Origin of the sequence: Mesorhizobium sp. WSM3859 (genome assembly GCF_002295065.1) — a bacterium.
Lineage (GTDB): Bacteria > Pseudomonadota > Alphaproteobacteria > Rhizobiales > Rhizobiaceae > Mesorhizobium.
In genome coordinates this window covers 1-115,343 of the sequence record NZ_NSGG01000005.1, presented here as the reverse complement: position 1 = coordinate 115,343, position 115,343 = coordinate 1, and the positions used below count along the sequence as shown (strand labels likewise).

At 64.5% G+C, this 115,343-nt stretch carries 98 protein-coding genes and 1 riboswitch; of the genes, 57 read left to right on the top strand and 41 right to left on the bottom strand.

The features are described 5' to 3' along the window. Nucleotides 1-29: 29 nt before the first annotated feature. Nucleotides 30-1,139: a TRAP transporter substrate-binding protein gene (locus tag CK230_RS13120; protein WP_095817864.1), complete on the bottom strand. Its 1,110-nt coding sequence runs from the start codon at nt 1,137-1,139 to the stop codon at nt 30-32. A 263-nt stretch (nt 1,140-1,402) separates the two neighbouring features. Between CK230_RS13120 and CK230_RS13115 the strand changes: the two genes are divergently transcribed. Beyond that, entirely contained in the window at nt 1,403-2,176 is a 774-nt protein-coding gene (locus CK230_RS13115) for a gamma-glutamyl-gamma-aminobutyrate hydrolase family protein (RefSeq protein WP_095817863.1), read from the top strand. Nucleotides 2,177-2,191: 15 nt separating this feature from the next. Here CK230_RS13115 and CK230_RS13110 read toward each other — a convergent pair whose 3' ends face one another. The 5 genes from CK230_RS13110 to CK230_RS13090 form a co-directional block, all read right to left on the bottom strand. Continuing rightward, a complete protein-coding gene (locus tag CK230_RS13110) occupies nt 2,192-2,575 on the bottom strand; it encodes a hypothetical protein (protein ID WP_095817594.1) in 384 nt (127 codons plus the stop codon). 158 nt (nt 2,576-2,733) lie between these two features. Then, complete coding sequence (locus tag CK230_RS13105; RefSeq protein WP_095817593.1) at nt 2,734-3,717, bottom strand: 2-hydroxyacid dehydrogenase; 984 nt, start codon at nt 3,715-3,717, stop codon at nt 2,734-2,736. Next, nucleotides 3,714-4,736, bottom strand: a complete 1,023-nt coding sequence (locus CK230_RS13100; protein WP_095817592.1) for a LacI family DNA-binding transcriptional regulator — start codon at nt 4,734-4,736, stop codon at nt 3,714-3,716. The genes CK230_RS13105 and CK230_RS13100 overlap by 4 nt, the downstream gene beginning before the upstream one ends. A gap of 65 nt (nt 4,737-4,801) precedes the next feature. After that, nucleotides 4,802-5,686 (bottom strand): DMT family transporter, encoded by an 885-nt coding sequence (locus CK230_RS13095; RefSeq protein ID WP_176480096.1) that lies wholly within the window; start codon nt 5,684-5,686, stop codon nt 4,802-4,804. A 192-nt stretch (nt 5,687-5,878) separates the two neighbouring features. After that, nucleotides 5,879-6,286 carry a DUF2000 family protein gene (locus CK230_RS13090; RefSeq protein WP_095817860.1) on the bottom strand — a complete coding sequence of 136 codons (408 nt, stop codon included), beginning with the start codon at nt 6,284-6,286 and terminating at the stop codon, nt 5,879-5,881. A gap of 45 nt (nt 6,287-6,331) precedes the next feature. On the opposite strand from CK230_RS13090, the gene CK230_RS13085 reads away from it, so the two are divergent. Continuing rightward, on the top strand, nt 6,332-7,192 hold the full coding sequence (locus tag CK230_RS13085; RefSeq protein WP_095817861.1) for an AraC family transcriptional regulator: 861 nt from the start codon (nt 6,332-6,334) through the stop codon (nt 7,190-7,192). Between the two features lie 70 nt (nt 7,193-7,262). On the opposite strand, the gene CK230_RS13080 is transcribed toward CK230_RS13085, so the two are convergent. Beyond that, the gene (locus CK230_RS13080; protein ID WP_040988911.1) at nt 7,263-7,736 is read right to left on the bottom strand and encodes a MarR family transcriptional regulator; all 474 of its coding nucleotides are present in this window, start codon (nt 7,734-7,736) and stop codon (nt 7,263-7,265) included. 385 nt (nt 7,737-8,121) lie between these two features. On the opposite strand from CK230_RS13080, the gene CK230_RS13075 reads away from it, so the two are divergent. Beyond that, nucleotides 8,122-9,165, top strand: coding sequence for a GTP-binding protein (locus CK230_RS13075; protein WP_095817591.1), 1,044 nt, complete (start codon nt 8,122-8,124; stop codon nt 9,163-9,165). A 240-nt stretch (nt 9,166-9,405) separates the two neighbouring features. Continuing rightward, nucleotides 9,406-10,380 (top strand): WD40 repeat domain-containing protein, encoded by a 975-nt coding sequence (locus CK230_RS13065; protein ID WP_095817590.1) that lies wholly within the window; start codon nt 9,406-9,408, stop codon nt 10,378-10,380. Between the two features lies 1 nt (nt 10,381). Here the strand turns inward: CK230_RS13065 and CK230_RS13060 are convergent, their stop codons facing one another. Next, on the bottom strand, nt 10,382-10,828 hold the full coding sequence (locus CK230_RS13060; RefSeq protein ID WP_095817589.1) for a hypothetical protein: 447 nt from the start codon (nt 10,826-10,828) through the stop codon (nt 10,382-10,384). Between the two features lie 143 nt (nt 10,829-10,971). Here CK230_RS13060 and CK230_RS13055 point away from each other — a divergent pair, with 143 nt between their 5' ends. The 4 genes from CK230_RS13055 to CK230_RS13040 all read left to right on the top strand — a co-directional run bounded on the left by CK230_RS13055 (nt 10,972) and on the right by CK230_RS13040 (nt 16,566). Beyond that, a complete protein-coding gene (locus CK230_RS13055) occupies nt 10,972-12,354 on the top strand; it encodes an aspartate aminotransferase family protein (protein WP_095817588.1) in 1,383 nt (460 codons plus the stop codon). A gap of 11 nt (nt 12,355-12,365) precedes the next feature. Further along, nucleotides 12,366-13,772, top strand: a complete 1,407-nt coding sequence (locus CK230_RS13050) for a glutamine synthetase family protein (protein WP_095817859.1) — start codon at nt 12,366-12,368, stop codon at nt 13,770-13,772. Between the two features lie 89 nt (nt 13,773-13,861). Next, nucleotides 13,862-15,097, top strand: a complete 1,236-nt coding sequence (locus CK230_RS13045) for a putative DNA modification/repair radical SAM protein (protein WP_095817587.1) — start codon at nt 13,862-13,864, stop codon at nt 15,095-15,097. A gap of 2 nt (nt 15,098-15,099) precedes the next feature. Next, nucleotides 15,100-16,566, top strand: a complete 1,467-nt coding sequence (locus tag CK230_RS13040) for a UdgX family uracil-DNA binding protein (protein WP_095817586.1) — start codon at nt 15,100-15,102, stop codon at nt 16,564-16,566. Nucleotides 16,567-16,721: 155 nt separating this feature from the next. Here CK230_RS13040 and CK230_RS13035 read toward each other — a convergent pair whose 3' ends face one another. From CK230_RS13035 to CK230_RS13020, 4 genes are all read right to left on the bottom strand, one after another. Further along, nucleotides 16,722-17,987: a glycerate kinase gene (locus CK230_RS13035; RefSeq protein WP_095817585.1), complete on the bottom strand. Its 1,266-nt coding sequence runs from the start codon at nt 17,985-17,987 to the stop codon at nt 16,722-16,724. Between the two features lie 175 nt (nt 17,988-18,162). Continuing rightward, on the bottom strand, nt 18,163-18,669 hold the full coding sequence (locus tag CK230_RS13030) for a heme-degrading domain-containing protein (protein WP_095817584.1): 507 nt from the start codon (nt 18,667-18,669) through the stop codon (nt 18,163-18,165). 217 nt (nt 18,670-18,886) lie between these two features. Further along, nucleotides 18,887-20,200 carry a guanine deaminase gene (gene guaD / locus CK230_RS13025; protein WP_095817583.1) on the bottom strand — a complete coding sequence of 438 codons (1,314 nt, stop codon included), beginning with the start codon at nt 20,198-20,200 and terminating at the stop codon, nt 18,887-18,889. Nucleotides 20,201-20,202: 2 nt separating this feature from the next. After that, entirely contained in the window at nt 20,203-21,429 is a 1,227-nt protein-coding gene (locus CK230_RS13020) for a urate hydroxylase PuuD (protein WP_095817582.1), read from the bottom strand. A gap of 130 nt (nt 21,430-21,559) precedes the next feature. Here CK230_RS13020 and CK230_RS13015 point away from each other — a divergent pair, with 130 nt between their 5' ends. The 3 genes from CK230_RS13015 to CK230_RS13005 all read left to right on the top strand — a co-directional run bounded on the left by CK230_RS13015 (nt 21,560) and on the right by CK230_RS13005 (nt 25,302). Next, nucleotides 21,560-22,480: a LysR family transcriptional regulator gene (locus CK230_RS13015; RefSeq protein ID WP_095817581.1), complete on the top strand. Its 921-nt coding sequence runs from the start codon at nt 21,560-21,562 to the stop codon at nt 22,478-22,480. A 609-nt stretch (nt 22,481-23,089) separates the two neighbouring features. Next, on the top strand, nt 23,090-24,055 hold the full coding sequence (locus tag CK230_RS13010; protein ID WP_095817580.1) for an LLM class flavin-dependent oxidoreductase: 966 nt from the start codon (nt 23,090-23,092) through the stop codon (nt 24,053-24,055). Continuing rightward, nucleotides 24,052-25,302: an LLM class flavin-dependent oxidoreductase gene (locus tag CK230_RS13005; RefSeq protein WP_095817579.1), complete on the top strand. Its 1,251-nt coding sequence runs from the start codon at nt 24,052-24,054 to the stop codon at nt 25,300-25,302. The genes CK230_RS13010 and CK230_RS13005 overlap by 4 nt, the downstream gene beginning before the upstream one ends. On the opposite strand, the gene CK230_RS13000 is transcribed toward CK230_RS13005, so the two are convergent. The 5 genes from CK230_RS13000 to uraH all read right to left on the bottom strand — a co-directional run bounded on the left by CK230_RS13000 (nt 25,299) and on the right by uraH (nt 31,546). Beyond that, entirely contained in the window at nt 25,299-26,147 is an 849-nt protein-coding gene (locus CK230_RS13000) for a PhzF family phenazine biosynthesis protein (protein WP_095817858.1), read from the bottom strand. The two genes, CK230_RS13005 and CK230_RS13000, sit on opposite strands and share 4 nt — an antisense overlap. Before the next feature lie 127 nt (nt 26,148-26,274). Next, nucleotides 26,275-27,267: a xanthine dehydrogenase accessory protein XdhC gene (gene xdhC, locus CK230_RS12995; RefSeq protein WP_095817857.1), complete on the bottom strand. Its 993-nt coding sequence runs from the start codon at nt 27,265-27,267 to the stop codon at nt 26,275-26,277. A gap of 62 nt (nt 27,268-27,329) precedes the next feature. After that, nucleotides 27,330-29,693, bottom strand: coding sequence for a xanthine dehydrogenase molybdopterin binding subunit (gene xdhB, locus CK230_RS12990; RefSeq protein WP_095817578.1), 2,364 nt, complete (start codon nt 29,691-29,693; stop codon nt 27,330-27,332). Beyond that, nucleotides 29,693-31,168, bottom strand: coding sequence for a xanthine dehydrogenase small subunit (gene xdhA / locus CK230_RS12985; RefSeq protein ID WP_095817577.1), 1,476 nt, complete (start codon nt 31,166-31,168; stop codon nt 29,693-29,695). The genes xdhB and xdhA overlap by 1 nt, the downstream gene beginning before the upstream one ends. Nucleotides 31,169-31,171: 3 nt before the next feature. Beyond that, complete coding sequence (uraH, locus tag CK230_RS12980) at nt 31,172-31,546, bottom strand: hydroxyisourate hydrolase (protein WP_095817576.1); 375 nt, start codon at nt 31,544-31,546, stop codon at nt 31,172-31,174. Between the two features lie 187 nt (nt 31,547-31,733). Between uraH and puuE the strand changes: the two genes are divergently transcribed. The 4 genes from puuE to CK230_RS12960 are packed head-to-tail and all read left to right on the top strand — an operon-like array spanning nt 31,734 to nt 35,141. Next, a complete protein-coding gene (puuE, locus tag CK230_RS12975) occupies nt 31,734-33,158 on the top strand; it encodes an allantoinase PuuE (protein WP_095817575.1) in 1,425 nt (474 codons plus the stop codon). Nucleotides 33,159-33,172: 14 nt separating this feature from the next. Further along, nucleotides 33,173-34,048 carry a bifunctional allantoicase/(S)-ureidoglycine aminohydrolase gene (locus tag CK230_RS12970; RefSeq protein WP_095817574.1) on the top strand — a complete coding sequence of 292 codons (876 nt, stop codon included), beginning with the start codon at nt 33,173-33,175 and terminating at the stop codon, nt 34,046-34,048. Further along, nucleotides 34,045-34,536 carry an ureidoglycolate lyase gene (locus CK230_RS12965; protein WP_095817573.1) on the top strand — a complete coding sequence of 164 codons (492 nt, stop codon included), beginning with the start codon at nt 34,045-34,047 and terminating at the stop codon, nt 34,534-34,536. Before CK230_RS12970 ends, CK230_RS12965 begins: the two co-directional genes overlap by 4 nt. Before the next feature lie 11 nt (nt 34,537-34,547). Further along, entirely contained in the window at nt 34,548-35,141 is a 594-nt protein-coding gene (locus CK230_RS12960; RefSeq protein WP_095817572.1) for a nucleoside deaminase, read from the top strand. 10 nt (nt 35,142-35,151) lie between these two features. Here CK230_RS12960 and CK230_RS12955 read toward each other — a convergent pair whose 3' ends face one another. Further along, complete coding sequence (locus tag CK230_RS12955; protein WP_095817571.1) at nt 35,152-35,463, bottom strand: BrnA antitoxin family protein; 312 nt, start codon at nt 35,461-35,463, stop codon at nt 35,152-35,154. Beyond that, nucleotides 35,450-35,704 carry a BrnT family toxin gene (locus tag CK230_RS12950; protein WP_095817570.1) on the bottom strand — a complete coding sequence of 85 codons (255 nt, stop codon included), beginning with the start codon at nt 35,702-35,704 and terminating at the stop codon, nt 35,450-35,452. The genes CK230_RS12955 and CK230_RS12950 overlap by 14 nt, the downstream gene beginning before the upstream one ends. A 186-nt stretch (nt 35,705-35,890) precedes the next feature. Between CK230_RS12950 and CK230_RS12945 the strand changes: the two genes are divergently transcribed. From CK230_RS12945 to CK230_RS12905, 9 genes are all read left to right on the top strand, one after another. Beyond that, nucleotides 35,891-37,876 (top strand): CocE/NonD family hydrolase, encoded by a 1,986-nt coding sequence (locus CK230_RS12945; RefSeq protein ID WP_095817569.1) that lies wholly within the window; start codon nt 35,891-35,893, stop codon nt 37,874-37,876. 150 nt (nt 37,877-38,026) lie between these two features. Next, on the top strand, nt 38,027-39,613 hold the full coding sequence (locus CK230_RS12940; RefSeq protein WP_095817568.1) for an ABC transporter substrate-binding protein: 1,587 nt from the start codon (nt 38,027-38,029) through the stop codon (nt 39,611-39,613). Nucleotides 39,614-39,629: 16 nt separating this feature from the next. Continuing rightward, nucleotides 39,630-40,589, top strand: coding sequence for an ABC transporter permease (locus tag CK230_RS12935; protein ID WP_095817567.1), 960 nt, complete (start codon nt 39,630-39,632; stop codon nt 40,587-40,589). Nucleotides 40,590-40,601: 12 nt separating this feature from the next. Continuing rightward, nucleotides 40,602-41,426: an ABC transporter permease gene (locus CK230_RS12930; RefSeq protein ID WP_095817566.1), complete on the top strand. Its 825-nt coding sequence runs from the start codon at nt 40,602-40,604 to the stop codon at nt 41,424-41,426. Next, nucleotides 41,426-43,081 (top strand): ABC transporter ATP-binding protein, encoded by a 1,656-nt coding sequence (locus tag CK230_RS12925; protein ID WP_095817565.1) that lies wholly within the window; start codon nt 41,426-41,428, stop codon nt 43,079-43,081. The genes CK230_RS12930 and CK230_RS12925 overlap by 1 nt, the downstream gene beginning before the upstream one ends. Before the next feature lie 123 nt (nt 43,082-43,204). Then, nucleotides 43,205-44,044, top strand: coding sequence for an alkaline phosphatase family protein (locus CK230_RS12920; RefSeq protein WP_095817564.1), 840 nt, complete (start codon nt 43,205-43,207; stop codon nt 44,042-44,044). Between the two features lie 281 nt (nt 44,045-44,325). Next, nucleotides 44,326-44,892, top strand: coding sequence for a sigma-70 family RNA polymerase sigma factor (locus CK230_RS12915; protein ID WP_095817563.1), 567 nt, complete (start codon nt 44,326-44,328; stop codon nt 44,890-44,892). Beyond that, on the top strand, nt 44,889-45,557 hold the full coding sequence (locus CK230_RS12910) for an anti-sigma factor (RefSeq protein ID WP_095817856.1): 669 nt from the start codon (nt 44,889-44,891) through the stop codon (nt 45,555-45,557). The genes CK230_RS12915 and CK230_RS12910 overlap by 4 nt, the downstream gene beginning before the upstream one ends. Next, nucleotides 45,547-46,998 carry a S8 family serine peptidase gene (locus CK230_RS12905; RefSeq protein WP_095817562.1) on the top strand — a complete coding sequence of 484 codons (1,452 nt, stop codon included), beginning with the start codon at nt 45,547-45,549 and terminating at the stop codon, nt 46,996-46,998. Before CK230_RS12910 ends, CK230_RS12905 begins: the two co-directional genes overlap by 11 nt. 320 nt (nt 46,999-47,318) lie before the next feature. On the opposite strand, the gene CK230_RS12895 is transcribed toward CK230_RS12905, so the two are convergent. From CK230_RS12895 to CK230_RS12885, 3 genes are all read right to left on the bottom strand, one after another. Next, nucleotides 47,319-48,665 carry an FAD-dependent oxidoreductase gene (locus tag CK230_RS12895; RefSeq protein WP_095817855.1) on the bottom strand — a complete coding sequence of 449 codons (1,347 nt, stop codon included), beginning with the start codon at nt 48,663-48,665 and terminating at the stop codon, nt 47,319-47,321. 206 nt (nt 48,666-48,871) lie between these two features. Next, entirely contained in the window at nt 48,872-49,159 is a 288-nt protein-coding gene (locus CK230_RS12890) for a hypothetical protein (RefSeq protein ID WP_095817561.1), read from the bottom strand. A gap of 242 nt (nt 49,160-49,401) precedes the next feature. Then, on the bottom strand, nt 49,402-50,424 hold the full coding sequence (locus tag CK230_RS12885; protein ID WP_095817560.1) for a substrate-binding domain-containing protein: 1,023 nt from the start codon (nt 50,422-50,424) through the stop codon (nt 49,402-49,404). A gap of 359 nt (nt 50,425-50,783) precedes the next feature. Between CK230_RS12885 and CK230_RS12880 the strand changes: the two genes are divergently transcribed. The 5 genes from CK230_RS12880 to ugpC all read left to right on the top strand — a co-directional run bounded on the left by CK230_RS12880 (nt 50,784) and on the right by ugpC (nt 57,329). Continuing rightward, on the top strand, nt 50,784-52,139 hold the full coding sequence (locus CK230_RS12880; RefSeq protein ID WP_095817559.1) for an ABC transporter substrate-binding protein: 1,356 nt from the start codon (nt 50,784-50,786) through the stop codon (nt 52,137-52,139). Nucleotides 52,140-52,330: 191 nt separating this feature from the next. Further along, a complete protein-coding gene (locus CK230_RS12875; protein WP_095817558.1) occupies nt 52,331-53,344 on the top strand; it encodes a sugar ABC transporter permease in 1,014 nt (337 codons plus the stop codon). A 1-nt stretch (nt 53,345) separates the two neighbouring features. Continuing rightward, nucleotides 53,346-54,500, top strand: a complete 1,155-nt coding sequence (locus tag CK230_RS12870; RefSeq protein ID WP_095817557.1) for a carbohydrate ABC transporter permease — start codon at nt 53,346-53,348, stop codon at nt 54,498-54,500. Between the two features lie 4 nt (nt 54,501-54,504). After that, the gene (locus CK230_RS12865; RefSeq protein WP_095817556.1) at nt 54,505-56,181 is read left to right on the top strand and encodes an alpha-glucosidase; all 1,677 of its coding nucleotides are present in this window, start codon (nt 54,505-54,507) and stop codon (nt 56,179-56,181) included. A gap of 35 nt (nt 56,182-56,216) precedes the next feature. Then, nucleotides 56,217-57,329 carry a sn-glycerol-3-phosphate ABC transporter ATP-binding protein UgpC gene (gene ugpC, locus CK230_RS12860; protein ID WP_095817555.1) on the top strand — a complete coding sequence of 371 codons (1,113 nt, stop codon included), beginning with the start codon at nt 56,217-56,219 and terminating at the stop codon, nt 57,327-57,329. 74 nt (nt 57,330-57,403) lie between these two features. Here ugpC and CK230_RS12855 read toward each other — a convergent pair whose 3' ends face one another. Beyond that, nucleotides 57,404-57,634 (bottom strand): DUF680 domain-containing protein, encoded by a 231-nt coding sequence (locus tag CK230_RS12855; RefSeq protein ID WP_095817554.1) that lies wholly within the window; start codon nt 57,632-57,634, stop codon nt 57,404-57,406. 71 nt (nt 57,635-57,705) lie between these two features. After that, nucleotides 57,706-57,912: a DUF680 domain-containing protein gene (locus tag CK230_RS12850; protein ID WP_095817553.1), complete on the bottom strand. Its 207-nt coding sequence runs from the start codon at nt 57,910-57,912 to the stop codon at nt 57,706-57,708. 483 nt (nt 57,913-58,395) lie between these two features. Beyond that, nucleotides 58,396-58,598, top strand: a riboswitch (cobalamin riboswitch). A 108-nt stretch (nt 58,599-58,706) separates the two neighbouring features. Between CK230_RS12850 and CK230_RS12845 the strand changes: the two genes are divergently transcribed. Both CK230_RS12845 and CK230_RS12840 read left to right on the top strand, forming a co-directional pair. Further along, nucleotides 58,707-59,954 (top strand): aromatic ring-hydroxylating dioxygenase subunit alpha, encoded by a 1,248-nt coding sequence (locus CK230_RS12845; protein WP_095817552.1) that lies wholly within the window; start codon nt 58,707-58,709, stop codon nt 59,952-59,954. A 20-nt stretch (nt 59,955-59,974) separates the two neighbouring features. Next, on the top strand, nt 59,975-61,075 hold the full coding sequence (locus tag CK230_RS12840; RefSeq protein ID WP_095817854.1) for a hybrid-cluster NAD(P)-dependent oxidoreductase: 1,101 nt from the start codon (nt 59,975-59,977) through the stop codon (nt 61,073-61,075). A 57-nt stretch (nt 61,076-61,132) separates the two neighbouring features. On the opposite strand, the gene CK230_RS12835 is transcribed toward CK230_RS12840, so the two are convergent. The 6 genes from CK230_RS12835 to CK230_RS12810 form a co-directional block, all read right to left on the bottom strand. After that, complete coding sequence (locus CK230_RS12835) at nt 61,133-61,879, bottom strand: ferredoxin reductase (RefSeq protein ID WP_095817551.1); 747 nt, start codon at nt 61,877-61,879, stop codon at nt 61,133-61,135. Between the two features lie 25 nt (nt 61,880-61,904). Then, on the bottom strand, nt 61,905-62,516 hold the full coding sequence (locus CK230_RS12830) for a sulfite oxidase-like oxidoreductase (RefSeq protein WP_095817550.1): 612 nt from the start codon (nt 62,514-62,516) through the stop codon (nt 61,905-61,907). A 113-nt stretch (nt 62,517-62,629) separates the two neighbouring features. Beyond that, a complete protein-coding gene (locus tag CK230_RS12825) occupies nt 62,630-64,177 on the bottom strand; it encodes a DegQ family serine endoprotease (protein WP_095817549.1) in 1,548 nt (515 codons plus the stop codon). A gap of 187 nt (nt 64,178-64,364) precedes the next feature. After that, nucleotides 64,365-65,111 (bottom strand): MBL fold metallo-hydrolase, encoded by a 747-nt coding sequence (locus tag CK230_RS12820; RefSeq protein WP_095817853.1) that lies wholly within the window; start codon nt 65,109-65,111, stop codon nt 64,365-64,367. Nucleotides 65,112-65,122: 11 nt separating this feature from the next. Then, a complete protein-coding gene (locus CK230_RS12815; protein ID WP_095817548.1) occupies nt 65,123-66,289 on the bottom strand; it encodes a diphosphate--fructose-6-phosphate 1-phosphotransferase in 1,167 nt (388 codons plus the stop codon). 114 nt (nt 66,290-66,403) lie between these two features. Continuing rightward, nucleotides 66,404-67,072: a L,D-transpeptidase gene (locus CK230_RS12810; RefSeq protein ID WP_245429915.1), complete on the bottom strand. Its 669-nt coding sequence runs from the start codon at nt 67,070-67,072 to the stop codon at nt 66,404-66,406. A gap of 329 nt (nt 67,073-67,401) precedes the next feature. On the opposite strand from CK230_RS12810, the gene CK230_RS12805 reads away from it, so the two are divergent. The 3 genes from CK230_RS12805 (at nt 67,402) to xylB (ending at nt 70,997) form a co-directional block, all read left to right on the top strand. Further along, nucleotides 67,402-68,025 carry a LysE family translocator gene (locus CK230_RS12805; RefSeq protein ID WP_095817546.1) on the top strand — a complete coding sequence of 208 codons (624 nt, stop codon included), beginning with the start codon at nt 67,402-67,404 and terminating at the stop codon, nt 68,023-68,025. Nucleotides 68,026-68,137: 112 nt separating this feature from the next. Next, complete coding sequence (locus CK230_RS12800; protein WP_095817545.1) at nt 68,138-69,460, top strand: tetratricopeptide repeat protein; 1,323 nt, start codon at nt 68,138-68,140, stop codon at nt 69,458-69,460. An 82-nt stretch (nt 69,461-69,542) separates the two neighbouring features. Then, complete coding sequence (xylB, locus tag CK230_RS12795) at nt 69,543-70,997, top strand: xylulokinase (protein ID WP_095817544.1); 1,455 nt, start codon at nt 69,543-69,545, stop codon at nt 70,995-70,997. Between the two features lie 278 nt (nt 70,998-71,275). On the opposite strand, the gene CK230_RS12790 is transcribed toward xylB, so the two are convergent. Next, entirely contained in the window at nt 71,276-71,638 is a 363-nt protein-coding gene (locus CK230_RS12790) for a nuclear transport factor 2 family protein (protein WP_095817852.1), read from the bottom strand. Between the two features lie 112 nt (nt 71,639-71,750). On the opposite strand from CK230_RS12790, the gene xylA reads away from it, so the two are divergent. The 3 genes from xylA (at nt 71,751) to CK230_RS12775 (ending at nt 74,332) form a co-directional block, all read left to right on the top strand. Next, complete coding sequence (xylA, locus tag CK230_RS12785; protein WP_095817543.1) at nt 71,751-73,076, top strand: xylose isomerase; 1,326 nt, start codon at nt 71,751-71,753, stop codon at nt 73,074-73,076. 199 nt (nt 73,077-73,275) lie between these two features. Further along, complete coding sequence (locus CK230_RS12780; protein ID WP_095817542.1) at nt 73,276-73,479, top strand: hypothetical protein; 204 nt, start codon at nt 73,276-73,278, stop codon at nt 73,477-73,479. A 91-nt stretch (nt 73,480-73,570) separates the two neighbouring features. Beyond that, nucleotides 73,571-74,332 carry a TIGR01458 family HAD-type hydrolase gene (locus CK230_RS12775; RefSeq protein WP_348629154.1) on the top strand — a complete coding sequence of 254 codons (762 nt, stop codon included), beginning with the start codon at nt 73,571-73,573 and terminating at the stop codon, nt 74,330-74,332. Here CK230_RS12775 and CK230_RS12770 read toward each other — a convergent pair. Beyond that, the gene (locus CK230_RS12770) at nt 74,313-75,293 is read right to left on the bottom strand and encodes a GlxA family transcriptional regulator (RefSeq protein WP_095817540.1); all 981 of its coding nucleotides are present in this window, start codon (nt 75,291-75,293) and stop codon (nt 74,313-74,315) included. The genes CK230_RS12775 and CK230_RS12770 overlap by 20 nt on opposite strands. Nucleotides 75,294-75,418: 125 nt before the next feature. Here CK230_RS12770 and CK230_RS12765 point away from each other — a divergent pair, with 125 nt between their 5' ends. The 12 genes from CK230_RS12765 (at nt 75,419) to CK230_RS12710 (ending at nt 92,907) form a co-directional block, all read left to right on the top strand. After that, entirely contained in the window at nt 75,419-76,342 is a 924-nt protein-coding gene (locus CK230_RS12765; protein ID WP_095817539.1) for a 3-keto-5-aminohexanoate cleavage protein, read from the top strand. Nucleotides 76,343-76,413: 71 nt separating this feature from the next. After that, complete coding sequence (locus CK230_RS12760) at nt 76,414-77,040, top strand: HD domain-containing protein (RefSeq protein WP_095817851.1); 627 nt, start codon at nt 76,414-76,416, stop codon at nt 77,038-77,040. A 2-nt stretch (nt 77,041-77,042) separates the two neighbouring features. Next, nucleotides 77,043-78,185 (top strand): carnitine 3-dehydrogenase, encoded by a 1,143-nt coding sequence (locus tag CK230_RS12755; RefSeq protein WP_095817538.1) that lies wholly within the window; start codon nt 77,043-77,045, stop codon nt 78,183-78,185. 4 nt (nt 78,186-78,189) lie between these two features. After that, complete coding sequence (locus CK230_RS12750; protein WP_095817537.1) at nt 78,190-79,353, top strand: acyl-CoA dehydrogenase family protein; 1,164 nt, start codon at nt 78,190-78,192, stop codon at nt 79,351-79,353. 64 nt (nt 79,354-79,417) lie between these two features. Then, on the top strand, nt 79,418-81,496 hold the full coding sequence (locus CK230_RS12745; RefSeq protein WP_095817850.1) for an acetate--CoA ligase family protein: 2,079 nt from the start codon (nt 79,418-79,420) through the stop codon (nt 81,494-81,496). Then, nucleotides 81,489-82,271, top strand: a complete 783-nt coding sequence (locus tag CK230_RS12740) for a carnitinyl-CoA dehydratase (protein WP_095817536.1) — start codon at nt 81,489-81,491, stop codon at nt 82,269-82,271. Before CK230_RS12745 ends, CK230_RS12740 begins: the two co-directional genes overlap by 8 nt. 28 nt (nt 82,272-82,299) lie before the next feature. After that, complete coding sequence (locus CK230_RS12735; RefSeq protein WP_095817849.1) at nt 82,300-83,241, top strand: alpha/beta hydrolase; 942 nt, start codon at nt 82,300-82,302, stop codon at nt 83,239-83,241. 455 nt (nt 83,242-83,696) lie between these two features. Continuing rightward, entirely contained in the window at nt 83,697-85,670 is a 1,974-nt protein-coding gene (locus tag CK230_RS12730; RefSeq protein ID WP_095817535.1) for a hypothetical protein, read from the top strand. Continuing rightward, nucleotides 85,667-89,419, top strand: a complete 3,753-nt coding sequence (locus CK230_RS12725; protein ID WP_095817534.1) for a DUF11 domain-containing protein — start codon at nt 85,667-85,669, stop codon at nt 89,417-89,419. The genes CK230_RS12730 and CK230_RS12725 overlap by 4 nt, the downstream gene beginning before the upstream one ends. Nucleotides 89,420-89,598: 179 nt before the next feature. Continuing rightward, nucleotides 89,599-90,276: a ribulose-phosphate 3-epimerase gene (gene rpe, locus CK230_RS12720; protein ID WP_095817533.1), complete on the top strand. Its 678-nt coding sequence runs from the start codon at nt 89,599-89,601 to the stop codon at nt 90,274-90,276. A gap of 263 nt (nt 90,277-90,539) precedes the next feature. Further along, nucleotides 90,540-91,277, top strand: a complete 738-nt coding sequence (locus CK230_RS12715) for a GntR family transcriptional regulator (protein ID WP_095817532.1) — start codon at nt 90,540-90,542, stop codon at nt 91,275-91,277. Nucleotides 91,278-91,386: 109 nt separating this feature from the next. After that, the gene (locus CK230_RS12710) at nt 91,387-92,907 is read left to right on the top strand and encodes a malonyl-CoA synthase (RefSeq protein ID WP_095817531.1); all 1,521 of its coding nucleotides are present in this window, start codon (nt 91,387-91,389) and stop codon (nt 92,905-92,907) included. Between the two features lie 283 nt (nt 92,908-93,190). Here the strand turns inward: CK230_RS12710 and nagA are convergent, their stop codons facing one another. From nagA to CK230_RS12690, 4 genes are read right to left on the bottom strand one after another with little or no spacing between them, the layout of a single operon-like run. Further along, complete coding sequence (gene nagA, locus CK230_RS12705) at nt 93,191-94,351, bottom strand: N-acetylglucosamine-6-phosphate deacetylase (protein WP_095817530.1); 1,161 nt, start codon at nt 94,349-94,351, stop codon at nt 93,191-93,193. Beyond that, nucleotides 94,348-95,379 (bottom strand): SIS domain-containing protein, encoded by a 1,032-nt coding sequence (locus tag CK230_RS12700; protein WP_095817529.1) that lies wholly within the window; start codon nt 95,377-95,379, stop codon nt 94,348-94,350. Before CK230_RS12700 ends, nagA begins: the two co-directional genes overlap by 4 nt. After that, on the bottom strand, nt 95,376-96,155 hold the full coding sequence (locus tag CK230_RS12695; RefSeq protein ID WP_095817528.1) for a GntR family transcriptional regulator: 780 nt from the start codon (nt 96,153-96,155) through the stop codon (nt 95,376-95,378). Before CK230_RS12695 ends, CK230_RS12700 begins: the two co-directional genes overlap by 4 nt. After that, nucleotides 96,152-97,033 (bottom strand): N-acetylglucosamine kinase, encoded by an 882-nt coding sequence (locus tag CK230_RS12690; protein WP_095817527.1) that lies wholly within the window; start codon nt 97,031-97,033, stop codon nt 96,152-96,154. Before CK230_RS12690 ends, CK230_RS12695 begins: the two co-directional genes overlap by 4 nt. A gap of 201 nt (nt 97,034-97,234) precedes the next feature. Between CK230_RS12690 and CK230_RS12685 the strand changes: the two genes are divergently transcribed. The 6 genes from CK230_RS12685 to CK230_RS12660 all read left to right on the top strand — a co-directional run bounded on the left by CK230_RS12685 (nt 97,235) and on the right by CK230_RS12660 (nt 103,815). Beyond that, on the top strand, nt 97,235-98,143 hold the full coding sequence (locus CK230_RS12685) for an N-acetylmuramic acid 6-phosphate etherase (RefSeq protein ID WP_095817526.1): 909 nt from the start codon (nt 97,235-97,237) through the stop codon (nt 98,141-98,143). A gap of 53 nt (nt 98,144-98,196) precedes the next feature. Then, nucleotides 98,197-99,471: an ABC transporter substrate-binding protein gene (locus tag CK230_RS12680; protein ID WP_095817525.1), complete on the top strand. Its 1,275-nt coding sequence runs from the start codon at nt 98,197-98,199 to the stop codon at nt 99,469-99,471. A gap of 240 nt (nt 99,472-99,711) precedes the next feature. Then, a complete protein-coding gene (locus tag CK230_RS12675; RefSeq protein ID WP_095817848.1) occupies nt 99,712-100,641 on the top strand; it encodes a sugar ABC transporter permease in 930 nt (309 codons plus the stop codon). Nucleotides 100,642-100,649: 8 nt separating this feature from the next. Then, entirely contained in the window at nt 100,650-101,489 is an 840-nt protein-coding gene (locus tag CK230_RS12670) for a carbohydrate ABC transporter permease (RefSeq protein WP_095817524.1), read from the top strand. 250 nt (nt 101,490-101,739) lie between these two features. After that, complete coding sequence (locus CK230_RS12665; RefSeq protein WP_095817523.1) at nt 101,740-102,801, top strand: Gfo/Idh/MocA family oxidoreductase; 1,062 nt, start codon at nt 101,740-101,742, stop codon at nt 102,799-102,801. A gap of 15 nt (nt 102,802-102,816) precedes the next feature. Then, on the top strand, nt 102,817-103,815 hold the full coding sequence (locus CK230_RS12660) for an ABC transporter ATP-binding protein (protein ID WP_095817522.1): 999 nt from the start codon (nt 102,817-102,819) through the stop codon (nt 103,813-103,815). A gap of 206 nt (nt 103,816-104,021) precedes the next feature. Here CK230_RS12660 and CK230_RS12655 read toward each other — a convergent pair whose 3' ends face one another. From CK230_RS12655 to CK230_RS12630, 5 genes are all read right to left on the bottom strand, one after another. Beyond that, entirely contained in the window at nt 104,022-104,867 is an 846-nt protein-coding gene (locus tag CK230_RS12655; RefSeq protein WP_095817847.1) for a fumarylacetoacetate hydrolase family protein, read from the bottom strand. Between the two features lie 171 nt (nt 104,868-105,038). After that, complete coding sequence (locus CK230_RS12650) at nt 105,039-105,770, bottom strand: SDR family oxidoreductase (RefSeq protein WP_095817521.1); 732 nt, start codon at nt 105,768-105,770, stop codon at nt 105,039-105,041. A 486-nt stretch (nt 105,771-106,256) separates the two neighbouring features. Further along, nucleotides 106,257-108,632 carry an aldehyde dehydrogenase family protein gene (locus CK230_RS12640; protein ID WP_095817520.1) on the bottom strand — a complete coding sequence of 792 codons (2,376 nt, stop codon included), beginning with the start codon at nt 108,630-108,632 and terminating at the stop codon, nt 106,257-106,259. A gap of 166 nt (nt 108,633-108,798) precedes the next feature. Then, complete coding sequence (gene deoC, locus CK230_RS12635) at nt 108,799-109,848, bottom strand: deoxyribose-phosphate aldolase (protein WP_095817846.1); 1,050 nt, start codon at nt 109,846-109,848, stop codon at nt 108,799-108,801. Between the two features lie 434 nt (nt 109,849-110,282). Further along, nucleotides 110,283-111,110: a ferredoxin--NADP reductase gene (locus tag CK230_RS12630; protein WP_095817519.1), complete on the bottom strand. Its 828-nt coding sequence runs from the start codon at nt 111,108-111,110 to the stop codon at nt 110,283-110,285. 220 nt (nt 111,111-111,330) lie between these two features. Between CK230_RS12630 and CK230_RS12625 the strand changes: the two genes are divergently transcribed. Together CK230_RS12625 and CK230_RS12620 are read left to right on the top strand one after the other, a co-directional pair. Next, on the top strand, nt 111,331-113,403 hold the full coding sequence (locus tag CK230_RS12625) for a hydantoinase/oxoprolinase family protein (RefSeq protein ID WP_095817518.1): 2,073 nt from the start codon (nt 111,331-111,333) through the stop codon (nt 113,401-113,403). A 1-nt stretch (nt 113,404) separates the two neighbouring features. Next, entirely contained in the window at nt 113,405-115,093 is a 1,689-nt protein-coding gene (locus tag CK230_RS12620) for a hydantoinase B/oxoprolinase family protein (protein WP_095817517.1), read from the top strand. Nucleotides 115,094-115,343: the final 250 nt, after the last annotated feature.

Sequence of the window (115,343 nt, the reverse complement as noted above, 5' to 3'; positions counted from 1 at the left end):
TCCCACAAGGGGAGAAGGTAAGGCCAGGCCTACAACTTGCCGTTGCGCTGCTGCACCATCATGAAGGTGTCGTAGTTGTATTCGGCGACCTGGGCCCAGAGATAGTGCTCCTTGCGGAAGGCCTTGATCGATTCCCAGATCTTCTTGAACGGCGCGTTGTTGGCCTCCATGTCGGCGTAGACTTCGTTGGCCTTGTCGAAGCAGGCGGCCATGATCTCCTGGCTGAAAGGCGCCAGCTTGGCGCCGCCGGCCACCAGCCGCTTCACCGCGGCGGGATTGAGGAAGTCGTATTTCTGCAGCATGTTGGCGTCCGCCGCCTGGGCGGCAGTGTGCACCAGCGACTTGTAGGCCGGCGACAGCTCTTCGTACTTGGCCTTGTTGAAGAGCAGGTGCACGGTCGGGCCGCCTTCCCACCAGCCGGGATAGTAGTAATAGGGCGCGACCTTGTAGAAGCCGAGCTTTTCGTCGTCATAGGGGCCGACCCATTCGGCGGCGTCGATCGTGCCCTTTTCCAGCGCCGGGTAGATGTCGCCGCCGGCGATCTGCTGCGGCACGACGCCGAGCTTCTGCACCACCTTGCCGGCAAAACCGCCGATGCGCATCTTGAGGCCCGATAGGTCTGCGACCGTGTTGATCGGCTTGCGGAACCAGCCGCCCATCTGCACGCCGGTGTTGCCGCCCGGCAGCCCGAACAGCCCTTGCGTGGCCAGGAACTCGTTGAACAAGTCGATGCCGCCGCCGTGATAGTGCCAGGCATTGATGCCGCGCGCATTGAGCGAGAACGGCACCGCGGCGCCCAGCGCCCAGGTCGGGTCCTTGCCCCAATAGTAGTATGCCACCGTATGGCAGGCCTCGACGGTGCCGGCCGCGGTGGCGTCCGCCGCCTGCAGACCTGGCACCAGTTCTCCGGAGGCGAAAACCTGGACCTGGAAATTGCCGTCGGTCGCTTCCGACAGCATTTTGGAGAAGACTTCCGCGCCGCCGTAGATCGTGTCGAGCGACTTGGGGAAGGACGACGCCAGCCGCCAGGTCACTTTCGGGTTGGACTGGGCGATGGCCGGCGCGGCGAGCGTCGCGGCCGCTGCCGCGGCGCCGACGCCGGACGCACCGGCCTTGCGGATGAATGAACGACGATCCATGCAGTTTCCTCCCTTGCGGATCAGCTGACCCATGCCAGGACATTCTCAGTACCGGCTCGGTTGTGGAGAACCATACACGGGCAAGAAGTCGAGTCCAGCGCTGCGGCCCAGCTTGACGCCATTCAGCCGCCATCTGCAACTATAGTCTAACGCTCTCTTTCCTGGCCCATGCGAGGCGGCCAAACTTGCCATGGAAAAGCCGCGACGGATCGCTTATTTTATAGGCAGAACAATTCCTTGGCCTGATGGAAACCAAACCCAAAATGCAGCAGCCGCTCGTCGCCGTCTCAACCGACGTCCGCCAGTTCGACAACTACACCTGGCACGCCGCGCCCCAGCAATATCTGGAAGCGGCGGTGGCCGGCGCCGGCGTGTTCCCGCTGCTGGTGCCGTCCTTCGGCGACCGGCTCGACCTCGAGGAATTGCTGTCGTCGGTCGACGGCGTCATGCTGACGGGTTCGAAATCGAACGTGCATCCCTCGCTTTATGACGGCGACCCGAGCGAGGCCAACGGTCCCTACGACCCGGCTCGCGATTCCACCGCGCTGCCGCTGATCCGCAAGGCGCTCGAGCGCGGCGTGCCGCTGCTTGCCATCTGCCGCGGCATCCAGGAGCTGAACGTGGCGCTGGGCGGCACGCTCGGCACCGAGATCCAGGAGCGCGAAGGCTCGCTCGACCACCGCGCGCCGGTGAGCGACAATCAGGACGAGCGCTTTGCCATCCACCAGACGATCTCGATCAAGCCGGGCAGCTGCCTTGCAGGCGTGTTCGGCGCCGGCGACATCAAGGTCAACTCCCTGCATCGGCAGGGGATCGACCGGCTCGGCTCGAAACTGCAAATCGAGGCTTTGGCCACCGACGGCACGATCGAAGCGGTTTCCGTCAAGGACGCCCGCGCCTTCGCGGTCGGCGTGCAGTGGCATCCGGAATATTGGGTGAAATCGGATAGCAACTCGGCGAAGATCTTCCGCGCCTTCGGCGATGCCGTGCGCCTGCACGCGGCTGCAAAGGTGGGCGCGCGCGCTGCGGCGGAATAGGCCCGCCGGCGATCGTTATTTGTTGTTCAAAGCCAGCAACGGCGCGACCGGCTCGTAGGATTCGTAGCCGTCGCCGTCGGCAACGCTGAAGGTGACGATCGGATCGATGCCGTTCTCGCTGAAGGCTACCGAGCCGTCCGCCTGCTCGCGCCAGAATTTTGCCCGCTCAATGCCGGGCATCAGCTTGCGACAATCCGGGGCGATCTTGAGCCGCGACAGGCCGTCCGAGACGGCGGCGCCCCGCTGCACGGCGCAAGCAGCTTCGTCGCCATTGGCCGTCAATCGATAGGTGCTGGAGGAGACCCTCTCGACAGCCGTGCTCGGACCCTGGCCGCCATGCAGGACATGCGCGCCCCCGAACAACGCAACCGACACAACCAACCCGGCAACCAGCTTCACGCCGCTTCTCCACACTCGATCAAGTATGGAAAATGATTTCAAAGCGTTAAGCGGGAGTTAATGGAGCTGCTAAAGCATTAACAGATGTGGCGAAGCGCCCGGAACGGTTGAACGCCCCATGGGGTTAGAAGCCCTTTCAGACCTTCCCTGGAATTGCTCTAGCCGCGCGCCTTGACGTTGATGGTCTCCGGCACGGGCGTCAGCGGCCGGCGCTCGGTGAACCAGGCAACGAGATTTTCGACGCAGAGATCGGCCATGGCGCGGCGGGTGTGCTCCGACGCCGAGCCGACATGCGGCAGAAGCGAGGCATTGGCAGCGTCAAGCAGGGCCGGCGGCACGTTCGGTTCGTCGGCAAAGACGTCGAGCCCGGCAGCGGCAATAGTGCCGCTCTCGACGGCGGCGACCAGTGCTGTCTCGTCCACCACCGAGCCGCGGCCGATGTTGACGAAGACGCCGTTCGAACCCAGCGCCGACAAGATTTCGGCGTTGATCGCTTTCTTCGTGGCGGCGCCGCCCGGGGCAATGCAGATCAGCGTGTCGACGGCCTCGGCAAGGCCTTTCAAAGTGGTATGATATTGGTAGGGCAGGCCTTCGACCTTGCGGCGATTGTGGTAACCGATCGGCAGGCCGAAGGCTTCAAGGCGGCGGGCGACGGCCCGGCCGATGCGGCCCATGCCGAAAATGCCGACGCTGCGGCCGCGCAAGGTAAGCCGGCTCAGGGGATAATTGCCCTTCTTCACCCAGTCGCCGTCGCGCAGCCATTTCTCGGCGGCGTAGAGCTCGCGCACGGTGTTGATCAAAAGGCCGATGGCGGTGTCGGCGACCTCCTCGGTCAGGACGTCGGGCGTGTTGGTGACCATGATGCCGCGCTTCGCCGCGTGATTGGCATCGACCGAATCGTAGCCGACGCCGAAGCTGGCGATGATCTCAAGGTTGGGCAGCGCGTCGATCATCGCTGCGTTGATGCCCGCGTAGGAGGCGATGCCGCGCACAGCGGCGCGTATCTCTTCCGTAACCAGCCCAGGGTCCGCGCGTTCGATGCGCACAAGCTTGAACGCCTTGTCGATGCGGCTGACGGCATGGTCGTTGAAATCGCCCGGCACCAGGATGGCGACCGGCAATTTTGCTTCTGCACTGGTCATGCACGCTCCACCGGCTTGCCGGTCGACTGCCGCACATGCAGTTCCGGCTTGATCAGCTCTTGCGAGGGCCGCACCGCCTGCCCGTTCAGCTTGTCGAGCAAGGCGCTTGCGGCGCGGCGGCCGACCTCGCGCTGGCCATTCCAGACCGTGGTCAGCGCCGGCGTCGCGATCGCCGCCTCCTCGAGATCGTCATAGCCGGTGACCGAGATATCGACGCCCGGCACGAGGCCGGCGCGCGCGATGCCGTTCATCAGCCCGATCGCGACCAAATCGTTCCAGCAGCAGGCCGCGGTCGGCTTGTCTTTCAGCGCCAGGAACTGCCCCGCGGCCTCGAAGCCGGCCTGCTTGGTGCGTGGGCCAGGAATGCGCCAGGACGGCCTGACTTCCAGCCCGGCCGCTTCCATGGCGTTGACATAGCCCTGGTAACGGTCGCGACCGGTCGAGGTTTGGTCGGTGCCGCCGACCATGGCGATGCGCTTGTGGCCGAGCGAGATCAAATGATTGGTGGCAAGTGCTGTGCCATAGGCATCGTCGCCGCGGAACACCGGCACGTCGGCGCCGGCGACGGTGCGCGCGATCAGCACCGCCGGCAGGCCGTTTTCCTCGGCCATGATGATGTCCTCGGCCGGCGTGCCGATCGCCGGCGACATGATGACGCCGTCGGCGCCGAGCTGCAGCAGCGTGTCGATGAAGGTGCGCTGCTTCTCCAACTGGTCATAGTGGTTGGACAGGATGAAGGTCTGTCGGCTGCGGTCGAGCTCGCTTTCGATCGAGCGCAGTATCTCGGCGAAGAACGGGTTCATGATGTCGTGCACGACGACGCCGACGATGCCGGAGCGCGAGGTGCGCAGCGAGGCGGCGCGGCGGTTGTAGATATAGCCGATGGCGCGCGCGTGCTCCTTGATGCGCTCGCGCGTGGCGCCGGCCACCAGCGGGCTGTCGCGCAGCGCCAGCGATACCGTTGCCGTGGACACGCCGAGCGCATCCGCGATTGTTGAAAGCTTGATCTTCTGTGCCAGGCCCTTCGCTCCCCAGGGTCTTTAAACTGTTTAAAACCGGCCTTATGCCATCGATCGGGGGCAAATCAAAGTTTTTTCGCCAGCGCCTCTGCCTCGGTGTCGAGCGAGGCGGAGTTGCGCACGCGAAGCCTGTGCTCGCGGTGGATGATGTAGAGCCCGCTGGCAACGATGATGGCGGCGCCCAGCAACGTCCATCGGTCCGGGAACTGGTGGAAGATCAGCCAGCCGGAAATGATCATCCACACCATCTGCGAATAAGGGAAAGGCGCCAGCTGCGTCGTGGTCGCCAGCCGATAGGCCTTGACCAGCAGATAGTGGCCGCCGGCGCCGAAGACGCCCAGCATCAGGACGACGAACCATTGAAAGCCGCCGTGGGGCAGCGCCGGCGCGAAGGCAAGCATCGGTGCCAGCAGCAACGACGGCGCCAGCGCCGAGAACAATATCAGGCTCTCCGATGTTTCGGTCGAGGACATGCGCCGCGTCATGATGACGTAGAAACTGTTCGACAGCATTGAGCCCAGCGCGAAGAGATGACCGATGCCGAACACGCCGACCCCCGGCCGGGTGATGATCAGGACGCCGACGAAGCCGGTGAGGATCGCGAGCCAGCGCCGCCAACCGGCCCATTCGCCGAGCAGCGGGCCGGCAAGGGCGGTTATGACCATCGGGCCGAAGAAATAGATCGATGTGGTTTCGGCCAGCTGCAGCGTCTTCAGCGCCAGGATGTTGAACATGGTCGAGCCGAACAGCAAGCAGCCGCGCAAGATATGCGCCGGCAGGTTGTTGGCGCGGAAGCGTGCCGGCTCGCGCCAGCCGCGCAGGAAAAGCCCGACCAGCAGGACATGCACGGTGAAACGAGCCCAGGCGACGATCAGCGCCGAGACGCCGGCCAGCACCAGATATTTGCTCGAAGTGTCGAGAAAGGTGAAGCAGACATAGACGCAAAGCATCAGAAGCATCGCCGCGGGCGGCGTTGCGCTGTCGTCGTTGTTTTTGGGAATATTCAAGGTCGGGCCGAAGGGAGGATAGACGTCCCCTTCTGCGGCAATCGCCGTTGGCCGGCAAGCCAAAAGCGACTGGCCCAACAAGCGTCCGGTGCAGGCTTAGTCCGGTGCCGCCGGGAGCCGAGAGGCTCGACCAGTTCAGTCATGCATGCGGGCGCCCTTGGTGATCTTGTCCACCAGCTTCTTTTCGGCGCGCAGGGCGATGCCGACGATCTTGGCGTCGTCCGGAGCGAATTCTGCGAAGACGGTGCGGTTGGCGACGTCGTGGCCGGTCGAGAACATCTCCTCGACATAGGCGGATGTCGTTACCCCGCGCTCCAATGACCGGCGATGGATCGTGCTGAGTGTTGCCGCGTCGGCCGACAGGACGATGACCGGCTGGATCGACATCGGGTTGTAGAGGTTGCCGGCGCGGTCGCGATAGGGCTCGCCGATGATTTCGGGGAACTGCGCGACGATGCCGCTGGTGACGAAGGCGGTGACGTTGAGCTTCTGCCAAACAGGCAGAGCGTCCCTCAGGACAATTGCAATTTTCGTATCGAACACCAAGATTGAGACTCCGGGATGGCCCGTGACGGGCGGAACAGGGCGATGGCGCAGGCTCTAGGCGCAGAAGCGAAGCAAGGTCTTGAACGTTCGTGCGCGGACGGGGCCAATGGCGATCGCATCGTTTCGGCGCCCGGCGGGCTGGGCCTCGAACGCATCGAGGCGCGTTTCCATGGCAACGCCTTCGAGCTTCACCGGCACGACACCTATGCCATCGGCGTAACGTTGCAGGGCGTGCAACGCTTTCATTATCGCGGCGCGCTGCAACACAGCCTGCCCGGCCAGGCGATCGTGCTGCATCCGGACGAATTGCATGACGGCGGTGCCGGCACGGAAGACGGACTGCGCTACCGGATCCTCTACCTGGAGCCGTCCCTGCTGCTCGACTGCCTCGATGGCGAAGCGCTGCCTTTCGTACCTGACGCGGTGGTCGACGATCCGGCACTGCGGGATACGCTGCTGTCGGCGCTGGCGCCGCTGGACGAGGAGCTCGGCGACCTTTTCGTGGCGGATTTCGTCGCGCAGCTGGCGCAACAGCTGAGACGTCACGCCGGACAGCCGGCGAAGTCAACGGGCAGGACCGCATGGCGCGCCGCCACGCTTGCCCGCGACTATCTGGAGGAAAATGCAGAGCGGCCGGTGCGCTCCGATGAGTTGGAAGCCGTTACCGGCCTCGATCGCTACGCGCTGTCGCGCCATTTTCGCGCGACCTATTCGACCAGCCCGCACCGCTTCCTGTTGATGCGCCGGCTGCAAAGGGCGCGGCGCATGATCGCCGAGGGCGAGCCGCTGGCGGAGATCGCCGCCGGCGCCGGCTTCAGCGATCAGAGCCATTTCAACCGGCATTTCAAGAAGGCGTTCGGCTTGACGCCGGGACGTTGGGCGGTGCTGGTGCGCGGCGCGTAAGCGCGATGCGGAGCGTCGTCGCTCAAGGGCGAGGCGTCCGGTGATGGCGTTCAGGCGCGTCGCGCTTTCGTCACGCTTCGTCCAATTCCGCGTCGTCGTCCATCAGGACCAGGTCTTCGTTCGACAGGTTCGCCTCGATACGGGCGAGCAGTTTGAACAGCGCCTTCTGGTCCTTCTTGTCGAGGCCCTTCAGCGCCTGCTTCTCGGTCTTCTTGACCGACTTCTCGATGGCGCGGATGGTTTCGCGGCCGGACTCGGTGAGGAAGATATGGGCCTGGCGGGCATCGGCGTTGGAGGCGCGCTTTTCCAGGAAACCCTGGGCCTGCAGCCGGTTGATGGTCTTGGTGATGGTCGGCGGACGCACACCGAGCCGGCCGGCGAGATTGCCGGGGGTCTGGCCGTCCTCGCGATCTAACGCCAGCATGATCTGGTCCTGGCCGGCATAAAAGCCGTGCGCCAGAAGCCGCGCGGCGAGCGCCGTGCGCGCCAGCCTCGCCGCAGAATGCAGCCGGCTCATTGTCGCTGTCTTGTCCGCCTTGGCCATGGCCATTCCCTCTTCGGCCGAACCGGCGCGGCCAGCATAGAGGCTGCCCGACGGTTGGCAAATGACGATCTCTAAGAAACCGGCTTGCGGAACGCTTTGCCGGCAAGGATTGCGGTGCCCGCGCAGGTGATGCCAGATGTTTATTTCAGTTAGATGACAAACGATTTTTGATCAGTCAGGATTCATAGCGGAAGCGGGTCAGGGCCATTTGGCACTGCCGTGACTCCCTCGTTTGGCCGGCCTCGACAGCCGCCAATCCCTCCTCGCCGCCATCCCGGTCAGAGGGTCCGCCTGGCCCATCGGTTTGGCGCGTGCAAAAGCGCGACACCCATCCTATATGAGGCCGACAATCCAGATTTTCTAGCCAAGATTTTCGAGGCAACCCATGAGCGATGCACAGACGCAAATCCCCGTAACCGTTCTCACCGGCTATCTCGGCGCGGGCAAGACGACGCTGCTCAACCGCATCCTGTCGGAGAACCACGGCAAGCGCTACGCCGTCATCGTCAACGAGTTCGGCGAGATCGGCATCGACAACGACCTGATCGTGGAATCCGACGAGGAAATCTACGAGATGAACAATGGCTGCGTGTGCTGCACGGTGCGCGGCGACCTTATCCGCGTCGTCGAGGGCCTGATGAAACGGCCCGGCCGTTTCGACGCCATCGTCGTCGAGACCACCGGCCTCGCCGACCCGGTGCCGGTGGCGCAGACCTTCTTCATGGACGACGACGTGCGCACCAAGACCAAGCTCGACGCGGTGGTAGCGCTGGTCGACGCCAAGCACCTGCCGCTGCGCCTCAAGGATTCCAAGGAAGCCGAGGACCAGATCGCCTTCGCCGACGTGGTGGTGCTGAACAAGACCGATCTCGTCACGCCGGAAGAGCTGGAAAAAGTCGAGGCGACGATCCGCGCCATCAACCCGGCGGCAAAGATCCATCGCACGCAGCGGTCCGGCGTGGCGCTCGACGAAGTGCTCGACCGCGGCGCCTTCGATCTGTCGCGCGCGTTGGAAAGCGATCCACATTTCCTCGACGCGCACGATCACGACCATGACCATGATCACGACCACCATCATCATGACCATGACGGGCATGATCATCATCACCACCATGCTTCCGACATCCATGACGTAACCGTGAAGTCGGTATCGCTGCGCGGCGGCGAAATGGACCCGAAGAAGTTCTTCCCCTGGATCGAGAAAGTGACCCAGATGGAAGGGCCGAACATCCTGCGGCTGAAAGGCATCATCGCGCTCAAGGGCGACGAGGACCGCTACGTGCTGCAGGGCGTGCACATGATCCTCGAGGGCGATCATCAGCGCGCCTGGAAGGACGGCGAGAAGCACGAGAGCCGGCTGGTCTTCATCGGCCGCGATCTCGACGCCGAGCGGTTGCGCAAGAGTTTTGAGGCCTGCCAGGCGGCTTGATTTCCTGACTTTCAGGCGCTAGCGCTGCCCGTTCTCCCCTTCTCCCCTTGTGGGAGAAGGTGGCCTCGCGAAGCGAGGTCGGATGAGGGGTGCTCGAGCTTGGTGATGACGGCGATCCGTCCAACACCCCTCATCCGTCTTGGCGCTGCGCGCCAATCCACCTTCTCCCACAAGGGGAGAAGGCAAGGTCGCACCTAGTCGCACCGGCTTCGTGCACAGAAGCCCGAATGGACCGCCCCTATGCCCACAGTCGCCCCGCTCGATCTCGAAGGCCATTGCGTCGCCGCCGTCTTCCTCAACGACGTGCCGCATTTCGCTTTGGCCGACGGCGTGATCCACCGCCTGGAAAATGGGCAGAAGACGGTGCAGGCCAATGACGGCCTGCTTGCCGCCTTTCATGACGCGGCCAACGACCGGCTGATCACCGGCGGCGAGGATGGCAAGGTGTTTGCCGTGAAGGCCGGCGGCGAGGTGAGCGAACTCGCCAGCGCAGGGAGGAAATGGGTGACCAGCGTCACCGCCGGACCGCAGGGCGCCATCGCCCACGCCTCCGGCAAGACCGCCTTCGTGCGTTTCGCCGACGGCAAGATCAAGGAATTCGCTCATCCGCGCTCGGTGGAGGGGCTTGCCTTCTCGCCCAAGGGCATGCGTTTCGGCGTCGCCCGCTACAATGGCGCGACGCTGCATTTTCCGGCGGCCGAAGGCAAGCCGGTGGAACTCGAATGGGCCGGCGCCCATACCGGCATCACCTTTTCACCGGACGGCGCTTTCCTCGTCACCACCATGCAGGAGAACGCGCTGCATGGCTGGAAGCTTGCCGACGGCAAGCACATGCGCATGAGCGGCTATCCCGGCAAGGTGAAGAGCCTGTCCTGGAGCGTCAAGGGCAAATGGCTGGCGAGCTCAGGCGCGCCGGCGGCGATCGTCTGGCCGTTCCAAGCCAAGGATGGGCCGATGGGCAAGGCGCCGCTGGAGCTCGGCACGCGCGGCACCACGATGGTGACATGCGTTGCCTGCCATCCGAGCCAGGACGTGGTGGCGATCGGCTATGAGGACGGCATGGTGATCGCGGCACGCTTTGCCGATGCCAAGGAAGTGCTGCTGCGCCGCCCCGGCAAGGGCGCCATCACTTCGATGATGTGGGACAAGGAAGAGCGCCGCATCGTCTTCGGAAGTGCTGCCGGCGACTGCGGCGTGATTGACATCACCGCCTGACCTATTCCGCGCCGCAGGACACATCACCCTTGAACTCGACGGGATCGCTGCTCACGCCGGCCGTGCCGTCATAGACCGCGAGCGTGTAGCGCCCGTCATAAGTGCCTTCGTCCTTGGCCTTGGTCAGGATCGTCAGTTCCACCGAGCGGTAGGTGTCGTTGGCTTCGTGCTCGCGATAAACGAGCAGCCGCAACTCCTCGCCGTCGAGCCAGTATTGCGTAAGGTTCTGATCCTCGAACACTGTTTTGCGCAGGCTGTCGGCGGCGGGACGGTCCTTGATTTCCAAGTCGCCGCGGAAATTGAAGGTCGGCCCACCCAGGCCCCGCGTCACGCCGGCGTCGAGCTGGAAAGCTACCTTGGGGTCATCGACCGAGCACCAGAGCGCGCCGGAGGCGAAACCGCCATTCACTGACGCAAGAAGCACTGCCCCGCAAAGAACTGTCCGCATTTCCCCCTCCTCCATGCCTGCCCGCAATGAGGCCCCGACAGCCGAGCCGGGTCAAGAGCGCTGAGCCAACGCCCGCCCCGGCGCGGCCAATTGCAGTTTTGCCAAGCCATGGGCAGAGTGCCGCGCGAAACACAGGGGTTTTCATGCAGGCATCGGACAGTTCCAGGAATTCCATCGGCGGCATCGCCATCGCCCGCATCACCGAATTGCGCGAAGCGGAAGCGGCCGCCTTTCGCAAGGCGCGACCGAACTCCGAGGCGAAGCTCGGCAACGGCATTGCCGGTTTCCTCGGCGGCGTGCCGATGCATTGGATGACCGACTGGCCGACACCTTTCCCGATCCTGGTCGACGGCGCGAAGGGCGCCACCATCACCGATATCGACGGCCACAGGCTCGACGATTTCTGCCTCGGCGACACCGGCTCGATGCTCGGCCATTCGCCGCCGGCGGTTGCGCGCGCGATCCGCCGGCAGGCAGCGCGCGGCCTGACCTACATGCTGCCCAGCGAGGATGCGCTGGTGATCGGCACGCTCCTGCAACAGCGCTTCGGCCTCCCCTACTGGCAGATCGCCACCACCGCCACCGACGCCAACCGCTTCGCGCTGCGCGTCGCCCGCGCTGTGACGGGGCGCGAGAAGATCCTGGTCTTCAACGGTTGCTATCACGGCTCGGTCGACGAGACGATGGTGCGGCTGATCGACGGCAAGCCGGTGAACCGTCCCGGATTGGCCGGCGAATTCCGCGACCTGACGCGCGCAACGAAGATCGTCGAGTTCAACGATGTCGCTGCCTTGGAAGCAGCGCTTGCGGATCGTGACGTCGCTTGCGTCATCACCGAGCCGGTGCTGACCAATTCCTGCATGGTGCTGCCGGATCCAGGCTTCCACGACGCGCTGCGGCGGCTGACCCGGGCGGCCGGCACACTGCTTTTGATCGACGAGACCCACACCATTTCGACGGGGCCGGGGGGCTACACGCGTAAACACGGGCTGGAGCCGGACCTGTTCGTGCTCGGCAAACCGGTGGCAGGCGGCGTGCCGGCGAGCATCTGGGGGATGAGCGAGGAGGTCGCCACACGCTACGCCGCCTACAACCGGACCAAGGAGCCCGGCTATTCCGGCATGGGCACGACACTGTCGGCCAACCCGCTGCAATTCGCGGCGATGCGCGCGACGCTGGAAGAGGTCATGACGGAGGAGGCTTACGCGCATATGGACCGGCTGGCACGCCGGCTCGATGCGGGGCTCTCCGCCGTCATCCAGCGAAACAAGCTGCCTTGGCATGTCGCGCGGGTCGGCGCGCGCGTCGAGTTCATCTGCGCGCCTGGGCCGCTGCACAATGGCGGCGAGGCCGAGAAGGCGCATGCGCCGGAGCTCGAAGCCGCCATCCATGTCGCGCTGGTCAATCGCGGCGTGCTGATCGCGCCGTTCCACAACATGATGCTGATCTCCCCAGTGACAACTTCCGCGCAGGTGAGCCGGCTGATCGCCGCCTTCGCCGCGGTTGCGGCCAGGCTTACGGCATGAGAAAAGCGGCCATGGACAATCCGAACGCCGTAACAAGATCGCCTTCCGGCTCGACGCCCGCCGAGGCGAAAGCCTTTCTCGACGCGCATCCCGAGATCGAAGCGTTCGACATCGTGCTCACCGACGCCAACGGCATCGGACGCGGCAAGATCGTGCGCCGGCATGAGCTGATGGGCATTTTCGAGAACGGAAGGCATTTGCCGATCTCGATCCTCGGCCTCGATATCACCGGCGAGGACGTCCACGAAACCGGGCTGGTGTGGGACACCGGCGACGGCGACCTCAGGGCATGGCCGATCCCGGGTACGCTGGTGCCCCTCTACGGCACCAGCCCGGCGCGTGGCCAGGTGCTGATGTCCATGCATCATCTCGACGGCCAGCCGATGACGTCCGATCCGCGGCTGGTGCTGGCAAGGCAGGTGGAATTGCTGGCGGCGCGCGGCCTGCATCCGGCCGGCGCCTTCGAGCTGGAATTCTTTCTCCTTGCCAATGAACGCGACGCGGACGGCAAGGTGCAGCCTGCCCGCGCAGTGCTCGACGGGCGGCGCTCGGCCAAGACGGAAGTCTATTCGGTCGATCACCTGCATGGCATGGAGCCGCTGTTTTCCGACATCTACGCCGCGGCCAAGGCGCAAAATATCCCGGCCGAAACGATCATTTCCGAATATGCGCCCGGCCAGTACGAGTTGACGCTGAACTACCGCAAGGACGTGATGCGAGCGGCCGACGACCTCGTCATGCTGAAGCGGCTGGTGAGGGCGCAGGCGCGCCGGCACGGCGTCACCGCCTGCTTCATGGCGAAACCCATCGAGGCCTATGCGGGTTCGGGCATGCATTTCCACGTCTCGCTGCAGGATGATGCCGGCCGCAACGTCTTCACCGAGACGACCGGCGAGAAATGGTCGCCGAAGCTGCTCAATGCGCTTGGCGGGTTGATCCACACCATGGCGGAATCGATGCTGGTGTTTGCGCCGCACGCCAATTCCTGGCGCCGCTTCGTCTCACAATCCTACGCACCCGTGGCCCCGACATGGGGCGTCAACAACCGCTCGGTGGCGCTGCGCGTGCCGGCGGGCGACGCCAGGAACCGCCGCATCGAGCACAGGCCGTCGGGCGTCGACGCCAACCCCTATCTGGTGGCGGCGACGGTGCTGGCCGGCGTCGTCAAAGGGCTCGACGAAGGGCTGAATCCGGGGCCAGAGACCACCGGGAACGGTTACGAGCAGCCGAGCGAAAGGTCGGCCATGCCGGCCGACTGGCGCGCCGCGATCGAAGCGGCCAGGGGATCCGATTTCCTGAAAGCGGCGCTCGGCCCAGACCTGCACCGCACCTTCGTGGCGATCAAGCAGGCCGAATATCTGCGCGTCGCGCGCACGGTCAGCGAGCTGGACTATCACCTCTATCTGCACGAGGTGTGAGGCGGACCGGCACGCGCGCGGCGATCACGTTTTGCCGACGGCAATCAAAAGTTATAGCCAATTGGATTTCTGGAACATATCATGAACAAATGGCTGTGCTTTCCGTCCGCGAGAAACTGGCGATCCTGTCCGATGCCGCCAAATACGACGCTTCCTGCGCATCGTCCGGATCGACAAAACGCGACTCGCTGAGATCGGGCGGCATCGGCTCGACCGAAGGTTCCGGCATTTGCCATTCCTACGCGCCGGACGGGCGCTGTATCTCGCTCCTGAAGATCCTGCTGACCAATTTCTGCATCTACGACTGCAGCTATTGCATCAACCGCTCGTCCTCGAATGTGCGGCGCGCCCGCTTCAGCGTCGAGGAGGTGGTGAAGCTCACCATGGATTTCTATCGTCGCAACTATATCGAGGGGCTGTTCCTGTCGTCAGGCGTCATCCGCTCGCCCGACGAGACGATGGGCGAGATGGTCGAGGTGGCGCGCAGGCTTAGAATCGAGGAAAGGTTCGGCGGCTACATACACCTCAAGACCATCCCCGAAGCGTCTGCCGAACTGATCGAGAAGGCCGGCCTCTATGCCGATCGGCTGTCGATCAATGTCGAATTGCCGACCGACGAGGGCGTGAAGAAACTGGCGCCGGAAAAAAGACCGGAAACGATTCGGCTTTCGATGGCCAAGCTGCGCCGCAAGATCGAGGAGAAGGCCGAGCCGACAATGCAGAGCCGCAGGCGCGAGCGTTTCGCGCCGGGCGGCCAGTCGACGCAGATGATCGTCGGCGCCGACAAGACGTCCGATGACGGCATTTTGCGCGCCAGCGCCCGGCTTTATGGCAGCTATCACCTCAGACGCGTCTACTACTCGGCCTTCAGCCCGATCCCGGATTCCTCGTCATCGCTGCCGCTGCAGAGGCCGCCGCTGATGCGTGAGCACCGGCTTTACCAGGCGGACTGGCTGATGCGTTTCTACGGTTTCTCGCAGCCGGAGATCCTGGACGGCAGCAATGACGGGATGCTGGATTTGGCCATCGACCCCAAGCTAGCCTGGGCGCTGCGCAACCGCGGCCGGTTCCCGGTCGACGTCAACCGCGCCGAGCGCGAAGCGCTGCTGCGCGTTCCCGGTCTCGGCACCAGGGTCATCGACAAGATCATCGAGACACGCCGCCACCGCCGGCTGCGGCTCGAGGATGTCGGCCGACTCTGCCATTCGGTCGCAAAGGTGCGGCCCTTCATCGTCGCGGAAGGCTGGTCGCCGGGCGCGCTGACCGACAAGGCCGGTTTGCGCCAGGAGATCACCCGCTCCTGCGAGCAGCTTTCATTGTTCTGACCATGGCAAGAACCCAGCTCAACCTCGCCGCCCATCTCGTCCGGCTCGAAAGCCAGACCGATTTTGCCGGCTGGCGCGTTGCCGCGCGCCGGCTGGCGACGAATGATATTCCGCCGGGAGATGTCGCGTGGCAGGTCGAGCCGGATCGCGAAGATGGCGCGAGCGATTTGCCGGCTGCGCAAGCCGATGCGCGGCTGGTGGTGCCGCGCGACTTCATCGAGCGGGCCGAGACGGTCATCTGCCATTGTGATCCCGACCGCTTCGGCTTTCTTTACCGGCTGCTTTGGCGGTTGCGTTCGGAGCCGAAGCTGCTTTCGATCGCGACCGATCCCGATATCCGGCGGCTGGAGGCGATGGAGAAGGCGGTGCACCGCGACATCCACAAGATGCGCGCCTTCGTGCGCTTCCGAAAAATCCGCGAAGGCGCGGACGAGCGCTATGTCGCGTGGTTCGAGCCCGACCATTTCATCGTCGAGCGCAATGCCGATTTCTTCGTGCGCCGATTCACCGGCATGCGCTGGACGATCCTGACCCCGCATGCCTCGGCCGACTGGGACGGCGAGCGGCTGGCGATCGGCCCAGGTGCGGCCAAGCGCGACGCGCCGGCGGAAGACGATGCCGAGGCGCTGTGGCGGACCTATTTCGAAAACATCTTCAACCCGGCCCGCCTCAAGGTGAAGGCGATGCAGAAGGAGATGCCGAAGAAATATTGGCGGAACCTTCCCGAGGCCTCGCTCATTCCAGATTTGATAGCAGGAGCGGACAGAGCCGCGTCAGATATGATCGACCGGATGCCAACCAGCCCAGCACCGCACCATGCCAAGGTGAAGGCCAAGCACTGGCCTACGCCCGAGCCGTCCGATGTTGTGGCGCCTGAGGCCGACGACATTCCGGAGTTGCGCGAGGAGGCCAAAGGCTGCCGCCGCTGCCCGCTCTGGCGCGATGCGACGCAGACCGTCTTCGGCGAGGGACCGGAGAACGCCGACGTGATCTTCGTCGGCGAGCAGCCCGGCGACCAGGAGGATCTGGCCGGCAAGCCGTTCGTAGGCCCGGCGGGTAAGGTGTTCGACAGCATACTGGACGACGCCGAAATCGACCGCCGCAAGGTCTATGTGACCAATGCGGTGAAACACTTTAAATTCGAGCCGCGCGGCAAAAGGCGTATCCACTCGAAGCCCAGTGCCGGCGAGATCCAGGCCTGCCGCTGGTGGCTGGACAAGGAGCTCGACCTGATCAAGCCGAACCTCGTGGTGGCGCTGGGCGCGACGGCCGCGCAGTCGCTGCTCGGCAAGGCGGTGCCGATCACCAAGATGCGCGGCGACGTGGTCCAGCGCGAGGATGGGTTGCGCGTGTTCCTCACCATCCACCCGTCCTTTATCCTGCGCATCCGTGAGCCGGAGGACAAGGAGGCCGAGCGGGAGCGGTTTTTAAAGGACATGCGGAAGGTCAAGCAGTTGATGGCTGCTTAGGCAGTATTGATCTTCAGGTGAGGCCGGCCTGCAAAGGGCGGCTTCCTGCGCTTCCGGTGCTCACGTACGAAAAGTACGCTCCGCTCCGGTTCTCGGAACCCACCATTTTCGACTCGGCCTAACCTGAATCTCAACACTGCCCGGCCGAGCCAAGCCTACCTAACCAGGATCGCCCTCAGATCATTCACATTCGTGCCGGTCGGCCCCGGCACGAAAAGGTCGTCGACTGCATTGAAGGCCGTCCAGGCGTTGTTGCCGGCGAGCATTGCCTTGGCGTCGACGCCTGCCGCGCGCATGCGCGCCACGGTCGAGCCATCGGCAAAGGCGCCGGCGTTGTTTTCCGAACCGTCGATGCCGTCGGTATCGGCTGCTAGGGCGTGGACCCCGTTTACGCCATCGATGCCGATGGCGAAGGCGAGCAGGAATTCGGAATTGCGGCCGCCCTTGCCCTTGGCCCGCAGCGTAACCGTGGTCTCGCCGCCCGACAGGATCAGCACGGGCTTCTTGAAGGGGCGGTTGCGCGTCGTCACTTCGCGCGCGATCGCGGCGTGGACGCCGCCGACCTCGCGGGCCTCGCCCTCGATCGCGTCCGACAGGATGACCGCCTCGATGCCTTGCCGCTTTGCTTCGGCGGCCGCAGCCTCCAGCGACACACCGGCCGAGGCGGTCAGCTGAACCTCATTGCCATCAAAGCGCGGATCGTCGGGACGCGGCGCGTCTGCGGCCGGCGACTGGATATACGCCATGACCGAGGCCGGCAGTTTCATGCCATAGGCGGCGATCGAGGCCAGCGCGTCCGCGCGGCTGCCGGTGTCGGGAACGGTCGGCCCCGAGGCAACCAGCGCCGGATTGTCGCCCGGGATATCGGAAACGACCAGCGACACCACGCGCGCCGGGTGCGCCGCGGCAGCCAGGCGTCCGCCCTTGATGGTCGAGACATGCTTGCGGATGGTGTTCATCGCCGCGATCGGCGCGCCGGAGGCAAGCAGCGCCTCGTTGACGGCGATCTCGTCGGCCAAGGTAAGGCTCGGAGCGGGGGACGGCAGCAGGGCCGAGCCGCCGCCGGAAATCAGCGCGACCACCAGATCGTCCGCAGTCAGGCCGCGCACCTTCTCGAGCAGCCGGCGCGAGGCTTCGAGGCCGGCGGCATCCGGCACCGGGTGCGCCGCCTCGATGATCTCGATGCGCTCGCATCTGGCGCCATAGCCGTAGCGCGTGACGACAAGGCCATCGACGGGACCATCCCAGACCTTCTCGAAGGCGGCGGCCATCTGGGCCGAGCCCTTGCCGGCGCCGATGACGATGGTGTGGCCCTTGGGCTTCGCCGGCAAATGATTGCGGATCGTCTTTTCCGGATCGGCGGCGGCGACGGCGGCGTTGAAGATCGAGGTGAGGAAGGACTTGGGGTCGAGCACGTTCATCCTTGACCGCCATCGGCGGTTTTTGAACTGAGCGGACGTCGGCGCTGCCCCTCACCCTTACCCTCTCCCCGTATAGAGACGGGGAGAGGGGGTCGCCGGCGTCGGCGCGCTTCCCTTCTCCCCGTCTCTATGCGGGGAGAAGGTGCCGGCAGGCGGATGAGGGGCAGCGCCGGCATCACGATTTGTCTTCCAGCGGCAGCGCCAACTGTTTTCGATTAGCGCCGAGATGGGCGCACAGCGCATCGACGACTACGCCATGATCCTGGCGCTCCGGCAGGCCCGACACGGCGATGACCCCGATGACGCCGGCGCCCTTCACAGTGACCGGGAAGCCGCCCCCGGCCAGCACATAATCGGCAATATCCAGCGCTTCGCCGACCTTGAAGGTGCGGTCGGGCCGCTGCTGCTCCAGCACAAGGCGATAGGTGCTTCCGAGATACCGCCTCACGACATTGATCTTGCGCCGCGCCCAATCGGGATTGGAGGCGTTGGAACCCGGCATGGCAGCATAGAAGAGCGGCCGGTCGAAGGTCCTGATGTCGACGATGATCGGCAGGTCTTCCTTCAGCGCCCGATCCCGGATGGCGGAACCGATCTTGAAGGCGACGGCCTCATCGAAGGCCGGGAAGACCAGCGTGGCTTCCTGTTTCTTGATCAGAGCGATGTCGTCGGCGGTGGCCATGTCTCTTTCTCCGAAATCCCACCGTCGTTTGTACGACAAGCCCTGTCTGGTCAAGCATCCGTCGCGGACGCCCCCTCATCCGGCCGTTTCGCGGCCACCTTCTCCCCGGTGGGGAGAAGAGGCCGACGTCGGCGCCAGCCATCTCCTCTCTTCTCGGGGAGAGGTCGGATTGCCCCGAATTGCCCTTCGCAATTCGGTTGGCGATCCGGGTGAGGGGTCACCCCACGATCGCGCTCTTCGCCGGCCGGCCCGCCACATAGACCTCGCGCACGGCGCGGTCGTCGCCGAGCGTCTGCAGCAGGAAAAGTTCCTCGGCCAACGTTTCCACCGTCTCCATCCTGAGCCGCATTCCGGGCGTGGTGTGGGCGTCGAGCACGACGATGTCGGCATCGGTGCCTTCCTCCAGCGTGCCGACCTTGTCGGCCACCGACAGCGCCTCGGCATTGCCGCGCGTCAGCTGCCAGAAGGACTGGAACGGGTTGAGCTTCTCGCCGTTCAGCGCGATCACCTTGTAGCCCTCGTCCATGGTGCGCAGCATGGAATAATTGGTGCCGCCGCCGACATCGGTGGCGGCCGCGATCCGGAGCGGATTCTCGCGCCGGCGATAGCGCTGGTAGTCGAACAAGCCGGATCCGAGGAAAAGATTGGAGGTCGGGCAGAACACCGCGACCGAGCCCGACTGCGACAGCGCATCCGCCTCGCGTTCCGACAGATGGATGCAGTGGCCGAACAGGCTCTTTCTGCCAAGCAAGCCGTAATGCTCATAGACGTCGGTGTAGTCGCGCGACCAGGGGTAAAGCTCCTGGGTGAAGGCGATCTCGGCGTGGTTTTCCGACAGATGCGTTTGCATGTGGAGATCGGGATATTCGCGGCACAGCGCGCCGGCCATCTCCATCTGCTCGGGCGTCGAGGTGATGGCGAAGCGCGGCGTGATGGCATAGAGCTGGCGGCCCTTGCCGTGCCATTCGGCGATCAGCGCCTTGCTATCGTCATAGCCGGTCTGGGGCGTGTCGAGCACGCCGTCCGGCGCGTTGCGGTCCATCATCACCTTGCCGGCGATGTTGAGCATGTTGCGCTCATGCGACTCGACGAAGAAGGCTTCGGCGGACGATTTGTGCACCGAGCAATAGGCGGCGACCGTGGTCGTGCCGTGCCGCAGCATCTCGTCGAGGAACAACCGCGCGATGCGGCGGCCATGCTGCGCGTTCTGGAATTTCGACTCTTCGGGAAAGGTGTATTTGTTCAGCCAGTCGAGCAATTCGGCGCCATAGGAGGCGATGATCTGCATCTGCGGCACATGCACATGCGCATCGAGGAAACCCGGCAGGATCAGATGCGGACGATGGTCGATCGTCTCGACGCCGGCGCCCGCCTTCTTCGCGACCTCGGCATAGGAGCCGGCGGCAACGATCCTGCCGCTGTCGATCAGCAGGGCGCCATCCTCCTCGTAGCGCCAGGCGGAATGGTCGTCGATCGTTTCGGGCCAGCGCAGGAAAGAGAGCGTGCGGCCGCGCAAAATTTTCGAGGTCATGCTCACTTTCCGGCGCCTTCGAACCAGGCGACCAGAAGGGCCCTTTCCTGGTCGGTGATCTGGGTGACGTTGGCGGGCGGCATGGCATGCGCCCGGCCGGCCTGGATATAGATCTCGCGGGCGTGCTCGGCGATGCGCTCGTCGGTGTCGAGCAGCACGCCCTTCGGCGCATGGTAGATGCCTTCATAGACAGGCTCTTCCGTGTGGCACATGGAGCAGCGGCCGAGCACAGTGTCGCGCACGGCCGGGAAATGCGCCGAAGCGATATAGACCTGGGCGGCGGCGGAGGCGGCCGAGGTCTTCGGCTCGCCGGTCAGCACTTTCGGCACGGTCGACAGCCAGATGATGATCATGAACAGCACGGCGGCGCCCAGCCAGGTCCAGGTCGGGTTGCCTTTGCGCGCGTGCACCGTGTTGAAATAGTGCCGGATCAGCACGCCGATGATGAAGACCAGCGAGGCGATGACCCAGTTGAACTCGGTCCCAAAGGCCAGCGGGTAGTGGTTCGACAGCATCAGGAACAGGACCGGCAAGGTCAGGTAGTTGTTGTGCAGCGAGCGCTGCTTGGCGATCTTACCGTATTTCGGATCCGGTTTGCGGCCGGCGATCAGGTCGGCGACGACGATCTTCTGGTTGGGGATTATGACCATGAAGACATTGGCCGACATGATCGTGGCGGTGATGGCGCCGAGATGCAGGAAGGCGGCGCGGCCGGTGAAGAGATGGGTGAGCCCCCAGGCGATGAACACCAGCACGCAGTAAAGCACCAGCATCAGCCCGGTGTCGCTTTTGCCGAGCGGCGAGCGGCAGAGCAGGTCGTAGACGATCCAGCCGACGCCGATGGTGGCCATCGACAAGAGGATGCCGACCGGCGCCGAGATGTTGAGCACGTTGGGATCGATCAGGAACAGATCGGCGCCGGCATAATAGACCACGCAGAGCATGGCGAAGCCCGACAGCCAGGTGGCGTAGGATTCCCATTTGAACCAGGTGAGGTGTTCCGGCATCTCGGCCGGGGCCACCAGATATTTCTGGATGTGGTAGAAGCCGCCGCCATGCACCTGCCACTCTTCGCCAAAGGCGCCGGCGGGCAGGCCCGGACGCTGCCGCAGGCCAAGATCAAGCGCGACGAAATAGAAGGACGAGCCGATCCAGGCGATGCCGGTGATGACATGCAGCCAGCGGACGGCAAAACTCAGCCAGTCCCAGAAAATCGCGAAATCCATCATTGATGATCGTCCCTGCCGATGAAGCGACTTTACGGTGTGGCGCGCAAACGAAAAGAGGCGAGGTGCGCGATGACTTTCAAAAAAAAATAAAAAATACTAGGGTGCCCACACAGCCGCATGAGAGCCACGCATGGCCTATCTCGACAACATCGCCGTCTTCGTCCGTGTCGTCGAGCTCGGCAATCTGTCGGCGGCGGGGCGCGACATGCGCATTTCGCCTGCGGTTGCGTCCAACCGTATCAAGGAACTGGAGAAGCACCTCGGCGTCAGGCTGTTCAATCGCACGACAAGGCAGTTGATGCCTACCGAGCACGGCACTGTGTTCTACACCGGCGCCAAGCAGGTGCTGGACGCCATCACCGAGGCGGAAGCGGCGGTCGCCGCACTTTCCGGCCAGCCGCGCGGGACCATCAGGGTTACGGCGCCGCTCGGCCTCGGACGGCGGCTGATTGCCTCAGGCATCCCGGATTTCCACGACAAATATCCAGATATCGAGGTGCGGCTCAGGCTCTCCGACCACAATGTCGATATCATGAAGGAAGGCATCGACGTCGCCTTCCGGCTCGGCATCATCGAGGATTCGAGCCTCAGGATGCGCGGCATCATGGAATGCGAGCGCGTGCTGGTGGCGGCGCCGAAATATCTGGAAGCGCGCGGCGAACCGGCCGAGCCGCAGGAGTTGATCGGCAGGAAGCACGACTGCCTGATGCTGCGCTATGCCGGCGCGCGCGAATATGTCTGGACGCTGCAGACGCCGAACGGCCAGCAGAAGTTCGAGGTGCACGGCCCTTACGACACCGATGATGGCGACGTGCTGACCGGCTGGGCGCTTTCGGGGCGCGGCATCATCAACAAGCCGCGCTTCGAGGTGGAACCCTTCATCCGCGACCGCCGGCTGAAGGTGATCCTGCCCCAGACGCCGCCGACACCGGTGCAGTTCGCCGCCGTCTATCCGCACAAGAAGCTGCAGGACCCGAAAGTGCGGCTGCTGCTCGACTTCATGGCCGAGCGCTGCCAGCGGCTGATCAAGGATATTCTGGCGGGGAAGTAGCGGTGGCTTTGCCTCGGGATTGGCCGAAGCCTCCGTGACGTCGTCATCCACGGGCGAAGCGACGCGAAGCGGCGCGCAGACCCGAGGATCCATTCCGTGACCTTGATCGTGTGGTGCAGCGGAGCAGAATTCTGCATCGTTGGGCGGCGCTTCGAAGTCACGGAATGGATTATATGGTCTGCGCCGCGTCGCTTCGCTCCTTGCTCCGCCATAGAATGACTACGTGAGGGGCGTTCAGGCTAATCGCCGAGGGATTGGCGAAGCCTCCGTGACGCCGTCATTCACGGGCGGAGCGGGAGCGAAGCGGACGCGCAGACCCGAGGATCCATTCCGCGACCTTAATCGTATGGCGCAGCGGCGCAGAATTCTGCATCGTTGGGCGGCGCTTCGACGTCACGGAATGGATTCTATGGTCTGCGCCGCGTCACTTCGCTCCTTGCTCCGCTATAGAATGACGACCGCGAGGAGCGTTCGCGGCTAGTCGCCGAAGCATGTGGCCGGCAAGTGACTGGCCGGTGGCCTACTCGATCCCGTTGCCTTGCTCGAAGGCGAGCCTAGGTTGCTAGCCAAAGCGGCCGCATATTTTCAAGGCGACCGAAGGACCGCACAATGCATCTCGCCATTTCGCTAAACATCGCCGCGACCGACGAACAGGCCGTCCTGGACTTCGGCCAAATCAGTGCGTTCGTCCGCGAGGCGGAGGCGGCCGGTGTGGATATGGTCATCATTTCCGACGTCGCGGATGGACCATCGACCAGCCCGTTCGAAGCGACGACGCTGCTGGCCGCGCTGGCGACCGTGACGGAGAAGATCGGCCTCGTGGCCGGCGCCTCGACGCTCGCGCACCAGCCCTACAATCTGGCGCGCCGTTTTGCTTCGCTGGATATCATCAGCCACGGCCGCATCGGCTGGAATGCGACGCTGCGGCAGGATCCGCGTGAGGCGGCGAATTTCAGCCGCCCGGAAGGCTTTGCCGACGAGGATTCTGGACGTCGAGCAGCGGAATATATCGGCATCGTGCGCGGTTTGTGGCGTGGCTGGGACGCGGACGCCTTGCTTTTCGACAAGGCGGGCGGGCGGTTCCACGATCCCGACAGGATGCATTTCCTCGACCATAAGGGCGAGTTCTTCGCGGTGCGCGGGCCGCTCAATGTCGCGCGCTCGCCGCAGGACGCGCCTGTGCTGCTCATGTCCGGCCTAAGCAAGACCGACCGCGACTTCGCGAGCCGCGTCGCCGACGTCATCCTGATCGAGGAACAATCGGGCGAGGCCGCCAATGCTGCGACCGCCGATTTGAGACGCCGGGCGCTTGCCGCCGGCCGCAAATCGGAAGCCCTGAAGGTGCTGCCTACGGTCGCCATTAAATCCGAGCCGCTCATCGACAGGCTTCGAGCCTTGTTGGGCTCCAGCGGCTGTGACGGCTTCAATTTTGTTTTGCCGGCTGACGTCGCGGCGCTTGAGAGCTTTACCGACCGGGTGTTGCCGGAGCTCCAGCGCCACGGCCTCGCCGGCCGCGGCCAGCAGGGCGCGACGTTGCGCGCACATCTTGGCCTCGGTGCAGGAGGCGCAAAATGAGCGCGCGCCAGATGAAGCTCGGCCTGTTCCTGTGGGCGACCGGACACCACATCGCCGCCTGGCGCCATTCGGATGCGCATGTCACGGCCGGCATCGACATCGATCATTACATCGCGCTCGCCCGCACGGCGGAAGCGGCGAAGTTCGACATGGTGTTCTGTGAGGATGCCGCCGGCCTGCGCGAGGCCAATGTCCAGATCGCCAGCCAGACCTCGCGCTCGATCGGCTTCGAGCCTATCAGCCTGCTGTCGGCGCTGGCCGCGCAGGCCGAGCGCATCGGCTTGGTTTCCACTGCGTCCACCAGCTACAACGAACCTTACGGCCTGGCGCGGACTTTCGCTTCGCTCGACAATCTGAGCGGCGGGCGGGCCGGCTGGAACCTGGTGACCTCGGCGAGCCCGATCGAAGCAGCGAATTTCGGAGCAGCGGGCTTGAGACCGCATGCCGACCGCTATGCGCGGGCGCGCGAGTTCGCCGCCGTGGTCTCCGGGCTGTGGAACCGACGCGCCGCCGAGCATAACGGAGAGAGCTTCTCGGTGCGCGATCCGCTCGACATCCCGCCCTCGCCGCAGGGCGCGCCGGTAATGGTGCAGGCGGGCGCCTCCGACGACGGCAAGGATCTGGCCGCGCGCACCGCCGACGTCGTGTTCTCGGCCGCGCAGACTTTCGAGGAGGCCAAGGCTTTCTACGATGATCTGAAAAGCCGCTTGGCCGCCTACGGACGCCAGCCGGACGACGTGAAGATCATGCCTGGCGTGGCGCCGATCGTGGCGGCGACGAAAGCCGAGGCGCAGGCCAAATATGATGCGCTGCAGGAATTGATCCCCGACGATGTCGGCGTGGCGCTGCTTTCCAGCTATCTCAGCATCTCCGATCTCGGGCGCTACCCGATCGACGGGCCGCTGCCCGAACTGCCAGAGAGCGAAGGCATGAAAACCCGGCAGGCGCTGGTCATCGAGCAGGCGCGCCGCGACGGGCTCTCGATTCGCGAGCTGGCGCGATACTTTGCTGGCGCGCGTGGCCATTGGCGGATCGTCGGCACGGCAGGAGAGATCGCCGACGAATTGCAGGCGCGCTTCGAAGGCGGCGCGGCGGACGGATTCAACGTGATGCCCTCCTGGTTCCCGGGCGAGCTCGACGCTTTCGCGACGCTGGTGGTGCCGGAATTGCAGCGGCGCGGCCTGTTCCGCAAGGACTATGAAGGCCGCACGCTGCGCGACCATCTCGGCCTGAAGCGGCCGGTTTAAGCCGCCGCAGCCCGCGCATCCATCAGGCGGGCTGTTCCAGATACCCTGATCGAGCTGCCCGGCGCCGGCGGAATGTCTGCATGGAGCCGCGAGCGCATGCCCATGTCCTCGCCCTGAACGACGTCGATGGCGCCGCCATGCGGCCAGCCGAGATCGCGCAGATAGCCGGCAAAGGCCGCGGTCGCGGCGCCCGTCGCCGGGTCTTCATAGACCCCGCCGGAGGCGAATGGATTGCGCGTGTGGAAGAGGCGCGGCGTCTCGGCATAAGCGAGCAGGATTGTGATCAGGCCTTCGCGCCGCATGAATGACTGGCCTTGCTTCAAGTCATAGGCCATCGCAGCCAGCGCCTTGCGGGACTTCAGCGCCAGCACGAGATGATCGGCGCCGCCATGAATCAGCGCCGGTGGAATGGCCGGATCGAGATCGCCCGGCTGGTAGCCGAACAGCGCCAATGCCTCGCCGGCCAGTTCCGACGAAGCCGGCCGGCTGCGCGTCGGCGGCGACTGCAGCGCGGCAGCGACGTTGGCGCCGTCGCAAAAACCTTCGACGGTGATATTCGCCTGGTTGAGGGTCAGCGCGAAGGCCCCGTTGCCGAGCCTTCTGACCAGCGCCGCGCCGAGCGCGATAGTGGCGTGGCCGCAGAACGGCACTTCCGATTCCGGTGAAAAGTAGCGGACGCGCCAGCCATCGCCGGTGGGCGCCGCGAAGGCGGTTTCCGAAAAGCCGACCTCGGCCGCGATGCGCTGCATGTCAGCCGCATCCGGGAAGGTCTCGCCGATCACCACGCCGGCGGGATTTCCGCCGGTGTTGCCGTCCGAAAATGCCGCTATGTGCAAAACGTCCAGGTCTCTCGCCTCGTATTGGTCAGGCGCGAAGAAAACACGGTTCAACTCGGTTTGGGAAACGAAGAAAGCGACGAGCAGCTGTGAGCGACAGTCATAGCTGTCGCCTTGGCTCTACGCGGTCGGAACGTCAGCCGGCCATCGCCTTTTCGAAGGCATTTGCGGCGGACGCATGCGACGCCAACGCCGTCATGATCTCGGCGGCGGCAAGCGCGGCGATCACCGGAGGGCGCTTGTCCTTCACGGCGCTGCCGCCGATTGGCGAGATAAGGCGGTTGAACTCGGCTTCGCTGCCCTCGGCCGACTTCAGGAACCAGCTCCGGAAAGTTGCTTTCTTGGTCCTGGAGCCGATCATGCCGACATAGGCGGTGTCGTCGCGCTTCAGCGCCTCGGCGACGATCAGGAAATCCAAAGCATGATCGTGGGTCAGGATGGCGAAGGCAGACCCCGCCGGCGCCTCGCGCACCACGGCTTCGGGCATCGGCGTCAGCCGAGTCTCCACCGTTTCGGGCATGTCTTGCAACGCCTCAGATCGGGTCTCGACGACGACGACGTGGATGGGTAGCAGCGCCAGCGACGCGGCCAGCGCCTGGCCGACATGGCCGCCGCCGAAGAGATAGACGTGAGGAAGATGCGCTTCCTCGGCTTCGGCCTTGGCGATCAGCCTTTCTTCGATTGTCCTATCGACCAACCTGATCAGCACCTCGACCCGGCCGCCGCAGCATTGGCCGATCTCCGGCCCGAGCGGAACGTCGAGCGTGGCGCAAACTTCATCGACCTCGATGCGGGTTTCCCTCCCCCTCGAGGGGAGGGTGGCGGCGAAGCCGCCGGGTGGGGTCACCCGCGCCGCGCTCGGTACCTTTGCGGTGCCTTCTGAGGCGACCCCCTCTGGCCGCTTCGCGGCCATCTCCCCCTCACGGGGGGAGAGCATCTGCCGCGCCTTGTCGATCGCCATATATTCGAGCTGTCCGCCGCCGATGGTGCCGAAAATGGCCGATGCCGAGACAAGCATGAAGGCGCCGGCGTCGCGCGGCGTCGAGCCCTTCGTGGCCGCGACCTCGACGAGTGCTACCCGGTCGGCTCGACCGAGGAACGCCTTCAGGCTTTGCACGTTCGGGTTCATCGTCTGCATTTCCATCCCGGAAATATAGCGTTTTGCGCCTCGATTTGCACGTTTAGGCGGATTCAAGCCGGCTTCGCGGCTTCCCGCTTCAGCCTCTCGATCGCCATCAAGACACGCTCCGGTGTCGCCGGCGCATCGAGGCGTGGGCAGATTCCGTGATCCGCGACGCTGGCGACCGCGTCCGACAAGGCATGCAGAACCGACATGCCGAGCGGGAAAGGCGGCTCGCCGACGGCCTTGGAGCGATGCACGGTCGGCTCGTAGGCTTCGGACCAGTCGGCCAGCGTGACGTTGAAGATTTTCGGCCGGTCGGAGGCGAGCGGAATCTTGTAGGTCGACGGCGCATGGGTGCGCAGCCGGCCCTTGTCGTCCCACCACAATTCCTCGGTGGTCAGCCAGCCCATGCCTTGGATAAAGCCACCCTCGACCTGGCCGAGGTCGATGGCGCGGTTCAGCGAGCGGCCGATCTCATGCAGGATATCGGTGCGCTCGACGACATATTCGCCGGTCAGCGTGTCGACCGAAACCTCCGAGCAGGAAGCCCCGTAGGCGAAGTAGTAGAAGGGGCGGCCCTCGCCCTTGTCGCGGTTCCAGTGGATCTTCGGCGTCTTGTAGAAGCCCGCCGCTGAAAGCTGGATGCGGGCCATATAGGCCTGCCTGACCAGATCGCCGAACGGTATCTCCTGGTTGCCGATGCGGACGCGGTTGGGCAGGAACAGCACCTGATCGCGCGGCACCTGGTATTTTTCCGAGGCGAAATTGGTCAGCCGGTCCTTGATCTGCCGAGCGGCGTTCTGCGCCGCCATGCCGTTGAGGTCGGAACCCGAGGATGCCGCGGTGGCCGAGGTGTTCGGCACCTTGCCGGTGGTGGTCGCGGTGATCTTGACCTGGTCGAGATCGATCTGGAACTCTTCCGCCACCACCTGCGCCACCTTGAGATAGAGGCCCTGCCCCATCTCGGTGCCGCCATGGTTCAGATGAACCGAACCGTCGGTGTAGACATGCACCAGCGCGCCGGCCTGGTTGTAGTGCGTGGCGGTGAAGGAGATGCCGAATTTGACCGGGGTTAGAGCCAGCCCGCGCTTGATGAAGCGGCTGTTGTTGTTGAAGGCGCTGATCTCGCGCCGGCGCCGCGCGTAGTTCGAGCTTGCCTCCAGCTCGGCGATGATGCGCTGGATGACATTGTCCTCGACCGTCTGGTGATAAGGCGTGACGTTGCGGTCGCCCTCCTTGTCACCACTTGCGCCATAGAAATTCTTCTTGCGGATCTCGAGCGGGTCCTTGCCGAGGGCAAAGGCCACCTCATCGATGACGCGCTCGGCGCCGACCATGCCTTGCGGGCCGCCGAAGCCACGGAAGGCGGTATTGGAGACCGTGTTGGTATAAAGCGGCGCCGACTGGGCGTGCACCGCCGGCCAGAAATAGGTGTTGTCGCAGTGGAACAGCGCGCGGTCGGTCACCGGGCCGGAGAGGTCCGACGAAAAGCCGCAGCGCGCGGCGAACATGAAGTCGACGCCGAGGATGTTGCCGTCGTCGTCGAAGCCGACCTCGTAGTCGATCAGGAAATCGTGGCGCTTGCCGGTGGCGGTCATGTCATCGTCGCGGTCGGGCCGGATCTTGACCGCGCGATGATGGCGCTTGGCGGCGATGGCGGCGAGCGCCGCGAACTGGTTGCCCTGCGTTTCCTTGCCACCGAAGCCGCCGCCCATGCGGCGGATTTCCACCGTGACGGCATTGCTCGGGATGCCCAGCGCATGGCTCACCATATGCTGGACTTCGCTCGGATGCTGGGTCGAGGAATAGATGGTGACGTCCTGGTCCTCGCCGGGGACGGCCATGGCGATATGGCCTTCGAGATAGAAGTGTTCCTGGCCGCCGAGGCGCATCTTGCCCCTGAGCCTGCGGGGCGCCGCCTTGATCGCCGCCGCAGCGTCGCCGCGCCTCAATGTGAGCGGCGGCGTGACCAGCTTGTCCTTACGCGGGTCGAGCGCGCCGATGTCGGTGACGAAGGGCAGCTGCTCGTATTCGATTTTGGCCAGCCTGGTGGCGCGGCGAGCCTGCTCGCGCGTTTCGGCGATGACGCAGAGGATCGGCTGGCCGTAGAATTCGACCTTGCCGTCGGCGAGCACCGGCTCGTCATGGCGGCCGGTAGGCGAAATATCGTTCTCGCCCGGCACGTCCTTTGCCGTCAGCACATCGACGACGCCAGGAGCGGCGCGCACCGCCGCGAGATCCATGTTCGTGATCGTCGCATGCGTCGCGGTCGACAGGCCAAGGCAGCCATGCAGCGTGCCGGCCGGCTCCGGCATGTCGTCGATATAGACCGCCGTGCCGCTGACATGCTTGTGCGCTGAATCATGGCGCTGGTCGCTGGCGACACCGCCCGAAATCTTCTGGGCCTTGAGGTTGGGGACGTGCTTGGTCATCAGGCAGCCTCGTTGCGTGAGACCTGGAGCGGCGCCTTGGTTCCGGTCGTCTCGACATAAAAGCGCAGCAGGAGGTTCTTCGCCGCCAACGCCCGATATTCGGCGCTTGCCCGCATGTCAGTGATCGGCGTGAACTCACTGGCGTATTCGGCCATCGCCGCCTCCACCGTCGCTTCGTTCCAGGGCTTTCCGATCACCGCCTTCTCAACCGCCGTGGCGCGCTTCGGCGTCGCCGCCATGCCGCCATAGGCGATGCGGATGTCGGCCACCGTGCCGTCTTTTGCCAAGGTCAGGTAGAAAGCCCCAAGCGTCGCGGTAATGTCCTCGTCGCGGCGTTTGGTGACCTTGTAGACGGCAAATTTTTCGCCCTGCGCCGGCACCGGAACATGCACCGCTTCGACGAATTCGCCGGGTTGCCGATCCTGCTTGCCATAGGCGATGAAGAAGGTTTCGACCGGGATCGTGCGGCGCTGCTTGCCCTTGCGCAGGGTGAGCCGCGCGCCCAGCGCGATCAGCGGCGGCGGCGTGTCGCCGATCGGCGAGCCGTTGGCGATGTTTCCGCCGATCGTTCCCATGTTGCGCACCTGCTCACCGCCGATGCGGTCGACCAGCGGCCCCAGGGCGGGGATGTGTTTCGACAGCGTCTCGAAAGCCTCGGTATAGGTGACACCGGCGCCGATGGTGATCACTCCATCCTTCTCCGACATCGTGCGCAGACCCTCGAGACCGCCGATGAAGATCGCCGGCGAGATGTCGCGCATGTGCTTGGTGACCCAAAGGCCGACATCAGTCGAGCCGGCAACGATGGTGGCGCCCGGCTCCTTTTCGAGCACGGCGGCGAAGTCCTCGACGCCGGCCGGCACGATCAGCCGCGCCTTGCCCGACCCGATCTCGACTCTGGCGCCATCGCGCAATGCCTTCAGCCGCGCGGTGATGTCCTTGCGCTCCACCGCCAGCGGGTCCTTAGCCGCCTTGCCGTAGCTCGAAATGGCATGCGCGGCGCGCATGATCGCCTCATAGCCGGTGCAGCGGCAGAGATTACCCTGCAGCGCCTTTTCGATCGCGGCGTTGGACGGATCAGGCGTCTTCATCCAGAGCCCGTAGAGCGACATGACGAAGCCCGGCGTGCAGAAGCCGCATTGCGAGCCGTGGAAATCGACCATGGCCTGCTGCACGGGGTGTAACCTACCGGACTCGCCGCGCAAATGCTCCACGGTGACGACATGGGTGCCGTCGAGCGAGCCCATGAAACGGATGCAGGCATTAACGCTTTCGTAGACGAGACCTTCAGAGGAAAGCTTGCCGACCAGCACCGTGCAGGCGCCGCAATCGCCCTCGGCGCAGCCTTCCTTGGTGCCGCGCAGCGAACGGTTGAGCCGCAGCCAGTCGAGCAGGGTCGCATCGGGCGCGACGTCGTTCAGGGCCACGTCGGCGCCGTTCAGGATGAAGCGTATCTCGTTACGGGTCCCTGCCATGTCTCAGCTCCCCCGATAGGTCGAGTAGCCATAGGGCGAAATCAAAAGCGGCACATGGTAATGCCGCTGTTCCGCCATGCCGAAGCGGATCGGCACGATGTCGAGGAAAGCGGGCTCGGGCAAGCTGATGCCCTGGCCGCGCAGATAGTCGCCCGCGGCGAAAACCAGCTCATATTCGCCGGTGCGGAACTCGGTGCCGGCCAGCAGTGGCGCGTCGCAGCGGCCGTCATCATTGGTGGCGACGGTCTTGAGATGCGTGCGGCTCTGTCCCTCGATGCGGAAAAGCTCGATCGTCAGGCCCTTCGCCGGCCGGCCGGTCGCGGTGTCCAGCACATGGGTGGTCAGGCGCCCGCCATCGGCTTTCGACGTTTCTGCCACTGGCGGTCTCCCATTTCCAGCACGACCGATTGGCCGGTACAGTTTCAGATCAATTGTGCGCCAATTAAAGGCGATGCATAAGCCCCGGTCGAGCGGAGCGCGGCAAAAAGCACTTTCAAAAATTTTCGGGGGAATGCATGCGCACTCCTTTCGATATCTTCATCTCAACAATCGGGCAGGAGCGACAATGCGTTACGATAGGGACATGCGCGGTTACGGGGCCAATCCGCCGGACCCGAAATGGCCCGGCGGGGCACATGTCGCGGTGCAGTTCGTCGTCAACTATGAGGAAGGCGGCGAGAACTGCGTGCTGCATGGCGACAAGGCGTCCGAAGCCTTCCTGTCCGAAATCGTCGGCGCGGCGCCCTGGGTCGGTCAGCGCCACTGGAATATGGAGTCGATCTATGAATACGGCGCCCGCGCCGGCTTCTGGCGGCTCTACCGGCTGTTCACCGAAGCGCAAGTGCCGGTGACCTGCTACGGCGTCGCCACCGCGCTCGCACGCTCGCCCGATCAGGTCACGGCGATGCAGGAAGCCGGCTGGGAGATCGCCTCGCACGGCCTGAAATGGATCGATTACCGCGACCATGCGGCCGAGGATGAGAAGCGCGACCTCGATGAGGCCATCCGTTTGCACTACGAAGTGACCGGCGCGCGGCCGACGGGCTGGTACACCGGCCGCACCTCGGTCAACACGGTGCGGCTCGTCGCCGAGGAAGGCGGCTTCGACTATGTCTCCGACACCTATGACGACGAGTTGCCCTACTGGTTCGACCGCGACGGGCTGGAGACGCCGCAGCTCATCATCCCCTACACGCTCGACGCCAACGACATGCGTTTCGCGACGCCGCAAGGCTTTAACTCCGGCGACCAGTTCTTCGCCTATCTGAAGGACAGTTTCGACACGCTCTATGCCGAGGGCAAAGCGGGCCGGCCGCGCATGATGAATATCGGCCTGCATTGCCGCCTGGTCGGCCGTCCGGGCCGTGTGGCGGCGCTGAAGCGCTTCGTCGATTATGTGAAGTCGCACGACAAGGTGTGGCTGACAAGGCGCATCGACATCGCAAAACACTGGCGCGAGACGCATCCCTACGAGGCGCCGGCGCTGCGTCCGTCGCGGATGGAATTCGAGGAATTCGTGCACGCTTTCGGCGGGGTGTTCGAGCATTCGCCCTGGATCGCCGAACGCGCCTACGAGCTGGAGCTCGGACCGGCGCATGACAGCGCGGGCGGCCTGCACAACGCGCTCTGCCGCGTCTTCCGTGCGGCGACGGAGGCCGAGCGGCTTTCCGTGCTCAACGCGCATCCGGACCTTGCCGGCAAGCTGGCAGCGGCCAAGCGGCTGACGCCGGAGTCGGCCAAGGAGCAGGCCTCCGCCGGGCTCGATGCGCTGACCGACAAGGAGCGCGAGCTGTTCTCGAAACTCAACGCCGCCTATGTCACCACCTTCGGCTTCCCCTTCATCATCGCGGTCAAGGGCAAGACCAAGGACCAGATCCTGGCGGAGTTCGAAGCGCGCATCGGCAACAGTCGCGGCACCGAGTTCGAGACTGCATGCTGTCAGGTCGAACGCATCGCATTGCTTCGGCTGAGAGACCTGCTCCCGCAGTAACGCCAGGGATCCCCATGGATATGATCAAGACGTCCGAGCAAACCTATTACGCGCCGCAGGGCGGCCATCCCGGCCAGAACGAGCTTTTGACCGGCCGCGCCGTCTTCACCGAGGCCTATGCCGTCATCCCCAAGGGCGTGATGCAGGACATCGTCACCAGCACGCTGCCGTTCTGGGACAAGACCAGGGCCTGGATCATCGCAAGGCCGCTTTCGGGCTTCGCCGAGACTTTTTCGCAGTACATCGTCGAGATCCTGCCGGGCGGCGGCAGCGACCGACCGGAACTCGACGCCGGCGCCGAGGGCGTGCTGTTCGTCGTCGAGGGCGAGCTCACCGTTTCGCTTGCCGGCAAAAAGCATGTGCTTGCCCCCGGCGGCTTTGCCTTCCTGCCGCCTTCCAGCGGCTGGAAGGTGCGCAACGAGAGCGGCGCCGCTGCCCGCTTTCACTGGATCCGCAAGGCCTATGAGGCGGTCGACGGCCTCGACGTGCCGGAAGCTTTCTTCTCGAGCGACCAGGACGTTGCGCCGAGCCCGATGCCGGGCACGGAAGGGCGCTGGGCAACGACCCGCTTCGTCGACCCCGCCGACATGCGCCATGACATGCATGTCACCATCGTCACGCTGAAGCCCGGCGCGGTCATCCCCTTTGCCGAGACCCATGTCATGGAGCACGGGCTCTATGTGCTGGAAGGCAAGGCAGTCTACCGCCTCAACCAGGACTGGGTCGAGGTCGAGGCCGGCGACTTCATGTGGCTGCGCGCCTTCTGCCCGCAGGCCTGCTATGCGGGCGGGCCCGGCAATTTCCGCTATTTGCTCTACAAGGACGTCAACCGGCACGCCAGGCTTGGTGGCTATCTTGGGGGCGGCTATCTTGGAGGCAAGGCGCGGTGAGCCGCATCGTCGCCCAACCGCTGACCCGCGAGAACTTCGCGCCGTTCGGCGACGTCATCGACATGGGCGGCGACAACCGCTACCCGATCAATGGCGGCAAGGCGATGCGCTATCACGACCTCGCCACCGCCGAGGCGGCCGGCCCGAATGCGCGGGTGCTGATCTCGATGGTGCGCGGCACGCCTTACGAAATGCCGCTGAAGCTCACCATGGTCGAGCGCCATCCGCTCGGCAGCCAAGCCTTTATCCCGCTATCGCCGCGACCCTTTCTGGTGGTCGTCTGCCATGATGCGAAGGACGGGCCGGGCGAGCCGCACGCCTTCATTGCCGCGCCCGGACAAGGCATCAACTACCGCCGCAACCTGTGGCACGGCGTGCTGACGCCGATCGGCGAGGAACAGGATTTCGTCATCGTCGACCGCGGCGGCGACGGCTCCAATCTCGAAGAATTCTATTTCTCGCATCCTTACGAGATCCACCTTCCCTGAAAGCCTTTCCCATGACCGACGTTTCGCTGATCGACCGCCTGCTCGACGTCATCGAGCACGACATCGTGCCGAAGACCGCCGAAGGCGTCGCCCACGGCAACAAGCTGTTCGGCGCCGCCATCCTGCGGAAAGACGACCGCTCGCTGGTGCTGGCCGAAACCAACAACGAGATGGAAAATCCGCTCTGGCATGGCGAGGTGCATTGCCTGAAGCGCTTCTACGAGATGCCGAAGGCCGAGCGCGTCGACACCAAGGATGCGCTGTTCGTCGCCACGCACGAGCCCTGCTCGCTCTGCCTGTCGGCAATCACCTGGACCGGCTTCGACAATTTCTACTATCTCTTCAGCCACGAGGATTCGCGTGACAGCTTTGCCATACCGCACGACCTGAAAATCCTGAAAGAGGTCTTCACCCTCGACCCCGGCGGCTACAACGCCGAAAACGCCTATTGGAAAAGCTTTTCCATCCGCAGGCTGGTGCGGGCGTTGCCGGAGGCCGAGCGCAAGCGGCTGGAAGAGCGTATCGGCAGGATTTCGACGCGTTATGACGAGCTTTCCGGGGCTTACCAGGAAGGCAAGGGCGACAACGATATTCCGTTGAATTGACGCGGATTGACTACCTTACCTTCGCGTTTTTCAGCACTTCATTTATCCTTGCCTGCCAGCCTTTGCCGGTCGCCTTGAATTTTCGGACGACATCCTGGTCCAGGCGGATCGATACGACTTGCTTTGGGTTCTCTAGGGCCGGCCGGCCGCGGGAACGCCTTATACTCTCGAAAAGCTCCGGGAGCGCTTCCGCGAAAGGCTTGGCTTGTGCCAGCTGTTCGTCGGTCGCCTCCCCATCCTCGGGATCAGCAGCAATCTGTCTTTGAATTTCGGCTTCCTCGGCGTCGGTAAGCCTCCGAATGTGTGATTTAGTGTTGCTCATACACGGACCTTTCCTTTCGGCTGGCATGACGCATCGAGATCACCGAGATCGCTTCGGAACCAAGCGGCTTGAAGATCATGGCGAGAACGATCTCTCTAAATTCTCCAATCGCCTTGAGCCGACCGGCCTTGGCCGGGATAACGATTGAAGTGGCAAAAAACTCGACATCGAGATCGGCGAAGTCGAGACCCCGGCTTGCTAGGTTCGTCACCCGTTTTGGCTCATCCCAAACGATTTTCAGGCAAGATCATCCAATGTGTCTGCGTCGGGCAACGTGAATAAACGTAATACACAAATTAATCGAGAGATACAAGAAGAACCCGGATCTCCGAGGATGTGCTCGCTAACGACCCAGGTCGCATTTTTTGATGCTCCAGTCGCGAATGGCGATTGAAAGTCGCCTCGCCGCGTAGCGTTATGCCCTGCCATGAAAACCGTCACCGAATTCCCCCGAAAAGTCATCGAAATTCCCGATATGGGCATCGTCATGCCGGATGGCTGCCGGCTGTCGGCGCGCATCTGGATGCCGGAGGACGCAGCCGACAATCCGGTGCCGGCGATTCTAGAGCATTTGCCCTACCGCAAGCGTGACGGCACCATTTTTCGCGATCAGCTGACCCATCCCTATTTCGCCGGGCACGGCTACGCCTCGATCCGCGTCGACATGCGCGGCAATGGCGATTCCGAAGGGCTGATGGACGATGAATATTCAGAGCAGGAGTTGCAGGACGCTTGCGACGTCATTGCCTGGGCGGCCGCGCAGCCCTGGTGCAACGGCAATGCCGGCATGATGGGTATTTCCTGGGGTGGCTTCAACTGCCTGCAGGTGGCGGCCAAACAGCCGCCGGCGCTGAAGGCGGTGATCAGCCTGTGCTCGACCGTCGACCGCTATGCCGACGACATCCACTACAAGGGCGGCTGCCTGCTGCTCGAAAATTTCGGCTGGGCCTCGACGATGCTCTCCTACTCGTCGCGGCCGCCGGACCCGCTGATTGCCGGCGGCAACCGCTGGCGCGACCTGTGGCTGAGCCGGCTGGAGAACCAGCCCTTCCTGTTGCCGCTATGGCTCAACCACCAGCATCGCGACGCCTATTGGAAGCGCGGCTCGATCTGCGAGGATTTTTCCGCGGTGAAAGCGGCGGTGCTGTCGATCGGTGGCTGGCATGACGGCTACCGCAACACGATCTCCAATCTCGTCACCAACATCCAGTCGCCGGTCAAAGGCATCGTCGGCCCCTGGATCCACAAATACCCGCACTATGCCGGGCCAAAACCCGCCATCGGCTTCCTGCAGGAGGCGCTGCGCTGGTGGGACCGCTGGCTGAAGGGCATTGAGACCGGCGTCGAGGCCGATCCGGACTACCGCGCCTATGTCATGGACAGCGTGCGGCCGGCCCGCTGGCATCCCGAGCGGCCGGGCCGCTGGGTCGCGGAACAGGAATGGCCGTCCTCGAACATCAAGGTCGAGGCGATCGAGCTTATTTCCGCCGGCGCAAGGCCTTCGATCGTGGCTTCGCCGCAGACCTGCGGACTTGCCGGCGGCGAGTATTTTCCCTTCACCTTCGGGCCGGAACTGCCGGGCGACCAGCGCCCCGACGACGCGCTGTCGGCGTGCTTCGACCAGCCCGAGCTCGGCGAGGCGATCGACATTGTCGGGGCACCGGAGCTGATGGTCCAGGTTGCCTCCGACCGACCCCAGGCCAACATTGCCGTGCGTCTCTGTGACGTGCATCCCGACGGCGCCTCGGAGCTGATCTCCTATGGTGTCCTCAATCTGACCCACCGCAACTCGCATGAGTTCCCGCGGGCGCTGGTCCCCGGCGAGACCGTTTCGGCGCGTGTGGTGCTCGACCAGTGCGCGTACCGGGTGCCTGCCGGCCACAAATTGCGCGTCGCCGTTTCGACCGCCTACTGGCCGATGATCTGGCCCTCGCCGGAGCCGGTGCGGCTCGATCTCGCTAGCGCAACGCTGAACCTGCCGCTGCGTCCGCTGGCGAAAGGTGATGAGGTTTCGTTTCCCGAGCCGGAAGGCGCGACGCCCTGGGCGACCGAGACCATCCGGCCGGCGAATTCCGAACGCCATGTCGACCGCGACGAGAAGACCGATCTGGTCACGCTTTCCATAACCGACGATTTCGGCGAGGTTCGCGATCTCGACCACAGGCTGGTCCACGGCAGCATCGTCAGGGAGATCTGGGCAATCCGCCCGGACGATCCGCTGTCGGCCAAGGGCAGCACGCACTGGACGCAGACTTTCTCTCGAGATGAGTGGTCAGTGCGGACCGAAACCTTCGCCGAGATGCGCTGCGACGCGCAAAATTTCATTCTCAGCGCCAGAATCGAAGCCTATGAGGCCGAGAATCTCGTTTTTGAACGCGATTTCGAGCAGATAATCCCCCGCGCCCTCGTCTGAAGCGCTGGCAGGATTGGTCCAAATGCGACGCGCCATTTACGCCACGGCATGTCGCATTCGGTCTTGCTTACGGCTTTACGTTGCGGTCATTATCTCCTCAAGAAGCAAGAAACGACCATAAGGTCGAACCATCAGAGTGAGGAACCTACAATGACCAACGAACTCGACTATCTCAGCCGGCGTGTCGCCGCCGGCAAGCTCAGCCGTCGCGATTTTCTCGGCCGCGCCGCTGCGCTCGGCATCTCCGCTCCGTTCGCCAACTCGCTGCTTTCCAGCGCGGCCCGCGCTGCCGGCCCCGTCAAGGGCGGCACGCTGAAGGCCGGCCTGGTCGGCGGTGAATCCACCAACAGCCTCGACCCGGCGCTGATGATGACGCAGGTGCCGTTCGCCTTCGGCAAATGCTGGGGCGAAATGATCGTCGAGCTGTCGCCCGAGGGCAAGCTCGAGAACCGCATCGCCGAGGAGATCGGCTCTTCGGACGACGCCAAGGTCTGGACGCTGAAGATCCGCGACGGCGTCGAATTCCACAACGGCAAGACAGTGACAGCCGAGGACGTCGCCGCGACGCTCGAACGTCATTCGGACGAGAAGTCGAAGTCCGGCGCGCTCGGCTACATGAAGGGCATCGACACCATCAAGGCCAGCGGCAAGGAAGTGGTGCTGACGCTCAAGGAGCCGAACGCCGACCTGCCCTACCTGCTCAGCGACTATCACCTGATCGTCCAGCCGAATGGCGGCAAGGACAAGCCTGACGCCGGTATCGGCGCCGGCCCCTACAAGGTCAAGGTCAACGAGCCCGGCGTGCGCCATGTCGGCGAGCGCTTCGCCAATTACTGGCAAGGCGACAAGATGGGCCATGCCGACCAGGTCGAAGTCGTCGTCATCAACGACGCGACGGCGCGCACGGCGGCCCTGCAGGGCGGCCAGGTCAACATGATCAACCGCGTCGAGCCGAAGATCGTCGACCTGATCAAACGCGTGAAGGGCGTCACCATCCGCAACCATGCCGGTCCCGGCCATTACGTGTTCATCATGCATTGCAACACGGCGCCGTTCGACAACAATGACCTCAGGATGGCGCTGAAGCTTGCGATCGACCGCGAGGAGATGCTGAAGAAGGTGCTGCGCGGCTACGGCTCGCTCGGCAACGACTTCCCGATCAACGCCTCCTACCCGCTGTTCACCGAGATCGAGCAGCGCAAGTACGATCCGGACAAGGCCAAGTTCCACTACAAGAAGTCCGGCCATGACGGCTCGGTCCTGCTGAGGACCTCGGACGTCGCCTTCCCCGGCGCCGTCGACGCGGCCCAGCTCTACCAGCAGAGCGCGGCCAAGGCCGGCATCAAGCTCGAGATCAAGCGCGAGCCCGGCGACGGTTACTGGAACGAGGTGTGGAACAAGCAGCCCTTCTGCGCTTCCTATTGGGGCGGCCGCTCGACCCAGGACCAGATGTACTCGACCGCTTACCTGTCGACGGCCGACTGGAACGACACGCGCTTCAAGCGTCCGGACTTCGACAAGATGGTGCTGGCGGCGCGCGCCGAGCTCGACGAGGGCAAGCGCAAGCAGATGTACCATGACATGGCCGTCATGGTGCGCGACGAAGGCGGCCTGATCCTGCCGATGTTCAACCAGTTCATCGACGCGACAGGTCCGAAGGTTGCAGGCTGGGTGGACGATCCGCATCAGGAACTGATGAACGGCTACGCCCTGGCGAAGTGCTGGCTGGAAGCCTGAGCACGGCTTTGCGGAGATGTCCTCACCCATCGTGAAACTGGTGGCCCAGCGCATTGCGCTGGGCATCCTCCTGCTGTTGGCCGTTTCGGTCCTGATCTTCGCCGGAACGCAGATCCTGCCCGGCGACGTCGCGCAAGCCATTCTCGGACAATCGGCGACGCCGGAGTCGCTCGCCAATCTGCGCGAGCAGCTCGGGCTCAACCAGCCCGCCTATATCCGTTATTTCCACTGGCTGGGCGGCGTGCTGACCGGCGACCTCGGCACTGCCATGTCGAGCGGGCAGGACATCGCAACATCGATCAGGGAACGGCTGTGGAACACGCTGTTCCTGGCCTTCTGGGCTGCCATCGTGGCGATCCCGCTGGCGATCACGCTTGGGCTGATCGCGGTCCGCTACCGCAATGGCTGGGTCGACAAGCTGATCTCCGGCGTCGCGCTCGCCTCGACCTCCTTCCCGGAGTTCTTCATCGGCTATCTGCTGGTCTTCTACTTCGCGGTCGAGCACCAGTGGTTCCCCGCGATCTCCACCGTCTACGAAGGAATGTCTCTGGGCGAACGCCTGCAGGCGATCGCGCTGCCGGCGGCGGCGCTGACGCTCGTGGTGCTCGCCCATATGATGCGCATGACACGCGCGGCGATCCTCAATGTCATGCAGTCGGCCTATGTCGAGACGGCGGAGCTCAAGGGCCTCTCGGGCTTCGCGGTCATCCGCAAGCACGCCTTCCCGAACGCGATCGCGCCGATCATCAACGTCGTCATGCTCAACCTTGCCTACCTCGTCGTCGGCGTCGTCGTGGTCGAGGTGATCTTCGTCTATCCGGGCATGGGGCAGTATCTGGTCGACCATGTCACCAAGCGCGACGTGCCCGTGGTCCAGGCTGTCGGCCTGATCTTCGCGGCCGTCTACATCACCCTCAACATCATCGCGGACATTGGGGCGATCGTCGCCAATCCGCGGCTCAGGCATCCGAAGTAGGGGGCGGCGGATATGCTCGACATCAGACGCATCCCCATCGCATCACTGATCGGCATCGTGCTGACGACCCTGTTCGTGCTGACGGCCGTCTTCGCGCCTTTGATCGCGCCGCACGGCAATGCCGAGATCATCGGCGACGTCTGGGAGCCGATGTCGGCCAACCATTGGCTGGGTACCGACAATCTCGGCCGCGATCTCTTGTCGCGAATGATCTACGGCGCTCGCATCACGCTGTTCATCGCGGTGCTGGCAACGGCGCTATCCTTCTCGCTGGGCGCCATTCTCGGCTTCTCGGCGGCGGTGTTCGGCGGCTGGTACGACACGCTGCTCTCGCGCCTCGTCGATCTCCTGATGTCGATCCCAACGCTGATCATGGGCCTGGTGGTGCTCTCGGTGCTGCCGTCGAACCTGGTGACGCTGATCCTGGTGATGGGCATTCTCGATTCGACCCGCGTCTACCGGTTGTCGCGCGCGGTCGCGGTCGACATCAACGTCATGGACTATGTCGAGGCGGCGAAGCTGCGCGGCGAAGGCAGCGGCTGGATCATCTTCCGCGAGATCCTGCCCAACGCGCTGTCGCCGCTGGTCTCGGAACTCGGCCTGCGCTTCATCTATGCGGTGCTGTTCTTGTCGACGCTGTCTTTCCTCGGCCTCGGCGTGCAGCCGCCGGACGCCGACTGGGGCGGCATGGTGAAGGAGAACAAGGACGGCATAGTGTTCGGCATTCCGGCGGCGCTGATCCCGGCCGCGGCGATCGCAGCACTTGCGATCTCAGTCAATCTCGTCGCCGACTGGGTGCTCAACCGCACGACGAGTCTCAAGGGAGGACGCGGGTGATGGCCGACACGAAAGCGAAGCCCGGTCTGCTGCTAGACATCCGCAATTTGCGCATCGAAGCGACGGTCTATCCGCCGGGCGAGGCGCCGAAGACGATCACGCTGGTGCATGATGTCTCGCTGACCTTGGAAAAGGGCAAGGTGCTCGGCCTGATCGGCGAATCCGGCGCCGGCAAGTCGACGATCGGCCTGTCGTCCATGGGCTATGGCCGCGGCGGCGTGCGCATCACCGGCGGCGAGGTCATCCTCAACGGCCGCGACATATTGAAGGGCGGCAAGGAAGGTTTTCGCAAATTGCGCGGACGCGAGGTCTGCTATGTTGCGCAGTCGGCGGCGGCCGCCTTCAATCCGGCGCACCGGCTGATGGACCAAGTGGTGGAGGCATCGCTGCTGCACGGCACGGCGACTAGGGCCGAAGCCGAGAAACGCGCCGTCGCGCTGTTCAAGAAGCTCAGCCTGCCCAACCCCGAAACCATCGGCGAGCGGTTTCCGCACCAGGTCTCCGGCGGCCAGCTGCAGCGCGTGATGACGGCGATGGCGCTGTGCTCGGAACCCGACCTGATCGTCTTCGACGAGCCGACCACGGCGCTCGACGTGACGACACAGATCGACGTGCTGGCGGCGATCAAGGACGCCATCCGCGACACGCATGTGGCGGCTTTGTACATCACTCACGACCTTGCCGTCGTCGCCCAGGTGTCGGACGAGATCATGGTGCTGCGCCACGGCCGGCTGGTCGAATGGGGCGGCACCAGGCAGATCATCAAGGAACCGCGCCAGGAATACACCAACGCGCTGGTTTCGGTGCACGAGATCGAGCATCGCGAGCAACAGCCAGGCACGACGCCGATGCTGTCGGTGAAGAATGTGACCGCCGCCTATGGCGGCAGCCACGTCAAGGTGCTGAAGAACGTCTCGGTCGACATCTTTCCCGGACAGACGCTGGCCGTGGTCGGCGAGAGCGGCTCCGGCAAGTCGACGCTGGCGCGCGCCATCACCGGCCTGTTGCCGCCCGAGCAGGGCAGCGTCGTCTTCGACGGCCGCACCCTCGGCAACAAGCTTTCCGACCGGCCGAAGGAAGACCTGCGCCAGCTGCAGATGATCTACCAGATGGCCGACGTGGCGATGAATCCGCGCCAGACGGTCGGCACCATCATCGGCCGGCCGCTGGAGTTCTATTTCGGCATGAAGGGCCGCGAGCGCGACAAGCGCGTCGCCGAACTGCTCGACGAGATCGAGATGGGCAAGGGTTTCGTCGATCGCTATCCGGCCGAGCTGTCCGGCGGCCAGAAGCAACGCGTCTGCATTGCGCGCTCGCTCGCCGCCAAGCCGAAGCTTATCATCTGCGACGAGGTGACCTCGGCGCTCGACCCACTGGTGGCCAACGGCATTCTGAAGCTCCTGCTCAATCTGCAGCAGGTGGAGAAGGTCGCCTATCTCTTCATCACCCACGACCTGGCGACGGTGAAGTCGATCGCCGATTCCATCGCGGTGATGTATCGCGGCGAGGTGGTGCGTTACGGTTCCAAGAGCAAGGTGCTGACGCCGCCTTTCGACGCCTATACGGACCTGCTCTTGTCCTCCGTGCCGGAGATGGAGATCGGCTGGCTGGAGAAGGCGATCGCGGGGCGGCGCATGGAGAGCGCCGGCAACTAGAGCGCGTCATGCCGGACGACATTGGGTTGAGCTGGCGTCCTCCTCTGCGCTTCTGAGGCTTGGCCGGGGCTGGCCAGGCCTCGATGCAGATCCCTACCCCAAAACCATAAGGAGCCCCGCCCCGTGGCGCTCAAATCCAAATTGCTGCTCATCATCCTCGACGGCGTGCCCTACCGGAACTGGCGCCGGCTGATGGGCAATCTCGAGGGCTGGGCGCAGTCGGGCGAGGCGCAGGTGTGGAAGATGCGCTCGGTGCTGCCGTCGACCTCGGCCTGCTGCTATGCCTCGATCCACACCGGGGTGGCCCCGCAGGTGCATGGCATCCTGTCCAACGAGAACCGCTTTCGCGTCACGCAGCCGGATATCTTCTCGGAAGTCAGCAAGGCCGGCGGCAAGACCGGCGCGGTGGCGCATTCCTACTGGTCGGAGTTCTTCCGCAGCTTTCCGTTCGATCTTGTCGAGGACCTGGAGTTCGACGATCCAAGCGGGCCGATCACGCATGGCCGCTTCCACACCATGACCGGCTACAATCTCAAGAACCAGATGACGCCGAGCGACGTCGATCTGTTCGCGACGCTGACCATGCTGTCGAGGCGCCACGGCATCGACTACGGCATCCTGCACACCTGCACGCTGGATTCGATGGGCCACCGCTTCGGCCATGACTGCATCGAGATGGACCATGCCTGCTACGCCATGGACGCGATGCTCGCCGCCTTCCTGCCGCAATGGCGCGCGGCCGGCTATGAAGTGATCGTGACGGCCGACCACGGCCAGACCGACCGCGGCCACCATGGCGGCCATGACGACGAGATGCAGGATTTCGCGCTCTATTATTTCGGGCCCGCGAAGGGCCCCGAGGCCGACATGCTGCTCGACCAGCTGCAGCTCGCGCCGACGGTGCTGAGCCGGCTTGGGGTTCAGATACCGGCGACGATGAAGGCGAAGGTGTTTTTGGGGTAAGCGCCGCCTTTCCTTCTCCCCTTGTGGGAGAAGGTGGATCGGCGCGCAGCGCCGAGACGGATGAGGGGTGTTCCAGCGGAGTGAGACGCTGGCGTTCCCTGGAGCACCCCTCATCCGTCGCCTTCGGCGACACCTTCTCCCACAAGGGGAGAAGGGGAAACCTCGCGCCTCTGGCAACGCCCTCGCTCTTCGGTTAGCCTCCGAAAAATCCTTGGCGGAGGGTGAACCTTTTTGGACCGATCAGCGACAGAGCTTAGAGGAGCCAGGCGGCTCGACCGGCCATGAATGCGGCGACGGAAACCGATCGCACGCTTGTAGGCCGGGTCGCGAAGGGTGACCGGGCCGCCGTCCGGCTCCTGTTCATGCGTCACCACGCGCGGATCTACCGCTTCGTGGCGCGCCAGACGGGATCGGAAATGATGGCCGACGATATCGCAAACGAGGTTTTTCTCGAGCTGTGGAAACAGGCGCCCAGTTTCGAGGGCCGCTCCGAAGTTTCCACGTGGCTGCTCGGCATCGCCCGCTTCAAGGCGCTGTCGATGCTGCGCAAGAAGAAGGAAGACTGGATCGACGACGATGACGCGGCGCAGGTCCCCGACAGCGCCGACACGCCGGAAGTCGTCACCATGAAGGAGGACAAGGCCGCCGCCTTGCGCCGCTTCGTCGATGCCTTGCCGGAAGAACATCGCACGGTGATCGACCTTGCCTATTACCATGGACAGTCGGTGACCGAGATCGGCGAGGTGCTCGATATTCCGGTCGCGACCGTCAAGACCAGGATGTTCTACGCCCGCAAGAAACTCGGCGAAGCCCTCAAGGCCGCCGGTTACGACAGGGGGTGGCCATGAGCGCCGCTGAAAAGATGTCGCGCCGCGACGAGATGGAGACGCTGCTGCCGTTCTACCTGAACGGCTCGCTGGAAGGCGCCGAGCTGGAAGCCGTCGAGGAATGGCTGGCCACCGATCCCGCGGCGATGGCAGCACTTGGCGAAGCGGAAGCCGAGTTCTCCGGCACCGCCGCCGCCAACGAGGCGATCCGGCCGCCGGCCGATGCGCTGAGCCGTTTCGCCAAGGCGCTCGACGCCGAGGCCGGCCCCGTGCGCGCACCCGCCGGCCAATCCTGGCTGGCCAAGGTCTTCGGCCGGGTGACAGCGATGCCTGCCGGCGTCGCCTGGGCAGCGGCCGCGGCGCTGCTTGCCTTGGTGCTGGTGCAGTCCTTCGAACAGCCGGGCGGCAAGGGCAACGACTTCGAGGTGGCTGGCGCTCAGGACGATCTGGCGAAGCTGCCTTTCGCCCTGGTCAAGTTCAAGCCGGACGCCAAGGTGGCCGACATCGCCGCCTTCCTTGGCCAGAACGGGCTGAAGATAGCCGGCGGCCCGACTGCCGACGGCGTGTTCCACCTGGCGATCCCGGCCAGCACGGCGGCCGATTACGACAGGCTCGTCGGCCTTGTTGCCGCCCAGCCTTTCGCGGATACTGTGATCCAGGGAAGGAAACCGGTCGATGGCGGCTAAGGCAGTCATTCTGCATGCGGCGCTCCTTGCGGCGGCTATTGTCGCCGCGCCCGTGTTTGCGCAGACCAATGATCCCAATCTGACGCAAAAACAGCTGGATTGCCTGAACCGCACGACGGCGGCCGGCGGCGGCTGCGACAAGGACGGCGGCGCCAAGGGCAACGGTGGTGCGCCGAGCAGCGGCACGGCCACGGGCGGCGCGGTGTTCCTGCCGGCGCTGATCGTCGATCTGTTCCCGAACCCGCCGGCGGCCCCGCAAGCGCCCGCGCCATCCGGTGGAACATCGTCATCGAACGGTTCCGGCAACACGCCGGCTCCCGCACCGACGCCGAGCGGGCCGGTCACGGTGCCTCAAGGGCTCAACATGGCGGAGCCACCGCGCGCCGTCGCCGGCGAGTTCGTGCCCGACGAGGTGCTGGTGACAGTGGATGGCGATGCCGGCGTGGTGCAGCAGATCGCCAATTCCTTCGGCCTGCAGGTGCGCTCGCAGCGCCAGTCGCGGCTGCTGGGCTCGACGCTGGTGCGCTTCGGCATCACCGACGGGCGGCCCGTCGGCGTGGTGCTGGCGCAGCTCGCCGCCGACGGCCGCACGCAGCGGCGCGAGCCGAACCATATCTATTCGCTGCAGCAGGCGGCCGGCATCGTGAACTATGCCTTCGACCGCATCGCGCTCGATGCCAAGCAGGCAAGCGGCGAAAATGTGCGCGTCGCCGTCATCGACACCGGCATCGACGATACCAACCCCGCGCTGAAGGGCGTCATCGCCGACCAATATGACGCCATGCCCAACGTGCCGACCGAGAAGCGCGACCACGGCACCTCGGTCGACGGGCTGATCGCCGGCGTCGGTCCGCTGGAAGGCATCGCGCCGGGCGCGAAAATCTATCACGCACGGGCCTTCGAAGGCGGCAAGTCGACCATGGACGTCATCCTTTCGGCACTCGACTGGGCTGCCGAGCAGAATGTGCGCATCATCAATATGAGCTTCGTCGGTCCGAAGAACGACCTGCTCGGCACCGCCTGCCGCAATGCCCGCGCGCTGGGCATGGTGCTGGTGGCAGCCGCCGGCAACAACGGCCCGAAGGCGCCCTATGGCTACCCGGCCGCCTTCGACGGCGTCATTGCCGTCACCGCCACCGACGCGAAGGACGGACTGATGCCGCAGGCCAATCGCGGCGCCTATGTTTTCATCTCGGCGCCGGGCGTCGAAATGGTGGCGCCGAGCGGAGCGGGCTCGGACGTGGTGACGGGCACGTCCTTCGCGGCGGCAATCGTGTCCGGCGCCATCGCCAATCTGATCCACGCCGCGCCCGATCGCTCGGCCGACGACATCGAGAAGGCGTTGGCGGCAACGGCCAAGGATCTTGGCCCCAAGGGGCGCGACAATGATTTCGGCTATGGGCTACTGGATATCAGGGCAGCGGAAGCGGCGAAGGAGTAGTCCCTCATACTCGCGATGTCCGCGGGACAGCACCCCCCTCTGTCCTGCCGGACATCTCCCCCGCAAGGGGGGAGATCAGTAGATTCAGCGCCGGCCCAACTTCTTCAACGTCGATGATTGGCGAAGGCAGTGATGACGTCTAATCTCCCCCTTGCGGGGGAGATGTCCGGCAGGACAGAGGGGGGTGTGAAGGAACTCGACGCGTCTCGTCTGTCGGAACACGATCCTGCGAGCGTCTCGTCGACTCCTATCATCGCGGTGACCGCCACCGACCAATTGCCGTTGCCACAGCGATTGAGAATGGACCGCGCGCGACCCATTCAAAGCGCCGGACCCAACCGGACCGGGCTGCCATCGTAGAAGCGCGGCAGCCGGAAGCGGCTGAGGTCGTGCCCCGTGTCGTTTCCCTGGATCATGTCGGAGACGACGCGGCCCATGCCGGGCCCGATGCCGAAGCCGTGGCCGCTCATTCCGGTCGCGACGAAAAGACCGCCGATCGCCTGCACCTGATCCACGACTGGGACGACGTCAGGCATGGCGTCGATCATGCCGCCCCAGCCGACCTTCAAGCGAACTTTCTCGAACTGGGGAAAAAGCTGTTTGAAATTGCGTTCGATCGCACGCAGCCGGGCCGGTTCAGGGGCTGGGTCGAGCACCCGCATCCTTTCAAATGGGCTCTCTGAATCCGGCGCCCAATCGCGCGGCGTCGACCAGCCGTCCGGGTAGCCTGACGGGGCGTACGGAAAATAACGCGCTCCGAACGGGTCGTTCCTGAGGGCGGGGATATATTTGGTGGCGTGCCGGAATGCGTCGGGCCCCAGATAAAGCAAGTGGGTACCACCGCCGGCGAGCGTGTAGCCGCCATCCTGCCTGCGCCTCAAAGCGATGTGATCGTCGGCGGCCGCGCCCGCGTAGATCTCGGGCAAAGGCTCCGTCGCGGCCACGGTTACACGGACGCTGAGCTGGGGGATGGACACACCGTGCCGCGCCAGGAACAGGGAGGACCAGGCGCCGCCCGCGACCAGCACGCTGGAGGTCTCGATATATCCGGCCTCGGTCCACACGCCCTTGATCCTGCCGGCCGCGATGTCGAGGGTCCGCGCCGCGCAGTTCTCCACGATCCTGACGCCTTTTCGCACGGCTAGCCTGGCCAGCGCAGGCACCGCCAGCCAAGGCTCCGCGCGCATATCCGAGGGCGTCGTCATCGCGCCCTTGAACTTTCGCGACATGCCGTTGATGAGTTTTGCGGTTTCGTCCGCATCCAGGAGACGCGTGTCGAGGTCATGGGCCGCGGCGACCTTCATGAATGTTTCGAAGCCGGCCATGTCCTTTTCGGCGTTCGCCAGATAGGTCACGCCAGTCTGCTTCAGCCCGATGTCTTCGCCGCTTTCTTCAGCCAGCTGCCGCCACAGGCGAATGGCCTCGATGACGATCGGCAGTTCGTCCGCGTCCCGTCCCTGCTTTCTGATCCAGCCCCAATTTCGCGAGGACTGCTCGGCCGCGACGCGGCCCTTTTCCAGCAGCGTCACCGGGATGTTTCGGGTGGCGAGGAACAGGGCTGTCGTCACGCCGATAATGCCGCCACCGACGATCACCACCTCCGAAAACTTCGGCGGAGGACCAAGGTACTGGATTGGATCCGCTTCGGTGAATGGGAATGTGGGCAAAAGGCGCACCTGAAGGACTGGCTGACGACTCTGACTTACCCGTTGCCACCTTCCAAAATCAGGAGCAGGCGCAGGCAGACCGTTGTCCCACGGGAGTAAATGCAGCCCATGAAGGAGGCGGCAGGTGAAGCCGTTGGATCCTGCCCCCTATACCGGCGCCCCTGCTCCCGTTGGAAGCCCAGCTTCACCAGCGGCCGTAGTTGGCTCTATGCACCCTTCACGATTCTCGGCTTGGCCGGCCGGCGGGATTGAACCGCACTCTCGAGAACCAAGGCCAACCGCTTCTCGTCTTCGATGGCGCGATCGACCGCCTCAATTTGCTCTTGAAGCGCCTTCAGTTGCGCGCCGTAGCTGGAGCCATCGCTGTCCCCGATCTGAAAGCCACTTGCCCGCATCGCGTCGCGAGTGTGGTGCACATTACGGACGCCTTCGCGTCGAGTCGCGACCAGGATTTCCCTGAACTCTCCAAGACGTTCAACGTGAGTGCGAGTCATTGCGTCCTCCTATTTCGTCGTCATCGTTGCCGGCCGCGCTTTGAACGGCCAACTTTTGGCGCAGAAGAGCCAAAGACTACAGGAGATACTCTCGACAAAGCATGAGTGCAGAAGCTCAAATTTGAACGTCTTACACTAACGTGGAGCGCGGCGGGCGGAAATTGGCTTAGTCTAGGACCGATTCATCGAGCGCTCGTCTTTTCAGCTGAGCGCGCCCGCAGTCCGGCTGCTGAGTCTGATCCCTATACCGGCGCGCCGGCCACCGACCCCCGCACCACCAGATCGACGGGCCAGACCTCGCCGCGAGCCCCCTCTTCCAGCCCCGATATGCGCGCGGCGAGGCGCTCGGCGACGCGGGCGCCGGCGAGGCGGATCGAGGAGCGCGTCGTCGACAGCGGCACCGGGAAATTTTCCGGCCGCAGCCAAGGGAAGACGTCGTCATGGGCGACCAGCGACAGGTCGCCCGGGATGGTAAGGCCAAGATCGCGCACGGCGCGCACCACGCCCAGCGCCATGATCAGGCTGGAGCAGACGATCGCCGTCGGGGGGTCGCTTTCCTCGAGCAGGCGGCGGGCGGCGCGATAGCCATTTTCCTCGGTCATGGTCACCGAGCGGATGTGACGCTCGCCGAGCGTCAGCCCGCTCGCGGCAAGCGCCCGGCGCATGCCACGCTCGCGGTGGATGGCGAAGGTCTCGCGCTCATTGCCGTTGATCAGCGCCAGGCGCTTGTGGCCGAGCTGAAGAAGCAGCCGCGCCGCCTCGTGGAAGGCGCCCTCATTGTCGATATCGAGATAGGGATAGTCGAAATCCAAACCTTCGCTGCGGCCATGCACGATGAACGGTATGCCCAGCGTATTGACCAGGGCCAGCCGCCGGTCGGCCGGACGCGGCGAGGAGATGTAGACGGCATCGACCTGCCGGTTGGCGACGATGCGGCGGTAGGTGGTCTCCTCATCGTCGGCATCGGCGGGCGACAGCACGAGGTCGAGCTCGTGCGCGCGGGCATAGTCGCCGAGGCCGGAGAGGAATTCGACGAAATGCGGGTCGATGTCGACGGATGCACCCGTCGGCAATACATAGCCGATCATGCCCGACTTGCCGGTGGCGAGGCGGCGCGCGGATGGGTTCGGCCGGTAGCCGTGGCGCTTGGCGGCGTCCATCACCCGGCGCCGGGTTTCCTCGCTGACCTCGGGGTAGCCGTTCAATGCGCGGCTGACCGTGGTCTGCGAAAGCGACAGCATATGCGACAGTTGCTTGAGGTTCATCGGAGGCCTCCGGCCTCAAAGCGCTTTCAATTTTAATCGATCCGATGATCGCTGGCGCAATCGCCAGACGAAATGACCTTAGAGGCGCCTGGACTGTGTTTGAAGCCGAAATTGCTGCTGCAGCGCCAAAAAAGCTTGCTGCACTGCACTTTCTTGGAGCATTTGGCGCTTTTTAAATCGATTAGTAACATGAACCTCTTGACTTCAAGGCGATTCAATGGCGAGATCAAGTCAGCCAAAGCGCTTTGGAACGCTCTTCGAAAGGTTGCGATTGCCTTCTCGCTGAGTCACAGTTCCGTGGGCGTCGGCGGACGAAATGGAGGTTTCGTCCGAACTGTCTCAACACTGGGAGGACTGCGATGAAGAAAATGCTTCTCTTGGGTGCCGCGTTCGCTGCGCTCACCCTTGGCCTGCCGGCACATGCCGAACTGAAGTTCAAGCCGGGCGAGGATTCGAAATTCCATTGGGCGAATTACGACGACCTCAAGAAGGTCGACCTCAAGGGCGAAACGCTGACGATCTTCGGCCCGTGGCGCGGCGAGGACGAGACGCTTGTGCGTTCAGTCCTCGACTATTTCCAGGAAGCGACCGGCGCGGAGGTGAAATATTCCTCGTCCGAGAACTATGAGCAGCAGATCGTCATCGACACCCAGGCCGGCAGCCCGCCCAACATCGCCGTCCTGCCGCAGCCTGGCCTGATCCAGGATCTCGCCTCCAAGGGCGTGCTGACTCCGCTGGGCGACGACGTCGCCGCCTGGATCAAGGAAAACTACGCCGCCGGCGACTCCTGGGCCAAGCTCGGCACCTATACGGGCAAGGACGGCAAGTCCGGCTTCTATGCCTTCCCGTACAAGATCGACGTGAAGGGCCTGGTCTGGTACTCGCCGGATAATTTCGACGAGGCCGGCTACAAGGTCCCGAAGACCCAGGAAGAACTGGCCGACCTCGAGAAGAAGATCGTCGCCGACGGCGGCAAGCCATGGTGCATCGGACTGGGTTCGGGCGGCGCCACCGGCTGGCCGGCGACCGACTGGGTCGAGGACATCATGCTGCGCACGCAGCCGCCGGAAGTCTACGACAAATGGACGAAGAACGAGATCCCGTTCACCGACCCGGCCGTGGTCAAGGCCCTCGACATCTTCGGAAAGATCGCGACCGACGACAAGATGGTGGATGGCGGCGCCAAGGCCGTCGCAGCGACCGACTTCCGCGACAGTCCGAAGGGCCTCTTCACCGTTCCGCCCAAGTGTTACATGCACCATCAGGCGTCGTTCATTCCTTCCTTCTTCCCGGAAAACGTGAAGCTCGGCCAGGATGCGGACTTCTTCCCCTATCCGCCTTATGCCTCCAAGCCGGAACTGGGCACGCCGCTGGAAGTGGCCGGAACGCTGGTGATGATCACCAAGGACTCCAAGGCCTCGCGCGAGTTCATCAAGTTCCTGCAGATGCCGCTCGCGCATGAATTGTGGATGGCGCAGAAGAGCTTCGTCACCCCCTTCAAGGCGGCCAACAAGGACGCCTATGGCAGCGACGCGCTGAAGAAGCAGGGCGAGATCCTCGTTGGAGCCACCACGGTGCGCTTCGACGGCTCCGACCTGATGCCCGGCAAGGTCGGCGCGGGCTCCTTCTGGACCGGCATGATCGACCTGGTCGGCGGCAAGTCCGCGCAGGACGTCGCCGCAGACATCCAGAAGAGCTGGGATGCCATCAAGTAGGCGAGTGGCGAACAGGCCGCCGCGCGCGGCCTGATATTTCCTCATCCTCCATCTGGATCCGGGCTACGGCCCGGGTCCGACCGGCAGCGCCCGCCGGAAGCCTTCGCGTCTCGATTGTTCCGAACAACTCATGAAGTCGGTGCATGCGGCCGCCAGCATTGCCTGGCCGTCATGCGCAGGGAGAGGGACCCATGGCGGCTCAGATTTTCTCGGCCATATTCGTCATCATCATCGGCGTCGGCGGCTGTGTCGCCTATTTCTGGGGCGCCAACAAACTGCTCGATCTGATCTTCCCGTCGCGCGGCGTCTCCGGCAGCGCCGCCGTCGACAATCTGCGCCGCCAAGGCCTGGTGCGGCCATGGCTGTTCGTCGGCCCGGCGATGATCATCCTGACCATCTATCTGATCTATCCGGTGATCGAGACGCTGCGGCTCTCCTTCCTCGATCGCGGCGGCGAGCACTTCGTCGGCTTTGCCAACTACCAATGGGCATTAGGCGATCATGATTTCCGCAACTCGATCTTCAACAACATCCTGTGGCTGGCTGTCGTGCCGGCGGCCTGCACCTTCCTGGGGCTGATCATCGCCGTGCTCACCGACAAGATCTGGTGGGGCACGATCGCCAAGAGCCTGGTCTTCCTGCCGCTGGCCATCTCCTTCGTCGGCGCCAGCGTGATCTGGAAATTCATCTACGAATATCGCGGCGAAGGCCAGGTACAGATCGGCCTGCTCAACGCCATCATCCAGTATTTCGGCGGCCAGCCGCAGGTGTGGATCTCGCTGCCGTTCTGGAACAACTTCTTCCTGATGATCATCCTGATCTGGATCCAGACCGGCTTTGCCATGGTGATCCTGTCGTCGGCGCTGCGCGGCATTCCGGAAGAGACGCTGGAAGCGGCGGTCATCGACGGCGCCAACCCGTTCCAGATCTTCTGGAAGATCATGGTGCCGCAAATCTGGGGCACCATCGCGGTGGTGTGGACCACCATCACCATCCTGGTGCTGAAAGTGTTCGACATCGTGCTGACAATGACCAACGGCCAATGGAGCAGCCAGGTGCTGGCCAATCTGATGTTCGACTGGATGTTCCGCGGCGGCGGCGATTTCGGCCGCGGCGCCACCATCGCCATCATCATCATGATCGCGGTCATTCCGATCATGGTCTGGAACATCCGCCAGGCCAACAAAGAGACGGGAGGGCATTGAGATGGCCGCGTCCACCGGAAAGTCCTTCGCCAGCCGCTTCGGCGTTCATATCGCCGTGCTGGTCTTCGTCGTCATCTGGACCATCCCGACACTCGGCATTCTCGTCTCGTCGCTGCGCGACAAGGACCAGATCATCGCCTCCGGCTGGTGGAATTCCTTCGCCAGCTCCAGCCAGACCGAGGCCGGACGACTGCCGGCCGCCTCGGCGCAGACCCAGAAGGACGGTAAATACGTCATCGAGGGCAATGTCTTCGGCGACGGCGCCAAGCGCGACATCAGCGCCTTTGGTGTCAAGGCGGCGGCGCCGACACAGTACAAGGCCGGCTCGGCGGCCGATCTGGGCGACGGGGTGAGCCTGCAAGTCAACGCCGACGGCAGTTTCGTGCTGTCTTCGCCGAAAGCCTTCGAAGGCGATCGTGGCCAGCGCGTCTATTATGCGTCCTCGGCGCCGCCGAAATTCACCACGGAAAACTACCAGAACGTGCTTCTGTCGCAAGGCATCGGCCGCTCGTTCATGAACTCGCTGACGGTGACCATCCCGGCGACGGTGATCCCGATCCTGATCGCGGCCTTCGCGGCCTATGCGCTGGCCTGGATGCGCTTTCCCGGACGGGCGCTGCTGATCGCGGTCATCATCGGCCTTCTGGTGGTGCCGCTGCAGATGTCGCTGATCCCGCTGCTTAAGCTCTACAACGGCGTCGGCACCTTCTTCGGCGTACCGTCGAAGACCTATCTCGGCATCTGGCTGGCGCATACGGGCTTCGGCCTGCCCTTCGCCATCTACCTGCTCAGAAGCTACATTGCCGGCCTGCCGCGCGAGATCATGGAATCGGCGCGCATCGACGGCGCAAGCGATTTCGAGATCTTCGTCAAGATCGTGCTGCCGCTGTCGTTTCCGGTGCTTGCCTCGTTTGCCATCTTCCAGTTCCTGTGGGTATGGAACGATCTCTTGGTGGCGATGGTTTTCCTGGGAACCGCGCCCGACCAGATCGTGTTGACGGCGCAGCTCAATGCGCTGCTCGGCTCGAGAGGCGGCAATTGGGAGATCCTCACGACATCGGCATTCATCACCATCATCGTGCCGCTGACCGTGTTCTTCTCGCTGCAGCGCTATTTCGTCCGCGGGCTGCTTGCCGGCTCGGTGAAAGGAGGTTGAAGACATGCAATCGGCTTTGAAGGCGACTTCGAGACCAGACCCCGCCGCAGATCCTGCCATCGACCGCGACTGGTGGCGGGGCGCGGTGATCTACCAGATCTATCCGCGCTCCTATCAGGACTCGAACGGCGACGGCATCGGGGACCTGAAAGGCATCGTTCAGCGCCTGCCCTACATCGCCTCGCTCGGTGTCGATGCCATCTGGATATCGCCCTTCTTCAAATCGCCGATGAAGGATTTCGGCTATGATGTCTCGGATTACTGTGACGTCGATCCGATGTTCGGCACGCTGGCCGATTTCGACGCGCTGGTGGCGGAAGCCCACCGGCTGGGGCTCAAGGTGATGATCGATGAGGTGCTGTCGCACACCGCCGACATCCACCCCTGGTTCAAGGAAAGCCGTTCCAGCCGCAACAACCCGAAGGCCGACTGGTATGTGTGGGCGGACGCCAAGCCGGACGGCACGCCGCCCAACAACTGGCTGTCGATCTTCGGCGGCTCGGCCTGGCAGTGGGACACCAGTCGCCAGCAATATTACATGCACAATTTCCTGGCCGAGCAGCCCGATCTCAATTTCCACAATACGCAAGTTCAGGACGCGCTGCTCGACATCACCCGGTTCTGGCTGGAGCGCGGGGTCGACGGCTTTCGGCTCGACACGATCAATTTCTACTTCCACAGCCAGGGGCTGGAGGACAACCCGGCGCTGCCGCCGGAACAGCGCAACGACCAGACCGCACCCGCGGTCAACCCGTACAACTACCAGGACCATATCTATGACAAGAGCCGCCCGGAGAATCTCGGCTTCCTCGAGCGTTTCCGCGCGCTTCTCGACGAATATCCGGCGCAGGCCGCCGTCGGCGAGGTCGGCGACTCCCAGCGCGGCCTCGAGGTGGTCGCCGCCTACACCGCCGACGGCAAGCGCGTGCATATGTGCTATTCCTTCGACTTCCTGGCTCCGGAGAAGATCAGCGCGGCGAAAGTGCGCGCGGTGCTGGAGGCGTTCGGCACGGTGGCCAGCGACGGCTGGTCGTGCTGGGCCTTCTCCAACCATGACGTGATGCGGGTCGCCTCGCGCTGGGCAGCCAACGAGGCTGACCCGACCGCCTATCTGAAGGTGATCTCGGCGCTGTTGATGTCGCTGCGCGGTTCGGTCTGCATCTATCAGGGCGAAGAACTCGGGCTGGGCGAGGCGGAGCTGAAATTCGAGGATCTGCAGGATCCCTACGGCATCCGCTTCTGGCCGGAATTCAAGGGCCGCGACGGCTGCCGCACGCCGATGGTGTGGGAAGCGGCCGCCAAGAATGGCGGCTTCTCGGCTGCGAAACCCTGGCTGCCGGTGCCGGGCAAGCACCTGTCGCAGGCAGTCAATGTGCAGCAGGGCGACGCCAGCTCACTGCTCGAACATTACCGGCGCTTCCTGGCCTTCCGGCGCCAGCATCCGGCGCTGGCCAAGGGCGATATCGACTTCATCGAAAGCGATGGCGACACCGTCGCCTTCACGCGCCGCGATGGCAACGAGCGGATCGTCTGCGCCTTCAATCTCGGCGGCAAACCAGCCGAGATCAATCTCGGCCAGGGCGCGCTGCAACCCTTGCCCGGGCATGGCTTTTCGGGACAGACTGGCAGCGGGCCGGTCCGCTTCGGCGGTTACGGCGCCTGGTTCGGGCGCATCGACTGAACTTGCAAAACAGCAATCAACGGGAGGAGACAAACATGGCCGATGTCACGCTCAACCAGGTGAAGAAGTCATACGGCAACCTCAACATCCTGCACGGCATCGACCTCGACATCAAATCGGGCGAGTTCATCGTCTTCGTCGGGCCGTCGGGCTGCGGCAAATCTACCCTGCTGCGGTCGATCGCGGGGCTCGAGGAGATCACCGGGGGCGAATTGAAGATCGACGGCGAGGTGGTGAACGACGTGCCGCCGTCGAAGCGCGGCATCGCCATGGTGTTCCAGTCCTATGCGCTTTATCCGCACATGACGGTCTACGACAACATGGCCTTCTCGATGAAGATCGGCAAGGAAAGCAAGGCGGAGATCGACAAGCGGGTGCGACAGGCGGCGGAAATCCTGCAGCTGACCAAATATCTCGACCGCCTGCCCAAGGCGATGTCGGGCGGCCAGCGCCAGCGCGTCGCGATCGGCCGCGCCATCGTGCGCAACCCAAAAGTGTTCCTGTTCGACGAGCCGCTTTCGAATCTCGACGCCGCGCTGCGCGTCGCCACCCGCATCGAGATCGCCAAGCTGAAGGAATCGATGCCGAACACCACGATGATCTACGTCACCCACGACCAGGTCGAGGCGATGACGCTGGCGGACCGCATCGTGGTGCTGAAGGACGGCCGGATCGAGCAGGTCGGCACGCCGATGGAGCTCTACAAGCGCCCCGGCAATCTGTTCGTCGCCCAGTTCATCGGCTCGCCGGCGATGAACATATTGCCGGCGAAGATCGAGAAGGCCGGCAATCCGACCGTGGTCAGCCATGTCGGCGACCGCAAGGCCACGGTGCCGATCGCGACGCCTGCCTCGGCGAATGGCGCAGCGGTCAGTTTCGGCGTGCGGCCGGAGGATCTCTTGATCGCCACCGATTCCGATTACCTCTTCGAGGGCAAGGTCGACTATATCGAGCAGCTCGGCGAGGTTCAGCTCGTCTATATCGACATCGGCCGCGCAGACCTGCCGCTGGTCGCCAAGCTGCCGGGCAATGTCGAGGTCAAGCGCGGTGAGACACTGCGGCTCAACGCAAGCGCCGGCGATCTGCATATTTTCGATGCCGACGGGCATTCCTTCACACTGCATCGCGAAGAAGCGAGGGCGGCCTGAGCGGACAGAGCGCCACGCAAAGAAAAAGCGGCGGGCCTTGGCCCGCCGCTCCTGTTTTAAGTCAAGGTCGGCTGTTAACGATTGCCGAAGTGGTCGCGGTCGCTGCCCTGCGGCGCCGACTTCTGCGCGTCGCCCGAGTTCAGCAGCTTGTAGACCGGCGAATCGGTGCCGATCGACGAGGTGCGGGTCGTATCCACGGCGGGAGCCGGCTGGTTGACGCCGCTATTGTTGTAGTTGTCGCTGCCCGCAAAAGCGGCCGTGGAAATGGCCATCAGGGCGGCGGTGGCAAGAACGATCTTTTTCATCTTAGGTACTCCTGAATTTCTTGATCCGACCGAGACGACGGGCGAGCCGGTCGCCGGTTCGAAGTCGGCTGTTAGTTGTTACCGAAAAGGTTGCGGTCGGCGCCCGTGGTGACAGGCTTCTGTTCAGCCGGTTCGTACTTGCGGACCGAGGCGGTGTAGGAAGAGTCGACCGATGCCGCCGGCGGATTGGCAGCCTGCGCGTTGTAATTATCGCTACCAGCAAAGGCGCTGCCGGAAATCGCCAGAAGGGCGGCGGCAGTGAGAACAATCTTTTTCATTTTTGCTACTCCAGTATCTTTATTCCGTCCGTCTAGCGGCGTGTCTTGGGAATGAAATCGCGTCGTTCGGACAGCGCTGATTTGGGTAAGTCGATCGCCGGATTCCAATCACGAAGTTTTTCCGTCTGGACCATGAATCCGCATCTTGAAGTTTTTGATAAGCATGCCTACGATCATTTTTTAATGAATTAAACCAATTGCTTATGCGATATTGGCAGTTGGCTCACCAAGTGTGTCGGAGCGCCACGTTCACAGCGTTCTGCACGCACCGTCAACAGAAACGAACCGTTCGGTTCGATTTTAGAATCTGCTAATAGTCACTTTTTGATACTGTTAACCATCCAGGGCCCTCCCCGAACCTCGTCCCGGAAGCCGGAGGGCAAGGCGAAAAGGACGGGAATCGGCACCGTGAATACGGCGCCCATTGTCGCGCCGCATGGATGCGATGTCGTTTTCATGCCGACGGGAAACCGGCGGTCGTGGTTAGATCAGGCCATCTCAGGTGCCGCTTCGTCGCGACGAGGCGGAGAATTGGGAAGCCGGTCGAATTCCGGCGCTGCCCCCGCAACGGTGGTGGAGTGAAGTCGCAACGGGAGACCACTGGGCCATGGGCCTGGGAAGGTGTTGCGGCCGCCCGCGAGGGCAACTCCAAAGCCCGGAAACCAGCCAGAGAGATTTTGAACTCGACTGATCGCGGTGGGCGGTCAAGAGGCGGACGGCGCGCGCCCGGCCCTGCCGGTGGCGGTCGTTCTTCTCCATCACCACCAGTTCAGTCCTTGATGCGAGGACAGGACATGGATGCGCGCAACGACATGCTGAGGCTCCTGCAGAGCCGCAAACCGGGCTACTCGCTCGAGCAGCCCTTCTACACCGATCCCGACTATTTCAAGCTCGACATGGAGCTGATCTGGTATCGTGACTGGTTGTTCATCGGCCATGATTGCGAACTGCCGAAACCAGGCAGCTACATCACCGTTCAGGTCGGCGACTATCCGGTGGTGCTGGTCCGCGACCAAAAGGGAACGATCAACGCTTTCCACAACTCCTGCCGGCATCGCGGCAGCCGCGTGTGCAACACCGACAAGGGCACCGCCGCCAAGCTGGTCTGTCCCTACCATCAGTGGACCTACGAGCTCGACGGGCGGCTGCTGTTTGCGCGCCAGATGGCCGACGGCTTCGACAAGAGCCAGTTCGGCCTGAAGCCAGTCGCCTGCCAGAGCGTCGGCGGCTACATCTTCATCTGCTTGGCAAAGGAGCCTGCCGACTTCGCGCCCATGCGCGCCATGATCGAACCCTATCTCCTGCCGCACCGATTGAGCGAGGCGAAGGTCGCGTTCGAATCGACGATCGTCGAGAAGGGCAATTGGAAGCTCGTCTGGGAGAACAACCGCGAGTGCTATCACTGCGCCGGCAACCATCCGGAACTGTGCAAGACTTTCCCGGAAGCGCCGACCGTGACAGGTGTACAAGGCGCCGACAGCGATCCGGAAATGCTTGCGCACTGGGCGAAATGCGAGGCGGCGGGTCTGCCGAGCCGGTTCCGGATCGATCCGGCCGGCCAATACCGCGCCACGCGCGCGCCGCTGCTGCGCGATGCCGTCAGCTACACGATGAGCGGCAAGCGCGCCGTGATGAAAAACCTGTCCGCCAGCGTCGCCGCCGACCGTATCGGCACGTTGATGCACTACCACTATCCAACCACGTGGAACCATATCCTCATCGACCACGCCGTCACCTTCCGTGTGCTGCCGATCAGCGCCACCGAGACCGCGGTGACGACGAAATGGCTGGTCCACAAGGACGCGGTGGAAGGCGTCGACTACGATCTGGCAGAGCTCACCCATGTCTGGACCGAGACCAACGATCAGGACCGCCGCATCGTCGAGGAAAACGCGCTCGGCATCCTGTCGCCGGCGTACGAGCCCGGCCCCTATTCCGAGCTGCATGAGGGCGGCGTCATCCAGTTCGTCGAGTGGTACGCCTCCTTCATCGGTCCGCGCCTTGCCGAAGGCGGTCGCCCGGCGCTGCGCAGCGTCGCCTGAAGGCTAAGGAGATGAACGCGATGACGGATCTCGGCCTCTATCGCCATCTCGACGAGATGGCGCCCTGGAACGACAGGCTGCAGGTGCTGGAAGTGATCGGCGTCAGCGACGAGGCGCCGCAGGTGAAGACATTCACCTTCCGCTCCGACAATCAGACCTGGTTCCGTTACAAGCCCGGGCAGTTCGTAACGCTGGAACTGCCGACGGCCGACGGGCCACTGATGCGCACCTACACGCTGTCGTCCTCGCCGTCGCGGCCGTTCTCGATCGCGGTGACGGTGAAAGCGCAAGCCGGCAGCGTCGGCACGCGCTGGATGTTCGACAATCTGAAGCCCGGCGTCCATGTGAAAGCCTACGGGCCGGCCGGCGATTTCTCGCTGCACAGCCATCCGGCGGCCAAATATCTGTTCATTTCGGCCGGATCCGGCGTCACGCCGATGATGTCGATGCTGCGCTGGCTGAACGACTGCGCGCCCTGGACCGATGTCGGCTTCGTCAACTGCGCGCGCCGCCCGGAAGAGATCATCTTCCGCAAGGAGCTCGAACTGCTCGGCAGCCGCATGCCCGGCCTGTCGCTCGGCTTCATGATCGAGGAGCGGTCGAGCCGCGAGGGCTGGTTCGGCCATATGGGCCGCATCGACGCGATCCGGCTGCCGCTTCTGGCACCTGATTTCCGCGAACGGGAAATCTTCTGCTGCGGGCCCGACCCTTTCATGCGCGCCGTGCGGCAGATGCTGGAGGCCGCCGGCTTCGACATGAGCCGCTACCATCAGGAGAGCTTCGCGGCGCCGGCCGTTGAAGAAGTCCCGGCGCCATTCGCGATGCCGGCCGGCGACGACGCCGAGCCGCTCGCCGAGGCGGTGACGCCGGTCCGCTTTTCGCTTTCAAACGTCGATGCGGAATGCGTCGCCGGACAGACCGTGCTGCAGACGGCGCGCGCTTCGGGCGTCAGGATCCCGGCGGCCTGCGAGTTCGGTCTCTGCGGAACCTGCAAGGTGAAAAAGGTCTCGGGCGAGGTCTCGATGAGCCACAATGGCGGCATTCTCGATCACGAGATCGATGACGGCTATATCCTGGCCTGCTGTTCGAGGCCGCTGTCGGCGCTGGACATCGAGGCCTGAAGGCTTGTCGGTCGAGGCGAGGACCGTTGCGGGATCATCCTCGTCGGGGTCATGCTTCTAAACCCCGTAGCGCTCGGTGCGGATGATTTCCGCGGGAACGCCGGCGCCGATCAAGGCGTCGGCGGCGGCCGAGACGAACGCGTTCGAGCCGCAAACATAGGCGAGCTTCGGCGCCTTGGGCAGACGCTCGACGGCTTGCGCCATCATGCGAGCGTCGATGCGGCGGGAATAGTCGGAGGGACGCCTGGCCGCCTCACGGGTCAGCGTCAGCACCAGGTTGAATCCGTCAAGCCGGTCGTCCAAGCCGATCAGTTCGTCGCGGAAGATGACCTCGTCCCAGATCCGCGCCGAAAACACCAGCGCGACCGGCACCGCCTTGTTGCGCAACGTGCGATGGCGCACCATCGCCATCAGCGGCACGACACCGGAGCCGCCGCCGACCAGAAGGATCGGCCCGCCGTCGCTCTCCTCCCAGATGAAATGGCCGCCCAGCGGGCCGCGCAGCTCGATCTCGTCGCCGACGGCGGCCACGTCGTGGAAGAAGGGCGAGACCTCGCCGTCGTCGAGCCGCTCGATCGCCAGCTCGATACCACCGCCTGCTTCCGGCGCCGAGGCGATGGAATAAGAACGGCGCGCCTGATAGCCGTCCGGCGCTGTCAGCCTGATGTCGACGTGCTGGCCCGCCAGATGGGCGAAGGGCCGCGACGGCTGGAACCAGAAGCTGGTGACGCGCGGCGTGCGCTTTTCGATGCGGGTGATCGTGGCTGCCTGCCAGGGCGATTGCGGCGACGGCTCGGCACTCATCGATTGCTGCTCACGAACCGCCCCGTCACGGGTCACTGGAATAGCGCTGCTCGCGCCAGGGGTCGCCATACATGTGATAGCCGCGCAATTCCCAGAAGCCCGGTTCGTCGCGCTCGGTGAACTGCAGCCCGTTCACCCATTTGGCCGATTTCCAGAAATAGAGATGCGGCACCAATAGCCGCGCCGGCCCGCCATGGTCCGCTGTGATCGGCTTGCCCTCATAGAGCAGCGCCACCATTGCCTTGCCCGTGACGAGGTCCTTGGTCGGCACATTGGTGGAATAGCCGTCGAAGGAATGGGCCAGCGTGAAAGTGGTCGGCGGCTCGATGCCGGCGTCGGCGAGGATGTCGTCGATCATGACGCCCTGCCAGGGCGTGTTGAACTTGGTCCAGGCCGTCACGCAATGGATGTCGCGCGTCATCTTGCTTTGCGGCAGGGCGTTGAACTCGGCCCAGTTCCATTTCTTGATCGGCTTGGGTCCCTGCTTGAGCGTGAAGGACCAATCCTCGGTGCGCACGCGCGGCGTCGGCCCTGCCGACAGCACGGGAAACCCCTGCTCCAGATACTGGCCCGGCGGAATGCGCGCGTCGGTGTCGGAAGGAGGACGTCGTCCGGAAAAGAAGCCGCGCGTGACCATCGAGACATCTCCTGCACCGGCGGAACGATGCGCGCAGTGTTCTCGAATATGCCTCTACGGGCAACAGGAATCTTGGCGACCCGCCTTACAACAGGCAGGCCGCCAAGACCTCGTCAACCGGCGGCGAACGGGACCGCGACGAAGATCTGCGCGTCGCCGCGATCGACCAGCAACAGCACCGACTTCTTGCCCGACTTGGCGGCCTCGGCGATCGCCTGATTGGCCTGCCTGGCCGTCCTTACCGGCGTCTGGTCGACACCGACGATGACATCGCCCGGCTGGATGCCGGCCACCGAAGCCGCCTTGTCCGGATTGACCCGCTCGACCACCGCGCCGCGCTGGTTGCCGGCAAGGTTGAGCTGGTCGCGGATATCGGGCGTCAGGTCGGTCAAGCCGAGGCCGAGCGAGGGAACGCGCAAGCCCTGTTCGGCCGATGGGCTGCGACCTTCATTGCCGTTCGAGGCGGTCTTCTGATCTTCGGCGTTGCGGCCGACATCGGCGGAGATCTGCATCGCCTTGCCCTTGCGCCAGATATCGACGGTTTCCTTGGCGCCGGGCGACACGTCGGCTACGGCGCGCGACAGATCCTTGGGATCCTTGATCTCCTGGCCGCCGAAGCCGGTGATGACATCGCCGGTTTCAATGCCGGCCTTGGCCGCCGGCGACCCGTCGGTGACCTGGGAAACCACCGCGCCGCCGGGATGGTCGAGGCCGATGGCGCTGGCGACATCCGGCGTGACCGGCTGGATCTGCACGCCGAGATAGCCGTATTCGATGTCGCCGCCCTTCATCAGCTTGGCGACGACCTTCTGCGCCTGGTCCGCCGGGATGGCGAAGCCGACGCCGACGCTGCCGCCATTGGGCGAATAGATGGCGGTGTTGATCCCGATGACATTACCGTTGACGTCGACCAGCGGGCCGCCGGAATTGCCGTGGTTGATCGGCGCGTCGATCTGAATGAAATCGTCGAACGGCCCGCTGTGCAGGTCACGCCCGCGCGCCGAGACGATGCCGGCGGTGACGGTGGTGCCGATCCCGAATGGATTGCCGATCGCCAGCACCTGGTCGCCGGTCATCAGCTTGCTGGAATCGCCCCATTTGACGGTCGGCAGCGGCTTGTCGGCCTTGATCTTGAGCACCGCGAGATCGTTCTTGGCGTCGTGGCCGACCAGCTTAGCGGGAAGCTCGGTGCCGTCGTCGAGCGTCACCTTGATCGAGCTGGCGCCGTCGATGACGTGATTGTTGGTGACGATGGTGCCGTCCGCGCCGACGATGAAGCCGGAGCCGAGCGCCTCGGCGCGCTGCCCCTGCTGCTGCTGCGGCGGCGTCCGTGGCATAGGCATGCCCTGGTCGCCGAAGAACTGCTGGAAGAACTGGTCGAATGGCACATTGCCGCCGAGGGGCGAACCGTCATCACCCGCCTGTGGCTGCGCCTTCATGATCGAGGTGATGGTGACGACAGCCGGCTTGGTGACGGCGATGACCGGCGCGAAAGAGCCGTTCGGGGCCGTGATGCCGGCGACAGGAGTCTGGGTCGTCGCGGCCACGTTGCTGAGGCCCGAATTGCTCTGGGCGAAGGAGACGATGACGGGAGAAATGATCAGCGCGGCGCCCAGCAGGGCGGCGACGCGATGTCTGCGAAGAATGCTTGATGGTGACATGGTCGTTCTGTCCGGGCGAGAGTTGATCCGGCGTCGCGGGCGCTCCAAAGGGATCGCCCGTCGACGTGCCGATGGCCAGATCTGCCTGTCTCGCCGTGCATGGCAGCCCGGCCGTCTCGACAGACAGTCATCTAGGTTGCCGAATGGCCCGAATTAGGGTTTTGAGGTGACCTTACGAAGATTTAATTCAGAGGCCGCTTACGATGCGCTCGCGCCGGCGCAGGTAGGACGAGGCCATTTCGCGCATGCGGGCAGAGTCGAAGCTCGGACCGTGGCCGCCCAGGCCGATGCGTATCGGCAGGTCGAGCAGGCGCTGCATGGTGCGGCAATAGGCCGAGCGGTCCGAGTCCGGCAGGTCGTCGATCAGCATGCCGTCATAGATGGCGTCGCCGGCAAAGAAGAGACCATCGGCTTCGTCGAAAAGCGCGATGGAGTCCGGGGAGTGCCCCGGCAGATGCAGCACGCGGAACTTCCGGTCGCCGAGATCGACGACATCGCCTTCGTCGAGCGCGCGGGTCAGCGGCGCGGAAGGAATCCGATAATCGGCCGATTTCCAGCCTAGCGCCGGCAGCTTCGAGACGGCGCCGTCGAGATTGTGGAACATGTAGGCGTAGGTGACGGCATCATCCATGTCGTCGAAGCGCGCCGCGCTCATCTTAGGCCCCATGCGCAGCGGGAATTCGTGCAGCGAGCCGACATGGTCGAGATGGATATGCGTGGCGACAACAATGAGCGGCTTGCCGACCGGCGTGTCGATCTGCGGCGCCAGCGGACGAATGCCCATGCCGGTATCGACCAGAAGGTCGGCGTCGCGGCCCTTCAAATGCCAGATGTTGGCGCGCACGAAATCATGCACGAAGGGCTCGGTCAGCATCGTCGTGGCGGCATCGACTTTCGCCTTGCCGAACCAGTCGCCAACCTCAAGCTCGGGCATCGGACCGCCCATCAGACAAACGGCTTCCCGACCTTGTATTTTTCCGGCACCAGCCGCTTCAAATAGGCCATGCCGGCATCCGAAAGCTGGTTGGCGTCCGGCTGCATGAAATCGTCGGGCATATGGCGGGTCTTGCCGGCCACCGCCTTCAGCGGCACTTTCTTCAGCACGATCTTCGACCCGTCGTATTGGATCGCCACCGAGCCGCCGCCTTCTCCGGCCACGGCAACCGCGAAGGCGCCGGCGTCGAAGGCCTCCTTGGCGTCGACGGCGCTGATGGCGCCGACATAGCCGCGCGGCATGTAGCCCAGCGCATCGACCCGGGCGCGCTTGCCCGGCAGACCTTCTGCCAATGCACGCTCAAGTGCTGCCGGCAGGTCGCTGCCCGACAATTTGACGTTGCCGTGCTGGTCGCGCTCGAGCTTCTCCGGCGGCACCAGGCTCTCGACCAGCGCCTTGCCGTCGGCGGTGCTGACGCCCTCCGAGACGGCGACGATGCAGCGCTTGTGGCGGTCGAGCTTCTCGCGCACTTCGTCGATGAAGCGCTTGGCCGAGAAGGCGCGCTCCGGCACGTAGATGAGGTGCGGGCCGCTGTCGGGATCGAGCTGCCAGGCGGCCGCGGCGGCGGTGAGGAAGCCGGCGTGACGGCCCATGACGATGCCGACATAGATGCCGGGCAAAGCGCGGAAATCGAGATCGACCGAGAGGAAGGCGCCGGCGACGAATTCGGCCGCCGAGATGAAGCCCGGCGTGTGGTCGTTCTCCTCGAGATCGTTGTCGATGGTCTTGGGCGCATGCACGAAGGCGATCGAGCCGCCGGCGGCATCGGTCAGGATCTGCTGCGTGCCCGACGTGTCGTTGCCACCGATATAGATGAAGGCATCGGCGCCGGCCTTCTTCAACCCGTTGAGGATGACCTCGCAATAGGCGGCGTCCGGCTTGTCGCGGGTCGAGCCGAGGGCGGCGCTCGGCGTGCCCGCGATCAGCCGCAGCCGGTCCTCGGGAATGGCGGAGAGATCGACATAATTGCCGTCGCGGATGCCGCGCACGCCATGGATCGAGCCCAGCACCTTGGCGCCGGGATGGCGCTTGCGGATTTCCAGCGTGGCGCCGACGACCGTCTGGTTGATGACGGCGGTCGGGCCGCCGCCCTGCGCGATGACGAAAGTTCCGGTCATGCTCTTTCTCTCCCGAGGCGAAGGTTTTCAGGGCACCTTCGCCTGTCTTGCGGCATCGCGCAACGGAAGAAACGGTATCTCGGAAATGCCGGCCGGACAGGCCGCCGAACAAGGTCAGACGACGACGACCGGGTTCCTCTTGGAAACGCGGCTGTAGAGGTCGATGATGTCCTGGTTGATCAGGCGCACGCAGCCCGACGACATCGCCTGGCCGATGCTCCACCATTCGGGCGAGCCGTGGATGCGATAGCCGGTGTCCTTGCCGTTCTGGTAGATGTAGAGCGCCCGGGCGCCCAGCGGATTGGTGAGGCCGCCGGGCTGTCCCCCCTGCCATTTCACCAGTTCCGGCTTGCGTTGGACCATTTCCGGCGGCGGCGTCCATACCGGCCATTCGCGGCCATATTGGATGTTAGCGCGGCCCGACCAGCGGAAGCCGTCCTTGCCGATGCCGACGCCGTAGCGGATGGCGTCGCCGCCCGGCTGGACGAGATAGAGCATGCGTTCCTGCAGGTGGACGACGATGGTGCCGGGCGCCTCGCCGGTCTTGTCGACGACGATCTGGCGGCGGAACTGCGGCTTGACCTTCTGCCACGGCACGGCCGGCACCTCGAAACCGCCATCGGTGAGCGAGGCATACATCACATCTGGGCCGGTGATGTTCTTGTCGACGCTGATCGCCGGGCGAATGGGTGGCACGGAACCGGTGACGGTGTTGTCGAGCTGCATTTGCGGCAGGTCGAGCGTGTCGGTGGTGCTGCAGCCGGCAAGGCCCAGCACCGCCATGGCGCCGGCGCCCGAAAGCAAGGCGCGACGGGAAAGCTGAATTTCGGTATCGATTGCGCCGTTGGAAGGCGGCGTCAGACTTTGCGGCAACTCGCGCATACACCAAACCCTACGCTGCCGGCGGGAAGCACGGTCCGGCCGGATAAGGGCATTTTCGTCACTCATGGTTGAAAAAGCGTGAAAGGGTGCTGGTCCAGCTTAACCGTAACGGATCGTTGCGGCGGCCGACGTGCCCGGGCACAGGCGCGCCGAAGGTTTTTCCAACGGCCTCTTTACATTCCCGCCGACCCCAGGATTTATCCTGTTCTTTGCGCTCAAGGAGCAGGGAAATGTCCTTCGAAAACTGGGCTGCCTTCGCCGCCGCCTCTTCCATCCTTCTGGTCATTCCGGGCCCGACGATCCTTTTGGTGGTCTCCTATGCGCTGGGCCAGGGCTGGCGCACCGCGCTGCCGATGGCGGTGGGCGTCGCGCTGGGCGACTTCACCGCCATGACGCTGTCGATGCTCGGCATCGGCGCGCTGCTCGCGGCTTCGGCCACCGTGTTCACCGTGCTCAAGGTGATCGGCGCCGGCTATCTGATCTATCTCGGCATAAAACTGTTCCGCGCCGGCGGCGCGCTGAAGGCGGAGCCGCGCACCGACGCGGTCTCGGCCGCAAGGATGATGGCGCATGCCTGGCTGGTGACGGCGCTGAACCCGAAGAGCATCACCTTCTTCGTCGCCTTCCTGCCGCAGTTCCTCGACCGGCATGCCGACTTCTGGACGCAGACGCTGATCTTCGAAACGACCTTCCTGACCTTGGCCTTCGCCAATGCGTTCGGCTACGCGCTGGTCGCATCGAGGGCCCGCGCGATCGTGCGCAACCCGAAGGCGATCCGCATCTTCAATCGCACCGGCGGCACGCTGCTGGTCGGCGCCGGCATCGCCACGGTGGCGATGCGGTCTGGGAATTGAGGCGACGGCCAGCCCGGCAGGCCGGAGGCACTATCGACAACGGGTTGGCGGCTTGGATGGCGATGCTTTAGGATCGGGCTCCAGCAAATTCGCGATCGTCGAAGGACACCCTATGGCGCTGAAGGACGCATTCGGCCTGACCTACTCGGGCGCGACCGAAGCCGGGTTTTCATCCTACGCCCGCGCCGTGCATGAGCTGCAATGTTTCATCGGCGATCCGGTCGGCTCCGCCGATCGCGCGATCGCCGAGGATCCCGGCTTCGTCATGGCGCATGTGTTCAAGGGCTACCTCTTCGGCCTTGCCACCGAGCGCGAGGCAACGATCGTGGCCAGAGCATGCCACGAGGCGGCCTTGCCGCTCGCCGCCACGGCTCGCGAGCGGGCGCATGTCGCGGCCCTCGGCCATCTTGCCTGGGGGCGCTGGCATGAAGCCTCCCGCATCCTCGAGGATGTCGCCATCGACCATCCGCTCGATCTCGTGGCGCTGTTGACCGGGCATCAGATTGATTTCTTCACCGGCAATGCCCGCATGCTGCGCGACCGCATCGGCCGCGCCCTGCCAGCCTGGCGAAGCGACATGCCCGGCTATCATGCGGTTCTCGGCATGCAGGCCTTCGGGCTCGAGGAGATGGGCGATTATGCCCGCGCCGAAAGGCTTGGCCGCACGGCTGTCGAGCTCGAGCCGCGCGACGGCTGGGCGCAGCACGCCGTCGCCCATGTCATGGAGATGCAGAGCCGGCAAAAAGACGGCATTGCCTGGATGCGCGCCAATCCCGACGCCTGGACCAGGGAAAGCTTCCTCAAGGTGCACAATTGGTGGCATCTGGCGCTGTTCCACTACGACCTCGGCGAGGTCGCCGAGGTGCTGGCGCTCTATGACGGCCCTATCTATGGCGAGGCATCGACGATGGCGCTCAACATGGTCGATGCTTCGGCAATCCTGTGGCGGCTGCGCCTCGGCGGCGTCGATGTCGGCGGCCGCTGGACGGCTCTGGCTGACAACTGGCACAAGGCCGGCGGCGGCAATTATGCCTTTAACGACGCGCATGCGATGATGGCCTTTGTCGGCGCCGGGCTGGAGGCGCCGGCAAAAACGCTGATCGAGGCGCAGCACGAGGCGATGCGCGGCAGCGACGACAATGCCGCGTTCACGCGCGATGTCGGCCACCCGCTGACGCTTGCGATCAAGGCATTCGGCGACGGCAATTACGACGAGGCCGTGCGCCTGATCCGGCCGATCCGCTCGATCGCGCACCGCTTCGGCGGCAGCCATGCGCAACGCGATGTGATCGACCTGACGCTGATCGAAGCCGCGCTGCGCGCCGGCGATACGGCGCTGGCGCGAGCGCTTACCGCCGAACGGCAGCTGGCGCGGCCGGACAGCCCGCTGTCGGCGTTGTTCCTGCAGCGCGCATCCGATTTGTCTGAGAATTGACCCGGGACTGATCTTGCCCTAAAAACTGGCCAAGCCAGATTTTTTCGAGATCCGAAAAAATTAATGGCAATGGGAGGAAATCATGCATCTCGGCCTCGACCTGGGCACTTCGGGCGTCAAGGCGCTGCTGATCGATGACGGCCAGAAGGTCATCGGCGCCGGCCATGGCTCGCTCGACGTCTCGCGACCGCATCCCGGCTGGTCGGAGCAGGATCCGGCCCATTGGATCGAGGCCTGCGAGGCCGCAACTGCCGAACTCAAGGCTTCCCATCCGAAAGAGCTCGCAGCGGTCAAGGGCATCGGCCTTTCCGGCCAGATGCATGGCGCCACCCTGCTGAACGCCTCGGACAAGGTGCTGCGCCCCTGTATCCTGTGGAACGACACGCGCAGCCATGTCGAGGCGGCGGCGCTCGATGCCGATCCGCGGTTCCGCAAGCTCACCGGCAACATCGTTTTCCCGGGCTTCACCGCGCCGAAGCTTGCCTGGGTGAAGAACAACGAGCCGGCAATCTTTGCCAGAGTAGCCAAGGTGCTGTTGCCCAAGGACTATCTGCGCCTCTGGCTGACCGGCGAGTACATCTCGGAAATGTCGGATTCGGCCGGGACGTCCTGGCTCGATGTGGGCGAGCGCCGCTGGTCTTCCGAATTGCTGGCGGCGACGTCGCTCGACGAGAAGCATATGCCGTCGCTGGTCGAAGGCACGGCCAAGGCCGGCGGATTGCGCGGCGTGCTCGCGGCGAAATGGGGGATCCCGGCCGGTATTCCTGTTGCCGGCGGCGCCGGCGACAATGCGGCTTCGGCCTGCGGCATGGGCACGGTCGGCGCCGGTCACGCTTTCGTGTCGCTCGGCACGTCGGGCGTGCTCTTCGCGGCCAACGCCTCCTATCTGCCCAATCCGGAAAGCGCGGTGCACACCTTCTGCCACGCGCTGCCCAACACCTGGCACCAGATGGGCGTCATCCTGTCGGCCACCGATTCGCTCAACTGGCTGTCGGAGATCACGGGAAAGGGCGCCGGCGAGCTGACCGGCGAGCTCGGCGAGACGCTTAGGGCGCCGACGGGCGTCACCTTCCTGCCCTATCTGTCGGGAGAGCGGACGCCGCACAATGATTCCGCCATTCGCGGCTCCTTCACTGGGCTCGGACACGAATCCAGCCGGGCCGTGCTGACGCAGGCGGTGCTGGAAGGCGTCGCCTTCGCCTTCCGCGACAGTCTCGAAGCGCTGAAGACCGCCGGCACGACGCTCAGCCGGGTGACCGCGATCGGTGGCGGCTCGCGCTCGCGCTATTGGCTGAAGGCGATCGCCACCGCGCTGCAAGTGCCGGTCGATATTCCCGCCGACGGCGATTTCGGCGCGGCGTTTGGTGCGGCAAGGCTAGGGTTGATCGCCGCGACGGGGGCCGATCCGCTCGGCGTGTGCACTGCGCCGGCGACGGATGCGACGATCGAGCCGGATGCAGGGCTGGGTGGGGCTTACGCGGATGCCTATCAGAGGTATCGCGCTCTTTATCCGGCGATAAGGTCTGTAACTGCGTGAGTGGGAGCGAGGCCCCCATCTCTGCCCTGCCGGCCATCCCCCCCTCAAGGGGGGAGATTGGTAGTTGGGGCGCTGGGTCTTTTCTTTCGGCGTTGTTGGTTGGCGAAGGTCCGCGTGACGATCAATCTCGCCCCCTGAGGGGGGTGAGGAGTAGTCCGCGCAGCGGGCGGAAAGCCAATTGCTTGGCTTTCCGAACGACGAACGCCCGGAGCGATAGCGAAGGGCCGGAGCCGGCAGGCCAGAGAGGGGGGCCTCGCGCCTCCCTTACCCAGCTAGCCTTATTGCGCCGGCACCTTGTCCAGAAATCCGGTGACGCTCTTCAACCGCCCATTCTCGATGACGCCGATGTCGGTGCCCTCGATGACGGACTCCGCGCCTTCCGGCCCGAGATTCCACGAGAAGCGGATCTTGTCGGCGAAACCGTCCGGCTCGCCTTTCAGCGAAAAGCGGAAGCCGGCGAAGCGCTGCTGCACGCCGTCGATCAGCGCCGCGACGCCGTCATGGCCGTCGCCCTGCATGACCGGGTCGCGATAGCTGACATCCGTGGTGAAGGCCGCGTCGAGAAGCGCCTTGCGGCGGGTCGCATCGCTCTCGTTCCAGGCGCTGATGTAGTTGCGGGCGATCGTGTTGAGATCGGTCATGGTCATGGTCCTTCGTTGGATCGTTTCGACATGACCCTTTTGGCGCCCCACAGAAGCGAAACCAATTACGCCTGAGGTAATCGGACGAATGCACCCGGAGAGGAAGGAAACCATGAGCAGCGGATTTTTCGGCGACATCAAGAAAATCAAATATGAGGGACCGGATTCGACCAATCCGCTGGCCTATCGTTTCTACAACCCGGACGAGATGCTGGCCGGAAAGCGGCTGGAAGACCACCTGCGCTTTGCCGTTGCCTATTGGCATTCCTTTGCATGGCCGGGCGGAGACCCGTTCGGCGGCCAGACCTTCGACCGGCCCTGGTTCGCCAAGCCGGGCGGCATCGACACGATGGAGTTGGCCAAGCTCAAGGCCGACGTCGCCTTCGAGATGTTCTCGCTGCTCGGCGCGCCGTATTTCTGCTTCCACGATGCGGACGTGCGCCCGGAAGGCAAGGATTTCTCCGAGAGCGCTGCGCGCCTCGACGAGATCACCGACTATTTCGCCGAGAAGATGAAGAAGACCGGGGTCAAGCTGCTCTGGGGCACGGCGAACCTGTTCTCGCACCGCCGCTTCATGTCGGGCGCAGCCACCAATCCCGACCCGGATGTGTTCGCCTATGCGGCGGCGACGGTGAAGAAATGCATCGACGTCACCAAGAAGCTCAAGGGCGAGAACTACGTGCTGTGGGGCGGGCGCGAGGGCTATGAGACGCTGCTCAACACCGACCTTGCCCGCGAGCAGGAACAGGCCGGCCGCTTCCTCAACCTCGTCGTCGATTACAAACACAAAATAGGCTTCAAGGGCACGATCCTGATCGAGCCGAAGCCGCAGGAGCCCACAAAACACCAGTACGACTACGATGTCGCCACGGTGTACGGCTTCCTCAAGCGCTTCGGGCTGGAGAAGGAGGTCAAGCTCAACATCGAGCAGGGCCACGCGATCCTCGCCGGCCATTCCTTCGAGCACGAGCTGGCGCTGGCCAACGCGTTGGGCGTCTTCGGTTCGATCGACATGAACCGCAACGACTACCAGTCGGGCTGGGACACCGACCAGTTCCCCAACAATGTGCCGGAAATGGCTTTGGCCTATTACCAGGTGCTGCAGGGCGGCGGCTTCAAGACCGGCGGCACCAATTTCGACGCCAAGCTCCGGCGCCAGTCGCTCGACCCGGACGACCTCCTGATCGGCCATATCGGCGGCATGGATGCCTGCGCGCGCGGCCTGAAGGCGGCGGCGAAGATGATCGAGGACAAGGCGCTGTCCGGTCCGCTCGCCGAACGCTATGCCGGCTGGAACACCGCCGAAGGCAAGGCGATGCTTGCGGGCAAGCGGACGCTGGAGGAGATCGCCGAACGCGTGGTGAAGAAGAAGATCGAGCCGCAGCCGCGCTCCGGCCGGCAGGAGCTGCTCGAAAACATCGTCAACAGGTATGTCTAAAGAACGGCAGGCTGCCTCGCGCCCGAGCAATCGGGACGCGGGGCAGGCCTGAAAATTGCGTTCGCGAGGGCGGAATCAAGCGACAAAACTTTGCCCCGCGCTGCCCTTCAATGACCTCGTTCTTGCCTTCAAACAGCCGTCACGGATTTCGTATAAACGTGGCTCCTGTGGCGGGTGAAGAAGAAGGAGGCGAACCGATATGCAGCACGAACGCGAAATCGACGCCCTGCTCTCGTCCGGCGAAACCGGATCGATCATCGACCGGCTGATGGCATTGCCGCACTCGAAAGACAGTGCGCGCAAGACAAATGAATGGGATCGCGCGGTTGCCGCGCGGCTCGAAACGGCGCTGGCCAAGAGCATGCGCTCGCGCATCGTCGGCGAAGGCCGCGACGCCGCCTGATTCTTCCGTGGCCTGATTCTCTCGCGGCCTGATTTTCTCCTGGTTTGACGAACAGAGACTGTTTCTCCATCCTGCGCCGATGCTACGCGCGGTGCTGCTCGATCTTCTGGGTGTCGTCTACGATGGCGATACCCCGATACCAGGCGCGGCCGCGGCTATCGAACGTCTGCGTAAGGCCGGCCTGCCGCTGCGTTTCGTCAGCAACACGACACGCTCGCCGCGCAGCAAGATCATCGCGCAGCTTGTGGCCATGGGGATCGAGGTTACGGACGAAGAGTTGTTGACGCCGGCGCGCGCCGCGGTCGAATGGCTGCGCAATCACGACCGCCAGCCGCATCTGCTTGTCCATCCCGACCTCGAAGGCGAGTTTTCGGGACTGGAGGGCGGGAACGGGCGTGCGGTCGTCATCGGCGATGCCGGCGAGGGCTTCAACCATGCGAGCCTGAACCGGGCATTCCGCGAACTGCTTGCCGGCGCCGATTTTGTAGCGCTTGCCGTCAATCGTACCTTCAAGGATGCCGACGGCCAGCTCAGTCTCGACACCGGCGCCTTCGTCGCGGCGCTCGAATTCGCGAGCGGCTGCAGCCCCCTTGTGCTCGGCAAGCCGTCGCCGGATTTCTTTCTCTCGGCGCTTGCGGACCTGGACTGCCCGGCGGCCGATGCGGTCATGATCGGCGACGACGCCGAGGGCGATGTCGCCGGCGCGCTGCGCGCCGGGCTTGGCGCGGCGCTTCTGGTGCGCACCGGCAAATATCGTCCCGGCGACGAAACACGCTTCGATCCGGCTCCCACAGCGCTGGTCGACGATCTCGCGGCAGCAGCCGAGTGGATACTCAACCGCGCCGTAACCTGACCGGCGCTTCGCCGAAAGCCCGAGAAAAAGCTCGGGAAAATGCCGCGGCGGAGGAAAAGCCGGTTCGCCCGGCAATATCGGCCATGGCAATGCGGGTGTCGACCACCAGGCGGCGGGCGGCGCTGAGGCGCAGCCTCAGATAATAAGCGCCCGGCGTCTCGCCGATCGATTTGCGAAAGATGCTTTCCAGCGTTCTTGCCGTCACGCCGGCGCGTTTGGCAACGGCGTCGATGGTGAGCGGCTGGTCGACATGCGCTTCCATCAGCCGGATCGCCTGGGCAAGGCGCGGGTCGTAACCGTCGAGCCGGCCGAGCGAGACCAGCGGCTGCGCGTCGGTCGCGGCGCGGGCCTGATCGTAGATGAAGACGCTGGCGACATCGAGCGCGGCGGCGATGCCGAGCCGGGTGCGGACCAGATGCAGCATCAGGTCGAAGGTCGGCGAGGCGCCGCCGGAGGTGAAGACCGGGCCGTCGATGACATAGCGGTCCGGCCGCACGTCGACGCCGGGAAAGGCGGCGGAGAAATCCTCCATGTCCTCCCAATGGGTGGTGGCGCTGCGGCCTTCGAGCAGGCCGGCGCGCGCCACCAGCCAGGTGCCGGCCTCGACGCCGCCGCAGGCGCGCGCCGCGCGCGCGGCGCGGCGAAGACCGGCAAGCAGCGCGGACGTGGCGTAGTTCTGCGTGCCAAAGCCGGCGACGACCACCAGCATGTCGGTCGGCTCGGCCGCGTCGAAGCGGCCGCTGACGGCAACCGGCAGGCCGCAAGTAGTGACCGGCGCCTCGCCGGTAACCGAGACCAGCTTGAAATCGAAGAGCGTCTCGCCGGAGATGCGGTTGGCGGCGCGCAACGGGTCGACCGCCGAAGCCACGCACATGATCGACGAGCCCGAGAACACGAGGAACGTCACCTTGAGCGTCTCCCGCTCGGAGCGAAAGATGGACGGCTTTTCGCTTTTGATCATGAGTGCTTCGTAAAACGCAAAACAGTTTCCGGCAAGTCGGTCATTCTGTGCCCATCCCGTGCATAGCCCAACAGGCTTCCGCTTTTGGCGGCATGCATGGCCGATCGACCCTGGGAGGATAGACGATGCCGCTTGCGATGAACCGTGAGGTCTTCATTACCTGTGCCGTGACCGGCTCCGGCGGCACGCAGGACCGCTCTCCGCATGTGCCGCGCTCGCCCAAGCAGATCGCCGATTCGGCGATCGATGCGGCGAAGGCGGGCGCCGCGATCGTCCATTGCCATGTGCGCGATCCCGAGACCGGCAAGCCGCGCCGCGACGTGCATCTCTACCGCGAAGTAACCGAGCGCATCCGTGATGCCAATGTCGACGTGGTGCTGAACCTCACCGCCGGCATGGGCGGCGACATGGTGTTCGGCTCGCCCGAGGCGCCGTTGCCGCTCAACGAAAAGGGCACCGACATGGGCGGCGCCACCAACCGCATGGAACATGTGCGCCAGTGCCTGCCGGAGATCTGCACGCTGGATTGCGGCACGATGAACTTCGCCGAGGCCGACTATGTCATGACCAACACGCCCGGCATGCTGCGCGCCATGGGCGGCATGATGACGGCGCTGGGCGTGAAGCCCGAGATCGAGGCCTTCGACACTGGGCATCTGTGGTTCGCCAAGCAGCTGGTCGAGGAGAAGGTGCTCAACGCCGACGCGCTGGTGCAGCTCTGCATGGGCGTGCCGTGGGGCGCGCCGGACGACCTCAACACCTTCATGGCGATGGTCAACAACGTGCCCTCGACCTGGAACTGGTCGGCCTTCGCGATCGGCCGCAACCAGATGGCCTATGCCGCGGCGGCGGTGCTTGCCGGCGGCAATGTCCGCGTCGGCCTGGAAGACAATCTCTGGCTCGACAAGGGCGTTCTGGCCACCAACGCGCAGCTGGTCGAGCGCGCCGCCAGCATCGTCACCAATCTCGGCGCCCGTATCCTCGGGCCTGAGGAAGTGCGCAAGAAGCTCAATCTCACCAAACGGGCACCGATCGCGGCCGCTGCATAAGCATGATCCCGAAAAGTGGGTAACCGGTTTTCGGACAAGATCATGCTCAGAAAAGACACCGGGAGTTGGTCATGGCTGATACCGTCAAATTCACCGCGATGAAGGACGGCGACAGGGAAGACTATGAATTCCTGACCGCTCATGAGACCGACTATGCCGCCAAGACCGGCGACCGGCTGCTCGATGCGCTGGTGCAGCTCGACGAGGGGCTTTCCGGCTACAAGATCACCCGGCTCGGCCATTCGCTGCAGGCGGCGACGCGTGCCTGGCAGGACGGCGCCGACACCGACTGGATCGTCTCGGCGCTGCTGCACGACATCGGCGACATCTACGCACCCTACAACCACGACGAATATGCGGCTGCGATCCTGAAACCCTTCGTGCGCGAGCAATGCACCTGGGTGGTGGAAAAGCACGGCGATTTCCAGCGCCTCTATTACGCGCATCATCTGGGCGGCAACCGCCACGACCGCGACCGTTTCGCCGGGCATGCCTATTTCGACGATTGCGACCAGTTCTGCGAGCGCTGGGACCAGTCGAGCTTCGATCCCGACTACAAGACGCTGCCGATCGAGTTCTTCCGGCCCTTCGTGCTCGAAGTGTTCGCCCGCAAGGCCTACGACCCGGCGGTGATCCGCGCCGGCGAGCGCGTCGCCCTTACCGACCCCGATACAGCCAAGACAAGAACCGGAGCCTGACCATGAGCATCATCAACAAGGCGGCCGCCATCGGCGGCGGTGTCATCGGCGCCGGCTGGGTGGCGCGGCTGCTGCTCAACGGCATCGACGTGTCGATCTTCGATCCGGATCCGGAAGCGTCGCGCAAGGTCGGCGAAGTGATGAAAGGCGCGCGCCGCGCCTATAAGCAGATGCTGCCGGGCGGCCTGCCCAAGGAAGGCAAGCTCACCTTCGCCAAGACCATCGCCGAAGCAGTCGCCGACGCCGACTTCATCCAGGAAAGCGTGCCGGAGCGGCTCGACCTCAAGCACAGGGTGCTGGCCGAGATCGACGCGCATGCGCCGGCCAACGCCATTGTCGGCTCCTCAACCTCCGGCATCAAGCCCACCGACATGCAGGTGGCGATGAAGAAGCACCCGGAGCGGCTGGTCGTCGGCCATCCGTTCAATCCGGTCTATCTTCTGCCGCTGGTCGAGATCGTCGGTGGCGAGCAGACCTTCCCCGAGGCGATCGAGGTCGCCAAGGAGCTCTACGCCTCGATCGGCATGAAGCCGGTGGTGGTGCGCAAGGAGATCGAAGCCTTCGTCGGCGACCGACTGCTCGAGGCCGCGTGGCGCGAGGCGCTGTGGCTGGTCAAGGACGGCATCTGCACCGTCGAGGAACTCGACGACATCATGCGCTATTCCTTCGGCCTGCGCTGGGCGCAGATGGGCATGTTCCAGGTCTACCGCGTCGCCGGCGGCGAGGCGGGCATGCGTCACTTCATGGCGCAGTTCGGACCCTGCCTGAAATGGCCGTGGACCAAGCTGATGGATGTGCCGGAATTCAACGACGAGCTGGTCGACCTGATCGCCATCCAGTCGGACGAGCAGGCGCATGGCCTGTCGATCCGCGAGCTGGAGAAAATCCGCGACGACAATCTGGTCGCGATCATGGAGGCGCTGTCGAAGCAGAACAAGGGCAAGGGCTGGGGCGCCGGCGCGCTGCACAAGGACTATACCAGGCAGCTCGCCAAGCTGGCGGCGAAGAAGGCTTCCGCCAAGGTTACGGCTAAAGCCGAAGCGGCCAAGCCGGCGAAGAAGGCCGCAAAGCCGGCAAAGGCCGCAAAACCGGCCAAGGCGGTAAAGGTCGAGAAGCCGAAGAAGAGCGGCAAGAAGAAGGGCTGAGGCGATGCATTTCGGTCTTTCGGAAGAACAAAAGCTCATCGTCGAGACGACGCGCGCCTTCGTCGAGAACGAGCTTTACCCGCATGAGCGCGAGGTGGAGCGCACCGGCGAGTTGCGCCGCGAGCTGATCGACGAATTGAAGGCGAAGGCGATCGAAGCCGGCCTCTACGCCGCCAACATGCCGGCCGATGTCGGCGGCGCCGGCCTCGATACGGTGAGCTGGCTGCTCTACGAAAAGGAGCTCGGCCGCGCCAATTACGCCCTGCACTGGACCTGCGTGGCGCGTCCGTCCAACATACTGCTCGCCGGCACGGCGGAGCAGCGCGAAAAATACCTCTTTCCCTGCATCCGCGGCGAGAAATGGGACTGCCTGGCGATGACCGAGCCCGGCGCGGGTTCCGACCTGCGCGGCATGAGGGCGACCGCTGTGGAGGACGGCTCGGACTGGGTGCTCAACGGCACCAAGCATTTCATTTCGCATGCCGACATCGCCGACTTCGCCATCGTGTTCATGGCCTCGGGCGAAGAGGATTCGCCGCGCGGCAAGCGCAAGAAGATCACCGCCTTCTTCGTCGACAAGGGCACCAAGGGTTTTACCGTGCGTGACGGCTACCGCAACGTCTCGCATCGCGGCTACACCAACTCGATCCTCGAATTCGACGACTGCCGCCTGCCGGCGAGCCAGGTGCTCGGCGAGGTGCACAAGGGTTTTGATGTCGCCAACTCCTGGCTGGGCGCCACGCGGCTGCAGGTCGGCGCTACCTGTCTTGGCCGCGCCGAGCGCGCACTCGGCCACGCCATCGAATATGCCGCGCAGCGCCAGCAGTTCGGCCAGCAGATCGGCAAGTTCCAGGGCGTTTCCTTCAAGCTCGCCGACATGGCGACGGAACTCAAGGCCGCCGATCTGATGGTGTTCGAAGCCGGCTGGAAGTACGATCAGGGCACGGTCACCGACCAGGACATGGCGATGGCCAAGCTGAAGGCCACCGAGATGCTGGCGTTCGTTGCCGACGAAGCCATCCAGATCCACGGCGGCATGGGGCTGATGGACGACCTGCCGCTGGAGCGCATCTGGCGTGACGCGCGCGTCGAGCGCATCTGGGAAGGCACGTCGGAGATTCAGCGACATATTATTTCGCGGGCGCTGCTGCGTCCGTTCGGAGCTTAGAGCATGATGCGCCAAAGCCGGGATCCGGCTTTGGACGGGATCATGCTCAAACGAAAAGATGACCATGCATAAACTCGAACGTCTCCTGCGCCCGAAATCGATCGCCGTGTTCGGCGGGGCGCAGGCCGCCGCCGTCGTGGCGCAATCGATCAAGATGGGCTTTGCCGGCGAAATCTGGCCGGTGCATCCGACCAAGGATGAGGTCGCCGGCCGCAAGGCGTACCGCTCGGTCGCCGATCTTCCTGGAGCGCCGGACGCCGCCTTTGTCGGTGTCAACCGGCATCTCACCATCGAGGTGATCAAGGCGCTGGCCGAGCGCGGCGCCGGCGGCGCCGTCTGCTTCGCGGCGGGCTTCCTGGAGACCGAGGCCTATGACGAGGACGGCGAGCGGCTGCAGGCGGAGCTCGTCGCCGCCGCCGGCCAGATGCCGATCATCGGGCCGAACTGCTACGGCCTCATCAACTATGCCGACGGCGCGCTGTTGTGGCCCGACCAGCATGGCGGCATCCGCCTGCCGGAGGGCGGCAAGGGTGTCGCCATCATCACCCAGTCGTCCAACATCGCCATCAACATGACGATGCAGAAGCGTGGCCTGCCGATCGCCTTCCTGATGACGGCCGGCAACCAGGCGCAGACCGGGCTCTCCGAAATGGCGCTCGGCCTGATCGAGGACGAGCGCGTCACCTCGCTCGGCCTGCATATCGAGGCTTTCGATTCCGTAGCCGGCTTCGAGAGGCTGGCGGCGCGGGCGCGCGAATTGAAGAAGCCGATCATCGCCATGAAGGTCGGCCGCTCCGAACAGGCAAGGCAGGCCACGGTGTCGCACACCGCCTCGCTCGCCGGATCTGACGCCGCCTCCGGGGCTTTCCTGAAGCGGCTCGGCATCGCGCGCGTCGATTCCATCCCCGCCTTCATCGAGGCGCTGAAGCTTTTGCACATCACCGGGCCGTTGCCGGGCTACAAATTGTCGTCGATGAGCTGCTCGGGCGGCGAAGCCTCCGTGATGGCCGACAGCGCCGAGGGGCGCTGGGTGCATTTCCCGGCCCTGACGGCCGAACACCGCGCCCATGTGAAATCGACACTCGGACCGCTGGTCGCGGTCGCCAACCCGCTCGACTACCACACCTTCATCTGGAACAACGAGCCGGCGATGACGGCGACCTTCACCGCCATGGTGTCGGGCGGTTTCGACTTGAACATGCTGGTGCTCGACTTCCCACGCCCCGACCGCTGCTCGGACGTCGACTGGTGGACGACGCTGCGTGCTTTCGAGGCCGCATTGAGGACCAACAAGGCGCAAGGCGCGATCGTCTCCTCGCTGCCGGAGAACCTGCCGGAGGAATACACCGCCGGCCTGATGGCGCGCGGCATGGTGCCTTTGTTCGGCATTTCCGAGGCCATGGACGCCGCCCAGGCTGCCGCCTTCATCGGCTGGGCCTGGCGCGAGCCGCAGGCGCAGCCGGTCGACACCACGGCAGCGGGAGCATCCGAAGCCAAGCGCGTGACGCCGGACGAGGCCGAAGCCAAGGAAAGGCTGATCAAGGCCGGACTGCCGGTGCCGAAGGGCGAGCGTGCGTCCAATGCGGTCGAGGCGGTGATCTCCTCCATGACGCTCGGCTTCCCGGTCGCTCTCAAGGCGCTCGGCGTGACGCACAAGTCGGAAGTCGGCGCTGTCAGGCTGAACCTCAAGGATGCCGAATCGGTCAGCGCCGCCGCGCATGACCTTTTGCCGCTCGGCACCGGGCTCTATGCCGAGCGCATGGTGCGCGACGGCGTCGCCGAACTGATCGTCGGCTTCACCCGCGACCCGATGTTCGGCGTGGTGATGACGCTCGGCACCGGCGGCGTGCTGGTCGAGCTCTTGCGCGACAGCGTGACGCTCATGCTGCCGGCGACGCGCGACGACATCGAGGCGGCATTGCGTGGGTTGAAGCTCTATCCGTTGCTCGAAGGCTATCGTGGCCGGCCGAAGGCCGACGTCAACGCCGCCATCGACGCCATCGCCGGCATTGCCGACTTCGTCCAGAAGAACGAAGGCGAGATCGAGGAACTCGACATCAACCCGCTGATCGTCTGCGCCGAAGGCAAGGGCGCATGGATCGCGGACGCCCTGCTGGTGCTTGGAGAAAAGAAGAATGGCTGACGTCATCACCACCCGCCGCGAAGGCGCGATCCTCGAGGTCACGCTCGACCGGCCGAAGGCCAACGCCATCGACCTGAAGACATCGCGGCTGATGGGCGAGACCTTCAAGGCGTTCCGCGACGACCCCGAACTGCGCGTCGCCATCGTCAAGACGGCCGGTGACAAGTTCTTCAGCGCCGGCTGGGACCTGAAGGCGGCCGCCGCCGGCGATGCGGTCGACGGCGACTATGGCGTCGGCGGCTTCGCCGGCCTGCAGGAACTGCGCGACCTCAACAAGCCGGTGATCGCTTGCGTCAACGGCATGGCGGTGGGCGGCGGTTTCGAGCTGGCGCTGTCCTGCGACCTCATTTACGCCTCGGACCATTCCTCCTTCGCGCTGCCGGAGATCCGCGCCGGCACGCTGGCTGATGCCGCGACGATCAAGCTGCCGAAGCGCATTCCCTACCACATCGCCATGGACCTCCTGTTCACCGGCCGCTGGATGGATGTCGCCGAAGCGCATCGCTGGGGCCTGGTCAACGAGGTGCTGCCCAAGGACAAGCTCGAGGAGCGCGTCTGGGAGATCGCAAGGCTTTTGGCCAGCGGCCCGCCGCTAGTGTTCGCCTCGATCAAGGAGACGGCGCGGGTGGCCGAGGCGCTGACCTTCCAGGACGCCATGAACAAGGTGACAAGGAGGCAGCTGCCGACGGTCGATATCCTCTACGGGTCGGAAGACAATATAGAAGGCTTCCGGGCGTTCGCGGAAAAGCGTGATCCGGTGTGGAAGGGAAAGTGACACCACGGAGATGACGGCGTCATCCATCGTGACCGACTACAAAACCCTGATCGACGCAGAGACCTGGGCCTTCATCGAGAAGACCAACTCCTATTATCCGCCGGATACGATCGACTACACGATCGAAGAGCAGCGCGCGATCTACGACCGGATGTGCCGGGAGTTCTTTGCCGGCTATCCGCAAGGCGTGACGGCGGAGACGACTGCCGTTGCCGCACCAACCAACAGCATCTTGATCCGCATCTACCGCAACGCCGTTCCGGACGGAGCCGCGATGGTGCTCTATATCCATGGCGGCGGCTTCATCCTTGGCGGGCTGGACAGCCATGACGATATCTGCGCCGAGCTTTGCGCCCGCACCGGCTTCGAGGTGGTGTCGCTCGATTACCGGCTGGCGCCGGAGCATCTGCACCCGGCGGCCTTCGACGACGCCATGGACGCCTTCGAATGGGCCGCCAAGACCTATGACTGCCCGGTCCTGCTCTGCGGCGACAGCGCCGGCGGCAATCTTTGCGCCGCGGTCGCCCACGCCACGCGCGGCCATGCCAAGAAGCCCCCCGGCCAGGTGCTGATCTATCCCGGCCTCGGCGGCGACCACTCGAAGGGCTCTTACGTCACGCATGCCGAGGCCCCGATGCTGACGGTGCGCGACCTCGACTTCTACAAGCATGTCCGCACTGGCGGCATCGACATGACCGGCGACATCACGCTCTACCCGCTCGCCGACGCCGATTTCGCGAACCTTCCCCCGACCGTGCTGATCACCGCCCAATGCGACCCGCTGTCGTCCGACGGCGAAGCCTATCGCGACCGCGTCGTCGCGGCCGGCGGACGCGCCTTCTGGTTCGAGGAGCCGGGGCTGGTCCATGGTTACCTCAGGGGCCGGCACATGGTCGGCCGAGCGCGGACCAGCTTTACCCGCATCGTCGAGGCAATTTCGGCGCTCGGCCACGGCGACTGGATCTGGTGACCCTAGAGCGTTTCACCGTTTCACGGAAACGGCGAACCGCTCTATCTCCTTGTTTTTGCGCAATTCCGGACGGAAAACCGCTCACACTTTTCCTGGAATTGCTCCAGGGCGCTTTCCGCTCCGCTATCCTCCCATGAACCTTTCCGCGCCGGCCCGCGACTGATGGCCAGGCGCCGCAATGGTGCGGTCCGGAAAGGAAAGCCGCCATGACCAGAAACCCAGGGACTTCGCGGTCTCCGGGAACAACGGGAGTCCAGCGCGATCACCGCCTTCGGGATGGCGTTGACGCGCTGGGCTTCCGGCTGATTCCGTTGACCCTGCGGAAGAGCCGTCGTATCGTCGCAGAGAGGAAGGCAGACAATTCGATCGGGGAAGAACGTGCTGCAACGCCGCGCCTTGCCCTGGTTGGCGCGGCAAGAATGGACGTTTCTCCCAGCGGCTTCGGGGGGAGTTCAATGTCTGGCGTTCGCGGCTCGTTCCTGCGTTCCCGTGGCGGCCGTTTGCGCCGCGCAATCGCGACAGGCAGCGGAATTCTCGCTTTGGCGCTGTCCGCCGGCCTCTTTCTCGGCGGCGCGGCGAAGGCGCAGGAGATCATCTATCCCGGATCGATGGCGGTCACCGGCTTTCCGGGCACCATCATTCCCGATTTCGATCAAGGTCTGCCGCCCGGCGTCGACCCAGTCGACGAGACCTTCATCGACACGTCCCGCGCATCCTTGCGCATTTTCGACGTCTCGCATCTCGGCGGGCCGGCTTCGGGTCAGCTTGTCTTCACGCCGCCTCCCTTCGAGGTGACTGCCGGTCAAATCGGCGAGGTGTTCGGCCTCGCCTATGACGATGGCATCCGCGACGGCGTACCCTCGGGCGTTCCCAACCTCTATGCGGCCGCGACCTCGCTGCATGGTATCGAGATCGTCACGCCGGACGCCGACGATGACGGCAGGCCGGAACGGCAGCGCCGCGGCGCTGCGGGCGCGGTCTTCATGGACGGCCAGTTCGGCACCGAGAATGGCGGCGGTCCGGGCACGATCTGGAAGATCGACGGCATCACGGGTGCCGTCTCCAAATTCGCCGACATCGACACCGACAGCGGGCCAGGCATCGGCAACCTCGCCTTCGATCCGACCCATCGTGAGTTCTTCGCTTCGGATCTCGACACGGGGCTCATTCACCGCATCGATATCGAGGGCAATCTGATCGACAGCTTCGACCATGGCGTTGCCGGGCGCCCGGCGCATGGGCTTGCACCGATCGCCGACGACGGCGCCGCGATGGACATCCAGAGCGCGGCCTTCGACGCCGAAGATCCCGCGACCTGGGGCTATACGCAGGATGCGCGCCACGTCTGGGCCGTCGCCTATCATGGCGGCCGGCTCTACTATTCCGTCGGCGAGAAGGCCGAAATCTGGTCGGTCGGCATTGCAAGCGACGGAAGCTTTGCCGGCGATCCGCACTGGGAGCTGACGGTCAAGGCGGAGCAGGACTATGCCGTCACTGACATCGCCTTCGACAACAAGGGCTTCATGTATCTCGCCCAGCGCGGTCCGGTCGAGAACCGCTACGATTACAGCCGCTTCGCCGATTCCGGCAAAGGCGAGCTGATCCGCTACTGGCGCGAGGATCCGGACGATCCGGCGACGGAATCGGCCTGGGTCGAGGTTCCAGAGGAATATGCGGTCGGCTTCCCAGAGGGTAACCGCCAGTCGGCCGGCGGCGTCGACCTGCAATATCGCTACGATGCCGAAGGCAATCTCGACACGTCCGTCTGCACGGACACCGTCGTCAACACCGGCGACAAGCTGCGCGACAATCCGGAGCTTGCCGAGCGGCTCGCCGGCGGTGGACCGCTTGCCGTGCATGGCGTGCAGCTGACGCCGAGCGCGCTGGTCAAGCCGGCCAACGTGCCGCCCTTCGGCTCGTGGTTCATCGACTTCGACGGCTATTTCGAGGACCCGGACGTGCAGGGCCATGTCGGCGACGTCAGAGTCTGGCGCCCCTGCGAGGGCCGTGCCGGCTTTTACGAGGAAATCCCCGGCGGCGGCTATCTGCCTCCGTTCTATCCGCCCGACTTCCCGCCGCCCGGCAATCTGCCGCCCTGCGTCGATGTCGAGGACGTGCATTATTACTGCACGCCGCGCGGGCTGCGGGCCGAACTCACTCTCCATGACCATGCCGGCTTTGGCGGCGATTCGATCAAGGCGCAGTCCAGGACGTCCGGCGTCGGGGTGACCACCCCCATGTCGCATGTCCCGGGCAAGCCCTACACGATCGACATCACCGGCCATGATCCGGGCGACACCGTCAATGTCGGGCTCTGCTTCTACCGCAAGTCCGACCAGGACAAGGGTGGCTACTATCCTTGCTGCAAGATGACGCTGCCGCTCAGGACGCCAGCCGTCGACTGCGAAGCGCCGAGGAGGGAAAGATGAGCGATCTCGCCCATTCCCGCTTCGCCTCGCGCAAAACCGTCATGGAGACGATCATGAAACCCCTGTCATATGCCAGGCGCGGCGCGCGCTGGCTGATGGCGGCCGGTATCGCGGTCGCCATGATGCCGGCCCTGCCGGCGCTCGCCCAGGATAAGGCTCCGGCCACGGCCAGCCAGGCCGCCAACCCAGCGTCGCGCGGCATCAACGCGGAACTTGCGCGGATCGTGCCCTTCTTCACCAAGAAAGGCGGCCAGAGAAGCTGTGATACGGTCGAATATGTCCTGAGCTTCGGCATCCACGGCGACCCGCAGGACTTCGACCGGCCGAGCGTGGCGGCCTTGCTCAAAGCAACAAGGCTCGATTTCAGGGACCAGCTGCCGCACGGCCTGCAGATAGTCAGCGTCGATGTCGCCGGCGACGGCACCAGCGCCTCCGGCGGACCGCTGCCGGCTGCTTCAATCAGCATGTCGGCCGGTCCGAACGACACGGCGAACGTTTCCAACTTCCGCATCAGCGCTGCGAACCTCGATGGCGCGGGTGCTGCGAACGAGCGCGTCATCACCTTCCGCATCACCGCCAAGATAGACCATGCGACCTTTCCCGTGCCGGCGACGGTCGACAACCAGGGAGAGATCAAGGTTTCGCTGCGGGGCGGGCCGGCAACGACCATCCCCTCGCAGGATCCGGACAAGCCCGACGACGGCGATTTCCTCACCGGGGTGAAAACCTCGATCAGGATCGACCCGACCAAATGCAACCCGCCGCCTCCGCCTCCAAGCAAGGAGTGCTTCAAGGTCGAGCACGGCACTGTCGATTGCGTGCCCGGCGGCGGCGCCTTCATCTACCACATGCCGGTCGGACCCGAGATGGGCGGCAAATGGGTGCAGGTGTCGACGACCGCGCCCGGCATCACCATCGTTCCCGACACGCAGAAGGTGCCGGTCGGCGGCGGCGTGCTGAACTGGAAGATCATCGGCGCCTCGCCTGGCGAGGCCATCCACCTTATCGTCACCGGCATCGAGACCTATGCCGGCCCGAAGGAAGGCTGGGGGCTCTGCTGCACGCAGGTCATCGACATCGTCATCCCGCGTGACCTGAGATGCCCGCCGAAGGACAAGGAGCCGGACCTCAAGGTCGAGAAACATGCCGACGTGCCGCGTTGCACGATGGCCGGCGGCTGCGACTTCACCATCACGGTCACCAATGTCGGCGACGCGCCCTATAACGGCAAGATCGTGCTCGACGAGGTGACGTTGCCGGCAGGCTCCGTGCTGACCTCCGGGCCGAATGCGCCCTGGGTCTGCGTGCCCGGCACGACGCCGATGACCTGCACCTACCCGGCAACGACGCTCAACCCTGGCGCCTCGGTCAACCTCAAGCTAGGCTTCAAGCCGGCCGGCGGCTGGCAGGGCGGCGCGTTGCGCAACTGCGCCGCGTATGACTACCAGGCCAGCGGCAAGCCGCTGTTCGGCAGCCAGCAGAATGACCGCGGCTGCGCCTCGATCCCGATCTGCCGCCGTGGCGATCGCGATCCGCAATGCAATCCGCCGGTCGAGAAGAAGGTCGACCTGATCCTGAAGAAGCGCGCCCGCGCCCCGGTCTGCACGCCGGACGGCGTCTGCTACTTCGTGATCGACATCATCAACAACGGCACCGGCACCTATAACGGGCCGCTGACGGTGATCGACACCTATCCGGGCGGCGCGCCGACCTCGTCGACCTTCGGGCCGAGCCCGCCCTGGACCTGCGGACCGAACGGCGCCGGCCAGTTCCGCTGCGACAATGCCGGCATCGCGCTGCCTCCGGGCGCCTCGACGCCGATCGTCGTCAAGGCGGTGATGCCGGCAAGCTACCGGCCGGACACGGTGGAGAACTGCGCCGAGGTGAAAGGCATTCCCGGCGAGGTCGACCTCGCCAACAACAAGGCCTGCGCGACCGAGCGCATCCGCCATCCAAATGGCGGCCAGCCCGGCCTGCGCATCGGCAAGACATGCGGCGGTTCGCTGGCCGGTGCCGCGGCTGTTTCCTGCCGGATCACCGTCACCAATGCCGGCACCGCCGCTCCGACTGGCCAGGTACGGGTCAGCGATGCCGCCGCGCTGGTGTCGGGCGGAGCGCCCGTCCAGATCCAGACCGTCACCCCTGACGGCGCGGAGTGGAGCTGCGGTCCGGTGCCTGCAAACTCGCTGTCCTGCCAGATTCCCGGCGCCGTCATGGCGCCTGGAACCAGCCGGCACTTCGACGTGACGGTGAGCGGCAATGGCGCGTTCGAGAACTGCGCGCGCGGCAGCTTCGGGCCGGCGCCTGGCGACGACATCGTCTATCCAATCGGCCAGGCCTGCGCGAAGGGCGGCGGCGCCTCCACCGTCCGTGTGGAGAAGACCGGCGATGCCGAGTGCCAGCCGGGACAACCCTGCTCGTTCGAGATCACCATCACGAATGAGGGGCCGAACCCCTTCTCCGGTCCGGTCCGCATCGGCGATGCGATCGGCGTGGAGGGTCTCGGCCGGCTGGAAGGCGTTCAGATCACCTCGATCGATCCGCCCTTCGGCTGTTCGCCGGAGCCGACGACGCTGCCCGCGTCCTGCATCGCTGACCTGACGCTGGGCGTCGGCGAAAGCCACAGCCACCACGTCACCGTGATCCTTCCGGAGGATGGGCGTCTTGCCGCTCTGCAGGGCACGGTCAGCGGGCAGAACTGCGTCGGCGTGCTTCCTCCGAACACGCCGGTGCAGGGCGGCGGCGACACGCTGTCGCGCGACCTGACCAACGTCCAAGGCGATCGCGGCAAGGCTTACGCGTGCCATCCCTTCACCATCCGGCGTGAGGTGAAGATCCAGTGCTTGTATGGAATGGTGCTGAACTCGGCCGGCCGTTGCGTCTGCCCGGAGGGCACCACCTTCCGCAACGGCCAATGTTCGGCTAGTGGGGGCACAGGCGGCGGCACCAAGCTCCTGCCGCTGCCGCCACCGCCGCGCTGCGTCCTGCTGCAGGGCCAAATCCGGACCGAGGATGGACGCTGCGTCTGCCCGCGCGGCACCGACCTGGAAAATGGCAAGTGCGTCAAGGGCGGAGAGCCGCAGGAGCCGCAATGCACGCTGCGCCCAGGCCAGTACCGCGATCAGGACGGCAATTGCGTGTGCCGCCGCGGCGAGCTGGTGAACGGCGTGTGCCAGGTCGCTCCACCGAAATGCACGATCCCTGGCGCGGTGCCGACATCGAATGGCTGCACCTGCCCGGACGGCACGCATCTCGACCGCATTGCCAAGGCTTGCGTGCCTGACAGACAGCCGCCTGCCCGGTGCCGTATCCGCGGCCAGGTGCGCAATGCAGATGGCGACTGCGTCTGCCCGAAGGGGACGGCGCTGAAGGGCAAGGCTTGCGCGCCGATCAGGAAGCCGCAGACGTGCTCGATCCGCGGCCAGGTCCTCAACAAGCGCGGCGCCTGCGTGTGTCCGCACGGCACCGAGGTGATAGAAGGCAGATGCGGCACGTTCGAAGACGCTGAATGCGCTCCGGGCTCGCAGATGATCGACGGCATTTGCCAGCCGATTATCAGGCGGCGCTGCCCGGTCGGCACGACCGGACGGTATCCGGATTGCTTCCCGATCCGCCGGCAGCCGGGCTTGGGGATCAATCCGAACCTGCTGCTCAACCCAAACATCCTGCAGCAGCTGGTGCCGCAGCGACAGCCGCGGCGTGTGCTGCAGGACCCGGCGGGCGCCAACATCCAGAACTTGAAGCCGTAAACCAGGCGGCTGAAGACCAAGACCCGCCGGAGCGATCCGGCGGGTCTTTCTTGTCCCGCGCTTCCCCTTTCGGCATCTTCCTCCTGTTTAGCCGCATTTCCGCAACTCCAAGTGATTCCACTTGGGCGCAAAATGCTCTAGGCAATCCCGAGATCTGCATCCGCAACAGAGGCCGCGCCATGAGCAAGAAGACCCTGATCGCACCGTCGGTGCTGGCATCGGACTTTTCGAAACTCGGCGACGAGGTCGAGGCGGTGGCCGCAGCCGGCGCCGACTGGATCCATCTCGACGTGATGGACGGCCATTTCGTGCCCAACATCACCTTCGGCCCGCCGGTGATCAAGGCGGTCCGCAACCGTACCAAGGCCTTTTTCGACTGCCATCTGATGATCGCGCCGGCCGATCCCTACCTGGCAGCCTTCGCCGAGGCCGGCTGCGACGGCATGACGGTGCACGCCGAAGCCGGGCCGCATCTCGACCGCTCGTTGCAGACCATCAAGAGCCTCGGCAAGAAAGCCGGCGTTTCGCTGAACCCGGCGACGCCGGAGACGGCGATCGAATATGTGCTCGACCGGCTGGACCTGATCTTGATCATGACCGTCAATCCGGGTTTCGGCGGGCAGGCCTTCATCCCGTCGATCGTCGACAAGGTGAAGCGGGTGAAGGCGCTGATCGGCAGCCGTCCGATCCACATCGAGATCGACGGCGGCGTCTCGGCCGAGACGGCGCCGCTGGTGACCGCGGCCGGCGCCAATGTGCTGGTGGCGGGCGCCGCTGTCTTCACGGGCGGCAGCGTCGAAGCCTATAGAGCAAATATCGAAGCAATTCGCACGGCTGCCGATGGGGCCACCAGCTAAGTATATACGACCGTACCGTCTCTCGCGAGAGTTGCAAAGCCGCAGCGCTTATTGAACGACTTTTCAGTATATGATGCGGTGCAGCAATAGCGGTTTCTTTGTCGAGATTCTACTTGACGCATTCAATAGACCAGCCGCCTTGTCTTAAAGTCGAATATCATCATCTTCCGCTTGAGCCCCCCTTGCCCGGCTGTATGATACATGTACGGGAAATTGCTTGACCGAGGGGCCCTGACAAAACTGGGCAAGCAATAGGAGTTCATTTGACACACGGAACTGCCGATCCGCGCGACGGCAAGGGCGCCAAGAGCACGCTGGCCAGTTCAGTGTACCAACAGCTCCGCGACGATCTTTTGCGCGGCGCGCTGGAGGCCGAGAGCAAGCTGCGTGTCGAGTGGGTCGTCTCGCGCTACGGCGCGGGCGCGTCACCGGTGCGCGAGGCCCTCAACCGACTTGCCGCCGAAGGCCTGCTCGGGCGGCATGACCAGCGCGGCTTCTTCCTCATGCCCGTCAGCGCCGCGGAACTCGAAGAACTGACGCGAACGCGGTGCTGGTTGGAGGAACGGGCGCTGCGCGAATCCATTGCTCACCGCACGGCTGAATGGGAAGAACAGTTGGTGTTGGCCCTTCACCGCCTGGCCCGTGCCGAGCGTCGCCTGCCGGAGGATCCCTCGACCAACGATCCGGAATGGGAGAAGCTGCATCGCGCCTTTCATCGCGCGCTGATCTCAGCATGCAGGTCGCACTGGCTGATCGGCTTTTGCGACCAGCTTTCCGACCAGGCCTCGCGCTACCGGCTGATCTCGCAGAATGCGCCGGGGATGGGGCGCGACGATCTCGGCGAGCACCGCATCATCGCCGAGCGCACGCTGGACGGCGACGCCGACGGCGCGGTCGAGGCGCTTCTCAACCACTACCGCCTCACTGCCGCGATGTGCATGGAACGCTTCGCCCAGGGCTATGACCCGAGGGCCGGTATTGCCAAGGCGCGCCGCAGATAGCGACTGACAACCATCCCGCGGTTTTTGCTCCGGCCGCCAAATCTGGTATTCGCTCGGGAGAGCGCAACGCATGTGCCATGCGGCGTCGGCGCGCCTAAGGGACCATTGCATGACCAATCATCTTTTCGGCGCGTTCCGTTCCCGCATGCCGGCGCCCGGCCGGTTGCTGATGGAGACGGAGGACGGCCGTTCGATCAGCTACGGCGACATGCTGGCGAAGTCGGCGCAACTGGCGCATGCGCTGGCGCAGGCGGGTGTCCAGCCCGGCGACCGCGTCGCGGTCCAGGTTGAGAAAAGCCCGGAGGCGGTACTGCTCTATCTCGCCTCGTTGCGCGCCGGGGCGGTCTTCCTGCCGCTCAACACCGCCTACACGCTGCCCGAGCTCGACTATTTCTTCCGCGACGCCGAGCCGAAGCTGATCGTGTGCGATCCGGACCGTCTCTCGGGCGTCGAGCCGCTTGCCGCGGCGGTCGGCGCCACGGTGCTGACGCTCGACCGCGACGGGCAGGGAACGCTGGCCAGCCAGGCTTCGCGGCAGGCGACGGAGTTCAGCGATGTCGCGCGCGGGCCGGACGATCTTGCCGCCATCCTCTACACCTCCGGCACGACCGGCCGTTCCAAGGGCGCAATGCTCAGCCACGAGAACCTTGCTTCCAATGCCCGCGTGCTGGTCGAGCAGTGGCGCTTCGGCGCCGACGACGTGCTGATCCATGCGCTGCCGATCTTCCACACGCACGGCCTGTTCGTCGCGACCAACGTCATCCTGATGGCCGGTGCGACAATGTTCTTCGAGCAGAAATTCGACCCCGCGCGCATCCTGTCACTGATGCCGCGCGCGACGGCGCTGATGGGCGTGCCGACCTTCTATGTGCGGCTGTTGCAGCAGGAGGGCCTAACGCGCGAGGCGACGAAGACGATCCGCGTGTTCATCTCCGGCTCGGCGCCGCTGCTCGCCGAGACGCACAAAGCCTGGCGCGAGCGCACCGGACACGCCATTCTCGAGCGCTACGGCATGACCGAGACCAACATGAACACGTCCAACCCCTATGACGGCGAGCGGCGCGCCGGCACGGTCGGATTTCCCCTGCCCGGCGTCTCGCTACGCGTCACCGATCCCGAGAATGGCGAGCCACTCGCCCAGGGCGAGATCGGCATGATCGAGGTCAAAGGCCCAAACGTCTTTGCCGGCTATTGGCGCATGCCCGAGAAGACCAAGGCCGAATTCCGCGACGACGGCTTCTTCATCACCGGCGACCTCGGGCTGATCGACGCCGACGGCTATGTGCACATCGTCGGGCGCGGCAGGGACCTGATCATCTCGGGCGGCTACAATGTCTATCCGAAGGAGATCGAGAGCGAGATCGACGCGCTCGACGGCGTGGCCGAAAGCGCGGTGATCGGCGTAGCGCATCCCGATTTCGGCGAAGGCGTGACGGCTGTTGTGGTGCGCAAGCCGGGCTCGGCGATCAGCGCCGCCGACATTGCCGGCGCCATTGCCGGACGGCTGGCGAAATACAAGCATCCGAAGCAGGTGATCTTCGTCGAGGAGCTGCCGCGCAACACGATGGGCAAGGTGCAGAAGAACGTGCTGCGCGAGGCGTATAAGGATATCTACGCCAAAGCCGGCTAATGGATGACCGTCGGCCGAACCTCGACTGGCTTGCCGGGCGGAAGGATCGCGTGTGTTCGTCATCTTAGGGCGAAGCAAGGAGCGAAGCGAGGCGCGCAGACCCTAGGATCCATTCCGTGACGCTAAGGCCTTGCTAACGTTGCAGAATTCTGCACCGTTGCACTTTACGCCATGGGTCACGGAATGGATCGTCGGGTCAAGCCCGAGGATGACGACGCGCGCAAGGCTTCAGCCAATCGCGAACGTTTGCGTTGGTTTCCGACCGACGGTGGGGTCGAGGGGCCTACGCGCCAAAAACCCTCTCACCGCCGATCCAGACGTTCCTGACATCCAGCTCTTCCGATAGGCCGACGATGTCGGCGGCGGTGCCGTTGGCGAATCGGCCGAGCCGGTGCGCCTGGCCGATCGCCTCGGCCGGATAGAGCGAGGCCATGCGCAGGGCCTCGTCGAGCTCCAAGCCGACGATGCGATGGACGTAGCGGATGGCGGAGATCATATCGAGGTCGGCGCCGGCCAGCGTGCCATCGGCGAGCCGCAGACTCCCGTCCTTGCGGTAGATGATGCGGCCGTTCAGCGTGAAGGATGTCATGTCGGTGCCGATCGTCGCCATGGCGTCGGTGACCAGCACGATCTTGCCAGGCCCCTGCTTGCCGCGCAGCGCCAGGATCATCGTCGCCGGATGTACATGGATGCCGTCGGCGATGATGCCGGCATACAGGCCGCCGGTGTCGATCGCCGCGCCGGCCAGACCCGGCTCGCGATTGCCGATCTGGCTCATCGCGTTAAAGAGATGTGTAACCACTGTGGCGCCGGCTTCGGCGAAGGCGCTGGCCGTCGCGTAATCAGTATCGCTGTGGCCGAGGCTGACGACGACGCCGGCCTTTGCCAGCGCGGCGACGCGATCCGGCTGGACCGATTCCGGCGCGATCGTGGTGAGCAGCACCGGCAGATCGTGGCGCGCGGCGATGAGCGCCGCCTGGTCGGCGTCGGTCATCGGCCGGATCAGCGCCGGATCATGCGCGCCCTTGCGGGCCAGGGAAAGATGCGGCCCTTCCAGGTGCAGGCCGAGGAAGCCTGGCACCTTTTCCCGGGCCGCCTCGGCGCCGGCGGCGACCGCGGCGGCGGTGATCGCCGGCGTGTCGGTGATCAGCGTCACCAGCAGGGCCGTGGTGCCGAAAGGCGCATGCGCCCGGCAGATCGTCTCGATCGAGGCGACGTCGGGATGGTCGTTGAGCATGACGCCGCCGCCGCCATTGACCTGGATATCGACGAAGCCGGGCACCAGCAGCCCGCCACCGGTCTCGACAGCCGGAACGCCGGACGGAATGGCACCGGCGGGCAGGATGGCCTCGACCACGTCGCCCTTGACGACAAGGGCGGCGTTGTCATGCCAATCAGCGCCGTCGAAGATGCGAGCGCCGGTGAGAGCGAAACGGTTGCTCATACGGTTTCCGTCACCTTGCGCAAATTGCGCGGCGCATCGGGATCGAGGCCGCGATGACGCGCGAAGGCCTCGACGAAGCCGTAGAAGGACACGATCAGCGGCAGCGGATCGGTCAGCGGGTGGCCGGTGGCGACATGCGGCAGAAGCCTCGCGGCCTTGGCCTTGTCGGAGGTGATGAAGGCGGCGGCGCGCTTGGCGGTCAGGCCGTCGGCCGCCTCGGCGACCGAGGGTTCCGACGCATCACGCGCGGCAAGCGCCAGGACCGGGAAGCCCGGCCCGACCAGCGCCAGCGGGCCGTGCATGACCTCGGCGGCGCTGTAGGCCTCGGCATGCATGGCGCAGGTTTCCTTGAATTTCAGCGCCGCCTCGCTGGCGATCGCGAAGGATGGGCCGCGGCCGAGGATGAACAGCGACTGCGGGTTCTCCAAAGCGCCGGCGAGCGCCATCCAGTCGCAGGCGATCGCCTTCTCGAAATGAGCCGGCAGCCCGGCGAGCGCCTTGAGCAACGGCTGGTCGTCGGTGGCATGCGCCATCAGCGCGAGGCCGGCAACGGCCGAATTGACGAAAGTCTTGGTGGCCGCGACGGAGCGTTCCGGCCCCGCCAGAATGTCGATCGCATAGTCGGAAGCCCGCGCGAGCGGCGAGTCGGCGGTGTTGGTGATGGCGACGGTGAGCGCCCCGCCGGCCCGCGCCGTTTCAGCCATGGCGACGATGTCCGGGCTCTTGCCCGACTGCGAGATCGCCAGACAGGCGGAGCCGCGCAGCCTGAGCTTTGCACCGTAGATGGAAGCAATCGACGGCCCGACGGAAGCGACCGCAAGGCCGGCCGTCAGCTCGACGGCATATTTCATGAAGGTCGCGGCATGGTCGGATGAGCCGCGCGCCACCGTGACGACGAATTGCGGATCGCGCTCGCGCAGGCCGCGACCGGCCTCGGCCAAAGCCGAAGCCGAGCCGTCGAGCAGGCGGGCGGCGGCTTCCGGGATCTCGTCGATCTCGCGCCGCATATGGGTGGTGTTGGCGCTCATGGCCGGATCTCCTCTCCCGGCCCGGTCAGCCGGAGTTCCGCGACGAAATCATAGGCGTCGCCCCTGTAGACCGAGCGGGTGAACTCGATCACCTTGCCGCTCGCCAGATAGGAAATGCGCTCGATCTGCAGTCCGGCAACCCCCGGCGGCACTTCCAGGAGGCGCGCATCGGCGTCGCCAAGATTGGTGGCCGAGATGCGCTGCACGGCGCGCACCGGGCGATTGCCGGTCGTGCCCAGCGCGGCATAGAGCGAGGAACCGATCGCTTCGGGATCGGGCAGCACGCTGGCCGAGAGCGCCGCGCGCTCGATCGCGAGCGGCGTGTCGTTGGCGATGCGCAGGCGCGCGACGCGCGCCACCAGCTCGGTCGAGGACAGGCCAAGCACCATCATCTCCTCCGGCGACGGCGCATAGAGGCCGCGGTCGAGCCAGACCGAGCGCACGCTCATGCCGCGGCGCGCCATGTCCTCGGTGAAGGAAGTGAGCCGCGACAGGGATTGCTCGACGCGCTCCATGCGCGGCGCGACGAAGGTGCCCGAGCCGTGACGCTGGACGAGGATGCCACCCTTGACCAGGTCCTGCACCGCCTTGCGCACGGTGACGCGCGAAATGTCGGCCTTGGTGGCGATGTCGCGCTCGGACGGCAGCGCGTCGCCCGGGCCGATCAGGCCGCGATTGACCGCTTCCTCGATGCTTCTCCTCAGCTGCAGGTAAAGCGGCGCACCGCTTTGCGAGGATTCTTTCAGCATTGCGAAGATCTGGTCGGCGGCGCTCATCGTGGCGCCTCCGAGCCACCTGCGAACAGGCGCACGGCCATCTGCACGGCGCCGCCCAGAGCATCGTCGAGCGGGGCTTTGAGCAGCGCCCGGTAGCGCGCCGACAGGCGCGGCGCGTAAAGCGGCGCCAGGCCGCCGAGCAGGCAGAGCGGCGCGTCGTCGGCGAGATCGAGCGCGCCGAGCGAGGCCTCGACATCGGCCACCGCCTTGGCGAGGATGAAGTTGGCGACGAGATCGCCTTTTTCGGCATGTTCGAAGACCTTCGGCGCGAAGCCGCCGAAATCGCCGGGCTTGGCGTTGGTGGTGAATTCGACCACGTCTTCGGGATTGTTGCGGAAGACGGCGAGCATGGCGTCGGTCAAAGGCGAGCCCGGACGGATGCCATCATAAGCAAGCAGCGTCTGTTCCAGCAGGTCGCGGCCAATGCGGGCGCCGCTGCCCTGGTCGCCAACCTGGAAACCCCAGCCGCCGATGGCGCGCGACTTTCCACCCTTGCGCGCCATATAGGCAGTGCCGGTGCCCAGAATCGCCATGGCGCCGTCGCCTGAGCCGACCGCGCCCTCGAGCGCGATCTCAGCATCGGTCTCGACCCGACTGCGACTGAAGGGCAGGATCGCCTCGAGCTGCTGGCGGTAGGTGCCGACATTGGCGCCGGCGAGGCCGAGAATGGCAGGCGTGTGCGGGATCAACTCCGGATCATGGCCGGCGGCAAGGAAAGCCTGCCTGGCCGCTTCGACGATGTTGGCGCGCGCGCCGGTGAGATCAGTGCGGATGTTGGCGGCGCCGCTCTTGGCTCGGCCGACGACGGTGCCGTCGACAGTCGCCAGGGCCGCCCTGCAGCTGGTGCCGCCGCCATCGATGCCAAGCACGAATTTCACGCGATTTTCTCCTCGCCGCGGATAATACCAATAAAATACCAATAGCCAAGTGTTAATTTCGGTTCAAAAAAGATTAAGCCTTATTTTATTGAAAAATCACGTTAATCTGCCGACACACGAGTTTCGACCCTCGAAATTCGTTAATGCGTGTGGACAAGTGGTATTTTTTTGGTATTGTTCGTTCAGGTCGGAGGAAAATGGATGGCCGAGACGCGCACGGAAGCGCTCCACCAGAATGCCGAGGGGCTGGATGTCCAGGCCCCGGAAGCCATTCTGGCGTTCCTGGCCAACGCCCAGATCGAGGCCGCCAAGGCCGTGCACGGAGCCATTCCGGCGATCGCCGTTGCCGCCGAACTCATCGCCAAGCAGTTGAAGAGCGGCGGCAAGCTTGCCTATGCGGCGGCCGGCAGCTCCGGCCTGATGGCAGTGGCTGACGCGCTGGAACTGCCCGGCACTTTCGGTATTGCGCGCGATCGCATCGCTATCCTGATTGCCGGCGGAGACGACGCCTTCCGCACGCTGGCCGGCGGACCGGAGGACGACACCGGGGAAGCGTCGGCGGCGGTTGCCGCGGCTGCCATCGGCAAGGGCGACTGCCTGATCGCCATCTCCGCCAGCGGTTCCACGCCTTATGCTGTTCAGGCGCTGCAGGACGCGCGCAGCCGCGGCGCGGCGGCTATCGCCATTGCCAACAACCGGGGTGCGGCGCTGTTCAAGCAGGCCGATGTCGCCATCCTGCTCGAAACACCGCCGGAGCTGATCGCCGGCTCGACGCGCATGGGCGCCGGCACCGCGCAGAAGATCGCACTCAACATGCTGTCGACGCTGACCGCCATCCATCTCGGCCATGTCCATGACGGCTACATGGTCAATCTCACCGCCGACAACATTAAGCTGCGCGACCGCGCCGTGCGCATGGTCGCCGCCATCAGCGGCAAGAGCCGCGACGACGCCATCCGCCTGCTCGAGGAGAGCGGCGGCGTGGTCAAGACCGCCATTCTGCTCGCCGCGGGCGCCGCCAGCGCTGACGCGGCCGAGAAGATACTGGAAGGAACCGGCCAAAAGCTTCGGCCGGCGCTTTCCGAGATCGAGGGGAGCAAGGGGCGCTGAGCCTCTGTTCTCATCAAAACCGAACCTGAAAAAGGTCAACAGGGAGACTGAAGATGAAGACCAAACTACTGACGGCCCTTCTGCTCGGCACAAGCATTCTCGGCACGGGCATCCTCGGCACCACCGGGATGGCGCTGGCCGAGGACGTGACGCTCAACATCGAAAGCTGGCGCGGCGACGACCTGACCATCTGGAAGGACAAGCTGATCCCGGCCTTCGAAGCCAAGAACCCCGGCATCAAGGTGGTGTTCGCGCCTTCGGCCCCGACCGAATATGACGCGGCACTTGGCGCCAAGCTCGCCGCCGGCTCGGCGGGCGACCTCATCACCTGCCGCCCCTTCGACAAGTCGCTCGAACTGTTCAAGAAGGGCAACCTTGCCGACATCTCCTCGCTGCCCGGCATGGACAACTTCTCGCCCGTCGCCAAGGCCGCCTGGCAGACCGATGATGGCAAGTCGAGCTTCTGCGTGCCGATGGCCTCGGTCATCCACGGCTTCATCTACAACAAGGACGCCTTCGACAAGCTCGGCCTCAAGGTGCCGACCACGAACGAAGAGTTCTACGCCGTGCTCGACAAGATCAAGGCCGACGGCACCTACATCCCGATGGCGATGGGCACCAAGGATCTCTGGGAAGCCGCGACCATGGGCTATCAGAATATCGGCCCGAACTACTGGAAGGGCGAGGAAGGCCGCGCGGCCCTGATCAAGGGTGAGCAGAAGCTGACCGATCCGCAATGGGTCGAACCCTACAAGGAACTGGCCAAGTGGAAGCCGTATCTGGGCGACGGCTTCGAGGCGCAGACCTATCCCGACAGCCAGAACCTGTTCACGCTCGGCCGCGCTGCCATCTACCCGGCCGGCTCGTGGGAAATCGGCCTGTTCAACACGCAGGCGCAGTTCAAGATGGGCGCCTTCCCGCCGCCGGTGCAGAAGGCCGGCGACACCTGCTACATCTCCGACCATACCGATATCGGCATGGGCCTGAACGCGGCATCGAAGCATCCGGAAGAGGCCAAGAAGTTCCTGTCCTGGGTCGCTTCGCCGGACTTCGCCACCATCTATGCCAATGCGCTGCCGGGCTTCTTCAGCCTGAACTCGACGCCGGTGAAGATGGAAGACCCGCTGGCGCAGGAATTCGTCTCCTGGCGCGGCAAGTGCAAGTCGACGATCCGCTCGACCTACCAGATCCTGTCGCGCGGCACGCCGAACCTCGAGAACGAGACCTGGGTTGAATCGGCCAATGTGATCAACGGCACCGACACGCCGGAAGCCGCAGCCAAGAAGCTGCAGGACGGTCTCGACAGCTGGTACAAGCCGGCGAAGTAAGCAGATCGATTGCGATGCCGGCCGGGCCCAGGCCCGGCCGGCGTTCAAACAGTCCAGATAGCGATTGTCGGCACAGCCTCCCGGTCTTACCCTCGATCCCGTGGGGAAGACGGAGCCGATTTGTCGCTGGCCTTGTCTTACCCCAGAGGGGACAGCCAGGCCGTGCATCGAGGCATCAGCTAGCATCACCGAACTGGAACCCAGAGACGGCGGGGAACCGAACTCATGGACACCGAAACCATGGCTGCAGAAACGCGAGCGAAAAGACCCATACGCTGGCATGTCGGCGTCTTCCTGGCGCCGGCGGTGCTGGTCTACACCGCCATCATGATCCTGCCGCTGTTCGGCACCCTCCAGCTCTCGCTGTTCCGCAACATCGAGCAGTCACAGGTCTTCGTCGGCTTCAGCAATTTCCGCACGCTGTTCGGCGACCCGAACTGGTCGGTGAATTTCTGGAACGCGCTAAGGAACAATGTCTGGTTCTTCATCATCCATATGCTAGTGCAGAACCCGATCGGCATCCTTCTGGCCGCGCTGCTTTCCAGCCCAAAACTGCGCTTCACCGCCTTCTACCGCACCGCGATCTTCGTGCCGACGATCCTGTCCTTCGTCATTGTCGGCTTCGCCTGGAAGCTGATCCTGTCGCCGATCTGGGGTGTGGCGCCGCATCTGATGGATTTCGTCGGCTTGAAGAGCTTCTTCACGCCCTGGCTCGGCAAGGAGCAGTATGCGCTAACCGCGCTCAGCCTGGTCTCGGTGTGGCAGTTCGTCGGCATACCGATGATGCTGATCTACGCGGCGCTGCTTTCGATCCCGGATGAGGTGATCGAGGCGGCCGAATGCGACGGCGTCACCGGCATGGCGCAGTTCTGGAAGATCAAGCTGCCGTTGATCCTGCCTTCGATCGGCATCATCTCGATCCTGACCTTCGTCGGCAATTTCAACGCCTTCGACCTGATCTACACCGCGCAAGGGGCGCTCGCCGGGCCGAACTATTCGACCGACATCCTCGGCACTTTCCTCTACCGCGCCTTCTTCGGCTTCCAGCTGCAGGTCGGCGATCCCAACATGGGGGCGGCGATCGCCACGATCATGTTCCTGATCATTCTCGCCGGCGTCTGCGTCTACCTTTTCCTCGTGCAGACGCGCCTGCGTCGCTACCAGTTCTGAGGCGCGCCATGAGCACAGCCACCCATTCGCTTCCCCGCACCATTGGCGCCCACGCGATCCTTATCACCTACACGGCGATCGCGTTGTTCCCGGTGATCCTGGTGGTGATGAATTCGTTCAAGTCGCGCGCGGGCATCTTCGGCGCGCCGCTGACGCCGCCGACGCCGAAGACCTTCGACCTGATCGGCTACACCACCGTGTTCGGCCAGGGCGATTTCTTCCACTATTTCCAGAACAGCCTGGTCGTCACCGTCGCCTCGCTGTTCTTCGTGCTTCTGTTCGGCGCGATGGCCTCCTTCGCGCTGTCGGAATACCGCTTCCGCGGCAACACGCTGATGGGCCTTTACCTGGCGCTCGGCATCATGATCCCCATCCGCCTCGGCACCGTCGCCATCCTGCAATTGATGGTGGCGAGCGGGCTGGTCAACACGCTGACGGCGCTGATCCTGGTCTACACCGCGCAAGGCCTGCCGCTGGCGATCTTCATCCTGTCGGAATTCATGAAGCAGGTGTCCAACGATCTGAAGAATGCCGGCCGCATCGACGGGCTTTCGGAATACACGATCTTCTTCAGGCTGGTGCTGCCGCTGGTGCGGCCGGCGATGGCGACGGTCGCCGTGTTCACCATGATCCCGATCTGGAACGACCTGTGGTTCCCGCTGATCCTGGCGCCGTCGGAAGAGACCAAGACGGTGACGCTCGGCGCGCAGCTCTTCCTCGGCCAGTTCGTCACCAACTGGAACGCGATCCTGGCCGCGCTTTCGCTGGCGATCCTGCCGGTGCTGATCCTTTATGTCATCTTCTCGCGGCAGCTGATCCGCGGCATTACCTCGGGAGCGGTGAAGTGAGCGGTTATCGCCGATGCTGCATAGGGCTGCGCTTCACCCCGCCCGGCGCTGCGCGCCGACCTCCCCATCGAGGGGAGGTAGGAGGTCGCCTCCTTATTCTCGACAGCCGCTGGTTTGAGTTCGGAGCAGCTCCCTGGGCGATGGGTACGTTCGCGCCGACGCCCTACCTCCCCTTGATGGGGAGGTCGGCGCGAAGCGCCGGGTGGGGTGACACCCTCTCAAGAGAAAGTGCAACCGTCGGAGCAGCTCTGTGAACTCTGAAACACCCCTTCGCGTCGTCGTTGCCGGGCTCGGCAATATGGGCCGCAGCCATGCGCTGGCCTATCACACCAATCCCGGCTTCGAGATCGCGGCATTGATCAACCGTTCCGACGTGCCGCTGCCGGACGGGCTTGGCGGCTACGGCATCAGGCGCTCCTTCGAGGACGCGCTACGCGACGAGAAGCCGGATGTGGCTGCGATCGCCACCTATTCCGACAGCCATGCCGACTATGCGGTGCGGGCCTTTGAAGCTGGCTGCCATGTCTTCGTCGAGAAGCCGCTGGCGACGACGGTTGCCGACGCGCAACGCGTCGTCGACGCCGCCAAGGCCAACGGCAGGAAGCTGGTGATCGGCTATATATTGCGCCACCATCCGTCCTGGATCCGGCTGATCGCCGAGGCGCGCAAGCTCGGCGGTCCATATGTCTTTCGCATGAACCTCAACCAGCAATCTTCCGGCCACACCTGGGAGACGCACAAGCAGCTGATGCGGACGACCTCGCCGATCGTCGACTGCGGCGTGCATTATCTTGACGTGATGCTGCAGATCACCGACGCGAATCCAGTCGAGGTGCGCGGCATGGGGGTGCGGCTCAGCGATGAGGTGGCGCCGTCGATGTACAATTACGGCCACCTGCAGGTGCTGTTCGATGACGGCTCGGTCGGCTGGTACGAAGCCGGCTGGGGGCCGATGATTTCGGAGACCGCCTTCTTCGTGAAGGACGTGATGTCGCCCAAGGGCTGCGTGTCGATCGTCATGAAGGAGGGCATAAAGTCCGACGACATCGACACCCACACCAAGACCTCGACCATCCGGTTGCATAGTGCTGCAACCGGGCCGGACGGCAAGTTCGCCAAGGAAGACCAGTTGCTGTCGATGGAAGGCGAGCCGGGGCATCAGGAGCTCTGCGACCTGGAGCAGGCCTTCCTGCTCAAGGCCATCCGCGAAAATATCGACCTCACCCGCCACATGGACGATGCCGTGAAATCGCTCGCCGTCTGCCTCGCCGCCGACGAGAGCGTGCGCAGCGGCAACGCCGTTAAACTCTAGAACAGGAACGAAGCCGTGGGCTCGCTGAAGATCGAGAATGTGAAGAAGGCTTTCGGACCGGTCGAGGTGCTGAAGGGCATCGACCTTCAGGTAAATGACGGCGAATTCGTCGTCTTCGTCGGCCCGTCCGGCTGCGGAAAATCGACCCTGCTGCGCGTCATCGCCGGGCTGGAGGATTCGACCTCCGGTCGCGTGCTGATCGACGGCGGGGACGTTTCCGTCACGCCGCCGGCCAAACGCGGCATCGCCATGGTGTTCCAGACCTACGCGCTCTACCCGCATCTGACGGTGAAGAACAACATGGCGCTGGGCCTCAAGCAGGCCGGCACGCCGGCGGCCGAGATCGAACGCCGCATCAAGATCGCTTCCGCCATGCTGTCGCTCGAGCCCTATCTCGAGCGCCGGCCGGCGGAATTGTCGGGCGGCCAGCGCCAGCGCGTCGCCATCGGCCGCGCCGTGGTGCGCGAGCCGAAGCTTTTTCTGTTCGACGAGCCCTTGTCGAATCTCGACGCGGCGCTGCGCGTCAACACAAGGCTTGAGATCGCGCAGCTGCACCGGCGGCTCAAGGCGACGATGATCTATGTCACCCACGACCAGGTCGAGGCGATGACGCTGGCCGACAAGATCGTCGTGCTCAATGCCGGCCGGATCGAGCAGATCGGCAGCCCGATGGAACTCTACAATTCGCCGGCCAACGAATTCGTCGCCGGCTTCATCGGCTCGCCGAAGATGAATTTCATCGACGGCGCGAAGCTCGGCGAGACCGCCAAGACCATCGGCGTGCGGCCGGAGCATCTGACAGTCGATGCGAATTCCGGCGCCTGGAAAGGTACGGTGGTGCATGCCGAGCATCTCGGCGCCGACACCAACCTCTATCTCGACTGCGAGAAGGCCGGGCTGATCACCGTGCGCATTTTTGGCGTGTACAATGCCGAGCCGGGTTCAGTGCTCTATGCGACGCCGGATGCGGCGAAGACGTACAGGTTCGGGGCGGATGGGAAGGTGTTGAGGTAAGCGCCGGCTTTCCCTTCTCTCCTTGTGGGAGAAGGTGGCCGCGAAGCGGCCGGATGAGGGGTGTTGGAAGGATCGCGAAGCCGGAGATTTAAGCGCGCCGATTCCTTCAATCGTCGAGTTCGCACTCCGCTGGAGCACCCCTCATCCGTCTCGGCGCTGCGCGCCGATCCACCTTCTCCCACAAGGGGAGAAGGCGAGGTCGGCGCTTACTCTTCAGCCCTAAAAGTCTGCTTCTGCTGGCCGAGGCCTTCGATGCCGAGCTCCACCACGTCGCCGGCCTTGAGGAACACCGGCGGCTTCAGGCCCAGACCAACGCCGGGCGGGGTGCCGGTGGAGATGATGTCGCCAGGATGCAGCGACATGAACTGGCTGAGATAGGAGACAAGATACTTGACGCCATAGACCATGGTCTTGGTCGAGCCGTTCTGCATGGTCTTGCCGTTGACGGTCAGCCACATCTTCAGGTTCTGCGGATCGGCGACCTCGTCCTTGGTCACCAGCCACGGGCCGGTCGGGCCGAAGGTGTCGCAGGACTTGCCCTTGGTCCACTGGCCCTGGCGCTCGGCCTGGAAAGCGCGCTCGGAAACGTCATGCGCGACGGCGTAGCCGGCGACATAATCCAGCGCGTCGTCCTCCGAGACATATTTCGCCGTCTTGCCGATAACGACTGCCAGTTCGACCTCCCAGTCGGTCTTTTCAGAGCCGCGCGGGATCAGCACGTCGTCATCGGGCCCGACGATCGCCGAGCTTGCCTTCATGAAGATGATCGGCTCCGGCGGCACGGTGGCGCCGGTCTCGGCGGCGTGATCGGAATAGTTGAGGCCGATGCAGATGAATTTGCCGGTGCCGCCGACGCAGGCGCCAAGGCGCGGCTTGCCGGAGACCACCGGCAGCGTCTTGGGATCGAGCTTGGAGAGCATCTCCAGCGTGGCCGGATGAAGCGCCGTGCCGGCGATGTCGGCGACATGAGCGGAAAGGTCGCGGATATTCCCATCCGCATCGAGCAGGCCCGGCTTTTCGCTGCCAGCCTCGCCATAGCGCAACAACTTCATCTCAACATTCTCCACCTTGCGGCCAAGGGCCGTTTTCACAAATTCCCGTCAAAGCCAGCGGACCCTAGTCGCCGACCACACCGGCGGCAAGCGAGCTGCCGCGATGCCGGCCAAATCGTCGAGATTTTCAGACGTTTCGATCCGATAGCCCGCCGACATCCGAGCCTTTCGTCAAATCGACCAGCCGCCGTCGATATTGTAGGCCTGCCCCGACGTGTAGGTGGCGCCGGCAAGGTAGATGGCGAGATCGGCGATCTCCTCCGGCGTGCCAAGCCTACCCATCGGCTGGCGGGCAATGAAGGCCGCGCGCGCTGCCTCGTAGTCGCCCTGCGCATGCATGCGGTCCTGCAGCGACGGGCTTTCGACCGTGCCGGGACAGATGGCGTTGCAGCGGATGCCCTTGGCGACATAGTCGGCGGCGACCGCCTTGGTGAGGCCGACGACCGCGGCCTTGGTCAAGCCATAGACGAAGCGGTTCGGCACGCCCTTTTGCGAGCTTGCCAGCGAGGCCATGTTGATGATCGAGCCGTCGCCGCGCTCCAGCATGCCGGGCAGCACGGCGCGGATGGTGCGGATCATCGAACGGACGTTGAGGTTGAGGGCGAAGTCGAGATCCTCGTCCTTCATCTCCAGAATGGAGCCGCCATGGACGAAGCCGGCGCAGTTGAACAGGACGTCGACCCGGCCGATCTCGGCGAAGGCGGAGGCGACGGCCGCGTCATTCAGCACATCGAGCTTGCGGGTCTGGATGCCGGCCGTCTTGCCCAGTTCGGCCAGCAGCGGCTCGTTGATATCGGTGGCGTGAACGGTCGCGCCCGCCTTGGCGAAAGCCAGCGCGCTCGCCCGGCCGATGCCTTGCGCCGCCGCGGTGACGACAACCACCTTACCCGCCAGATCCGCCATGTTTTCCTCCAAGTCTCGCGAGCTTTCTTACTGGCAGCCAGACGGGACGCAATGTGCCACGCGAACCTGCCGCCTGACCGGTTGCTTGCCGCAGGCCAATTGTTTTTTCTGGTTAAAGAACATGCGGCAGCGCGTCAAGCGTGGAGGGAGCAATCGATTTCGGGTTTCCGGCCCTCCTTTTTTGAGCGCTGGCGCTGCCCCTCACCTGCCTGCCGGCATCCTCTCCCCGTATAGTGACGGGGAGAGGGACGCTCTCATCGTCGGTTTCGCCAATCACCAGCGTCGCAAGAAGGTCGCCGTCATTGCGGCTAGCCCTTTCTTCCCGTCACTATACGGGGAGAAATGCCCGGCAGGGCAATGAGGGGCAGCGCCAACCTCGGAAAAATTGCCACCCCCACCACAACTCGAAATTGTCGTGGGTTTAAAGCGACGACCCTGAAGCGGCATGCCCTGCGACAAAAGCGAACATCATTTCCGTCGCAGGCATCAGTCGCCGTATGGCACCCAGACGTTCTTGACCTCGATGGCGCGGCGCAGGAAGGCCTCGCCGGCGGCCTCGCTCGACGCCCAGTCGAGTGTACGGCCATTGCCGGTCCACACGCGCTTGAGGTTGCCGATCGAATCCGCTTCCGCCTTGGCGCAGGTGTCGGCGTCGGCGAACAGCCAGAGCCCGTCGACATCGTCATGCTTCGCCAGCACGCCGGCGAGCTCGGCGCTGCGGCCGGTGACGATGTTGATGGCGCCGGCAGGCAGGTCGGAATATTCGATCACCTGGTAGAGGTCGGTTGCCACAAGCGGATGCCGCTCCGACGGAACCGCGACCACGGTGTTGCCCATGGCAAGCGCCGGCGCCACCAGCGAGATGAAGTTGAGCAGCGGCTGGTTGTCCGGCGCGACGATGCCGACAACGCCGACCGGCTCATGCAGCGCAAGCGTCACGACACGCGCCGGCGGCTGATGGACACGACCCTCGAACTTGTCGGCGAGGCCGGCATAGAGGAACAGCCGTTCGATCGACTGCTCAACCTCCTCGCGCGCGGCCTTCGCCGTCACGCCGGTCAGTTGGACAAGCCGCGCAGCGAACTCATCCGCGCGGCCCGATAGGTTCTCGGCGAAATAGTAGAGCACCTGGCTGCGGTTATAGGCAGTTGCGTCCGGCCAGGCCTTGCAGGCGCGGGCAGCGGCGACGGCGTCGCGGATATCCTTGCGATTGCCGAGGCCGACTTCACCGGCAAGCTTGCCCTTGGCAGTGGCGACGGCGAGCGAATAATTGCCGTCGGGCCGCGCCTGCTTGCCGCCGATGAACAGTTTTGCCGTGCGGTCGATGGCCGTGCCGTCGGCCTGCTCGACCGGCTGTGCCGACCCGGCCGCAGCCGGCTTGATGGCCGGGCCAACGGGGAGCTTTGCCGCCAGATATTCGAACATGCCTTCGCGACCGCCTTCGCGGCCGAAGCCGCTTTCGCGATAGCCGCCGAAGCCGCAGGCGGCGTCGAACATATTGGTGCCGTTGACCCAAACGACGCCGGCCTTCAGCTGCGGCGCGACATGCAGCGCAAGGTTGACGTTCTCGCTCCACACCGAGGCCGCAAGGCCGTAGCGGGTGTTGTTGGCAAGCTCGATCGCTTCCTCGGTGTTGCGGAACGTCATGGTCGCCAGCACCGGGCCGAACACCTCTTCCTGTGCTAGAATGTTAGCCGGCGAAACAGAGGTCGCCAGCGTCGGCAGATGGTAGTAGCCGGAGGACGGCAAAGCGGCGTCCGGCTGCCAGCAGACGGCGCCCTGCTTCGCGCCTTCGGCGATCAGGCCCTTGACTCGGTCGAGCTGGGTGCGGTCGACGAGCGGGCCGATATCGGTGTTCTTGTCGAGCGGGCTGCCGACGCGCAGCCGGCTCATCCTGACCTTGACCTTGGCGATGAACGCCTCGGCGACGCCTTCCTGCACCAAAAGCCGCGAGCCGGCGCAGCAGACCTGGCCCTGGTTGAACCAGATGCCGTCGACCAGGCCTTCGACGGCACTGTCGAGATCGGCATCCTCGAAGACGATGAAGGCCGACTTGCCGCCAAGCTCGAGTGACAATTTCTTGCCCGATCCGGCGGTCGCCTTGCGGATGATCTTGCCGACTTCCGACGAGCCGGTGAAGGCGATCTTCTGCACGCCGGGATGGTTGACGATGGCGGCGCCGGCCTCAGGCCCGCCCTGGACGATATTGACGACGCCTTTCAGCACGCCGGCCCGCTCGCAGATTTCGGCGAACAGTATGGCGGTGAGCGGCGTGAATTCGGCAGGCTTCAGCACCACCGTGCATCCGGCGGCCAGAGCCGGCGCGATCTTCCAGGCCAGCATCAGCAGCGGGAAGTTCCAAGGGATGACCTGGCCGACGACGCCGACCGGCTTGTGGTCGGGGAAATCCTTCTCCAGCGTCTGCGCCCAGCCGGCATGATGGATGAAATGGCGGATCGCCAGCGGCACGTCGATGTCGCGGCTTTCGCGGATCGGCTTGCCGTTGTCGATCGATTCCAGCACGGCAAATAGCCGCTGGTGGCGCTGCATGGCGCGGCCGATGGCGTAGAGCACTTTCGCGCGAGCATAGCCCGAGGAGGCCGACCATTTGGGCAGCGCCTTGGCGGCTGCCTGGACCGCAGCATCGATGTCGGCAGCTCCGGCATCCGAGAGCTTGGCCAGCAGCTTGCCGGAGGACGGCTCGCTGGTCTCGAACGTCTTGCCGCCGGCCGCTGCTTTCCAGGCGCCGTCGACGAACAAAGACTTGGAGAAATCGCGTGCGGCGAGCCAGGCATCCGCCTCGTTGCGAGCTTCCGGCGCCGGGCCGTATTCCATGGCGTGATAGCGTTCGAGGATGTTCATGGGGTGCCTCCTTTACCCTCCCCCTTGTGGGGAGGGTCGATCGGCAAAGCCGATCGGGGTGGGGGTAAGTGGCTGATGGTTCGGTTCATTGGACAGAAAGATCTGGTTTTACGGCCCCCACCCCGCCGCTGCGCGGCGACCCTCCCCACAAGGGGGAGGGTGGGAGCTACGCCATCGCGTGGCGATGGTTGGCCGAATAATGGCCGGTCAAATGATGTTCGAGCTGGCGTTCGATGTCGGTGAGCAGGCTGGACGCGCCGAAGCGGAACAGCTCCGGCTCGAGCCAGGGCCGGCCGAGCTCTTCCTTCATCAGCACCAGCCAGTCGAGCGAGACTTTTGCCGTCGAAATGCCACCGGCCGGCTTGAAGCCTATGAGATAGCCGGTCTCCTCGAAATAGGCGCGGATGGCGCGCACCATGGCAAGGCCGACGGGAAGCGTGGCGTTGACACTTTCCTTGCCCGTCGAGGTCTTGATGAAATCAGCGCCCGCCATCATCGCCACCATGGAAGCCAGCATCACGTTGCGCAGCGTGGCAAGGTCGCCGGTGCCGAGGATTACCTTGAGATGCGCCTCGCCGCAGGCGGCGCGCATGGCGACGATCTCGTTGAACAACTCGCGCCATTTGGCGCCGTAGACCAGCCCGCGTGGGATAACGACGTCGATCTCGTCGGCGCCGTCCTTCACCGAGGCTTCGATCTCCTGCAGGCGGGTCGACAGAGGCGCAAGTCCATGCGGGAAGGCGGTGGAGACCGCGGCGACGTGGATGCCTGTGCCGCGCAGGGCATCGACCGCGGTGGCGACGAAGGGATGGTAGACGCAGACCGCGGCCGGACGGATTGTTTCGCCCGATATGCCGAGGCCCTCGACGATATCCTTGCGCAGCGGGTTGATCGCCTTGGCGCAGAGCCGGCGCACGCGCTCGTCAGTGTCGTTGGAATTGAGCGTTGTGAGGTCCATGCAGGCGATGGCGCGCAAGAGCCATGCGGCCTGGTTGTCGGCCTTGATCGAGCGCCGCTTGGTCAGCGTCGCGACGCGGCGCTCCAGGGCCGAGCGGTTGACGCTGCGCACCGATTCCAGGAACCCGAGATCGAGCTTCATGCCGGGGTTGCGGGCAATGCCATGTTCCAGCGGCAGCGGCGTGTTGGCGGCGGCGCGCGCCGGCAGCGGCATGATTTTGGGCGCGCCAGCGCCTGCCTCGCGGATCGTGCTGCTCATCTCCTGCCCTTTCATTTCAGCGCGGTTGCGCTTCATATCTTCATGCGCGTCGTTGGGCGACAAACACGAAGATAGCCCGCGAAGCGATGCTTCACGAGTCTTTCAAAGGCTCATAGCGGAAAAAGGCCGGCAAGGCAGCAGGTTTTTGACCGCATGGTCAAAACATGATCCTGAATAGGCGCTCCCGGCGTTGGAGATTGGCCGAAACGCCCATCCCTTCGTCATACTCGGGCTTGACCCGAGTATCCATGCCGTGACCTGCCGCAGAGTGCAACGGTGCAGAATTCTGTAACCGCCGCAACGCCTTAGCGTAACGGCATGGATTCCAGGGTCTGCGCGCGTCGCTCCGCTCCTTGCTCCGCCCTGGAATGACGAAGCTCGAATGTCGTCGCTAATCTTGGACGCCTGCAACAGACCTGCGGGCTGCGATACGCTCAGCCGACGAAGGCGCGCTCGACGACGAAGCTGGCCGGATGGCTCAAGGAACCTTCCTGGAAGCCGAGGCTTTCGGCAAGTTCCTTGACGTCCTTCAGCATGTGCATCGAGCCGCAGATCATGATGCGATCGGTCTCGGGATCGAGCCTGTCGATGCCAAGGTCGGAATAGAATTTTCCGGAGCCGATCAGCGCGGTGATGCGGCCCATGCGCGCCGATTCCTCGCGCGTCGTCGAATTGTAGAGCGTGACGCGGCCGCCGGTCAGCTCGCCGATCAGCGGGTCGTTCTCGAGTGCCGCCACCAGTTCCTGGCCGTAGGTGAGCTCGGCATTGTCGCGGCAGGTGTGGGTGAGGATGACCTCGTCGAACTTTTCATAGGTGTCGGGATCGCGCAGCAGGCTGGCGAAGGGCGCGATGCCGGTGCCGGTCGAGATCATGACCACGCGCTTGGCGGGCGTCAGCGCGTCGAGCACCAGCGTGCCTGTCGACTTCTGGCGCATGATGACGGTGTCGCCGACCTGGATCTTCTGCAGCTCGGAGGTCAGCGGGCCGTCCGGCACCTTGATCGAGAAGAATTCGAGCTCGTCGTCCCAGGCGGGGCTGGCGACCGAATAGGCGCGGAAGATCGGCTTCTCGGCATTGGGCAGGCCGATCATGACGAACTCGCCGGAGCGGAAGCGCAGCGACTGCGGACGGGTGATGCGGAAGGAGAACAGCCGGTCGGTGTAATGCTTCACCGACACCACGGTCTCGGCATAGACATTGGCCGGGATCGGGAACTGCAGCGGCTTCGAGCCGGCGATGTTCAACGCGGATGTCGTGTTCATCAAACCCAACTTTCCGGCCCAGACAAACGCACTGGGCGCCAAACTTTCTCCTGCGCATCTGAACGATCAGGTTCCGGCGCGCCTTGTGCACACTGCCAAGCGGTAAGCTCTTGTGTCCGGAATTTATTAGTATACAAATGATCTCGACGTCAAGATGGTGGCGTAAAACGCCTTTCCAAACCGAGGCATATCCGTAGTTCTGGCATTTCGGGTTTCGACAATGGATGAGAAATTTTCCGCGTCGGCGGGAAGTGTTGTTGCCGGTATCGATGTGGGCGGAACCTTCACCGATCTGCTTTTGATCGACGGCAAGGCGGGCGGCAAGGTCCATATCGCCAAGACGCCAACCACGGTGGAAAATCAGGCCTTCGGCGTGGTTTCGGCGCTTGGCGCGACCGGCTTTCCGATCGACGGCATCGACCTCATCGTGCACGGTACGACGACCACCACCAACGCCGTGCTGGAGCGGCGGTTGGCGCGGACCGGCATGATCACCACGCGCGGCTTTCGCGACGTGATCGAGCTTGGCCGGCGCACAAGGCCGCAGGCCTATGGCATGACCGGCACTTTTGTCCCCGTCATTCCCCGCGACCTTCGGCTCGAAGTGTCGGAACGGGTCGAGGCTTCGGGCGCGGTGCGCATTCAACTCGATGAAGCCGAGATGCGCGATGCGGTGAAGAAGCTGCTCGCCGCCGGCTGCGAGTCGCTGGTCATCCATTTCCTGCACTCCTACGCCAACCCGGCGCATGAGCGGCGCGCGGCCGAGATCGCGGCGGAGCTATGGCCGAACGGCCACATCACCACCGGACATGCGCTGCTTTCGGAGGCGCGCGAATTCGAACGCGGCGTGACGGCTTCGGTCAACGCCTCGGTGCGGCCGATCCTGGAGCGCTATGTCGAGCGGCTGCGCAAGGAGCTTGGCGCGAAGGGCTACGGCCGCGACTTCCTGATCATGAACGGCAATGGCGGCATGATCTCCGCCCGCTTCGTCACGCTGGAATCGGCCAAGACCGTGATGTCCGGCCCGGCCTCGGGCGTGATCGCAGCCGCCTATACCGGAAAGCGCGCCGGCTTCGGCAACCTCGTCACCTATGACATGGGCGGCACCTCGACCGACGTGGCGCTGATCCGCAATGCCGAGCCCGCCGTGTCGAACGAGATCGAGATCGAATATGCGATGCCGATCCATGTGCCGATGGTGGCGGTGCACACAGTCGGCGCCGGCGGCGGTTCGATCGCGCGCGTCGACGCGGCCGGGCTGATCCAGATCGGACCGGAAAGCGCCGGCGCCAATCCCGGCCCGATCTGCTACGGGCGCGGCGGCGCGGAACCGACCATCACCGACGCCAATCTGGTGCTCGGACGCCTGGCGCCGAAGAAACTGCTCGCGGTCGACAATCCGGTCACGGTCGAGCGCGTCACCGGCATTTTCGAGGACAAGATCGGCAAGCGCACCGGCCTTTCCGGCGTCGAGGCCGCGGGCGCTGTGCTCAGGCTCGGCAACATGAAGATGGCGGGCGCGATCCGCATGGTGTCTGTCTCACGCGGCCACGACCCGCGCGATTTCGCGCTGTTCGCGTTTGGCGGCGCCGGGCCGCTGCATGCGACGGCACTGGCCCGCGAGCTCGGCCTGCCCCGCGTCCTGGTGCCCGCGCGCCCCGGCATCACCAACGCGCTCGGCTGCGTCGTCGCGGATTTGCGCCACGACTTCGTCAACACGATCAACCAGCCCGTGGCGAGCCTTGATGAAGCTGTGCTTCGCGAGGTGTTGGAACGGCACCGTAACGAAGGCGAGGCGCTGATCGCCAAGGAAGCGGTGAAGCCGGACGCGATCCGCGTGACGCATTCCGCCGACATGCAGTTCGTCGGCCAGACACACATCATCAACTTGCCGCTGCCGTTGTCCTCGGTTTCACGAGAAACACTGCAGCTTCTGTTCGAAAAGGCCTATTTCGCGCGCTTCAAGGTCGAGCTGCCGGAAATCCGCGCCAATCTCGTCAATCTCAACACCTCCGTCACCGGCGTGCGGCCGCAGATCGACCTGTCGCGGCTGATCGATCCCGCCGGCCGCGCGGCAACGCTGGACGAAGCGCGGCGCGAGATCCGGCCGGTCTGGTACCACGGCACCTGGTACGACACGCCGGTCTATGCCCGCGAAAACCTGCCGCTCGATGCCGTCATCGAGGGGCCGGCGATCCTGGAACAGATGGACGCCACGACCGTGCTGGAGCCCGGCGATCATGCGCGCTCGGACGCCGACGGCAACATCATCATCGACATCGGCGAGGCTTGAGATGGCAAAGCTCGACACGATCACGCTTTCGGTATTGCAGGCGGCCCTGCAGCAGGTCTGCGATGAAATGGATTTGACGTTTTCCCGCGCCGCCTTCTCGCCGGTCATCGCCGAAGCCAATGACCGCTCCGACGGCATCTACTCGGCCGTCGACGGCTCGCTGATCGCGCAAGGCAGCCAGGGCCTGCCGGTCTTCGTCGGCGTGATGCAGTATTCGACGAAGACCGTCATCGAGATGATCGCCGACGGCCGGTGCCTGGCGCCGGAGCCGGGCGACATTTATATCGTCAACGACCCCTATCTCGGCGGCACGCATCTGATGGATGTGCGCTTCGTCATGCCGGTCTACCGCGGCGGCAAGATCTTTTGCTGGCTGTCCAACACCGGGCATTGGCCGGATATCGGCGGCTCGGTGCCCGGCGGCTTTTCGGCCTCGGCCACCGCCGTCGAGCAGGAGGGCCTGCGGCTGCCGCCGGTGAAACTGTTCAAGAAGGGCGTGCTCGATCCCGAGATTTACGCCATCATCTGCTCGAACATCCGCGTCGCCGACCAGCGCATCGGCGATATCCGCGCGCAGGCCGCGGCGCTGCTGATCGGCCAGGACAGGCTCAATGAAATCCTCGATCGTTACGGCGACGAAACCGTAGTCGAAGCGATCGCGGAACTGCGCCGCCGCGCCGCCGAGCAGATGCGCACCTCGATCGCCGTCATCCCCGACGGCGTCTACCGCTCACAGGCCTTCGTCGATTCCGACGGCGTGGTGAACGAGCCGCTGACCATCAATCTCGCCGTCGAGAAACAGGGCGATACACTGACCTTCGACTTTGCCGGCTCTTCAAAACCCTGCGCCGGGCCGATGAACAGCGTGCTGGCGACGACCTTGTCGTCGGTCTATCTCGCCATGCGCCACATTTTTCCGGAGGTGCCGATCAGCGCTGGCGCTTTCGAACCGCTGAACGTCAAGCGGCCGGAAGGTACGTTCCTCGACGCCAAATATCCTCGGCCCGTGTCGGGCTGCGCTGCCGAAGTATCACAGCGCATCGCGGAAGCGGTATTCGCTGCGATGGTGCAGGCGCTCCCCGAGAAGGTGACGGCGGCGCCGGCAGGCTCCAGCGGCAATTTCGCGCTCGGCGGCAACGATCCGGCGCGCGGCCGCGACTATGTCATGTACCAGATTTCCGGCGGCGGCTATGGCGGCAATGCCGACCATGACGGACTGAGCAATGGCTGCTCGACCATCGGCATTTCGAAATCGCCACCGGTCGAGATCATGGAGCAGGCCTTTCCGGTGCTCTACCGGCACTATGCGCTGCGCGAAGGCTCGGGCGGCGCGGGAAAGCATCGCGGCGGCTTCGGGCTTGCCTATGAGGTCGAGATATTGCGCGGCGAGGCGCGAGCGTCCTTCGTCATGGATCACGGCCGTTTCGGCCCGCAGGGCGCGCTCGGCGGCAAGGACGGCGCGCCGAACAGCGTGACCGTGTTCCGGGGCGGCGAAGCGCATGTGCCGCCGCATCTTTCCAAGGAACAGGACATCGCGCTCAAGGCCGGCGACCGCGTGCGCGTCGGCACACCGGGCGGCGGCGGCTATGGCGATCCCAGCCGGCGCGATCCGAAGCAGGTCGCCGAAGATGTGCGGCTGGGGTACTATACGGCCGAGCAGGCCAGGGAGATGTTCGGGGTGGACGTTTAGGCGGACCGACGTGGCGGATAGGCCAAACGCCTAGGTCGAGTTCCCGCCAACCCCCCTCTGCCCTGCCGGGCATCTCCCCCGCAAGGGGGGAGATGGGCAGCTTCCGCCTTGGCGCTCTTTCTTCAACGCCGGAGATTAGCGAGGGCCGCGATGACATCAATCTCCCCCCTTGCGGGCATAGGCGCTAAGATAGGCATTGCAGTGCGGAATCGGTTGTGATTCTACGCTGGGGATGACACACGAATCGCTT

Coding starts and splice junctions, on each gene's coding strand:
- CK230_RS12640 (WP_095817520.1), bottom strand. CDS start 108,632: ATGAACATCCTCGAACGCTATCACGCCATGGAATACGGCCCGGCGCCG.
- CK230_RS13040 (WP_095817586.1), top strand. CDS start 15,100: ATGGCAAGAACCCAGCTCAACCTCGCCGCCCATCTCGTCCGGCTCGAA.
- CK230_RS13020 (WP_095817582.1), bottom strand. CDS start 21,429: ATGATGGATTTCGCGATTTTCTGGGACTGGCTGAGTTTTGCCGTCCGC.
- guaD (WP_095817583.1), bottom strand. CDS start 20,200: ATGACCTCGAAAATTTTGCGCGGCCGCACGCTCTCTTTCCTGCGCTGG.
- CK230_RS12915 (WP_095817563.1), top strand. CDS start 44,326: ATGAATGCGGCGACGGAAACCGATCGCACGCTTGTAGGCCGGGTCGCG.
- xdhC (WP_095817857.1), bottom strand. CDS start 27,267: ATGAACCCGAACGTGCAAAGCCTGAAGGCGTTCCTCGGTCGAGCCGAC.
- CK230_RS12850 (WP_095817553.1), bottom strand. CDS start 57,912: ATGAAAAAGATTGTTCTCACTGCCGCCGCCCTTCTGGCGATTTCCGGC.
- CK230_RS12905 (WP_095817562.1), top strand. CDS start 45,547: ATGGCGGCTAAGGCAGTCATTCTGCATGCGGCGCTCCTTGCGGCGGCT.
- CK230_RS12855 (WP_095817554.1), bottom strand. CDS start 57,634: ATGAAAAAGATCGTTCTTGCCACCGCCGCCCTGATGGCCATTTCCACG.
- CK230_RS13030 (WP_095817584.1), bottom strand. CDS start 18,669: ATGGCCACCGCCGACGACATCGCTCTGATCAAGAAACAGGAAGCCACG.
- CK230_RS12880 (WP_095817559.1), top strand. CDS start 50,784: ATGAAGAAAATGCTTCTCTTGGGTGCCGCGTTCGCTGCGCTCACCCTT.
- CK230_RS13105 (WP_095817593.1), bottom strand. CDS start 3,717: ATGACCAGTGCAGAAGCAAAATTGCCGGTCGCCATCCTGGTGCCGGGC.
- CK230_RS13115 (WP_095817863.1), top strand. CDS start 1,403: ATGCAGCAGCCGCTCGTCGCCGTCTCAACCGACGTCCGCCAGTTCGAC.
- CK230_RS13060 (WP_095817589.1), bottom strand. CDS start 10,828: ATGCGGACAGTTCTTTGCGGGGCAGTGCTTCTTGCGTCAGTGAATGGC.
- CK230_RS12625 (WP_095817518.1), top strand. CDS start 111,331: ATGGATGAGAAATTTTCCGCGTCGGCGGGAAGTGTTGTTGCCGGTATC.
- nagA (WP_095817530.1), bottom strand. CDS start 94,351: ATGAGCAACCGTTTCGCTCTCACCGGCGCTCGCATCTTCGACGGCGCT.
- CK230_RS13010 (WP_095817580.1), top strand. CDS start 23,090: ATGCATCTCGCCATTTCGCTAAACATCGCCGCGACCGACGAACAGGCC.
- xdhB (WP_095817578.1), bottom strand. CDS start 29,693: ATGACCAAGCACGTCCCCAACCTCAAGGCCCAGAAGATTTCGGGCGGT.
- CK230_RS13035 (WP_095817585.1), bottom strand. CDS start 17,987: ATGAACGTGCTCGACCCCAAGTCCTTCCTCACCTCGATCTTCAACGCC.
- CK230_RS12945 (WP_095817569.1), top strand. CDS start 35,891: ATGAAAACCGTCACCGAATTCCCCCGAAAAGTCATCGAAATTCCCGAT.
- CK230_RS12680 (WP_095817525.1), top strand. CDS start 98,197: ATGAAGACCAAACTACTGACGGCCCTTCTGCTCGGCACAAGCATTCTC.
- CK230_RS12750 (WP_095817537.1), top strand. CDS start 78,190: ATGCATTTCGGTCTTTCGGAAGAACAAAAGCTCATCGTCGAGACGACG.
- CK230_RS13095 (WP_176480096.1), bottom strand. CDS start 5,686: ATGCTTTGCGTCTATGTCTGCTTCACCTTTCTCGACACTTCGAGCAAA.
- CK230_RS12695 (WP_095817528.1), bottom strand. CDS start 96,155: ATGAGCGCCGCCGACCAGATCTTCGCAATGCTGAAAGAATCCTCGCAA.
- CK230_RS12935 (WP_095817567.1), top strand. CDS start 39,630: ATGTCCTCACCCATCGTGAAACTGGTGGCCCAGCGCATTGCGCTGGGC.
- CK230_RS12730 (WP_095817535.1), top strand. CDS start 83,697: ATGTCTGGCGTTCGCGGCTCGTTCCTGCGTTCCCGTGGCGGCCGTTTG.
- CK230_RS12840 (WP_095817854.1), top strand. CDS start 59,975: ATGACGGATCTCGGCCTCTATCGCCATCTCGACGAGATGGCGCCCTGG.
- CK230_RS12675 (WP_095817848.1), top strand. CDS start 99,712: ATGGCTGCAGAAACGCGAGCGAAAAGACCCATACGCTGGCATGTCGGC.
- CK230_RS12770 (WP_095817540.1), bottom strand. CDS start 75,293: ATGATCAAAAGCGAAAAGCCGTCCATCTTTCGCTCCGAGCGGGAGACG.
- CK230_RS12825 (WP_095817549.1), bottom strand. CDS start 64,177: ATGTCACCATCAAGCATTCTTCGCAGACATCGCGTCGCCGCCCTGCTG.
- CK230_RS12780 (WP_095817542.1), top strand. CDS start 73,276: ATGCAGCACGAACGCGAAATCGACGCCCTGCTCTCGTCCGGCGAAACC.
- CK230_RS13075 (WP_095817591.1), top strand. CDS start 8,122: ATGAGCGATGCACAGACGCAAATCCCCGTAACCGTTCTCACCGGCTAT.
- CK230_RS13065 (WP_095817590.1), top strand. CDS start 9,406: ATGCCCACAGTCGCCCCGCTCGATCTCGAAGGCCATTGCGTCGCCGCC.
- CK230_RS12790 (WP_095817852.1), bottom strand. CDS start 71,638: ATGACCGATCTCAACACGATCGCCCGCAACTACATCAGCGCCTGGAAC.
- CK230_RS12710 (WP_095817531.1), top strand. CDS start 91,387: ATGACCAATCATCTTTTCGGCGCGTTCCGTTCCCGCATGCCGGCGCCC.
- xylA (WP_095817543.1), top strand. CDS start 71,751: ATGAGCAGCGGATTTTTCGGCGACATCAAGAAAATCAAATATGAGGGA.
- CK230_RS12755 (WP_095817538.1), top strand. CDS start 77,043: ATGAGCATCATCAACAAGGCGGCCGCCATCGGCGGCGGTGTCATCGGC.
- CK230_RS12910 (WP_095817856.1), top strand. CDS start 44,889: ATGAGCGCCGCTGAAAAGATGTCGCGCCGCGACGAGATGGAGACGCTG.
- CK230_RS12760 (WP_095817851.1), top strand. CDS start 76,414: ATGGCTGATACCGTCAAATTCACCGCGATGAAGGACGGCGACAGGGAA.
- xdhA (WP_095817577.1), bottom strand. CDS start 31,168: ATGGCAGGGACCCGTAACGAGATACGCTTCATCCTGAACGGCGCCGAC.
- xylB (WP_095817544.1), top strand. CDS start 69,543: ATGCATCTCGGCCTCGACCTGGGCACTTCGGGCGTCAAGGCGCTGCTG.
- CK230_RS12800 (WP_095817545.1), top strand. CDS start 68,138: ATGGCGCTGAAGGACGCATTCGGCCTGACCTACTCGGGCGCGACCGAA.
- CK230_RS12740 (WP_095817536.1), top strand. CDS start 81,489: ATGGCTGACGTCATCACCACCCGCCGCGAAGGCGCGATCCTCGAGGTC.
- CK230_RS12955 (WP_095817571.1), bottom strand. CDS start 35,463: ATGAGCAACACTAAATCACACATTCGGAGGCTTACCGACGCCGAGGAA.
- CK230_RS13015 (WP_095817581.1), top strand. CDS start 21,560: ATGGCCTATCTCGACAACATCGCCGTCTTCGTCCGTGTCGTCGAGCTC.
- CK230_RS12630 (WP_095817519.1), bottom strand. CDS start 111,110: ATGAACACGACATCCGCGTTGAACATCGCCGGCTCGAAGCCGCTGCAG.
- CK230_RS12700 (WP_095817529.1), bottom strand. CDS start 95,379: ATGAGCGCCAACACCACCCATATGCGGCGCGAGATCGACGAGATCCCG.
- CK230_RS12845 (WP_095817552.1), top strand. CDS start 58,707: ATGGATGCGCGCAACGACATGCTGAGGCTCCTGCAGAGCCGCAAACCG.
- CK230_RS12685 (WP_095817526.1), top strand. CDS start 97,235: ATGGCCGAGACGCGCACGGAAGCGCTCCACCAGAATGCCGAGGGGCTG.
- CK230_RS12960 (WP_095817572.1), top strand. CDS start 34,548: ATGACCGACGTTTCGCTGATCGACCGCCTGCTCGACGTCATCGAGCAC.
- CK230_RS12940 (WP_095817568.1), top strand. CDS start 38,027: ATGACCAACGAACTCGACTATCTCAGCCGGCGTGTCGCCGCCGGCAAG.
- CK230_RS12805 (WP_095817546.1), top strand. CDS start 67,402: ATGTCCTTCGAAAACTGGGCTGCCTTCGCCGCCGCCTCTTCCATCCTT.
- CK230_RS12670 (WP_095817524.1), top strand. CDS start 100,650: ATGAGCACAGCCACCCATTCGCTTCCCCGCACCATTGGCGCCCACGCG.
- CK230_RS12890 (WP_095817561.1), bottom strand. CDS start 49,159: ATGACTCGCACTCACGTTGAACGTCTTGGAGAGTTCAGGGAAATCCTG.
- CK230_RS12875 (WP_095817558.1), top strand. CDS start 52,331: ATGGCGGCTCAGATTTTCTCGGCCATATTCGTCATCATCATCGGCGTC.
- ugpC (WP_095817555.1), top strand. CDS start 56,217: ATGGCCGATGTCACGCTCAACCAGGTGAAGAAGTCATACGGCAACCTC.
- CK230_RS12930 (WP_095817566.1), top strand. CDS start 40,602: ATGCTCGACATCAGACGCATCCCCATCGCATCACTGATCGGCATCGTG.
- CK230_RS12745 (WP_095817850.1), top strand. CDS start 79,418: ATGCATAAACTCGAACGTCTCCTGCGCCCGAAATCGATCGCCGTGTTC.
- CK230_RS12970 (WP_095817574.1), top strand. CDS start 33,173: ATGGATATGATCAAGACGTCCGAGCAAACCTATTACGCGCCGCAGGGC.
- CK230_RS13120 (WP_095817864.1), bottom strand. CDS start 1,139: ATGGATCGTCGTTCATTCATCCGCAAGGCCGGTGCGTCCGGCGTCGGC.
- CK230_RS12655 (WP_095817847.1), bottom strand. CDS start 104,867: ATGAAGTTGTTGCGCTATGGCGAGGCTGGCAGCGAAAAGCCGGGCCTG.
- CK230_RS12885 (WP_095817560.1), bottom strand. CDS start 50,424: ATGAACCTCAAGCAACTGTCGCATATGCTGTCGCTTTCGCAGACCACG.
- CK230_RS13005 (WP_095817579.1), top strand. CDS start 24,052: ATGAGCGCGCGCCAGATGAAGCTCGGCCTGTTCCTGTGGGCGACCGGA.
- CK230_RS12925 (WP_095817565.1), top strand. CDS start 41,426: ATGGCCGACACGAAAGCGAAGCCCGGTCTGCTGCTAGACATCCGCAAT.
- puuE (WP_095817575.1), top strand. CDS start 31,734: ATGCGTTACGATAGGGACATGCGCGGTTACGGGGCCAATCCGCCGGAC.
- rpe (WP_095817533.1), top strand. CDS start 89,599: ATGAGCAAGAAGACCCTGATCGCACCGTCGGTGCTGGCATCGGACTTT.
- CK230_RS13045 (WP_095817587.1), top strand. CDS start 13,862: ATGGCTGTGCTTTCCGTCCGCGAGAAACTGGCGATCCTGTCCGATGCC.
- CK230_RS13050 (WP_095817859.1), top strand. CDS start 12,366: ATGGACAATCCGAACGCCGTAACAAGATCGCCTTCCGGCTCGACGCCC.
- CK230_RS12830 (WP_095817550.1), bottom strand. CDS start 62,516: ATGGTCACGCGCGGCTTCTTTTCCGGACGACGTCCTCCTTCCGACACC.
- CK230_RS12765 (WP_095817539.1), top strand. CDS start 75,419: ATGCCGCTTGCGATGAACCGTGAGGTCTTCATTACCTGTGCCGTGACC.
- CK230_RS12650 (WP_095817521.1), bottom strand. CDS start 105,770: ATGGCGGATCTGGCGGGTAAGGTGGTTGTCGTCACCGCGGCGGCGCAA.
- deoC (WP_095817846.1), bottom strand. CDS start 109,848: ATGAGCAGCACGATCCGCGAGGCAGGCGCTGGCGCGCCCAAAATCATG.
- CK230_RS13085 (WP_095817861.1), top strand. CDS start 6,332: ATGGCGCAGGCTCTAGGCGCAGAAGCGAAGCAAGGTCTTGAACGTTCG.
- CK230_RS12865 (WP_095817556.1), top strand. CDS start 54,505: ATGCAATCGGCTTTGAAGGCGACTTCGAGACCAGACCCCGCCGCAGAT.
- CK230_RS12725 (WP_095817534.1), top strand. CDS start 85,667: ATGAGCGATCTCGCCCATTCCCGCTTCGCCTCGCGCAAAACCGTCATG.
- CK230_RS13080 (WP_040988911.1), bottom strand. CDS start 7,736: ATGGCCAAGGCGGACAAGACAGCGACAATGAGCCGGCTGCATTCTGCG.
- CK230_RS13055 (WP_095817588.1), top strand. CDS start 10,972: ATGCAGGCATCGGACAGTTCCAGGAATTCCATCGGCGGCATCGCCATC.
- CK230_RS12810 (WP_245429915.1), bottom strand. CDS start 67,072: ATGGCGGTGCTGGGCCTTGCCGGCTGCAGCACCACCGACACGCTCGAC.
- CK230_RS12820 (WP_095817853.1), bottom strand. CDS start 65,111: ATGCCCGAGCTTGAGGTTGGCGACTGGTTCGGCAAGGCGAAAGTCGAT.
- CK230_RS12620 (WP_095817517.1), top strand. CDS start 113,405: ATGGCAAAGCTCGACACGATCACGCTTTCGGTATTGCAGGCGGCCCTG.
- CK230_RS12815 (WP_095817548.1), bottom strand. CDS start 66,289: ATGACCGGAACTTTCGTCATCGCGCAGGGCGGCGGCCCGACCGCCGTC.
- CK230_RS12870 (WP_095817557.1), top strand. CDS start 53,346: ATGGCCGCGTCCACCGGAAAGTCCTTCGCCAGCCGCTTCGGCGTTCAT.
- CK230_RS12835 (WP_095817551.1), bottom strand. CDS start 61,879: ATGAGTGCCGAGCCGTCGCCGCAATCGCCCTGGCAGGCAGCCACGATC.